Raw genomic sequence first — 114,616 nt, forward strand, 5'->3', positions numbered from 1 at the left:
GTTCCGTTTTTCAATCGGTGCATTCGCTGCTGCGTTTATCCCGTTCGGCAATATTGTTTTGGACAAACGGCTTGAAAATTGGAAGCAAAATCATTCAACAGAAAATAGTTTGGCTTAATCATCCGGCTGCGGAACAAATTCCGCAGCCGGATTTTTTTGCGCCGGAATCTGTCGGTTGGTCTGCAACTAGATTATAATAAAGGCACAAAGAAGACTTTGTTTTCGAATTCTTCTGACCCGTCAGGACGGGCTAGCATGCACATACATAATTGGAGGCGGGTTGATGGCAAAATCAATAAGTTCGTCCATGGCTGGAAATCCGGTTTATCCGGTCATGTTTGCAATTGGCGCCTGCCATTTGCTGAATGATTCATTGCAGGCAGTTATTCCCCGATGTTTCCGATACTCGAGAAGGATTTAGGGCTGACTTTCACGCAACTGGGATTGATCGCATTCGCGTTGAATATTGTCGCGTCCCTTCTGCAGCCGGTAATTGGATTTATAAGTGACAAGAAACCGATGCCGTTTGCGCTGCCGTTCGGCATGACCAGTTCGTTTCTCGGAATGGCGGGGCTCGCCTTTGCGCCGGAATATTGGATGATTCTCTTATCGGTCGTCTTTCTCGGCTTCGGTTCAGCCGTATTTCATCCGGAAGGTTCACGGGTGTCGTATATGGCAGCGGGAACAAAGCGCGGATTGTCCCAATCGATCTTCCAGGTCGGCGGAAATTCTGGACAGGCACTCGCTCCGTTGATCAGTGCCTTTATCCTCGTCCCGCTCGGGCAAAGAGGGGCCGCGCTATTTTTATTTGTAGCTGCCCTTGGGATTTTCATCCTATCGAGGATTTCGGTCTGGTATAAAGAAGAGCTGGCGCAGCAAAAGCTGCAAAAAGGGAAGAAAGTGCTCCTTTCTTCATTGCCGGAACTGACGAAAAGACAAGTAGGTGCAGCGTTGGCGTTGTTGCTGATCATTATTTTTGCGCGTTCCTTCTACGTTACGAATATGACGAGCTTTTACATTTTTCATTTGATGGAAGCTTACGGATTGACCATTCAGACAGGGCAGCTCTACATCTTCCTGTTCTTGGCGGTTGGTGCAGCCGGAACATTTTTCGGCGGGCCGCTCGCAGACCGGATTGGCAGAAAAAACGTTATTGTGCTGTCGCTTTTGGTGCCGATTCCGCTAGCCCTTGCACTTCCGTATGTTCCGCTATTCGCGGTGCTGATTTTGCTCGCATTGATTGGGTTTTTCATCATGCTGAGCTTTTCCGTGACGGTCGTTTATGCGCAGGAGCTCGTCCCGAGCAAAATTGGAACAATGTCCGGGCTAACGGTCGGCTTAGCTTTTGGAATGGGGGCCATTGGGGGCGTGGTCATTGGGATCTTGATGGATTCCATCGGCGTTTACGAAACAATGGTCGTGGTGTCGTTCTTGCCGATCATCGGCTTAGTCGGGCTCGGTTTGCCGCGCGACCGGAAAATTACTGCTAGTTAATCAATCGAAAAGGGTGATGGAGAAATGGCTATAGCAATTCCTGAAATTCCAACGAAAATCGAAACAGAGCGTTTGGTGCTGCGAATGCCGAAACCGGGAGACGGGGCTGTTATCAATTCCGCGATTCGGGCATCCATTAATGAGTTGAAGCCGTGGCTTCCGTTTGCCCAAACAACGCCGACAGCTGAAGAAACCGAAATCAATATTTTAGAAGCGCATCTCTTGTTTATGAAAAAAGAAAATCTTCGTTACGTAATCTTCAGCAAAGAAACCGGTGAATTTATTGGAAGCACCGGATTTCATAGCATAGAATGGGATATTCCGAAAATGGAAATCGGCTATTGGATCAACACGGAAGCGAGTGGCTTCGGCTATATGTCAGAAGCCATTTCGGCATTGACGGAGCTTGCGTTGAACGGTTTTGGGTGCAAGCGCTTGGAAATCAGATGCGATGCGGAAAATTACAAGAGCCGGGCCATTCCTGAAAAGTTAGGATTTGTATTGGAAGGTGTTTTGCATAATGATGAATTATCAGTGGATGGCAAAAACCTGACTGACACGTGCATTTATGCAAAATTTAGCTGAGCGAATAAAACAGAGGTTTGCTCAAAGGAAATGGAGCTTTTATCTATGAAGAAACAACAAGAAACGAACGGTCTCAAACCCTTTATTTCATTGATCCTTTCGTTGAAGATTCCAAAATGGGCGCTTATCTTTGGCCTTGCGACGAGCGTTGTAACGACAATAGTGGGTCTTGCGGTGCCATTATTGACGCGGATCTGGTCGACGGCTTTTCGGTGGAAACCATCAGCCCCTGGCTTGTCGGGGCACTCGTTGCCGCTTTCATTTTGCAGGCCGTCATTAACGGAATATCCATTTATCTATTGAGCATGGTGGGGCAGAAAATCGTAGCTGAACTTCGTGATCGGATGTGGGTGCATTTGATCCGGCTGCGCGTCCCTTATTTTGATCAGCAAGCAAGCGGGGAAACGGTCAGTCGGGTTGTTAATGACACAGGAATTGTCCGAAACCTGATTACTGACCACTTCCCGCAATTTATTACCGGCATCATCTCCATCATCGGAGCAGTCACCATTTTGCTGCTGCTTGATTGGAAAATGACCTTGATTATGCTGATTTCAGTACCGCTTACGATTGCCATCATGATTCCGCTTGGACGACGGATGGCGAAAATCTCCAGAAGTCTGCAGGATGAAACGGCGACTTTCACTGGCCATGTTCAACAGACATTGAGCGAAATCCGTTTGATGAAATCTTCGACCGCTGAAATGATTGAAGAAAAAAGAGGCCAATCAGGCATCCAGACCTTGTTTCAAATCGGGTTAAAAGAAGCGAGAATCTATGCCTTGATTGCGCCGCTAATGTATACCGTGGTGATGGCCGTGATCGTGATGATTATCGGGTACGGCGGAATCCGCGTAGCAGAAGGGACGATGTCGACGGGCTCTCTTGTGGCGTTCCTCTTGTATTTGTTCCAAATCATTATGCCGATGACCGGCTTTGCTTTATTTTTTACAGAACTTCAAAAAGCAAAAGGGGCAACGGAGCGTATTATTGAAATCCTGGATCTGCCGCTTGAAGAAGGGCAGGAAGGTCTGCAAATCGATATCGCGAATAAAACCTTGCGGGTTTCGAACGTCAGCTTTTCCTATGAAAAAGGCGAGCCAGTATTAAAAAATCTTTCTTTTGAAGCGAAGCCGGGTGAAATGATTGCTTTTGCCGGTCCAAGCGGTGGAGGCAAAACGACGGTCTTTGGATTGATTGAACGATTTTATGAACCGGAAGACGGAACCATCACGATAGGTGAGACTCCGATAAACGAATTATCAATGCTAGCTTGGCGCAGCCAAATCGGCTATGTTTCCCAGGAAAGTGCGATGATGGGCGGGACCATCCGGGAGAATTTGGTGTATGGACTCCCGGAAGCCGGAGCTATTTCAGATGAGGTATTATGGAATGTTGCAGAAATGGCCTACGCAAAAGAATTCATTCAAGAATTTCCAGAGGGGCTGGATACGCAAGTCGGAGAGCGCGGCGTGAAATTATCGGGAGGGCAGCGCCAGCGAATTGCCATTGCCCGGGCGTTCTTAAGAGATCCGAAAATATTGATGATGGACGAGGCGACCGCGAGCCTGGATAGCCAATCGGAAGGCATCGTCCAGCAAGCGTTGAGCCGGTTGATGGAAGGGCGCACTACCTTGGTCATTGCCCATCGCTTATCGACCATTGTGGATGCGGACCAAATTGTCTTTATTGAAAAAGGCCAAGTGACGGGCATCGGAACCCACGAAGAACTTAGCCGGATGCACGGCCTTTACAGTGAATTTGCGGAACAGCAATTGACTTGATTAGAGGTTAATAAGGCTGGATGGGCGCTTGCGCTTGTCGCGGCTGACAAGGCGGCTTCGCTTTTCGGTGTCTAGACTCCAGCGCCCAGTCCCTCGGGGTCTTAAGTCAGCCCACTGCGGAAATCGGGATTTCCTTCGTGTTCTGCCTTAAGCCTGTCGGGACTAGATGGGCGCTTGCGCTTTTCGGGCTTGACCTTGACGCTGCGTTAAGGTGTAGAGTGGTTTTGAGGAGGTGAGCGGATGGAATATACGGTCCAGAAATTGGGCAGGCTGGCAGGGGTCAGCACGCGGACGTTGCGTTATTACGATGAAATTGGGCTCCTTGAACCGGCAAGGAAGAATTCATCAGGTTACCGGATTTACGGGCAAGCAGAAGTGGATAAGCTGCAGCAAATCCTCTTTTACCGGGAACTTGGCGTCGATCTGGAAAGCATCAAGAATATCGTCAATGATCCGTCGTTTGACGGCCCGTCAGCTTTAAGAAGACATCGGCAGCAGCTCCTTGAAAAACGCAGGCAATTGGATGTTTTGATCACTAATGTGGAAAACACCATTTCTGCAGTGGAAAGGAAGAGTGAAATGGCAGACACTGAGAAGTTCAAAGGATTTAAACAGCAGCTGATTGAGGACAATGAAAAGCATTACGGCGAGGAAATACGCGCGAAGTACGGCGATGAAACAGTCGACCAATCGAATGTGAAGATGCTGAACATGAGCGAAGAAAAATACGCAGAGTTTAAGCGGCTGGAGCAGGAAGTGCTCGATACTTTGGCGTCGGCTATTGAAACCGGCGATCCGGCTGGTGTTCTTGGACAAAAAACAGCGGACCTTCATAAACAATGGCTGTCTTTTACATGGCCGACCTATAGCAAAGAAGCTCATGCCGGACTTGCGCAAATGTATGTCGACGATGAACGTTTTGCGGCTTATTACGACAAAGCTCGTCCGGGAGCAGCTAAATTTTTGCGCGATGCTATTTTTGTTTACACAGGGATGACTAAATAAGGAACGGTTTCAGTGCTTGTTGAAAAACAGGCACTGGCCGTTTTTTTGTTTAACTTTTAAAGCGATCCAGGAATTTTTCAAAGAGTCGGGAGTATTTATTTGAAAGTCGGGAGTATGCCAATAAAAGTCGGGAGTATTCGACTCCAAGTTAAGAATAAAGAGAAAATTCGCTTTTTGTGAGAACAACTCTTCTTCTATTTTTCTACTATTTCGGCTTAAATGGTTTACAAATTCTTAACAAAAATTCACATTTTATTTACAGCATTTCGATCAAAAATTTGCTAAACTAAACCCATCTTAGTCACTTAGCCAAGGCCATGCGTTACTATTCAGGAGGAGAGTTTTCATGGAAGAAAATAGGACGGTGTCCACTATTCCACTTAAGGTTATGTCATTCAATATCGCTCACGGGATGGGAATGGACAATAAAGTGGATTTGGAGAGAATCGCCTATATCATTGAACAGTCAGGGACAGAAGTGATCGGCTTGCAGGAACTTGACCGTTATTTTGATGAACGCAGTTCGTTTATTGATCAGGTAGAATGGTTGAGCGAAAGGCTCGGCATGTATGCGGCTTTTGGAGCAAATCTAAATTTGGAGCCCATTGAAGCAGAAAGGCCTCGAAGACAATACGGAAACGCTGTGTTCAGCAAGTATCCTATCAAGTATGTAGAAAATCATTTATTGACTGAAGTGGAGTCCCCGTTTACGCCAAGTGAACAACGCGGTATTTTAGAAGCGGTGATTGAAGTGAAAGGCACCTACCTTAGTTTTTATAACACGCATTTATCCTTGAAAGAAGAACAGCTTCAACTAAATGTAGATGAAATTTTGGCTATTATGGACAAAAGCCATTTTCCAAAAGTGTTGACCGGAGACTTTAATGCGAATCCGGAACAACCGCAGATCAAACGGTTAACAAATTGGTTGAATGATGCGTTCGCGGATGTAGAAGAAGGGAAATCCTTTACATATCCAGCACCCCATCAAGATGGAAGTGACGGCGTCATGTTAAAACCGATAACCCGCATTGACTACATTTTGACGGATTCACTGTTGCCGCCAAAACAGGCATCGGTTATTGAAACTTCGGCTTCTGACCATTTGCCGATTGTAGCGGAACTTGTCTTGGCTAGTGCAGCAAAACCGACAAAATCTGCAGCAGGCATGAGAAATCAATAAACCGAAAAAAGCCGGAAGCATCCTTTGCTTCCGGCTTTTTTCATGCTTATGAATAGCTGTGTTCAGCTGCTATGCGTTCGCGCCGGCATATTTTCACCAGCAAATAGACAAGCGGTGTGTCGAGAGCCGCAGCGCACCATTTGAAAGCGTATTGCGTGAAAATCATGGCGATCAATGCAGAAAGCGGCATCGTTCCGTAAAAAGCGATAACGATAAAAATCGTCGTATCGACCAACTGGCTGACCATCGTCGAAGCATTATTGCGCAGCCACAATTTCGACTCGCCGTGGCGGTCTTTTAATTTGTGGAAAATGGTAACGTCCAGGTTTTGGCTGATGAAATAGGAAACGAGGCTCGCTAGCGTGACACGGAAGCCCGCTGAAAAAATGGTTTCAAAAGAAGCCTGATCACCGAAAAACGGAGCCGAAGGCAACTGGATGGCGAAATAGATAAATGCCAGGGCGCATAATTGTGTGATGAAACCGGCAAATACCGTTTTTCGCGCCGCTTCTTTTCCGTACACCTCAGCAATGGTATCGGTAATCGGAAAAGTGAACACATACACGATGACCGCAGCTGGCAGAACGAGCCACTCGCCGATGCTGAAAAGTTTTACCGCCAAAATATTCGAGAGAATCAACAAGCCGACAAAAGCGCCGTTTAAGTAAAGCAACATCTAGACGGCCCCCTTAGCGATTGGTAATCGTTTCAGGATACATGTCGTGATTCATCATCCGGTACGATGCCATTTCTTCGTATTTTGTTCCAGGTTTGCCGTAATTCGTATAAGGGTCGATGGAAAGGCCGCCGCGCGGTGTGAATTTCCCCCATACTTCAATATAGCGGGTTCCATTAATTTAATCAGATCGTTCATGATGATATTGACGACATCTTCGTGGAAATCGCCATGGTTGCGGAAGCTGAATAAATACAATTTCAAGGATTTGCTTTCCACCAATTTTTTATCCGGGATGAAGCTGATGTACATCGTCGCGAAATCCGGCTGTCCCGTTTGCGGACAAAGCGAAGTGAATTCCGGGCAATTGAATTTCACGAAATAATCCCGTGTGTGGAGATTATCAATCGGTTCCAAAATGTCCGGATCGTACTCGAATTTGTATTTGGTGTTCTGATTGCCGAGCAATGATAAGTGATCTAATGTGTCTTCGTTTCTTCCTGCCATGAAAAAAGGCCTCCCTCAAGTAGCCGGCTTGAGAGAGGCCTATAAAAAACGGAAAAAGAAAAGCCGAATCGCATGTGGATTCGGCTGAGTTTCGTCAATCCATAGTTTTTTATAGAGGGTGAAATGCTATGAACCTCTCCCGTTGCCGGGTTATAAAATTAGTCTAACTCATTCATAGTAAAAGACTTTCCCATCGGTGTCAATGGGTGTAGGAAGCTCTGACAATGCTCTGTCCATGTTCACGGAAAAGAATATTGGCAGGTGACTCTTTCATCTTCCGGACGTTGCTGATGATAAAGCGGCTCTTCGGCAAGGTCGGCATGCGCGTCATGTCGTATGCTAAATCCTGCTTTGGCACGCTGTAGCTGATATTCTCCGTGAAGTATTTAAAGAACGCCTGCATGACCATAACCGTCATCCATTCACCGGCACAGCGGTGGCCGGCGTAATGATCGCCGCCGCCTTGTTGGATGAATGAGAACGGGCTGCCTTTCCAATTTTCAAAGCGTTCCGGAATAAATTCATCGGCTCTATCCCAGCTGTCGGGATGGCGGTTCGTGCCGAAAATATCGAGGACGACCATCATGTTTTCTTTGAAATGATAGCCATGCCAGACAAAATCCTTTTTCACTTTTGCTGCCATTGCTGGAGTGAAAGGGTAATAGCGGCGGACTTCCTGTGCAAACATATGGCTGTAATTGTTCTGGTCTTCCTGCAATTTCGTTTTTGTTTCCGGATACTCATGAATGGCAAGTGCACCGAACACAATAAGGAATGAAGTCGCGAGCATTGGGCGATATGAATTATTCAAGTCGACCGCAGCGGTGTGGAGATCTAATAATTTCCCGTCTGTTCCGCGATGGTTGGCAACGATATAGGCAGCGGTATACGGCGGCGGTTAAAGACACCTGAGCGGATATCCTGAATAATGTCTTTCAGCCAGGCTTCCTGGCTTTGCCGGGCAGCTGCTGCGCGTTTAAACCGCGCAATCGATCCATTGAAGGAATCGACCATCGATACCAATTCTTCGGTGCGCTGCTTCACTTCACTTTCCTTTAGAGGAAGGCCAGCCCAATGGCAGATGGCGCGCGTTAGAATTTCTTGGACTTCATCCAGCAGCACAACTTGGTCCATTGTTTCCCACTGGCTCGCTTTCGCATCGAGTTCTTCAATGGCCATCCGTTTAATATCTTCAAGTCGTTCAGGCGTCATCATCGAAAGGAACATGCGCTTCAAATGATGATGCTCTTCACCGTCTCGGCCGTGAATACCGCCTTCGCCAAGCAAAGTTTTCTTCAGAGGTTTCGGCATCGCGCCTTTTCGTTTAAAGTATTGATTATCATAAAAGAGGGAAGCGGCTTCTTCGCCGGAAATGCACACAGCTTTTTGGCCCATGAGACGGGTTTCAAAAATATCGGATCCCAGTTCTTGGCGCCGGCTCGGCATAAAGTTAAATCCTTCATTGATTAAGGATAAGGTGCTATCTAATTCCTTTGCACGGGGGATTGGCGTTTTCACTTTCATTGCTTTCAACTCCTCGAAATTTTTGCTTTATCTGAAGTAAGGCTATAGCTTAAAATATACCCTCTGCTGTTTTGAATAAACGCTGAATGGGTTCGCATGGAAGGGAGACAACCGATAATGGATAACCAATACGAAGTGACACCCGAAATACAGGCCTGGCTTCAAAAGTCGCTCAGCAGCAAAAGTGAACTAAATGAGATGGTCCCACTGAAAGGCGGAACTTCTTCGCATCTGTTTGAGTTCACTGCCGTACGTGAGGGCCAGCTCGAATCATTCGTCTTGCGCTTATTCACGCTAAAGGAATGGCTCATGATGGAGCCGGATCTGGCAAAACACGAGGCGGCTAGTTTAAAGGAAGCCAAAAAGACCCGCTTGGCAGTTCCAGAAATTGTGGCTTTTGATGAAACGGGTGAATTTTGTGGACTGCCGGCCGTGCTGATGACCAAAATTAGTGGAGAAGTCGTGCTGCAGCCGGCCGATGAAAAACAGTGGTTGAAAGAGATGGCGTTCGCATTGTCGGAAATCCACCGCCATAAAGCGGAAGCGTTTGAATGGGAATATTTCGCTTATAACGATGCATTGAAAATGGAGCGGCCTGTCTGGTCGGGATACGCAGACGAATGGGTGCGCGCATTCTATATTGTCGGCGGCATTCGGCCGGCTGCAGAATTTTGTTTCATTCACCGGGACTACCATCCCACGAATATACTATGGAAAGATGGCCGGGTAAGCGGGGTTGTGGATTGGGTTAACGCTTGCCGGGGACCAGCTGGAGTAGATATCGGGCATTGCCGCGTCAATCTCGCTTTGCTGTATGGAATTTCTGCAGCCGACGAATTTTTAGCGGCTTACGAGCAAGCGGCAGGAGAAAGTTTCACTTATAATCCTTATTGGGATTTGGCGGCATTGGTAGACGTTTCGGAAGGCCCGCCAACCGTTTATCCGGGTTGGGCTGTGTTTGGAATGACCGGTTTAACGGATGAATTGATAAGGCACCGTCTCGATGCATATCTCCTAAGTTTGTTAAAGCGTTTTGACGAATAAATAGAGGTGCTCGGCATTCTCAAATTCTTGCAGGTTTGATTTCTCCTAAAAAGGAAATATACAAAACAAGCAAGCTTTTGAGGAGGAACCAAGATGACGGATCAACAATTAAAGGGATTAAAAGAACAATTGATCGAACAAAAGAGTTCTTTAGAAGATCGTGTTGAACATACAGAAGAATTTGATACGACAGAGCTGTCAAATTACGATAACCATCCGGCAGATAATGCCACCGACTTGTTCGACCAGGAACGCGGAATGGCGCTTAACCAATTCAAAGAAGACGAATTGGATGATGTCAACGCGGCGTTAGCGGCAATCGAAGAAGGCACTTATGGAAAATGCACCGTTTGTGGAAAAGACATTCCGTATGAACGGCTCGAAGCATTGCCGACAGCTTTGACATGCATCGACCATGCCGACCAAAACCCGGATTTAACCACGCGTCCACCGGAAGAGGATGTGCTCCAAGGCGCTACTGGCCAGCCGGTCGAGAAAGAAGACGGCCGCCTGCGCGACTACACGGATTCCTTTGAAGACGTAGAAGACTACGGTTCTTCAGATGGACCGCAGGACCAGCCTGGAAAAGATGAAGACATGAAAGGATTTTACGAAGACGAAAAATAAAGATCGGCCTCTGCTTCTTGCAGAGGCTTTTTACGTTGAGAATATATTGACGCTCCTGCATTTATTCCCTAGAGTAAAAAGAAATACAGGAGGGGGAAACGGCATGAAGGAGTTGGAACAGGAGATTTATGAGCTGGAGTGCAGCCATATCCATCCGGACGTCCGCGTTTCTAGAGAGAAACTGGGAGATGTGCTGGATGATGAATTCTACGAAATCGGCAGTTCGGGAAGAATTTGGAGAAGGGCAGATTACGACGGCGATCATGCACTCACTCCTGACGAGATGGAAATTTCCGATTTTCTTCTGCATCCACTCGGCGAAGAAGCGGTATTGACCACTTATCAGATCTGGAATAAAACCAGCGGAAAAAAATCCTTGCGCAGTTCCGTGTGGAAAAAGCGGGCTTCTGGCTGGAAACTCTTCTTTCACCAAGGCACGCTTTCCGAATGAGCCGTGTTTGAGCGAAGCAAAAAGAGGTTATTTAAGTATTAATATGTTTTTGCAAAGGAGGGATTTAGATGGATCATGCCGTAGTGTTATTTGACGGAGATTGTAATTTCTGTGACTCGAGCGTTCAATTTATCATACAGCACGACCCGGCCGGCTATTACCAGTTTGCGTCACTTCAAAGCGACGTCGGAATGGAGCTACGCCAAAAATATGGGGTGCCGGACGATGTAGACAGCTTAGTACTGATCAAAGACGGGGAGGCTTACGTTAAATCGGAAGGCGCTTTAATGATTTCCCACCATTTAACGGGTTTGTGGAAATTAGCATACTATCTAAAGCCGTTTCCTCGCGCTGTGCGTGACGGCGCTTACGATGTGTTTGCTAAAAACCGCTATAAGGTTTTTGGAAAGCTCAACAGCTGTATGCTGCCGCCGCCTCATATCCGCAAACGCTTTTTGGATAAATAAAACAAGCTGGATGCTAAATGCATCCAGCTTTTTATTTTGCGGAAGGGGTGGATCTTTCCGCTTTTCTTTGTCCAGCTGCAAGAGCCAGCTTCTCCGGTCTTAAGTCAGCCCGCTGCGGCGGCAACAGCCTCCTCGCGTTCTGCCTTAAGCCTGTCGAAGCTACCCGGCTCTTTCCGCTTTTCTCACTCGAAATTTGATATTCTCCAATATTGGCTGGCGATGGAGGCGGGACATCCAGGCGAGGCCTTTGCTTTCGGCTTCGTGAATCTGGAACCAGTCGTCCATTTTATCGTTTTTCAAGTAAAACTTCGTGGTTAGGTGCTTGGTCGTGCAGGCCGACGATGTCGTATTGGCCGTTGCGGTAAAACGTTGCCGATACGTCATAGTCGATATTCGGCGACGTCGTTAAAGGGTTGCCGACGCTATGCGTTAAGGAGATGTTGACATTCCGGTCGTCTTCTTTCACTTTCTCCACCTGTACTTCAGTAGAAGAAGCGACGTCTGCTTTCCGGAATTTTTTCCGCCAGTCATAGGCGATGCTGACGCCTACGTCTTTTTTGAATTCAATGCGGGATTCTTCATCTCGCAGCTCGAGCGTGAAATTCACTTGGGTCCGGTAATCTTTAGCTTCCGCATCGAATCCCCGCCCGTCTCCGCCAAAATAGCGGTTGGGCGATAGCAAGTTAGGGTTCTGCAGAAGATCGTCGGGAAGGAAAGTCGTGTAGCGGAAATCCCATTTGCGATTTTGGTCAGAAACATCGGTTTTTGGCGAGTCCCCTAAAAGCTGATCGATTGATGCCAGTTTTTTCGTTACCCAAAATTCTTCCATCGCTGCTTTATCTTGAGAAGATTTGATGTTGATAAACCCGAAGATGTTGGCCAGGAATGATTTCTCTTCGCTGAAATCGGTTTCGGATCGTTCGAGCGGACGCTTTGCACGAATCCAATAGGTGTAGGCCTGGTCTTTCTCGATATCCCGATCCGTATATTGTCTTTTCTTGATCGTGTCTATCAATTCGCCGTCGCGGTAAATTTCGTATGAATCCACGCCTTCGATGCCTCCCCAGGCCAGTGCGATTTTTGAAGGGGTGACAATGGTGGTAAAGGCCCGCTGCTGGAGGAGATTGACAATGTCTTCTGAATGGTTTTCTGTGCTGGTCTGCATTTTAATTCGCTCAGCTTTCTTGCCTGAACTGTCTAAGCGGTCAAACGTATACGTATACATTTCACCCGGTTCCAGGTTTTCATCTGTGAAGCTATGGTCTGTTCCTTCGTAAATTACGTTGGCGTCTCTTTTGACGACACAGGTATCGCCTGTTTCCGTCCATTCAAAGTAAATGCTTGTATCGGTTTGCTTCAATAAATCGATTTCCAGGTGCGTATTTGCCTTATTCATTCGTCTGCCTCCTTCAAGTGGGTTTGGTAAACTATACCCGAATCCCGAATTTCCTGAACATTACTAGGCAGCATGACGGAGCCGGCTCGTACATTTGCAAAGCCCTTGAACAAATAGTATGTTAAAGAAAGAGTGTTGGCAGTGATTTACAACAGAAGAAGCGCAAGGAGGGCGAAGAATGTCTTTAAATGAAACCCAAGCATCTAGAAGTTTTCGGAATTTCGAAGAAGCGGCAGACCATATCTTAGCGTTGTTGAGTATGCAATTGAATATCAATACCTTATTCATTGCCAAAAACGACGGCCGAAGAAATGAAATCGTTCGAGCGGTCAATGCAAAAGAAACATTGGTCGAAGAAGGCCATTCATCTCCTCTGAATCAAACCTTTTGCAGTTTAAGCATCAATCATGGGAAAGATGCGCTGATTATTGAAGACATTTCTGCAGATCCTCTTTCAAATGAGCTCGAAATTGCTTCGCGTTTTGGGCGCGGATCATTTGTGGGGATTCCTGTTTATTATGAAAATGGGGAAGTGTACGGCACCATCTGTGGCCTTGATACCGAGTCTTTTGAATTCACGGAAGAAAATCAGCGGCTCTTCGAAATGATGTCCTCGCTCCTGACTTATGTCCTCGAACTTGAAAAAGCGAATGAACAGATTCAATTTCTTTCATCTCCTCTTGTTCCTGTTACGAAAGGCGTGTCGATTTTACCGATTATCGGTGATATTACAGCTAAACGTGCGCAGTTTATCTTAAATGATGTATTAGTTAAATGCAGCGACCAAAATCTCGATTATTTGGTCATCGACGTTTCAGGGGTTTCGCAAATCAATTCGGTGGTCGGGGAATACTTGCTGAAGCTTGTCAGCATGTTAAAGCTGATTGGCATTGCTCCAGTATTGACGGGAATCCAGCCATATATGGCCTTAAAAGTTCCGCATTTCGCGGAAAGTTTAAAAGGCATCCTGATTGAAGCGAATCTGGAAACGGCTTTGAAGCAGCTCGGATTTGTACTGATAAAAGAATGCAAAGAAAAAACGGACCGTCGCGGGTAGCGGCGGTCCGTTTTTTTATCCTTCTTCTTTATCAAAAAATAGATGTTTGAGTTCCCAGCTATCGCCAATTTCAAGGAGGCCGAATGAGTATTGAGATTCGCGCCGTTTGTCAGTAGGGGAACCGGGATTGAATAAGGTCACGCCTTCGACTTCGCGTCTGATCGGCGTGTGGGAGTGGCCGAAAACAATTATGTCGACATTCTCTCCTTCAAAAGCCTCAAAGGCACGCTGTTCGGTTGTTTTTCGGATGCCGTCTCCGTGCACGACACCGATTCTTAAATCGCCGAATGTGAGAATTTTTTTCTTGCCGAAGCGGTCTAGAATCTCCCAGGGATCGACATTTCCGGTGACGCCATCTGTTTCGGCATAAGCCGCCAATTCATAGTACACGTCTAAGGTTTGCCAATCGCCTGCATGGATGATGAAATCCGCAGTTTGGCATTCATCAACCAACTTCTGAGGCAGTTTTTTTGAGCGGTTCGGAATATGCGTATCGGAAACAATGACAATTTTTTGCATTTGCAACCCTCCGTCATTTCAAGATACTTAAACTGTATCAGAGAAATGGGAAGCCGTCTAAGCTAATCCGGTTTGCCGCCAAACTGAAATGATTAACTTTTCAAGGAAAAGGGAACATAGCTTTATAAGCAAATACGGTTTTTGGAGGAATGGCAATGGCTAACAAAACATTTGTCTACACAGGAATGGCAGTAGCCAGCGGGATTCTATTGCTCACTGCATACAACAAAAACAAGAAAAAGAAAGTCTGGGTCTTCGAAGACAACGATATGCGAAATAGCGTAGAAGTCGACCGTGAAGAAAGCGTGAACGCTCCTTATGACGAAGCGGAAATCGGATTGACGAAATTGGATTCAGCTTATCGTTCGGAATGGCAAGCGAATGGCTTCCCTCAAACGCATAAAGGAATGAAAGAACTCGAAGATTCTTAATAGCCATGAAGCGCTGGGATGAAAATCCCTGGCGCTATTTTTTTATGCTTAGTTAACTTCCAGACAGGCAGCATCGTGATATAGTGAATGAAACGCAGCAAATGATCAAATCTGGAAGAGGTGAAAAAATGGGCGAGCAAAGAAAGGTTGTCTGTTATATAGCGGAAAGCTTGGATGGCTATATAGCGACCGAAGACGATTCGCTGGACTGGCTTTTCAAAGTCGAGATGGATGGAGACGCCGGCTATGCTGAATTCATGGAAACGATTGATACGGTCGTAATGGGTAGGCGCACCTATGAGTGGGTGATGGAAATGGAAAAAGGAAAGTTTCCATATGAAGACAAAGAATGCTATGTGTTTTCGAGCAGATCAACTGAAAACAGTGAACTTGCTATTTTTACTAACGAAGACATCCCGAGTTTTGTAGAACGGCTTCGAAAACGCCAAGGAAAAAACATTTGGGTAATCGGAGGCAGCTTATTAATTGAAGCTTTTCTGCAGGAAGATTTGATGGACGAATTCATCATTTCAATCGCACCCACCTTAATTGGCAAGGGCATCCCGCTGTTTCAAAAACTTGATAAGGAAATCGAATACGAGCTGAAGTCGGTCAAGCAATCCGGACAATTCGCACAGCTGCATTTGGTTCGAAAATAACCATTCAAAAGGGCTTGTGAAAGCCCTTTTTTCTTTTAGGTCGCTATGGAGAATAGAAAGTGCCGGCAGGATTAGATTGCTCGTTTTTGAATCTTTTATCCTTCAAGGACATGAGCATAAATTCATAAAGTTTATCGAAAAAACTTTTCTTTCTTCAATAAAAATCAAATGGACGCGACTTTTGCACTTTTCTTTTCAATAAAGAAAGTAGGTCTGATGGATATGATTCACTCTGCTCGAACTCTATACTGGGATAAGGAACACTCCATGGTTCCGAAATAGAAGGGAGAGAAAGCATGAAAATCATTAAAACATTCACTTTTGTCTTGTTTACTGTATTCTTTCTAAGTTTTTCTCAAACAGAAGCAGAAGCCCATTCTGGAGATCTGCAATTAGGCTCTACGGGGCAGCAAGTAACCGAATTACAGACATTATTGAAGAAGCTCGATTATTTCCATGTAGATCCCACAGGTTATTACGGCCCGATAACTGAAAAAGCGGTGAGCCGTTTCCAGCGTGATTTCAATATTCCTTCAACCGGCTATACAGGTCCTTTGACGCAAAGCAAAATCAATCAAGTTAAAATGATGGCGCGTACGGTGCACGGAGAAGCGCGTGGCGAGAGCTATAAAGGGCAAGTGGCCGTCGCAGCCGTGATTTTAAACCGCATCGATTCAGCCCATTTCCCAAACAGTACATACAATGTCATTTTCCAGCGCAACGCCTTTACGGCTGTAAATGACGGCCAGTATTGGCTGAACCCGAATTCTTCCGCTTACCATGCCGTAAGAGATGCCATGCAAGGAGCCGACCCAACAGGAGGAGCGACGTATTACTACAACCCTGCAGGTGTAACGGATACGTGGATTTTCACTCGCGACGTCGTTACGAAAATTGGCAAACATTATTTCGCCAACTGATTAAATGCAAGTTAGATAGAAAAGGAGTGGCGCAGATGATCTGCGGCCGCTCCTTTTTTAAATTATTCCGGTAGCCTATAATAAAGAAAGAACGAAAAAAAGGACGTTGAAATGATTTATGCTATATACATTGATTTTATTCGCGCATATCATGAGCGCTATTTTATCCATCGGGCCGTTTTTTGTACTGATCCCTTTGCTGAAACGAATGGAAGGGGTGGCGGAAAACGTGTTGGAAGCGCAAATTCAAATATTTAAATCTGCGATCCGGCTTGTTAAACACGCAGGGCACGTATTGGTAGCTTCGGGTGTGCTGATGATTTGGCTCGGCTATTGGCCATGGTCCACTTCATGGATTGTCATGACCTTAGCTATCATGTTCGCTTCGGTATTTTTCCTTGCGCGGCTTTCAAGCCGACTTTAAGAAAGTTCGAATCGCCTGATGCTGACCGTAAAAACTTGATCGAGAAATTGAACCGTTCTGTCTGGATCTACATTTTCCTCTTGCTCGTGATGCTTTGGCTCATGGTCGCAAAACCGCAGCTTTGGTAATGAAAAAGGCCGGTGCCCAAAACGGGTACCGGCCTTTCTTCGATTTGACTAACCTTTTACCGCGCCCGCTGTCATGCCGGCGACGAAATAGCGCTGCAAGAAAACGTAGGCAACGACCATTGGCGCGGATGCAATGACGACACCGGTGAACAGCATCGGATAGTTAGTGGCATATTGCCCTCTGAACTCCAATAAAGCAAGCGGCAAAGTTTTATAAGCGTTGTCCGTGATGAACAGCAACGGATAAAGCAAGTCATTCCAATGCATCACGAAAAGAAAAATAGCGGTTGCCGAGAGAGAAGGCAAGGACAAGGGAATGGCGACTTTCGTGAACATCTTCCAATTGCCGCGCCGTCGATTGTCGAAGCTTCGAACAATTCTTTTGGCAAAGTTTTCATGAATCCGGTCAGGATGAAAACAGCGATCGGCAAGGTAGAAGAGATGTTGACTAAAATCAGTCCAACTAAACTATTGGTAAGCCCGATATTCAGAACGAGCGAGTAAAGCGGCACCATGATCACTTGGGCCGGCACCATCATGCCGAGCGTAAACAGGGCAAAAAGAATATTGCCTAGCCAGTTATTGAGCCGTGTAATGCCGAATGCGATCATAGCAGCAAACAATAAGGTCAAGGAAACCGAGAACAAAGTGACGACGGTACTGTTCATGAAATAACCCGCCATGGTTTGTTCTTGGAAAATGGCGACGTAATTATCGAATTTGATGCCGCCTTCAGGAAAGCCGAGCGGGTTTGCGAAAGTTTCCTGAAGCGTTTTAACGGAAGTCAGCAAAACGATGATTAACGGGACCAAGATTAGCAAAGCATAAACGAATAGGGAAAACCTTTTAAAAAACAAGCTGTCGTCCTCCTTTCTTCAGTAAGAAACCCGATCCGATCGCAATGCTTTAAATTGCAGGAACGTGATAAAGGCGATAATAATCATAAAGATCACGGAAATCGAACTCGCGTAACCGAATTGATAGCTTCTGAAAGCGACTTCGTAAATATAAGTTGCAATGATTTCAGTCGAGTTATTCGGTCCGCCGCCAGTCATGGCAAAGACCAGGTCAAATGCCTTAAATGATTGGATGGTCGTATAAGCGACGACAATCGTAGCAGAAGGAGCAAGCAATGGCCACGTGACGCTTCGGAAAGTCTGCCATTTGCTAGCGCCTTCGATTTTTGCCACTTCGTACATTTCCTGCGGGATCGCTTGCAGGCCAGCGACGAAAACGATGAGCATCTGTCCGCGTGAAACCAAATCTGGGTGATGGCGAGTGAGTAGATGGCGATATTCGCATTGCCGAGCCAGTTTTGCGCAAGGAAATCAAGTCCCGCCAGTTCAAGCAGCTGATTTAAGATCCCAAGGGAAGGGTCATAAATGAATGACCAGATAAATGCTACCGAAACTGATGATAAGATCGTCGGGAAAAAGTACAATGCGCGAAGAAACACTGTAGTCTTCGTGTTTTTCAGAACAATCATGGCAAAAGCGAGGGCTACAATCGTTTGCAAAATAACAACAACCAACATGAATTTCAAGTTGTTGCCGACAGTTTTCCAGAAAATCGAGTCTCCGGTAAGCGCCCTCTCAAAATTGTTGAACCCGACAAATTGAAACGCCTCACTGAAGCCATCCCAATCTGTGAACGAGTAGAAGAGCGCGCTAACAGTCGGATATAAAAAGAAAATGCTATAAAGGATCAATCCTGGGATAAAAAATAAATAAATGGTTTTCGAAGTTTTCATGACATCATTCCCTGTTTTCGTCTACGATTTTCTGGGCAGCTTCTGCCGCTGCCATTGGATCTTCACCGCCGAGTACGTTTTCAATTGAACTCAACACCGCATCTTCGATTTGTGCGTTGGTGATTAAGAAGCGCGGCTGGAACCGTGTTTTCTTTTCGTCAATCCAGTAAGCAGTATTTTTCAATTCCTCTGATTCGTAATTCACGTCTGTAACCGTTAAATGCTGGCCTGTACCGTTCGCATATTTTGAAGCGATTTCAGGCTCGCTGAGAAAATCGATGAATTTCTTCGCTTGTTCCTGTTTTTCAGACTTGCTGTTGACCGCGAGCATGAAAGTAGCGGTATTGATGCCTTCATACACGGCTTCGCTTTCTTCAACTGTAATCGGGGCAAGCAAATCCAATTGCAAATCCGGATTCAAACCCATGATCGAAGCCATATGGTAAGAACCTGTCGCGATCATGGCAGCTTCTTCATTTGCTACCATTGCCATAGCGGAATCAGCATTCGTTCCTAATGCATTTTTTTGGATATAGCCTTTTTGCTCAAGCAATTGGAAGTCTTTCAAAGTCTTGACCCACCATTCGTTTGTCAAAGACTCTTCTCCGCTTTGCAATTTTGCAAAGACGTCTTCATCTAAGGCGTTATTCATCATCATGCTGTTCATGAATTGGTTAGGGCCAATGTCTGCACCTGGGAAAGCGATCGGCGTGATGCCATTTTCAAGAAGTGTATCGGCCATTTCTTGAAACTCAGTCCAACTCTTTGGTACCTCTAATCCTAATTCTTCAAACATGCCTTTGTTATAGACCGGAATATTAAATACGAGCTGGTAAGGAAGCGCCATTTGTTTGCCATCTTTCTGTCCGACGGAAATTAAATTTTCATCAAATTTCGAAACAAATTCTTCATCAGTCAAATCAGTGAAAATGCCTGCTTTTTGCAAGGATTCAAATTGGGCTCCTGGGAAAGAAGTGAATACATCGCCTGTAGAACCTTCTTGCAGCATGCGCTGCGCAGTCGCTTGGTATTGGTCGGAAGGGTAGATATTCATTTCAACAGCAATGTCGGGATTGGCCTCTTCAAACTCGGCAATAATCTCATCGAATACAGCTTTGTCTTCATTGCGCCAATGCATAAAACTGATGGTCGTCTTATCGCCGGAACCTTCTCCGCTGCTGTCACTTCCGCCGCTCTCACCTGCACAGCCGGTTAGAATCAACAGTAAAGTCAACATACCAGCCAATAAAGAAAAAGATTTCTTCTTCATTTGTATAGCCTCCCTTGTTATAGGTTATCGTGCTTAATACTAGTTATACCGTAAATATATTGATTAATACAGAATTATCCGATAGAAAGAACAGTGCATGGTTGACATTGAAGTAGGAATTGAATAAGATAGGAGCAACCTTTTTGTACGGATGATGGCAGAAGGTGCCGGGAGCGGCATCGCCAAAGTACAGTTGAGCTGAGAATAGCAGAGCAAATCGATGAATAAGAAGAGTAGCGCGTGATCTCCACTCAAAGAGAGCCAGTGGCAGGTGGAAACTGGTGTGGAACGGGCGTGAATGGACTTATGAGTGATTCCTTGAAATCGGAGTAGAGGAATCCGTTGCCCGCGTTACAGGGGATCAAGTGAAAGCTGGATCAGCTTTAACATGAGGTGGCACCGCGGTTGAACCGTCCTCTGCAGGGATTTTATTTCCTGTAGGGTTTTTTTTATGGTTTAAACGCGCTGTCTTTAACTTAGAGGAGATGAGCGGAGATGAAAACTAGGAAAATTGATGGCGATTCCTTGACACCGATCATGGTGTTCAACCGGTTGAAAGGGCCAAGGAAATGCCTGCTTGAAAGTTCGTTGAAAACAAGCCTTACGGGCCGCTATTCGTTTATCGGAGCAGACCCTTCCAAAACATTTATCGGGCACGGAGAAAAACTGGAAGAGCAGGATTTTAGAACGGGAAAAGTCATTCACCATACAGGGAAGCCGCTTGAACTATTAAAGTCCCTTCTTCCAGTTCACGATGCGGAATTGGAAGGCATCCCGTTTACAGGAGGAGCTCTCGGCTATATCGGCTACGATGCCATTCAAGCGTATGAGCCAATTGAGGCAGCCAAGGAAAACAGTTTGGCGATGCCGGATATCCATCTGCATTTATACGAAACGATCATCGTTTTTGACCACGTGAAAAATGATGTCACCATTATTTCGTTCGAAGACAAGCTTGGTGAAGTGGAACAGCAATTGCGCGTACCTGAAAAAGGAGAGGAAAGGGAAAGCCAAGACCCTTTGGATTTTGCATCGAAAACGGATGCAGCTGCATTCCGTGCGCAAGTGGTGCAAGCGAAAGAGCATATTCGTAAAGGCGATGTTTTTCAACTGGTCTTATCACAAAGATTGTCTGCTGCTTATCAAGGCAATGCGTTCAATTTATACCGCAAATTGCGCAAGCAAAATCCGTCGCCGTATCAATTCTATATCGACTTTGAGGACTATGCGGTAGTGGGGGCTTCTCCTGAAAGCTTGTTGACCATCCGCGGCGGCCATATGGTGACCAATCCAATCGCTGGCACAAGAAAGCGGGCGGACAGAAGAGGAAGACCAGATGCTTGCTGAAGAGCTGGCAAATGATGAAAAGGAGCGCGCGGAACATCAGATGCTGGTCGATCTCAGCCGCAATGATGTCGGTCGGGTAGCTGCAATCGGTTCAGTGAAGATTCCAAAATACATGGCGATTGAAAAATACCAGCACGTGATGCATCTCGTTTCAGAAGTGACCGGCAACTTGAATACAGCGATGCACCCTCTAGATGCTTTAGTGTCTTGCCTGCCTGCTGGGACGGTTTCCGGAGCTCCGAAAGTGCGCGCCATGCAATTGATCCAGCAGTACGAAGAAGAGCGCCGCGGTGTATACGGAGGGGCGATCGGCTATATCGGCTTTAATGGCAATTTGGATGTGGCGCTTGCCATCCGGACATTTGTCGTCAAGGATCAGTTTGTCCATGTACAAGCAGGTGCCGGTATCGTCTATGATTCGGATCCGCAAGCCGAGTACGAAGAGACGCTGCATAAAGCACGTTCACTGACGGAGGTGTTCGGATGATTTTATTGATCGATCATTATGATTCATTCACTTATAACATTTATCAGGCGGCAGCAGAACTGGGAAAAGAAATTAAAGTGGTCCGCTACGGTGTGATGACGGTAGATGAAATTGTTGCGCTCCAGCCGGAAGCCATCATTTTATCTCCCGGTCCGGGGCATCCGGAAGAGTTGCCGGAATCCCTGCAGTTGATTGAAGCTGTCTATCAATCCATTCCAGTGCTTGGAATTTGCTTAGGGCACCAATTGATCGGAACTGTATTTGGCGGAAAGGTCGTTCAAGCACCGGAGATTCGGCATGGCAAAGTTTCAATGGTCAGCCACAAACAGCAAGGCGCCTTTGCAGGACTCTCCACGCCTTTGCCGGTCATGCGCTATCATTCGCTTGCGATTGAAGAGAGTTCGTTGCCGGATTGTTTTGAAGTCCAGGCAGTGGCAGAAGATGACGGCACCATCATGGCAGTAAAGCATCGGGATTATCCGGTCTTTGGCTTTCAGTTCCATCCGGAGTCGATCGGGACGCCTGAAGGGAATCAATTAATAGAAGGGTTTTTAACGGCTGCCGAAAAGCAGGCGGCTTTAAAATGAAAAAGAAAATCCCCGGTTTTACTGGGGATTTCCTTTTTTGATCAAACGATTGTAAAATTTTATTTTCTTGTAATCGGCATCGTACAGCAGCGGAAAGCGCCGCCGGATTTGATGATTTCAGAAAAATCGATTTCGATGACTTCAAAGCCATGGGCTTTTAGCTGTCGATTAACGTCTTCGTTTTGCGGTTGGCTGAATACGCGTCTGTTGCCGATGGATAATACATTCGTACCAAGCGCAAATTGTTCTTTGGCATTGACCGGAAGGAGCGTATAGCGTTTTGCTAACATTTCTACAGTTTCTGGATCCAATGCTTCCTCAAAAATCAAGGCTTCGGTCGGGGAAAGGATGTTGAATACGCAGTCCAGATGCAGGTATTTATCATTAAAAAAAATCGGAATGACGTTGAAATTCGGAAGCTTCTCTTGCAATTCGCGAACTGCATTTTTTGAAGTCCGGCTGCTGATGCCGATGTAGAGTGTATCGCCGTCGATGATGACGTCGCCGCCTTCTACCCGGTTGCTGCCGAGGGTTTTCGAACGAATCTGTTCAGCGTTAAGCCAATCTTGCAAGACGCATTCTTCTCCTTGGCGGATGGAAGAAGCCATTTCGCCGATAAACACCGTATCACCCACTGTAAAGCCGATATCGCGGGTGAAGACTTGTTCTGGGTATTCCTCGGAAGGATCGAGCAATACGGTTTCCACTCCTTGAGCTTTTAAAGCTTCGACGAATTTTCGATGCTGATCCATCGCAATCGCTACATCAATATTTTCTTCTTGATATCGCTTTTGGACATCATTGATAACTTCTTTTATTTCCATATAGTTAGGCGGGCAAAGCAAGACAAAACGCAACGGGTCGTATTCACTTCTGCACCAAGCCGACGGAATTTCTTTTGCGTAAGATGACATAAAAGTTCCTCCAAAAAACGTAGTTAGTAGTTTACTATTCCCTTTATCAAATGTGGTTAAAACCTGGAAAAGGCGTGCAAGCAGCGAAGCTGGATGCGAAAATAAGGAAGAAAGTGCATAAAAATAAGTTGGGGGAGATACGGGATGAAGATTGTGCAGCAGGAAATAAAAGAAGACCGTGATTTTATACGCAGCAAAGTCATTGAACACAATATGGCCAATGTGCCGGACGAAGTCAAATCGCCGTTAGACGAAGTGAGCTTCATCGCACGCGATGAAAGCGATGAAATCATTGGGGGAATTACTGGAACCGGCTTTTGGCGCCATATGCATATCGATTTTCTATGGGTTGATGAAAATGCGCGAGGACGGGGAATTGCGGAACAATTGATGGGACAGATGGAACAATACGCGCGCCAGGCAGGCTGCCATTTAATGGTTGTAGATACATTTAGTTTTCAGGCACCGGACTTTTACAAAAAACAGGGATTCGTTGAATTTGGCGTGCTTGAAAATCATCCGCCTGGCCATAGCCACCATTATTTTGAAAAGCGGCTTTAGGGAATAACAAAAGAAGCGCGTAACGCATGGAAATTTTTCAGGGTGCATATAAATTCATTTATGAATCCTGTGAAATTTATTTTTAAAAATGTATAATCGTCGCGTAAATACGGAAAAAGAAAAGCCCGCAGAATGAATTCATTCTGCGGGCTTTTTTCGAATCAGTCTTTGTAGAAGACTTTATCAACGTTGTATTTTGCTTGAAGCGCATTGATCAAATACGTTTCGTAAATCTCGCGTTCCATCGGATCTTCCACGATGGAAACAGTGATGCGGTGGACTTCATCGCGGTGATTTTTCAAAGGCGATACATTGTCTTCGAAATGCTTTTTCACACGCTGGCGAAGTTTGCGGGCTTTGCCGACAAACAGCAATTCGCCGCTATGGTTGAAGAACTGAATAATGCCGCCTTTATCGCGCGGATTTCATGCAAATCAATAAAACCGTACAATGGCTTTATGATGGCTTCGTCTCCAGTTGCTTCTTGTTTGCGCTGTGTAATTGTCACATCCGCTTTTGGGGGTTGAATATTAATCATAATTATCACGTCCTCTATTATCGTATGGCTTATCGTACCATAAATAGGAGCGGAAATCTATCCGCCCTTAATTCACGCACTAAGGCAGACGATTACAAGGAATCCAATTCAGAAGCCGTCGAATTGCCGCCTTGCAGCACTTCAAAAGTTTTATGGTACGTGTTTGGACGGTCTAATACGGTCACCAGAACACTCGCTACATCAGCGCGCGGAATGGAACGGCCTTCCATGGAAGTAAAGCCGGAACTCGACACTTCGATACTGCCGGTTTTATCTTCATCCGATAAAGCACCAGGGCGGACGATGGTATAATCCAGATTCGTCGATTTTAGGATTTCATCTGCTGCTCGTTTAGCAACAAGGTATGGCTTCATTTCTTCGCCGCCTGCATCCGGATCGTTCGTACCCATCGAACTCAACTGAACAAAACGTTTCACGCCATTTTCTTCTGCGTATTTAGCTGCTTTTGCGGAGCCCCATAAGTCGATTGTCAAAGTTTTGTCCGGACCGGTCGAACCACCAGATCCTGCAGCGAAAATGACTGCGTCCACTTCGCTGAAAGCATCACTGAAATCTTTTTCCAAATCAGCGAGAACCACTTTTTGTGCACCCAATTCTTTCAGGTGATCCACTTGATCTTCTTTGCGCACCATTGCCACAGCTTCGTGTTCGGATGCTGAAAGTTCTTTTATGATATTTCGTCCAACTTGTCCATTTGCACCAATTACTAATACTTTCATCTACTATTCCACTCCTTTATTTGTTTCGGTTTTATCTGTATTCCCGTTGCCGTTCGATTTAAACAGATGCACGAAAGGCTACCCAAATGCCTGTATAAAGGCTAGAATAAAGGGACGGAGGTGTTATGACATGGAAATTACGAATTACAGCATTTCTCAGCTAAAAGACCCGACAGGCATTATTGCAGGCGAACGCTATGAGTTCTTGCTTGATGTGGAAGTCGATGAAGACGACGAGTTATATACAGAAGGCGGTTTGGAACTTCGCGTCATTCTTGCAGTAGAAGGGGAAGAAACACGCGTTGCCTTTTACAATTTTATAGACAAATTGAGCCGGAATGTGTTGGAATTCGCTCTTGAAGAAGACGAAGAAGCGGAAGTTCTTGCTTACTGCCAAGGAAAACTATAAAAATGAAAATCCCCAGCTAGCAGATAAATGCTAGCTGGGGATTTTTGAATTAAATCTTCACGTCAATTTTAGCTGCTGCTTTCAATTCTTCAATGCGGTCATAGACAGCTTGCTGTGTGTTTTGCTGTTCCAGCGATTGGCGGATGGTCGGCTCCATCTCTTCGTAAGCTGGAGCTTCTTGTTCAGATGACGAAGCAAAGCCATCGTATGCTTCTTTCACTTCTTCGTCAGTCACTTCTTTTGCTTTTACTTCTTCGGCTACATATTGTTCGTAGACGATTTGGTCACGAAGCTGGCCTTCCATATCATCCAAAGTGAATCCGGTTCTTTCCAAAGCTTCGTTCATCGCTTTTTCATCTTCGAATTGGCCTTTCAATGATTCAAGCCGCTCTTCAACAGCGGCATCTTCCGCTTTATAGCCTTTTTCTTCCGCATCCTGCAAAATCAGTTTGTTGCCGACGATTACAGTGATCGCCTGTTCTTTCACCAATTCTGCATTTTCCGGTTCTGACGCTTTTTTGCCGTCTGCTGCTAAAGTGCTTTCCAACTGGCGTGCCACACTATTATAGACATTTCCTAAAATCTCTTCTTCATTCACAACGACTACAACGTCTTCTTCAGCGGGCAAATCCAGTTCTGTTGGCTGTTCTTCCGTTGTCTCTTCCGCTGATTTTGCAGTTTCGTCCTCTTTTGGCTGTGCCTCTTCATTATCTGAGCAAGCTCCTAAAGTTAACAATAAAAGAAAAGGGGCTAATGCAAATTTCATCTTTTTGATCATCTGAAAATCTCCTCTATGTTTGTCTCGTTACAGTAAAGCACATTTGTACGCTGGACACAAATAGTACCCTTGCCTCGTGTCAATAATGCCATTATTCTGTACAATAAACTATTATAGACAATCTTACTATCGGGGGCTGTATGATGGCAAAATATTTGAATCGGGCAACTGGGCTTCTCGTTCTGCTGGTTTTTATCTGGGGAATCAGCTGGTCCATTTATAAGGCAGCTCTCGATTTTACGCCGCCGATCCTTTTTGCGGGGTCCCGTACGCTGATTGGCGGACTGTTGTTGGCGCTGGTCCTGCTGCCGGTTTGGAAGCGCATCAAGTGGCGGGAAAATTGGCCGGCCTACAGTATTTCGGCTTTATTGAATGCTGTTCTTTTCTACGGGCTGCAAACAGCTGGCCTCAATTATTTGCCAGGTGGATTGTTTTCGGTCCTTGTCTATTTTCAACCGGTGTTAATTGGCATCTTTGCCTGGCTCTGGCTGGGCGAGAAAATGACGGTTTTTAAAATAACCGGACTGTTTTTAGGTTTCCTTGGCATTTTGGTTATCAGTGCAGATAGTTTATCCGGAACTTTATCGGTGACTGGAATTGTCTTAGGGCTGCTTGCTGCGCTTAGTTGGGCATTAGGTGTCATTTATGTAAAAAAAATCAGTTTACGCATTGATTCGATGTGGATGGTCGCTTTGCAATTCATCATCGGCGGAATCATTTTAATCACGGCTGGAAGCTTCATAGAAAACTGGACGGAGATTACATGGAATGCCACTTACCTTTTTGGCCTTGGATTCGGTTCCACATTCGGCATCCCGGTCGCCTTCGTTATTTATTTTCATTTGATGAATAATGGAGAAGCAAGCAAAGTGGCGGCGTTCACTTTTTTAGTCCCGTTGATTGCGGTTTTGACCGGGACTGTCTTTATGCATGAACCGGTAACCGCAACTTTAGTCATCGGCTTACTATTGATTGTTTTAAGCATCTATTTGGTGAATCGCCAAAAACCGCCGATTAAACGGCTGATTTCTTCGGATTAAGAAGAATCGAATAGCCAAGCAGCGTTGAATTGTATGTCTTAAATGGTATGATTATAAATACATTGAAATAAAAATACATACTACTGTTGGAGGAATCAATATGACAAACCCCATTACAATTAAAGCACGCAAAACTTTAGAAACGATTCAGCCTTATTCTCCAGGGAAACCGATCTGGGAAGTCCAAAAAGAATTGGGATTGGATCGCGTCATAAAATTAGCTTCAAATGAAAATCCGCTCGGTCCTTCTCCGAAAGCTGTAGAAGCCATCCAAACGGGCTTAGCTGAATTGAACCGCTATCCGGATGCGGACGCGACCGTTTTGAAGCAAGCCATTGCGGACCGCTATGAAGTCACTCCTTCCCAAGTCATCACGACGAATGGCGCGGACGAATTGATCACGTTAATTTCGGAAGCGTTCCTTGAACAAGGGGATGAAATTATTGTGCCATCGCCTTCATTCAGTGAATACGATTTCGGCGCACATATTATGGGAGCAGATGTCGTACCGGTGCCATTTGCTGCCGGTTTCGAATACGATGTGGACGCATTGATCGCCGCGGTAACAGAAAAAACGAAAATCATCTATATTTGTTCGCCAAATAACCCGACAGGCACGTACATGCAAAAAGCGGACATCGAAAAATTGCTGAATGCTGTCAAAGATGTACTGGTCGTCATCGATGCTGCATACAGCCATTTTGCTGAGGCAGCAGATTATACGGACGGCATCGAGTATATCAATGCGGGGTATCCTGTTGTCGCACTTCAGACATTTTCGAAAATCTATGGCATTGCAGGGGTACGGGTCGGATTCGGCATTGCACCGGAATCGATTGTGCAATCCATTCTAAAAGTGAAAGAGCCATTCAACGTCAACACGCTTGCCCAAATAGCAGCTACGGCAGCCATTTCAGACAAGAAACATGTTGAAGCTTCTCAAACGGCCAATAAAGCAGGGCGTGAGCAGCTTTACAAAGCTTTTGATGAATTAGGTTTGGCGTATACATCAAGTATGGCGAACTTTATTTTGGTGAATGTAGGGCCAAACGGAGAAGCGCTTTATAAGGAATTGATGGCTAAAGGTGTTATTGTACGATACGGAAAAACGTGGGGCTTGCCGGAGTATATCCGCGTTTCGGTCGGAACTAAAGAAGAAAATGAATTCTTCATTGAAGTTTTGACAGGTTTATTGGCTAAACAAGTGTGAAAAATTGCCGCTTCCAATCAGGAGGCGGCTTTTACATTGGCTGAAATTCGAAAAACAGGGCTTTTCCTCCGTTTATCCTGCTAGTTAAGCGGGAAACTCTATGATTAAACTGATTTATAAAGGATGGATGGCATGATATACGATTGCGCAATTATTGGAGGCGGGCCAGCTGGATTGAACGCCGCTTTGGTTCTTGGAAGATCCCGCAGAAACACCCTATTGTTCGATGACGACCACGGCCGGAATTTAGTCACTCGCGAATCACACGGGTTTATTACACGCGATGGCATCTGCCCTGAAGAATTTAAGAAACTGGGGCGCCAAGATATTGCCAAATACGATTCGGTAAAATTGAAAAACAGCCGTGTGAAAGAAATAAAGCGTGTGACGGAAACCCATTATGAATTGATGACGGAGCAAGGCGAGACTTTCCATAGCATCAAGATTATCCTGGCTACCGGGTTGAAAGAACAGCTTCCGAATATTCCGGACATAGAGAAATTCTATGGAACGAGCCTTTTCAGCTGTCCGTATTGCGATGGATGGGAATTGAAGGACCAGCCGCTCGCAGTCATTGCAGATAAGAGTGTTTTTGAATTGGCGAAAAAAGTATATACCTGGAGCAAAGATTTGGTCGTCTTTACCAATGGGGAAGGCCGGCTTGATTTGGAAGAAAAGGAAAAGCTGATTGCCAAAGGCATTAAAGTCAGGGAAGAAATTATCGATGGCCTGGAAGGCGAAAATGGACAATTACGCAGCGTCAGACTTGAAGACGGAACCTTGATTGACCGTACAGGAGGGTTTGTCACACCGCTTTGGAGCCATCCGACAAGTTTCGCGAAAGAATTAGGCTGCAACCAAAATGAATACGGCGGTATTTTAACGGACGGCTATGGGCGCACAAATGTCTGGAATGTCTATGCTGCTGGAGATGCGTCGCTTATCGTCCCTTCTCAACTCGTAATTGCAGCAGGCGAAGGAAGTGCTGCAGCCATCGGCGTCAATGGGGATTTGACCAATGAGTATTTTGACAGCGAATGAAGAATAAGTAATTTTTCAAAGCGGACAGCTACTGGCTTGTCTGCTTTTTTAAACGAATCTTTTGCGTATACCTGGCTTTATGGGTTAAACTTTCCATACAGAATGCTAGGAGGCGAGCCGAAATGGATCAATCGAATGTTTTATCAACCATTACGTATATCGACACCGAACGGTCCATTGAAGCCGGTGAAATGAAGATTACGCAATCGGAATACAGCATCCATCTTTTTGAAGACCATCTCATCGCTTCCACGACAAAATTCAGCTTGGACAATGTCTGGGATATTTCCTATAAATCGTTTTCGGAAGAAGCCAATCTCCTTTATCTGCACACGCATAGGGGAGTGGTCACTTATAAAGTCTTTGAAAATCCGATGAAGTTTGTCCGGACTTTCAAGAAAATAAAAAATGAAAATTACTGAGAAGCAGCGGCGAAGCGGCTTCTTTTTTTGTTGCCAAAACCTAAATAAAACAGCATTTGCCGCTGATGGAAAGCGGGCTTTATGCTAAAATTTAGAAAAAAGGGGGTGGGCGAGTGAAAGGCGATTATTTCGTAGGTTGGGGGACATTAGCGTTGATCAATGCCGGGATTGCCCAAGGGAAGAACAGGAGCGGATTGAATTGGTTTCTATTATCGCTGATTGCCGGGCCGGCAGCGACGCTTGCCTTAGTGATTTTTGAAAAATTGCCTGATGAAGGGAGCCATGCCAGATGAAATCAGTGATTGAAATTGCCGATCAATGGACGGATTGTGTAAATGCCAAAGATATTGATGGTGTGCTAAGCCTATCAGCGACAAATGTCGAAATCAGCGGTCCGAGAGGCACAGCTGCAGGGCAAGACATGCTTGCGCAATGGGTGGAAAACTCCGGAATTCAATTGGAGACGCTCGCCCGATACCTGAAAGGCAGCAAAATGATCTATGAACAAAAAGCTTCTTGGGAAAATGAGAACGGAGAAGTCATCCTTTATTCATTTTTCTTAGTAAAAGAGGGCAAAGTCACGCAAATAGCACGTTTTGATTTATTGGAAGATGCGTTTGGTTCGAGTGGGCTGAGCGAAGAAGACTTGGTTTAATGGATAAAGAAAAAAGCTGGCCATGGAAGATGGCCAGCTTTTTTAGTTGGTTTTGCTTTTTACAAGTTGATGGAACTCGGACCAGTCAGTTAAGCGGACTCCTTCGACATGCCGATTGTACGATTGGTCTCGGATAATGACGTTCAAAGAATCGCCGGACAAAGTGTCGATCACTGCAGGTTTGTCATCAAAATAATAGTCCAGTTCGAGATTTTTGATGATTTCAAACTTCTCATGGTCTTTCATGCCGCAATAAAACTGGCTGTCTTTTACAGGGAAGCCCTGGCTCTTCATCCAGTTTTTCGTTTCCTCACCATGTGCGGCGCCGCGAGCTGTAATATAGAAAATTTCATGGCCTTCCTTATCGAGCTGCTGCAGAATTTCCACGGCGCCTGGATAAACGGGGCATTCCGCATAATATAGTTCAGCGAGCGAACTATTCCACATATTGCTTCCTTCTTCGTCCGTCAAATCGAATAATTCATGAATTTCTACTCGGTTGAGCTGGTCGAACAATTCACGGGCAACTTCGCGCCCTAGCTTTTGTTGATAAAGCTGGAACGCATAGCCCCGCAAATCGATTAAGGTATCATCAATATCGAATCCAAATTTCATTTTTTTATCTCCTAACTGGATAAGCTGTAAATTTAAAGTCTTTGCCGACTTTCGTAAATTCGCCTTCTTCGAGGTCGATGGCATCTTTCATCAAATCAAAACCAGTTCCTTCTAAAAACGTCGGTGCATTTTTGCCGCCGATCAATTTCGGAGCGAAGTAGAGCACTGCTTTGTCAATAAACCCATTTTCTAAGAACGAGGCGTTGACTGTTCCGCCGCCTTCGATGAATAAAGAAGAAACCGACTGCTCGCCGAGCGTGCGCAAAACATCCGGAAGGTCGACCCGGGTTTCTCCGCTAGTCTCGAAAATGCGTATGCCGCGTTCTTCCAATACCGCTTTTTTGTTTCCATCCACTTGCTTTGCCGTGAAAATCCAAGTCTCTGCTAAAGAGTCTGTCACGAGCTTCGCATCCAGCGGAATGCGCAGGCTGGAATCCAAGACAATGCGCAAAGGGTTGCGGCCATTAGGGATGCGTGCAGTCAATTCGGGATCATCTTCGATGACAGTTCCGACTCCTACAAGAATCGCTTGGTTTTCGCTTCGCAATTTATGTACATCGTAGCGTGCTTCTTCGGAAGTGATCCATTTGCTGTCGAGGGCATGGGTCGCAATTTTGCCATCTAAAGTAGAAGCGGCTTTCAACGTAACGAAAGGGCGCTGTTTAACAATGAATTTATTGAAGACTTCATTCATTTTGCGGGATTCTTCCTCGCGTATGCCAACGATTACTTCAATGCCGGCATCTTCCAGCATCTTCACGCCATTTCCGGAAACGACAGGGTTTGGGTCTAATGTGGCCACCACAGCTTTTTTCAATCCAGCTTTGATGATCGCTTCAGCGCAAGGACCTGTCCGGCCGTGGTGGGAACAGGGTTCCAAGGTGACATAAATGGTTCCTCCTCTTGCAGCATCGCCCGCCATCCGCAGTGCATGGATCTCTGCGTGCGGTTCCCCGGCTTTAAGATGGGCACCTACGCCGACAATCCGGCTTTCATTGACGATGACCGAACCTACCAAGGGATTCGGAAAGGTCTGTCCTTTCATAGACTGGGCATTATTCAAGGCTAAATCCATATAAAACTCATGGTTTGGCATGAACAGGGCCCTCCTCGTCTTGTAAGTGGCCGGAACGATTGATTTTTGTCTGCAGGTATTTGGAATTGTATTCCGATTTATCGCCCCAAAGTGCTGTGCGTCCAGCGAGCGGCAGCCCAGCATTTTCAAGCGCATGAATTTTTTTCGGGTTATTGGTCAGCAAAGTGACCGGTTTTGTCCGAAGGGTTTTTAAGACGGCAATCGCGTCTTCGTAGTTCCGCGAATCATCGACAAATCCCAAGCTTTCATTGGCTTCGACCGTGTCGTAGCCGTTTTCCTGCAGGACATAAGCCATCGCTTTGCTGAAAAGTCCGATGCCGCGGCCTTCGTGGTTCGCCAAATAGAACAAAGCGCCAGAACCGTGTTCTGTGATTTGCTTCATGGATTGTTTCAATTGGAAGCCGCAGTCGCAGCGTTTGCTGCCGAAGATGTCTCCGGTATGGCAAATCGAATGCATGCGAATCAAAGCGTCTTCGCTGTTTTCAAAATCTCCATATACCAGTACACTTGATTGCTGGTATTCGGCCAGGTTCGACGAAGAAAGTTTCTCGATGATGCTTTCGATATCATCTGTTGTTTCATCGTGTTTCAACCAGCAATACCATTGGAAAATGACGGTTTCATCATATAAGTTAACCGGCAGGCGGATCGGGCCTACAAGATAAATCGCACCTTCATCGGATTCAACCATTTTTATCTTATCTTTTAATACTGAAAAAACTTCAGGTTCTAATTTTGTAGAAGTCATTTTGCTTCCCCCTCTTGAATAGCTTAATCAAACTTGTACCGTTATCATACAACAATCGGTTACTAAAAGTAAGTTAAAAGCTTCGAAATCGAATAGAATATATTAATAATATTTTTAAATAATAATTATTATCGTTTAGAAAGTTTAATATCTTTATTTAAATGATTATTATTCTCAATTATATTATTCTATTCTCATTTATTTTGCAATGATTTAAAGGATGTGTTATATTATCTACATTAGAATGATTCTAAATAAGAAACAGGAGGATGATTACATGTTACCGTCAAAATTAGTATTAGCATTAAATGATCAATTCAATAACGAGTTGCAGGCATCCCATTCCTATACAGCCATGGCCGCTTATTTCTCGAAAAAAGGGTATCATGGATTTGCTAACTTCTATTTAGTGCAGGCCAAAGAAGAGCATTATCACGCGATGAAATTTTACGAGTATTTGGTGACGATGGATGAAAAGCCAATGCTGCAATCCTTGAGCGAACCAAAAAACCATTATGAAAGTGCACTGGATGTTTTGGAAAGTTCATTAGTCCAGGAAAAAGAAGTGACGAGCAATATTTACGCACTCGTTACACTGGCTGATGAATTGCAGGAACATGCGACTCTTTCTTTCCTTGACTGGTTCATTGAAGAGCAGATGGAAGAAGAAAAAACATTTCGGGATATGATTACCCGGATGAAACATATTGAAGAAGGCGGAGAATACTTCCTTAAGATGGATGACGAATTCGCCGAACGCAAATTAGAAGAGTAAAGCGATTTTAAAACAGCACACTGCTGACTGTGTGCTGTTTTATTTTTTGAGAAAAGGAGTGAGACTATGGCGATCGACTATAAACCGGCGATTCATTTTAAGCATGTGGATTATTCCATTGGAGACCTGAACATCTTAAAAGACATCACCGGTTCTTTTCCAGCCGGAAAAATCACCACTTTAGTGGGACCGTCTGGAGCAGGGAAAACGACCTTGCTTAAATTATGCAATGGCTTATTGTCACCAAAATCCGGTGAAATCTATATTAACGGCGTATCGATCCAGCAATATGAACCGGTGGAACTTCGCCGGACTGTCGGCATTGCTTTGCAAAGTGCGCCGATGATTGATGGATCTGTCTATGACAATTTAAATTTGCCGCTGGCATTGAAAAATGAAAAATTGGAGGAAAGCCGGGCTCTTAGCTTATTGGAAGATGTCGGTTTAGAAAAAGAACTTTTAAAGAGGAACGTCAAAGATTTATCAGGAGGGCAGCGGCAGAAAGTGTCGATTGCCAGGACTTTGGTGAATCGCCCTCAAATTTTATTGCTGGACGAAATCACTTCATCTTTAGACCGGACTTCACTGAAAGAAATCGAAGAATTGGTTGTAAAGATCAATCGAAAATACAAAGCAGCAATCATTTGGATTACCCATAATTTGCAGCAAGCTTTGGAAATCGGTGATTTTACCTGGGTCATGATGAACGGGGAAGTTGTCGAAACCGGGGAAAGCGAATTATTGGAAGACCCGCACAATGAAAAAGTCAAAGTCTTTGTGAAGGGGGAAGTTAAATGACTTATTTGACCTTATCGATTACCCTTATTTTCGTTGTCATTCCCTTGATCCTATCGAAGACCTTGAATCTTGGATTAGAAAAAGACACCATTATTGCAACGATCCGTTCGATTGTTCAATTGCTGGCAGTCGGATTTATCCTGAAATTCGTCTTTGATTCGGAGAGCTTGCTTTATATTTTCCTGATGGTGACGTTGATGATTGTAGCGGCCACGCATAATGCACAGAAGAAAGGGGCTGCGATTAAAGGGATTACCTGGAAAATAGCGGTAACGCTCGTATTTGTGGAAATCCTCACCCAAAGCATTCTTTTAGGATTCAATATCACGCCGCCAACTGCCCAATACATCATTTCCATCAGCGGGATGGTGATCGGGAACTCCATGGTGCTTTCCATCCTATTCTTGAATCGCTTCACTTCGGAAGTGGAATCGCATCAAGATCAAACGGAACTGATCCTATCGCTTGGAGGCACCCCGAAACAAGCGATTCACAGACAATTGATCCAATCGATCAAAGCCAGTATGATCCCGACCATCGAGAGCCAGAAAACCGTCGGGCTTGTGCAATTGCCTGGTATGATGAGCGGTCAAATCATTGCCGGTGCGGACCCGATTCAAGCCGTGCAATTCCAATTGCTGATCATGTTCCTATTGCTAACGACTGCAGCCGTCACGAGCGTTTTGCTGGGATTCCTATCTTATCCGACTTTGTTCAACCAACGGATGCAATTACTGAAGAATTGAAAAAGGGGTTGTCCTAAAAGTAATTTGGGACAACCCCTTTTTCTATTAATTAATTAAGGGTAAAAGGTATCGACTTCGAAATTTCCTGAGCCTGGCAGTTCTTCGACAAGGCTTGAGCCGAATAGCATGGATGGCGTGTAGCTGCCTCCCGTAAATCGTTCAGCCAGCACTCGAGTGACACATTCCAATGCGCCGTAAATCGTTAAGTCGTATACATTGGCTGTCTGAAGGCGAGCGACTTTTCTTAAGCCTGCTACATTCCGGGCTTCTCCCCATATAAAAGCAGGAGAGTTGGAGCGAAGTTCTTCGTCCGGTCCGGATATGCGCTGATCCACCCAATTATTCAATGTCTTTTGAACCGCGGCGGATGATAAAACAGGGTGCAGGCCGCCGATAAAGCGAGCGCCGATTGCTGCTGGGAGGGGGACGGGCGTCCAAGCAGAAATGTTTTGAATGCCGGTTGTGTAGTAAGCGGTTGAAACGTCTCCCCAAGGGATGCCCATGGAAGAACGCGGCCCTCTCCCGTAATCGATGACGCGGCGCTGGCTTCCAAGAGGCACAGGCATTAGCTCCCCGTCTTGTCGGATCATGCTGCCGGAACCCAATCCTTCGATCATCGTTTTATAAGTGCCTCTCGAAATTCCGGAGTCCGAATCAAAGCCAAGAGACAACGAAACGGCATCGGGCATTAATTCTTTTAATTTAAAAGCTGTGCAGTCAGTTGGAATAATATCGAAACCGACACCGGAACAAATAATGATGCCTTTTTGTTTCGCTTGTTCTTTTAAGGCATGGGCTTGTTCAAAGACATCGATTTCACCGGTGATATCCAAATAATGCGCCCCTGCAGAAAGGCAGGCCTTCATCATGGGTTGGCTAGTTTTGCTGAAAGGGCCGGCACAATGGAGGACCAGCGAAACATCGGCCAAATGGTCCGCCGCATGTGCATCCAAAGAAAAAGCACGCATGTCGAGGTCTAATTCATCTGCGAGCGGCTGAAGTTTCTGCGCATTTCGGCCAGCCAAAATCGGTGACAGCCCTCGCTTAACTGCTTCGCGTGCAATCAATTCACCTGTAAAGCCATAAGCTCCGTATAAAAGCCATTTCTCCATTTCTGTCCAACTCCTTTATGGTTTGAAACTTACAACCATTCTGACGGCAACCTGTTGGAAAATCCAGTGAACCCTCTCTCGACGCATTTTGTTATTTTCCGGCCTTTGATTTATTCATATCTTCTAGAGCTTGTCTGACAGTTGCATAACTTCGGATGGTCGAAAGGTTGACGCCTTCATGGATCATCGCCTGTGCAATTTGGGGGCGGATGCCCGTAGAAGCAATAGCGATACCGAGCAGCTTCAGCATACTTGAGATTTTGAGCAACTGGTCAGCCACTTGGTTGTCGATCATGAGGATGCCAGAGAAATCGACAATTAATGTATCAATATTCAAAGAAGGAATTTTCGGTACGATATGTTCCATCAGGTACTGAGCACGTTCCCGGTCAATCAAACCGATCAATGGAAGAACGCCAATACCTTCTTGAATGGATACGATCGGAGCAGAAAGTTCATTGATTTGGCGGCGGTTGGCGGTGAGTTTCTCCTCAGTCAACCGTTCGAATGCAAAGATGGCTTCATTCAAACTGATATCCAATAAATAATTAAAACCGTTTGATTAAATTTATCATTTCGAGTGCTGGCAATCGATAAGCCATAGACACAGCTGTTAAATGGTCAATGAAAATAGAGCGGGTTGATGGATAGCGGACAATCACCGTTGAAATTGGCTGGCCAAGAGCTGCCTGAAGCTCGCCATTTTTTTTGCTCCATTTTACTAATTCGGTATGTACATGTTCTTCTGCGTTCAATAATGAAGCGCCAAGGAATTCCAGAAACTCGGTATAGACGATTTTAGCTTGGTCAATTTCCTGTTGGGAAACAGAGTGGGGGAAAGTAGGCACTATGTCATCAACGATTGTGTTAGATAAAGATTGCGCATTTTCAGTCAAATGCTTGGCCACATTTAAAATTGATTCCATACAGTTCACACTCCAATAATAGATTCGATTGTCCTAGTACCATTATATACATTTAAAAGGAAAATTTTAAAAATGAACTAATATTTCCTTTTATAGCCACATATTATTCGTTTGACAATTAAGAACATTCGTTCTATTATACGTACTAAATCTAAGCAGCAAACCATTCGATTAAATCGTTAAAGGAGGACAAGATGACAGTCATTTACAAAAGCATAGATGGTAAATTAAATGACCCGGTTTTATTGGAAGGAATTCTTCGTTTGCATCAATCCATTTTCGGTGAATCAGCCTTTTTGGAGGAGCAGATGAAGGAAAAAAGAAGCTGCGGATAGAAATCGCTCTCCAGGAAAATGAGATACTCGGCTACAAGATGGGGTATGAATTGAAGGAGGGGACTTTCTATAGTTGGCTTGGGGGAGTGGATAGCAGATGGAGAGGAAAAGGCATTGCTTCTGAATTGATGGACCGGCAGCATCACTACGCCCGAACCAATTCCTATAAAACAATCGAGACCCGGACAAAAAACAAATGGAGAAACATGCTTTTGCTGAATATCATAAATGCCTTTGACATTGTAGGGATTTACGCAACTGCCGATAGGGATGCTAAGATCATCTTGGAAAAAAAGTTATTTTAATCAATTCAATTCATTAGGAGGAGAAATTGATGGAAAAAATTCATCTCATACCATACCGAATTGAAGAAATTACTTCAGCGGCACCGCAAATACCTGAAGGGGTTCGGATGATACAGGCACCGGCTATTTGGGAAATGGCAGCACACGGGAAAGGAAATGTCATTGCTATTTTGGATACAGGCTGCCAGGCAGATCACCCGGATTTAATCGAGCGGATCATTGCTGGCAGAAACTTTACAAGCGATTTTGATGGAGATTCTGAAAATTTTGATGACAATAATGGACACGGCACACATGTAGCGGGAACTGCCGCTGCTTCATTGCGGGAAGGCGGAGGCATTGCAGGTGTTGCACCGGGTGCCGATTTGCTGATTATTAAAGTGTTGAATGGAAGCGGCAGTGGAGAGTATGCCGGTATTATTGCCGGCATCCACTATGCAATCGATTGGAGAGGGCCAAACGGCGAACAGACAAGTGTGATTTCGATGTCTCTCGGCGGTCCGGAAGATATTCCTGAATTGTATGAAGCGGTAAAACGGGCAGTTGATGCAGGGATTCCAGTGGTTTGTGCTGCCGGAAATGAAGGGGACGACAGCCCTCAAACAGACGAATTCGCTTATCCAGGCGCTTATGGCGAAGTCATTCAAATAGGGGCGGTAGATTTCAGCCGCAAAATTGCGCCGTTTAGCAACACCAATAACGAAATTGATTTGGTGGCGCCGGGCATGAACATCTATTCGTCTTATCCAGGCGGCAAATATGCAAGCTTGTCAGGAACTTCAATGGCGACGCCTCACGTGTCTGGAGCCTTGGCACTGATCAGGAATATTGCTGAAAAAGAATTCCAGCGGGATTTGACGGAAGCGGAACTCTACGCTCAATTGGTCAGAAGAACAGTGCCTCTTGGCTACCCGAAAACAGCGGAAGGAAACGGTTTGCTTGCCCTCGATATCCTGCAGAAATACGAGCGGTTATTAGAGCTTTTCAATTCCTCCACGGAGAAAACTGATCCAGAATAATTAATTGCAAAGAATAAGAACCTCAGAAGAGTCAGCTGACTGCTTCTGAGGTTTTTTTGCATAAAATTCCATCCGCTATTACCACATTTTGTATGATTTTTATTGACGTGAGACTTTATGGATGTTTTAATTATTTTTAGATTCAGAAAAATTAAAATTTTAAAGGGGTGTTATATTTGTCAAAGCCGATTGCAGAAACCAATGCAGAACTTGCTCGTTCAAAGGGAAGCAGCAAAGTAAAAGATGGCAATACCGTTTCTGATTCAAGAGCAGCAGGACATGTCCCGGACTTTTTAGCAATAGAATCTTCAGCAGGATTCAAAGAGTTAATGAAGAAGAAAAAAGCTTTTCTAGTACCAACAACCATCCTTTTTTTAGGACTTTATCTATTATTTAATTTTATTATTTCGTACTCGAATATTCTCGAAGCTACTTTTATCGGTGATATTTCCTGGGTTTGGGTATTCGCTTTCAGCTTATTCGCTATGACGTGGATTCTTGTAACCGTATACATGAAGCGGGCAGAGAAGTTTGATAAGATGGCTCAAGATACATTAAAAGAGTTTAATTATGACAAGGAGGAAAATCGATGAATGCTACAGTAATTATTATTTTCTTAGTCATCGTTGCGATGACCCTTGTCATTACATATTACGCTGCAAAACGGACCAATTCGACAAGTGATTTTTACACGGCAGGCGGAGGGTTGACCGGTTGGCAAAACGGAATGGCCATTGCAGGGGATTATTTATCAGCAGCATCATTCTTAGGGATAGCGGGCTCCATCGCATTATTCGGATTTGATGGATTCCTATTCTCAATCGGCTATTTGGTAGCTTATCTCGTGGTACTGTTCATTGTCGCAGAACCTCTCCGGAATTTAGGGAAGTATACATTAGCTGATATGATCAATGCCCGCTTTAATGCGAAAAAAGTTCGAGGAGCTGCAGCACTGAGCTCTATAACAATCGTCGTCTTCTATATGATTGCCCAATTGGTAGGGGCCGGAGCATTGATTCAATTGCTTTTCGGCATTGATTATTTATGGGCTGTGCTTTTGGTGGGTGTCATGATGACCATTTACGTTCTTTTTGGCGGTATGACAGCGACAAGCTGGGTTCAAATCATTAAAGCTGTTCTTTTGATGGTTGGTACTGTCATTCTTTCTTTCCTGGTGCTGCAGCGCTTCGATTTCAGCATCCTGGAAATGTTTGCCCAAGTGAAAACTGCTACACCACATGGTGAAGCATTCTTAAATCCAGGTGTGAAATACACGATTCCGTTGGATACGATTTCCCTTATGCTGGCACTTGTTCTTGGAACAGCCGGATTGCCGCACATCTTAATGCGTTTCTTTACAGTTCGTGATGCGAAAACGGCAAGAAGCTCGGTAATGTGGGCAACTTGGATCGTCGGCATCTTCTATGTAATGACAATTTTCCTTGGGTTCGGGGCTGCTGCATTCGTAGGTTCCGAAAAGATTATCAGCACCAATGCTGCCGGAAATATGGCAGCACCGCTCCTTGCTCAGGCGCTTGGTGGAGACATCTTGATGTCCTTCATTTCCGCGGTGGCATTTGCGACAATCTTAGCCGTAGTGGCAGGTCTTGTACTAACGGGTGCTTCTGCTTTTGCCCATGATATTTATGGCCAAATCATCAAAAAAGGGAAGGCTTCCGAAAGAGAACAGATGCTGGCTGCACGCTATGCCTCTGTCGGCGTATCTGTATTCTCCATCCTTTTGGCGATTTTCGCCCAAAACTTGAACGTTGCGTTCTTGGTATCATTGGCGTTCTGTATCGCCGCGAGTGCAAACTTACCGGTTATCATCTACACAATTTTCTGGAAGAAGTTCAACACGACAGGAGCCATTTCTGCTATTTTGACCGGTTTGATCTCAGCGTTAGTTCTAGTTTCAATCAGTCCAAGCGTGATGAATCCGGAAGCTGGTGCAGCGATCATCACAGGAACGCCGATTTTCCCGCTGACTAACCCGGCCATCGTTTCTATCCCGCTCGGCTTTATCGGCGGACTGGTGGGAACATTGCTTTCGAAGGAAAGCGATATCAAGAAATATGCTGAAGTTAAAGTCCGTGCCAATACAGGCGGATTCAGACAGTTATAAGATAAGAAGTCCGTTAGGCGAGCCGCCCTCTCTTTCTATGAGAAGGCGGCTTTTTTGCGGAGAAAAATGATGGAAGGGGAGAAGTTATCCTTCTTTCCCTGCTGGTTGTTATTGCGCATGACTTTCCTCTGGTGGAAAACTGCACCAAATCTTAAAAGATTATGGTAGAATTTCATCGTATGCAATTAATGACAGCTGGTATTCAGAAAGAGCAGGTGCGAAATGATTATCGGAATAGACGCGGGAGGTACGCTGATTAAAATCGTGTACTCCGAGAATGATCAACTGCAATTCAAGAAATCGCCGATAGCAGATATAGAAGAAGTGGCAGCTTGGGTGAACAGCCTAGGCGATTGTGAAATTTGCCTGACTGGCGGAAAATCAGGCGTGCTGCGTTCACTTTTGACGAAAGAAGCAAAGGAAATCGTTGAATTCGAAGCCACTCGTCGCGGTGTCCAATTTCTGTTGGGCAGAATGGGGCGCAGTGAAACGACGTATCTTGTCACAAATGTAGGGACAGGGACTTCCATTCATTGCATTCAAAACGATAGCGAAGAACGCTTAGGGGGAACAGGAGTTGGCGGCGGCACTTTACTCGGCTTGAGCCATTTATTGACAGGGGTCACTGACTACGAAGAAATCGTCAGACTTGCAAGCAACGGTTCCCGTGAGCGGATCGATTTAAAAGTAAAACATATATATGAAGGAAAAGAACCGCCGATTTCCGGTGAATTGACAGCCAGCAACTTCGGAAACAATCTTTTTTCCATCTCGGATGAATTGACGAAAGAAGAATTACTGGCTACAGTGATCGGGCTTGTCGGCGAAACCGTCAGTACGGTCAGCGTACAAGCGGCCCGTCAATGCGACAGTTCGTTGGTCATCTATATTGGATCTTCATTCATCCACAATCCCTTATTAAAAGAAGTGGTAAAAAGCTATACGATTCTTCGCGGCTCTACACCGTTATTTTTGGAAAACGGTGAGTTTTCAGGAGCAGTCGGAGCGATGACCAGTTTGGAATAAAAGAAGAAATTTCGACTTTGGGGAGAGTTGGGAGTATTTCAGGGAAAGTCGGGAGTATTTCAACAAAACTTGGGAGTAAAATAAAAAACTCGTCTCAGACGCCGGATTCCGGCCGAAGAGACGAGTTTTTTATTCGGAAATAATGGTTAGTTTTTCACGGATATCAGTGCGTTCGCGTTTTTCAGGAACATGCTGCGGATAGCCGATCATCATCGTAGCGACGATTTTCTCTCCTGGCTGAACACCAATGGAATGGCGGAAAATCGGATTGTAAATCCAGTCATTTGAGCGCCAAATCATTCCAATGCCGCGCGCCCAGGCTGCTAATTGGAAGTTTTGCAATAAGGAAGAAATAGCGCCGTAATCTTCATCCCAGCGTCTTTGGCGAGGATCTTCCGGCATGATCACTACCAGATGCAACGGAATTTCGCGAAAGTACTTCGCTTTATTCAAAACTTTTTGCGGTGTGACCCCATCTTCTTTTGGCATAGCATCGATGAAAGCTTGGACGAATTTTTCTTTGCCTTCGCCAGCGTAAAGCTGGAAGCGCCACGGTTCGTTCACTGTATGGTTCGGAGCCCATTTGGCAACGTTTAACAACTCGATGATTTCCTCTATATCGATTGGGTCGGATTTGAATTTTTTAATGGTGCGCCGTTCTATGATATTCTGGTCAATAGCATTCATCATCTTCATTCTCCTCTTCATGTGGTAAAGTCCCTTTCTTTATCAAACCAAAACTTTTGATGAAACGCAATCTAAAAAGAAAATCAAAGCGTAGTAAAACTGTCAAACTCTCTTCTGCCGAAAAGGATATTTATTGATAAAATGGAGTCACAAGGAGTGGATGAACCATGAAAACGGCTGCAATCATCGGTGGAGGCATTACCGGGCTCTCCGCTATGCATTATTTGCAAAAGGTAAAACAGCAGCAAAACCTGGATTTGAATCTTGTATTGATTGAAAAAGATGAGTTGCTTGGCGGGAAAATCAAAACGGCCAAGGATGAGGAATTCATCATGGAAACTGGAGCGGATTCAATCGTAGCACGCCATGCAAGCGTCATGCCGCTTATTGAAGACTTGGGCCTGCAAGAACGCGTCGTCTATAATGGAACCGGCATTTCTTATTTGTATGCAAATAATCAATTGCATGCCATTCCAGCAGATTCTGTATTTGGGATTCCGATGAACAAAGAAGCGTTATTCAGTTCTACGCTTGTTTCAGAGGAAGGGAAGCGAGAAGCCCTTAAGGATTTTGAAACAGTCAATGAAACTTTTACGAAAAACAGTTCCATTGGTGAATTTTTGGAAGCTTTTCTTGGAAAAGAACTGGTCGAAAACCAGATCGCACCGGTTTTATCCGGCGTTTACTCCGGGAATCTATACGAATTGACATTGGCGACGACTTTGCCGTATTTAGTCGATTACAAGAATAAGTATGGCAGCATCATCAAAGGATTCGAAGCGAATGCTGCCCATTTCAAAGGAACGGCGAATAAGAAATTCATCTCGTTTGACGAAGGGATGTCTGTATTGACCGACCGTTTAGAAGAAACGCTTGAAGATGCAGCAATCGTGAAAGGTGTTCAGACGGAGAAAGTGGAAAAAACACAAGCCGGCTATGAAATCAAAACCAGCAATGGCGAAACGATAAACGCTGATTATGTTGTGCTTGCAACGCCTCACCGGGCAGCCCAAAAAATGTTGAACCTTCCGGAATTAGACGAGGAGTTTGATCAACTTCTAACTTCTTCACTCGTTAGTATTTATCTTGGATTTGATTTGCCTGATGCGGATCTTCCGGCGGACGGCACCGGATTTATCGTCTCCCAGAAAAGTGATCTTCTGTGCAATGCTTGCACATGGACGAGCCGGAAATGGGCGCATACTTCACGAAAAGACAATTTACTTGTTCGCCTGTTTTATAAAAGTTCGAACCCTTCCTATGCCCAGTTGAAGGACTTAACAGAAACAGAATTGACTGAAGTGGCTTTGTCGGATATTCAGAAAAGTTTAGGGATTGATGCAAAGCCTGTGTCAGTCGAAGTGACTGGCTGGAAGAACTTAATGCCGAATTACACGATGCAGCATAAAACAGCTGTCTCTGCTTTAGAAGATAAAATGGCGAAACTTGTGCCGAATGTAAAGCTTGCTGGTGCTTCTTTTTATGGTGTCGGCATTGGCGCGTGCATTCAGAATGGCAAAGATTTAGCCGAAGAAATTGCAGAAAGTATACTAGGGGAAAAATAAGGAAAGCAGGAGAGCAGCCGATCAGGCAGCTTTCCTGTTTTTTGATTTACGAGCGACTTTCGAACGGATACGAGCGACTCTCCGAGAAATACGAGCAAGTTGCAAAAAGTCCAAAAAAAAGCAGCCACCCTTTAAAAAGGATGGCCGTAAAATAGGTTTTAGTTTGTTTCAGTAAGACCTGGAACTGGAAGTCCAAGACCTTCTGCAACACGTGTTCCAAATTCAGGATCCGCTTTGTACAAGTGGCCGATTTGGCGAAGTTTGATATCTTCTTTGTCGACTGCGCTCAAGCCGCCAACGAAAGTAGCAACAAGGCGTTCTTGCTCTTCCGGAGTTTGCAGGCGGTATAAGTCGCCCGGCTGTGTGTAATGGTCTTCCTGGAAGTAAGGAACAGAATCAGTCATGCCGTTAACTTCAAGCGGAGCTGGTTTCGCAGCTGCTGTTTCAGTTGGTCCGCCGTAGCTGTTTGGCTCGTAATAAACTGAACCGCCGCCGTTGTTGCCAAAGTTCATTTGGCCGTCGCGCTGGTAGTTGTTTACTTGGTTTTTCGCAGCATTGATCGGAAGCATTTGATGGTTAGCGCCTACGCGGTAACGGTGTGCATCGTGGTATGCGAACAAACGGCCTTGCAGCATTTTGTCCGGTGATACGTCAATACCAGGAACCAATGTGCCAGGTGAGAATGTTGCTTGCTCAACTTCAGCAAAATAGTTTTCCGGGTTGCGGTTAAGCACCATGCGTCCAACTTCGATTAACGGGTAGTCTTTATGGGACCAAGTTTTCGTTACATCGAATGGGTCGAAGCGGTACGTGTTCGCATCTTCCAATGGCATGATTTGAACGTACATTTTCCAAGCTGGGAAGTCGCCTTCTTCGATTGCGTTGAACAGATCTTCTGTGTGGAAGTCTGGGTTTTCACCGGCAATTTTATCTGCTACTTCTTGTGTGATGTTTTTGATGCCTTGTTCAGTCAGGAAGTGGTATTTCACCCAGTGGGATACGCCTTCAGCGTTTGTCCATTTGAATGTATGGCTTCCGAAACCGTGCATATGGCGAAGTGTTGCAGGGATCCCGCGGTCACCCATCAAGTAAGTTACTTGGTGCAACGATTCTGGAGATAACGACCAGAAGTCCCACACAGCGTTAGGGTTTTTCAAGTGTGTGCGTGGATCGCGTTTTTGTGTATGGATGAAGTCAGGGAATTTGATCGCATCTTGGATAAAGAAGATCGGCGTGTTGTTTCCGACTAGATCGTAGTTTCCTTCTTCTGTATAGAATTTCAAAGCGAAGCCGCGTGGGTCGCGAACGGTATCAGCAGATCCAAGTTCTCCAGCTACTGTAGAGAAACGTGCGAACATATCTGTACGTTTGCCGACTTCAGAAAGAAAAGCAGCTTTCGTATATTTTGTAACATCTTGAGTTACTTCAAAGTATCCGTGAGCGCCGGCGCCTTTAGCATGAACTACACGCTCAGGTACACGTTCACGGTTAAAATGCGCTAATTTTTCAAGAAGATGAACATCTTGAAGCAATACTGGTCCGCGTTGGCCAGCTGTCTGTGAGTTCTGGTTGTCGCCAACTGGAGCTCCCCAGCTAGTCGTTAGAGTTCTTTTATCTGTACTCATGTTTCGAACACCTCATTCTCATTATTATGTAAAACACTACAAAACCAATAATAACATTTTTTAAATTAAAATCAAACCTTAATAATAATGATTATAAATAAAATAGAATTAACACTATTTCAATTGAACGGAATTGAAAAAATCTCACCAGTTTCTCAATTACAAATACGCATTAGACGAATCCATATACTTATTTGAACAATCGTTTGAAAATTAAACGAAAAGGTAAAAATCCGTTGCATTTCAAAATGAAAGAAGATAAGATTTATTTTAAGGTAAGAATTTTCTGACAATATAACTGGTTTATAGTGTTGAAGCCCCGATTAATTGCATTAAAATGAAAGCCCTTACAAAGAGCCTTTTTTAATAAGGGAAAACCTGTTTGTTCAAAAGAAGAAATGAACCACTAGTGAGTTGCCTAATTAGAGAAAGAAAAAGTGCAGTTAGAGGCAGAGTTTATGGAAGAATCGGGTGGAACAGGAACAAAATCATTTTGTAAAAACAGGAAATTCGAAAGGGGAATAATGAAATGGAGAATGTGTATTTAGTGGATGGAGCGAGAACGGCATTTACAGCATTTGGCGGATCTTTTGCCAATGTGGAAGCAACGGAACTTGGAACAGCAACTGCGATTGAAGCGTTAAAACGTTCGAACGTCAAAGCGGAAGATATCGACCATGTCATTTATGGAAACGTCATTCATTCCAGTTTGAACGCGGCCTATTTAGCAAGGCATATTGGGTTGAAAGCAGGAGTGCCGAAAGAAGTGCCGGCTCTTACATTAAACCGCCTTTGCGGTTCGGGGGCGCAGGCTGTTGTTTCAGCGGCGCAGCATATTTTGCTTGGAGAAGCGGATCTAGTGCTAGCGGGCGGTGCAGAAAATATGTCGATGTCGCCTTACTCGAATTTCAAGCAGCGTTTCAATGGATCTAAGATGGGCAATATGCAATTCGAAGATATGTTGACCGCCACGTTGACCGATCAATACACCGGCAATGGCATGGGAATGACAGCAGAGAAACTGGCTGAGCAGTATTCGATTTCACGCGAAGAGCAAGATGCGTATGCCGTAGAGTCGAACCGGAAAGCCGCCGAAGCCTCCACGAATGGCGTATTTGGCGAAGAGATTATCGGTGTTGAAGTAAAAACAAGAAAAGGCACCGCGCTCATTGATAAAGATGAACATATCAAACCGGACGCCAACGTCGAAAAACTCTCGACACTGCGCCCTTCATTTAAAAAAGATGGTACAGTGACAGCCGGAAATGCATCCGGCATCAATGACGGCGCGGCGTCAGTCGTAGTAGCTGGCCAAGCGGCCGTCGACAAGCACGGTTTGAAACCGATTGCCCGAATCGTTTCTTGGGGAGTTGCAGGAGTCGATCCGACGGTTATGGGAATCGGACCGGTGCCAGCGATTAAACAAGCCTTATCACGTGCAAATTTGTCGTTGGAAGATATTGACCTCATTGAAGTGAACGAAGCATTCGCTGCGCAGTATCTAGCTGTAGAAAAAGAATTAGGGCTCGACCGTGCTAAAGTGAACGTCCACGGCGGTGCTATTGCACTTGGGCACCCGGTAGGAGCTAGCGGCACCCGGGTCTTGCTCTCAGCAGCATATGAACTGAAGCGCCGCGGAGGCAAATATGCGGTCGCGAGCCTATGCATTGGTGGCGGTCAAGGGATTGCGGTGGTGATTGAACGTGCTTAAATTGCCCGTTATCGTCTCTCCGATGTTTCTCGTCTCTACGCCTAAAATGGTCATCGAATCCAGCAATGCAGGTGTCATCGGGTCATTTCCTTTATTGAATGCCCGGCCGATTGAGCAATGCGCCGCTTGGCTGGAAGAAGTAAAGACTGCACTCGGTGATAAGCCGTGGGCTGTCAATTTCATCTGCCATAGGGGTTCGAATAAACGCTATGAGGAAGATTTGGAAATGATCCGGCGCTATGAGCCGCCCATCGTCATTACGTCGCTCGGTTCGCCATCTGATGTGATTGAAATCGTCCACGCTTATGGGGGACTAATCTATTCGGATGTCGCGAATGTCCGGCATGCGAAAAAAGCGGCAGCAAGCGGAGTCGATGGCTTGGTTCTAGTGAGTGCAGGGGCTGGCGGCCACGGGGGAACGTTAAATCCTTTTGCTTTCATTGCTGCAGTAAAAGCCTTTTATAAAGGGACCATTATCTTATCCGGATCTCTTTCGACCGGGGCGGATGTCGCGGCTGCTAAAATGATGGGGGCTGACTATGCGTACATGGGCACCCGCTTTTTAGCAGCCGAAGAAAGCAATGCCCCGGAAGATTACAAGCAGATGGTCATTGACTCTTCGATTGAAGATATCCTGTATACCGATTCGTTTAGCGGGGTGCCTGTGAATGTGCTCATCCCGAGCTTGATCAAACAAGGAATCGATCCGAAAACCTTGAAGCCGAAAGAGGAGATTGATCTGTCGCATTTAGTCAATGCAAAAGCGTGGCGTGATATCTGGTCTGCTGGCCACGGCGTAACTACCATTACGAAACGGGAGACGACTAAAGAGATTGTTGAAACCTTGATTGCCGAGTATGAGGAAGGAGTGGCTAAACTTGTACGAAACGATTAAAACGGAACTGAAGGAAGGCATTTTAACGCTCACGTTAAACCGTCCGGATCAAATGAACGCATATACGGAAAAAATGAATGAAGAGCTTCTGGATTTTTATAAAAATGTAAACAGTGATGACGCAGTCCGTGTCATTGTGGTGACCGGAAGCGGCCGGGCATTTTGTGCAGGCATGGATTTATCCGAAGGAGGCTCGACATTTTCTTCCGAGCAGCCTGCTGAAGATTACCGGGATCTGGGCGGACAGGTGAGCTTGCAGGTCTATGAAGTGAACAAGCCGATCATCGCTGCCATCAACGGACCAGCTGTCGGCATCGGGATGACGATGACTTTGCCGATGGATATCCGGATTGTGAAAAAAGATGCGAAAATCGGCTTTGTGTTCGGACGGCGGGATCGGCCCGGAAGCCAGTTCAGGTTGGTTCTTGCCGCGGCTTGTCGGCATCGGGAAAGCGTTGGAATGGACGTTGACTGGCCGGTACATCCCGACCGGCGAAGCCGTCAGCAGCGGACTGGTTCAATATGAATCAGATGAGCCGCTTGCAAAAGCTTATGAAATTGCACGCGAGATTGTCGAGAACACTGCTGCCACTTCGAATAGTTTTACACGGCAGCTTCTCTGGAAGATGCTGGGGCAAGACCATCCGGAAGCTTCCCATTTAATTGAATCGAAATTTCTGCACTGGGCGGGGCAAAATGCAGATGCCAACGAAGGCATCCAGTCGTTCGTTGAAAAACGTCCAGCTGAGTTTCCAATGAAATCAAGCCAGTTGCCCGAGTTTTTTAAATGAAGAAAAGGAGTGGCCCCGAATTAGCTTGGGATCACTCCTTTTTCTTTTATTACACTTTCGTGTTGATGTATTTATAGATGCTTTGGAAATCAGCGGGGATGTTCGCAGCATTCTTCATAACATCGGCATACCAGGTGTCCAATTGAGCCAGTTCATCGGTGCTTAGGCTTTTCTCGTTCGCCGCCTTATCGACAAAGCTATTGATGCCGTTCACCCGGTTTTGGAAATGCGGGATGTGCTGGCGAAAACGATCGGCGATTGTCGGATTGAACAGCATGCCGAGATGAATAATCCCGTTATTAATGTACTCTTCCGCATACAAAGCCGCTCCTGCTGCTGCTAATTGATCAGCGAGCTCAGGCTTTTCCGTTTTTTCCACGGTATGCGGCACTAATTTTTTTACAGTGGCAAGAATGGCCAGCAATTCTTGCTGCTGTTCTTTGGACAAGCCGTTTTTTGTGTCGAAGTGTTGGAAAACCTCGCTGGCTTTATCCAGCAATGATGGCAGGCTATCGATTTCAAGCGTTTCAGGTACAGTCCCGAGCATGCTTTTCACTTTTCCGTAGACGAATAAACGCTGAAGATACCCATAAAGCAAAACGATGCCGTTGTATTGAATTTCTAAGGGATTCATTTTTATAGCCTCCAATCTGTTTTATCTTTACCCATTATACCGATTCTTAAAAAGTTAAGACAAATCGCTTAAATTTTCTGAAAAGTTATTGCGTTGTTTCCATAAATCTGACATCATTATAGGTAGAAACAAAATGAATAGCTGTTCATAAAAAGGCGAAGGGGTTGGGGAAATGTATGCAACGCTCGGCAGAATTTTTGATCAGACAGTGAGTAAATTACCGGACAAAGAAGCGATTGTGGATTTGCGAAGAGGCTATCGATGGACGTACCTTCAGTGGGATGAAGAAGTAAACCGCTTAGCCCATGCCTTAACAGCAGCGGGTGTCGAAAAAGGGGATCGTGTTTCAACCTATCTTTTTAATAATATTGAACTGCCGACTGCCATGTTTGCTTGCGCCAAAATTGGTGCGATATTCAATCCGATTAATTTCCGTTTGAAGTCTGAAGAACTTGCTTACATTTTAACTGACGCCAGCCCTAAGATTGTTTTATTCGAAGAAGCCTTAAAAGAACCGGTAGCTGCCATCCAAGCGGATTTCCCGAATATCGGCTTCTGGTTCATCGATGCAGAAACGCCTGATTATGCGAAGAATTATAACGAAGTCACTCAGGCTTCTCCGTCGGAAAAACCGGTTGTGGAAGTTGAGGAAACGGACACTTACGCCATTATGTATACGAGCGGTACGACGGGACGGCCAAAAGGCGTGATCCACCGCCACCGCGACATGGCCGAACAGAGTTTGGTATGCATCGCATTATTGAAATATACACCGAAAGACATCGGTTTGGTCGCTGCGCCGATGTTCCATTGTGCGGAATTGCATTGCAACATCATTCCACGTGTCCAGTCAGGTGCATCCAGCATCATCATGCATCAATTCCATCCGGCCGTTGCATTGGACATCATTAAAAAAGAAGGCATCACCGTGATGTTTGCGGTGCCGACCATGTGGAGCATGATGGCGCAATTGGAAGGGGCGGCTTCTAAAGTCGACACATTGAGATGCGGATTATACGGCGCAGCTCCGATGGCGCCGGTCCTTGTCAAACAAGTAAAAGAAGTGCTCCGCATCGATTTGATCCAAGCTTATGGCCAAACTGAAATGGGGCCAGCCATTACGTTTCTTGCAGAAGATGAGCAGCTGACGAAAGCCGGTTCTGCCGGGCGGGCTGCCTACAACCATGAAATCCGGATTGTCCAGCCAAATGAAAACGGCCCATCAGAACCCGATGACATTTTAAAGCCTGGCGAAGTTGGAGAAATCATCGTTAAAGGCCCTTCCATGATGGTCGGGTATTTTAACCGGCCGGATGCAACAGAAAAAGCGCTGTATAAAGGCTGGTATCACTCAAGCGATCTTGGATTCATGGATGAAGACGGCTATTTGTATGTGGCTGACCGTGTCGATGATATGATTATCAGCGGCGGTGAAAATATCTATCCGCGGAAGTTGAAGATGTCCTCCATGGACACGAAGCGGTGATGGATGTAGCGGTTCTTGGCATGCCGGATGAAAAATGGGGAGAATCGGTGCTAGCATTCATCGTTTCAAAAGACCCTTCTTTAACAGCGGAAGCGTTAGAAGAATTTTGTATAAAAAATGAAAACTTGGCACGCTTTAAGCGTCCGAGACATTATCGTTTTGTGGACGAACTGCCGCGGAATGCCAGCGGGAAAATTCAAAAATTCCTTTTGCGCGAACAAAAAATAGAGAGCGGTTCCAATTCCTAGCGACAGCATGCAAGCTTTTGCGTTTCTAGGAAATGAGTTTGATTGAAGAGAAGGGAAGTTGTAGTTGATGAAGATGAAGCCAGTAGAACAGACCATTGCAGGAGTACTTGGCATTGAATTTACCGAAATGGAGGAGAATCGGGTAGTGGCCACAATGCCGGTCCACGCAGCTACGCATCAGCCTTTTGGCCAGCTGCATGGAGGCGCTTCTGTCGTGCTTGCCGAATCAGTAGCGAGTGTCGGCACTTGGAACCTGATCGACCAGGAAACTGAGTATGCGGTCGGTTTGGAGATCAATGCCAATCATATTAGAGGCAAGCAAGATGGTCTTGTAACAGCAATTGGTACACCGCTTCACAAGGGGCGGACGACCATGGTGTGGGACATTAAAATTGTCGATGAGCAAGACCGGCTTATTTGTGTTTCGCGCTGCACCGTTGCGATTGTGAAGAAAAAATAAAACGAAGCCCTATCTTCCTGGCCTACTAGGGGATAGGGCTTTGCTGTTAGAGAATGAGAATCGTGCTCGGGCATCGATTCTTTTATTTTTCATGATTATCCGTTTATCAATTTCTTATCAGGGAATAAGGGGTATAACATAAATTTAGGGAGGGATTGCATGGCTAGAGATAAGAATAAAGATGAGTTGCAAAACAAGCAATTGGAGCAGGAATTCAGAGAGCAGGCTCAAGAATCTCGCGATGACATGGATTTTCCGGAAGAACGCAGAAGCACTGCAGATTCGGATGATAAGGAAAAATGATGGTTGATTGAAACTCTCCCCGCATCCCGGACTTCCCGGTCTGCGGGTTTTTTGTTTAAAGGGCTTCTGTCTGCGTGATAAAATACATACATAAACAGATTGAGAAAGTGAGTGGAAAAGATGTTTAACTCCATAACAGAGTTGATGGAAGCGAAAGCTTATCAAGATAAACGAGCCATTTCCTGGAACCGCATTTGTGAAGAAGAGGCGTTGTCTGAAGAATTTATCCGTGCCAACAGCGGACAAGTCAACTGGTATTTGGTATCGGCTAAGCAAGTGCTTTCGGAAGCTTTTATCCGGGAGTTCAGCCATCGCTTGTACTGGCAGGAAGTTGCGGCAGCACAGGAACTTTCTGAGCAGTTCATCGAAGAGTTCAGCGAAGCAGGCAAGTGGCAAGCGGAGCAAGAAGGCTTATCGAATCGCCAATTGAAGACCTTGGAGAGAGAAGGAGAAGAGTTTAGCGAAAAACATTATTGGGCGCTTATTTCGATGAAGAGGAATGTCAATAATGGCAAAGGCTTGTCTCCGGCTTTTATCGAAAAGCACCAAGACCATTTATCATGGAAAGCGCTCTCGCTGTTTCAGGATTTGCCCATGTCATTGATTGACCGCCATCCGGAGAAGGTCGATTGGAACAGCATTACCCGCAGCCAAAAACTGTCTGAGCGTTTTATCGAGAAGTATCGGCATTTAGTGGAGTGGGAGACGATTTCTTTCCATCAAAATCTTTCCGAGCGATTTATCAACCGCCATCATTCAAAGATGAATTATATCTCTGCTGAAAAAGAGCGTTCGGAAGGGTTCCTCTATAACCATTTAGAAAAAATGGACGCGGCTTCCGTAGTCGCCCATCAAAATTTGCGCAATGTAAAGAAATACGAACCGTTCACCATTTACGTTATCGAAAAGAATGGCTTAAAAAAATACATTATCAAATTCCATGAAGAAGGTTATTCGGAATCCGGTGCGATTCGCATTGCTGAAGACGGGGAACTCTATGAACATTTAGAAGAGAACGGTTTAGATGCCGTGATTGAAGAGGATTTTCCGGAATTGATTTTAAGCGGATTTTTCAAGTTTTAACTGAACTCGCTAATTATGGGCAGCCGTCTCGTTTTTCTAAGAGGCGGCTTTTTCTTTTCTGCAGAGGGCGGGTTATAATAAAAGAAAAATTGAAAGTGGGGAAATGAATGACGAATACGGATTTGTCCATTGCTTCAAATGCCAAGATCTTGCCCATACAGGAAATCGCAGAGAGAGCCGGCATTCCAGCTGATGCGCTTGAGTTATACGGAAAATACAAAGCGAAAATAGACGTCCAAGCGTTGCCGAAAGCTGCAAGACTCGGAAAAGTGGTATTGGTGACGGCAATCAGTCCGACACCTGCAGGAGAAGGCAAGTCTACAGTTACTGTAGGGCTTGCAGATGCATTCAGCCAATTGAAGGAATCGGTCGTTGTGGCTCTTCGTGAACCATCTCTTGGCCCGGTCATGGGCGTAAAAGGCGGTGCCACAGGAGGCGGGTTTGCCCAAGTCTTGCCGATGGAAGATATCAACCTGCATTTCACAGGAGACATTCACGCCATCACTTCTGCTAATAATGCGCTTGCTGCTTTTATTGATAATCACCTGCACCAAGGCAATGAGCTGCAAATCGACCCAAGGAGAATCACATGGAAACGGGCTCTCGATATGAATGACCGGGCGCTCCGTCAAGTGACGATCGGACTTGGCGGACCTGCACAAGGAGTACCGCGCCAAGACGGGTTTGATATTACAGTAGCTTCGGAAATCATGGCAGTCCTGTGTTTGGCCACTTCTATAGAAGACTTGAAAGAGCGCCTTGCCCGAATGGTCATCGGCTACACTTACGGAAAAGAACCGATCACCGTACGGGACCTTGAAGTTGAAGGTGCCCTTGCGCTGCTTTTAAAAGAAGCTTTTAAACCGAACCTCGTACAGACAATCGAAGGGACGCCCGCAGTTATCCATGGCGGCCCATTTGCAAACATCGCTCATGGCTGCAATTCTTTAATGGCGACAAATACAGCAAGGCAGCTTGCCGATATTGTGGTGACGGAAGCCGGCTTTGGTGCGGATCTCGGCGCAGAAAAATTCATGCACATCAAATCGCGCAAAGGCGGATTCCATCCGGATGCCGTAGTGATTGTGGCGACCGTTCGGGCCTTGAAGATGCATGGCGGAATTGCTAAAGGTTTATTGGGTGAAGAAAATCCGGAAGCGGTAAGACGCGGCATGGTCAATTTGGCAAAGCATGTAGATACGATCCGTCAATTCGGTATTGAACCGGTTGTGGCGTTAAACCGCTTTGTTACAGACAGCGACGCTGAAATTGGCGAGATTATGGGATGGACAGCAGCTGCTGGCGTTCAAGTGGCTTTAACGAATGTATGGGAGCAAGGCGGAGCAGGCGGTTTAGAGCTGGCAAAGTTGGTCAAACAGGAATTGGACCGTCCGACAAACTTTACTCCATTATATGATGAAACCGACTCTGTGGAAGAAAAGCTTCAAACCATTGTGCAAAAAGTCTACGGCGGCGCAGCGATTCAATTGACGGACCAAGCTCAAAAACAACTGGCCGAATTAAAAAAATACGGTTGGGACGAGTTGCCGATCTGTATGGCAAAAACACAGTATTCCTTATCAGACCAGCCGAAATTGCTTGGCCGTCCTGAAGGATTCACTGTCACGATCCGGGAGATTATCCCGAAACTTGGTGCAGGCTTCTTGGTTTGTTTGACTGGCGACATTATGACGATGCCTGGATTGCCTAAACAACCGGCAGCATTGAAAATGGATGTCGGGGCTGACGGAAAAGCTGTTGGGTTGTTCTAAAGATGAAACATGAAATTTCACTCATTGATTATGTAGAACAAGGAAATTCGATTTATATTCAATTAACGGTTTTCGATGGGAATCTTCAGCAAAATTTTCAAAATGAAGTGCGTTTTTTAGGCGAGTTATTATATGGTGAACTTGTCCATCCGAAGGCTTCGCCGCTAACGGAAAGCTGCAGGCTTGAAGTGATTGCCTACTTAAAAAAATATTTTAATCGCTAAGATTTAGAATTCCCTTTGCTTCGACTGCCGTTGAAGCAAAGGGAATTTTTTATTGACGGAGGGCAATCTAAGTCTTGCAATCCGAATGAGAAAGTGGTTTAATACTTTATGGATATAATTTATCCATAATGGATAAAGAAAGTAGAAGTAAAGGGGCGTTAAGTATGCAGCTAACAAAAAAAGTGGAACAGGCGATTTGCATCATTGTGTTGCTCGCAACGCAAGAAAGCAGCGCGCCATTAGCTTCGGATGAAATCAGTAAACGACTGGGCGTATCGCCTTCCTATATGAAAAAAATCACGAGAAAGCTCGTTGTACAAGGAATTGCTGTGTCGGTTTCAGGAAATAACGGCGGCGTTTCTCTCGCCAAATCAGTGGATGACATCAGTATGCTGGATATCATTGAAGCAATGGAAGGGCCGATCCAGATGTATCCGGACACAGGTTTGATCAGTCTGGCTTTTCATGATGGAAAATACGCTAAACGCGGCCAAAATATTTTGCGGAATGTATTCGCACAAGGAGACAATCTGCTGATCGAGTATTTTTCGAAAGTGTCAGCAGGAGATTTATTGAAAGAAGGATTTGGAGTGGAAAATTTACCGACTTTGAACTGGAACCAGGAGTCTTTGAGCGATGTATTGCCATGGGAACAAGGTGATGACAAGTGAATACGTTAAAAATGGAATGGAAGAAGCTGCTCTCTAAACCTTTATTGATCGGTACGATGTTTGTATTGATGTTCATTCCGATCATTTACGGAGGATTTTTCCTTGGGGCTTCATGGGATCCTTACGGCAAAACAGATCGTTTGCCGGTAGCTGTCGTCAATCAGGACCAGCCGGCAGAATACGAAGGAACGCAGCTTGCAGTTGGCGATGAACTCGTAGATAACTTAAAAGATAACCAGGATCTTGAATGGCATTTTACGGATAAAAAAGAAGCGGAAAAAGGAATGGACGAAGGGAAATACTTCATGGTTTTGACGATTCCGGAAGATTTTTCATTTAATGCTTCGACGGTGATGGGGGTTCAGCCTAAACCGATGAATCTTCAATACGAAACCAATCCTGGACGCGGCTTTTTCATAGAAGCTGTGAGCAAACAAGCGACAGCCGATATTCGGGAACAAATTTCTGAAAGTGTCACAAAAGAATATGTAAAAGCGGTTTTTGACCAGATTCAGACAATTGGAGATGGTATGGACGAAGCAGCAGATGGGGCAGTGCAACTTACGGACGGCGCTGCAGAAATCCATAAAGGAAATGCAGCGCTCAGTGAAAAACTAGGGGAACTGGCAACGGGTACGTTAACTTTCAAACAAGGTGCTGAAAAACTGGAAGTGGGTGCTGGCCAGTTTGCAGCGGGAGCTGCGCAATTGGATGAAGGTGCCGGCCAGCTTCGAACTGGAGTATTTGCGTATACCGATGGAGTCGGCCAATTGCAAAGCGGCATCGCCGGTTTAGCTGACGGGACTTCCCAGCTTACAGCAGGCGGGGCAGAACTTGTCGAAGGGTCGGCGGCCTTAGCAGACGGCCTTGGAACCTTGCTTCCGGGTGCACAGCAATTGAATAGTGGATTGGCAGATGCTGAAAACGGCAGCGGCCAACTAAACGCAGGGCTTCAAGAACTGCAAACTAAAACGGCTGAACTGGCAGGGCCGGATTCAGGAATCCAGCAATTAGCAAATGGGCAGCGAGCGTTGAATGATGGCCTTGATGAATTGGCAGCGGGGAAGTTCTTCTTTAGAAGAAGGTCTTAAAGCCCTTCAACAAGGATTGCCGAGCCAAGACCAAGTCAATAGCCTTCAACAAGGGCTTGCGAGCATCCGGGAAAATGCAGCGAAATTAGCAGCGGTTGCTTCTGCAGGAGATGCCAATGGGGCAGCTTCGCTGCAAGCCAACTTGTCGGCAGCGAAGCAGGCATTGGATGAATTGCAGATATCCTCATCGAATGCAGCAGAAGCAGTGAAAAACACATCCACCTATAATGCATTGGCGCCGGAGCAGCAAAGTGAATTGATTGCTGCCATCGAACAAAGTGCTGCAACGCAGTCAGCCAATCAGCAAGCGTCTATCGACAAATTAGCTGGAAACTTGGCAGCGATCAATTCAGATTTGAACAATAGTATTTTACCGGCGTTCCAGTCGCTTGGATCATTGCCGGAACAAGCAGCTGGCTTGTCTGGTGCCATCGCTCAAGTGAACCCGGCTGCAAGCGAAGCTTTAGGCGGATATGAAACCATTCAGCAAGCGCTAAATGGCAAATTGATTCCAGGAGCTGGATCGCTCACAACAGGCATCAATGAAGTTGCCGCAGGAAGCGGACAATTGCTTTCAGGAGTCAATGAAGCGGCGAGCAGTTTACCGCAGCTGGCGGGAGCAGTGGATAGTTTGGCCAAAGGCAGCGAATCGTTGAATCAAGGGGTTTCCGCATTATCTGCCGGGTCTAACGGATTGGTGGAAGGTGCAGGAGCATTAAAAGAAGGTTCAGCGCAGCTTCAGCAAGGAACGGCTGCCTATACGGAAGGCGTCGCTAAAGTGGCAGATGGAACAAACGAACTAAAACAAGGGGCCGATGAACTTGCAGGAAATTCGGCTGCTCTTCAATCGGGAGCAGATGATTTAGCCTCTGGAATTTCTTCGCTGAACAACGGAGTGCCGACACTCATTAATGGGGTCAATGAACTGGCCGGCGGAGCAGGGGACATTGGCGACGGAGCGCAAGCATTGGAAAGCGGTGCAGGAGAATTGGGCGACGGAGCTGCCAAGCTGGAAACAGGTTCAACGGAACTTGCTGATCGTTTGGCGGAAGGAGCACAAGAAATCAACGGCACTGATTTGTCGGATGCCAACTACGAAATGATTGCGGCACCGGCATCAGCTACCGAGAGCAAAATAAGTGAAGTGCCTAACTACGGCCACGCAATGGCCCCGTATATTTTGTCATTAGGACTCTATGTAGGTGCTTTGTCTTTCAACTTAGTCTTTCCGATCAACGGACGTCCAAGCCAGCCTACTTCCGGAGCTGCTTGGTGGCTCAGTAAATTTTTGCTTGGTTTTGTCCAAGCAACTTCCGCAGCCTTGATTGTGGATGCCATCATGATTTTCGGCTTCCATTTGCAAGTGGATCACGTAGGCGAATTTATCGCCATTTCGATTATTACTTCATTGGCTTATATGTTCTTAATCATGTTCTTGAGCATTGCTCTTGGAAATCCGGGGCGTTTCGTGGCCATGATCATTCTTGTTCTTCAACTTGGAGCAAGCGGTGGCACGTTCCCAATCGAATTAACCAATTCGTTTTTCCAAAAAGCCCATGATTTTGTTCCAATGAGCTATGCGCTACTCGGTTTCCGGGAATCGATGTCATCCGCTTATGGCAGCGAAACGTTTATTTTAAGCGTATCCATTCTTGGTGGTTTCGTTCTGGCTTTCAATCTTCTGCTTTGGGCGGTTTTAAGTGTAAGAAACCATAAATTGGCGAAATTGGCTGCTTAAAATTAATCAAAATCATCTTCGTATCTGCTGTATAAGCGGATATGGGGATGGTTTTTTTGTTTATGAACTTTTCTTAAAGGAAAGAGTAGGGAAGAAAGGATTCAAAAGGAGGAGAAATAATGGAAGTTTTAAAAGCGGACGGTCAATTCAACGGCAAAAAACTAGCGTTTAACGTGCTGGTTCCGGTAGTTGGAGGATCGATAATCGGAGCTATTGCCAATCGCAATACGCAAGAGAAGTATAAACGTTTGAAAAAACCATCATTTTCACCGCCGCCATGGGTATTTCCGACAGTTTGGACCACATTGTATGCAGCTATGGGGCTAGCGAAGTATCGCGTGGATGAAAAATCAGACAATCAAGAAGAACGCAAAAACACTTTGGCCCCTTATGATCTTCAATTAGGGCTCAATTTCCTCTGGTCGTTCCTGTTTTTTAAATGGGGAATGCGCGGCACGGCTTTAATCGAAATGACAGCTTTACTTGGCGTTCTGACATTGACCACTTACGAATTTTTCGGCGTGGATAAACTGGCCGGATCTCTCATGATTCCATATATTGCTTGGGTAGCCTTTGCTTTGGGACTGAACTATTCAGTCTGGAATTTAAATAAATAATGGAGAGAGGTAGCCAGTCTGCTAAAGATTGGCTATCTGCTTTTTTAACTGACAAAATTTTGGTGTAGCAACGGATCTTATTTGATAGAATAAAGGGGAACGATATTCATCTTGAAAGGGGGAACTGGCGAATGTTCAAAAAAATGGCTTCAGAAGCTCTAGGTTTATCTGATATCGGCAAAATCATTGACCCACAAGACTACGATAAAACGGATGCAGACGATTATGTCATGCACGAAGACCAGGAAAAAATCTATTTCTTGATCAAGACGAAAGCGGACGAATATTGCTTTACTAACTTAGCGCTTATCCACGTGGATGGCGAAAGTGCAATGTCTTCAAAACGTACGTTGAAAAGATTCCCGTATTCACAAAACTCCATTTCGGATGTGGTAATGGAAACAGCCGGAAAAATCGATTTGGATATTGAAATTAAATTTAAATTAGGGCAGATCGCTTACAGCATCGATGTTCAAAAAGATCAAATCGAGCGTTTGAAAGATTTGTATAAATCCCTATTGCGCATTGCTGAAATTACGCATGAAAATGAAATCGTTACGGCGATGGCAAACGAAAGTTTGAACAAAGCGGTAACGGTGCTTCAAAATTCTCGTCCAAATGACGTGGCAATGGATGTCCAATACTCTAAACTGACAGACTTTGGATTCACGTGGATGACTTCTGTGCGAAATCAGTACCATATCAAGGATTTTGGCGACGTTTTCGAAAAATATATCAATAACTGATTCAAACTCCTCGGAAGCTTTCGGCTTCGGGGAGTTTTTTTGAAAAGTAAGCTCATAGAATTTTGAGATTTTTAGCAATCATCTTTAATTCCAGTTAAAATAATGGTGCGGGTTCAGAAAAAAAGGATTACAATATAAATGCTTGTATCTGAGGGGAAAAGCCATTTTTCATTTGGATAAACAGGCTTTTGTTGAATTGTATCAGGAGGGAAGAAAATGTTAAAAGATGTGTTTATCGGATTGTCGCAAAATCAATTTTTGACAGCTGCTGCAAAGAAATACGGCCTTAAATTAGGCGCTCAAACAGTGGTAGCCGGGACAAATATTGAAGAGACAATCGCAAGTATCCGTGAATTGAATGCTCAAGGAATCAGCTGTACAGTTGATAATCTTGGAGAATTCGTTTTTGAAAAAGAAGAAGCATTAAAAGCGAAGAACAGTATTTTGGAAGTCATTGAAAGCATTCATGCGAACGGGGTAGACGCACATATTTCTTTAAAGCCTACTCAGATCGGTTTAGATATCGACTATGATTTCTGCTACGAGAATTTGAAGGAAATCGTGGATGCGGCAAGTAAATACGATATGCATATTAATATCGACATGGAAGATTATGGACATGTCCAGCCTTCCTACGACTTAATCGATGAATTATTAAAAGAATACGATAACGTGGGAACCGTTATCCAATCTTATTTCTATAGAGCAGAAGATGACATAAAAGAACGGAAAGATCTTCGTCTGAGAATTGTTAAAGGCGCTTATAAAGAACCGGAAGAATACGCTTACCAGACGCGCGAAGAAATCGATGCGAATTTCATCGCTTTGATCGAATACCATCTATTGCATGGCAAGTTCACTTCGATCGCGACGCACGATCACCATATTATCAACCACGTCATCCAGTTTGTAGAAGAAAACGGCATTCCGTTGGAGAAATTCGAATTCCAGATGCTTTATGGCTTCCGGAAAGACATGCAATTGGATTTGGCGAATAAAGGCTATAATTTCTGTACGTATGTGCCTTTTGGCGATGACTGGTACGGCTATTTCATGCGCAGACTGGCTGAACGCCCGCAGAACTTGAATCTAGTCGCAAAACAAGTATTCACTAAGCGGACGAATACGGCAATTGGGCTTGCAGCTGGTGCATTCTTGCTCGGACGGCTCACTTCAAAAAAGAAAAAATAAAGTAAAAGGAGTCGCCCCAAATACCTTTTGGGACGACTCCTTTTTTATTCGTCTGCAAGTTTTCGTTTTCCAAAGATAAAGTAATAGTAGATGGATGAGACGATATAAAGTCCAGCGGTGATGGTGAACGCATAAGCGTAGCCCCAGTAGGAGCCGAAAGCGACAACAAGTCCGGCAGCAAGCGGGCCCATGGTGGCCCAGCCGACATTGAAAACCACTTGGTTTAGCGAGTTCGCCAAACCTTTGTATTTATCATGGACGACCTCCATAGCAATCGCGCTTTGAATCGGGTTGCCGGCATTCATCAAGGCTTGCCTCAAAAGAAAACCGATGGCAGCAAGAAACAGCGAAGTCGTATAAGCGGTCAAAATCAGAAACGGGATGGACAGTACTTGGAAGATGATCAAAGCTTTCACTTTGCCGACTTTCCGGACGAGCATAGGGCCGATCAACATCGCTACAGCCGTCATCGCAGAGCCTAACGATAAAATAAGGCCGATATACGTATTCGAAGCATCAAATCGATTGGAAAAGTAGAGGTTCAAGTAGGGGACGACAAGTCCCGAGCCGAGTCCGATCAATAGGCTGGCAAACGAAAAATGAAAAATGACAATCAAATTCTTTTTAAGGTTGATGTCGTTTGCAGGTACAAGCGGATCATGGCTAACTTTTTCTTCAATTTCAGTGGACCGGCTTTTTAAAGAAAGCAAAGGAATCAAGCCGCAGCTGTAAATGAAAGCCCCTGCAAGCAATGACCAGCGGATGGCATATACCGCTTCCATATCCAGGATGGTTTGAAATACATCTGAAATTACGCCGCCAAGCAGACTGCCGACGACATTTGCTACAGTCATCAAAGCAAAATAGATGCTGAACATCTGTACACGCTCCGAAGGTTTGGAATTCTCCGCTAGAAAAGGGACGCCTGAAACTTGTACAAAGGCCATGAAAAGCCCAGTGAGAAAAGCAGCTGTGACAAGGGGAGTTTCTGTAATCGTAAAGCTGCGATAAAAAAGGGTCATAGCCCCAAAAACGGCACCGGCAATGATGATCCATTTCCTTCCGAACCGGTCGCTCAAGAAGCCAGCCGGAATCAGCATAAGAGCTGAGGCTGTTGCAGTCATGGAAATTACTTTGCCATTGACGGTTTCGGGCATGCCGAGTTCTTTAATATAGAGGTTATACATCACCATAAAAACGCCTAACCCGATTTGGATTAAAACATTTGCCAGCATAAAGAATTTAATATTGCGGTTATAGGAGGAGAAATTCAACTTCCAATTGTCGATCCAAGCCTTCATAGCCGTCCACTCATTTCGTCTTTTTAATATTTCGCCTCTCTAAATATAAAGTTTTCAAAGTTCGAAAGCAAACAGTAAATTTTGAATCTACCGCTTTTATAATCAATAAGTCCTTTCTGGTCGAATAGGTACTAAAACTCATAGTCATGATAACGATAGAAGAGGAGACCCAAACACTTAAAATAAGTCCGGAGAAAAGCACGGCTGGTTATAACGGAGAAAAGAAAATAAGAAACTGCAAATTTTAAGGAAATGAAAATTATAGAGCTATTTATTTACAGCAAAGTTACAAAAATGACAAACAGGTTAAAATAGGCAGAATGTACGTGTGATTACTAAGAATTATATTATTTATTTGAGATTCATAAAAAAGTGAAAGTCTGGAATAATTTTCAAGTGGGTGCATCGGTTCATTTTAGAAAATTAGGGGGATTAGAAAGTGGGGGGAATAAGATCGATAATTGCTTTGAATCCTTTATTCTAGATGGAATAAGACTAATTTCTATATTTCCAAATCACTATTTTGGTTCTTTAGGCATGCATTGAGCTATTAGGTATAGTTTATCAATTCAAAAAATTCAATAATATTACATATTTTTTTCTTGTATAGTGTTAACAACAACTTAGACAAGAGAAATGACACCAAGACGCTGGGCACCAAAAATATTGGGGGAAGGGGGACAGGTGTATTTTTTTGTCTTCTTATATCGGCTAAGGGACAAAAGGCAAGTAAGAGGAAAAAGATGTTGTGAATTTGGAGGGAGGAACAATATTGAGTAAGAAAAAAGGTCCTATTAAAGCTTTTAGTTTAGCAGCTTCCTTACTTATGGCGTTTTCACTTGTGGCACCAGGTGCTGCAAGCGCGGAAACGGCAAGCAAATTGCACCAATCGGTAAATGATTCCAATATAATTGCCAAAGAAAAGTTGAGCAGCAGGCTATTGACTAATTTCAAAGGCGAAGAAAAAGTTACGTTTCTGATTAAATTTAAAGAAAAGGCAGAAACAGAAGAAGTAGCTGACTCGATTAAAAAAAGTGCAGAAAAAGCCGCTTTATCTTCTGCCAAATCAAAGCTCGCCCAGCGCTCTGCAGTAGTTTCTGAGTTGAAAGCGACGGCCCTTGAAGAGCAGCAGAATGTCAAAGAGTATCTTGAAAAAGAAGTGGCAAAAGGAAATGCGGAAGACCTCAATTCGTATTATATAGTCAACGGCATGGCAGTAACAGCGACCAAGGAAGTAGCTGAAAAAGTAGCGGCTTTTGCTGAAGTCGAAAAAGTATTGCCGAATGAAACGCGCCAATTGTTTACAACAAAAACACCGAATGCCGAAACGCCTAAATCAACTGTTGCGAATGTTGAGTGGAGTGTCGAGCGTGTGAAAGCTCCAGAAACTTGGGATCTTGGGATCGACGGCGCCGGAACGGTTGTTGCGAGCATTGATACAGGTGTCCAGTGGGACCATCCGGCATTAAAAGAAAAGTATCGTGGATACAATGCGGCAACGGGTGAAGCCAACCATGACTTTAACTGGTTTGATGCAACGGCTGGCCAATCAGCCCCTTATGACGACCAAGGGCACGGCACGCATGTAACTGGAACAATGGTCGGAAGCGAACCCGATGGCTCTAACCAAATCGGTGTCGCCCCGGGTGCTAAATGGATTGCGGTCCGGGCATTTACAGCTTCTGGAGGCACAGATGCTGATTTGTTGGAAGCAGCTGAATGGATTTTAGCTCCGACCGATTCAGAAGGCAATACCCGTGTGGACCTAGCACCGGATGTTGTGAATAACTCATGGGGAGGCGGGCCTGGTTTGGATGAATGGTACCGCGATGTCGTCGTCAACTGGCGCGCAGCTGAAATCTTCCCGGAATTCTCTGCAGGAAATACGACATTGTTTAACCCGGGCGGCCCAGCATCTGTTGCAGCTCCAGCCAATTACCCGGAATCATTTGCGACAGGCGCAACAGATATTAACAATAAAGTAGCTGATTTTTCATTAAGAGGACCATCTCCATATGATGAAATCAAACCAGACGTTTCTGCACCGGGCGTCAATATTCGTTCTTCTGTTCCGGGCAGTGGTTATGAAGGCGGTTGGAATGGCACATCGATGGCTGGGCCGGCAGTGGCAGCGACTGCAGCATTGCTTCGCCAAGTGGACGCAGGTCTCACTGTGGATGAAATGGAGCAGATTCTTCTCGATACTGCGACACCACTGACGGACAGCACCTATCCTGAATCGCCGAATCACGGTTACGGCTACGGACTGGTCGATGCCTATGAAGCAGTCAGTTCCATCTTGGACGGCATCGGCAAATTGGAAGGGCAAGTTTCGAAGCAAGGCGATGATGTGGAAGCTCCGACTTTCGAGCACACAGCACCAGCAGAAACTTATGAAGGAATGGAGTTGCCGTTAACGGTTTCGGTACAAGACAATATCAGCATTTCTTCTGTGAAGTTGAATTACTTGGATGAAAACGGTGACTGGCAACAACTTGATGCCGCCCGCGCATCCGGAGATTTCAAATCCGGTTCATTTAAAGCGGTGGTTCCGGGAACAGCGGTTTCAGGTGAATCGTTCATTTACAAATGGACCATCAATGATTTTGGCAATAATGAAGTTTCTTCTGAAGAATACACGGTCGAAGTAAAACCAGGAATCACGATCGGGTACTTTGAAGATTTTGAAGATGCAGCAGCAGGCTGGACTTCATTTGGTGAAATGAATAGCTGGGAACAGGGAGTTCCGACTTCAGGTCCTGGAAATGCAGCATCAGGCGAGAATGTCTATGCGACTAATTTGGATGGGGCTTATGATTCCAATATGAACGCAACACTTGTACTGCCGCCGGTAGATTTGCCGGAAGGCCAAGCGTATTTGCAGTTCAAGCATTGGCACAGTTTCGAACAATCAGCGTCTGGGACTGCTTGGGATTATGGCCATGTATTCGTTTCTTCCGATCAGCGAGAATGGACGCAATTGCAGACCTTCCAAGGCGAGACTGGAGAATGGGCGGATGCAGAAGTCGATCTGCGCGACTATAGCGGACAGCGCATTTATCTGGCATTCAATACCTATTCAGATGGCAGTGTCGTCAAAGACGGCTGGTATATCGATGACGTGGCATTAGCTGATGTTTCAGAAACTGGAAAAGTTTCGAAAGGGAAAAATGCAAAAGGACATTCAGCGAATAAAGGAAATGGCAAAGCAAATGCAAAAGGTGCAGTGAATAGAGGAATCGGATTGGGTCTTGTGAAAGACAAGGATAAAGAATCCGTGAAGAACCCGATTGATCCAGCGAAGATCCATCCAATCATTCCGGCTAAAGAAGAATTGCCGTCGGTAGAAGTTCCAGCCAATCCGACTTTATTGCCGCTTGGTGCACAAGTGAGAGTATTGGAATCCGGGCGCTCGGTTTACTCGAACCCTGCGGATGGAACATATACCTTAACGCATACACCGGGTGATTATACTGTAAAAGCGGAAGCATACGGTTATCAATCGGAAGAGAAAGCGGTAACGATTGAAGCGGATGCAACAACGCAAGCAAACTTTACGCTGGAAGAAGTTTCGCAAAATACAGTAAGCGGGACGATCACCGATGAAGCGACAGGTGAAGGAATTGAAGGGGCGACGGTTCTTCTGGTGGAAGACGCCAATATCTCCCCTGTCGAAACTGCGGAAGATGGCAGTTATTCATTGAGCGCGTATGAAGGTGAATATACGTTGAAAGTGGTGGCAAGAGGCTATTACAGCAAAGAAGTTCCTGTAACAATCGGTGCTGAGGCAGTGGAAGTCAGCTTGGCACTTGAGCCATTCTATACGTATCCGGGCGGAGAAATCGGCTACGATGACGGCAGCGCAGAAAACGCACGTGCGTATAACGCAGCAGGAAACGCATGGGCTGTGAAAATGTCGCTTCCTGAAGGCAAGGAATCCGGTATTGTCACGGACGGCGTATTCCGCTTCTGGGATACGGAATGGCCGAGCCCGGGCGGTACAGAATTTGCTGTAGAAGTATGGGATGCTTCGGGTGCAGAGGGCACACCAGGCAAAATGCTGGCAGGTCCGATTGATGGAGAAGCTTTGCGCAACGGGGAGTGGACAGTTGTCGACTTGGCGGAATACAATATCGTGGTTGAAGGCGACTTCTATATGGTTTATCGCCAGACAGTTGCGAACCCGAACTCTCCTGGGCTTGCGACAGATGAAACTGGTGAAAATGCGAAGAGAAGTTATCAGCATGTCTCTGGAGCTTGGTCACCGGTTCCGGCAGAAGAAGGGAATTATATGATCCGGGCACGCGTCAGCTATGAAGTGAACGCACCGGTCATCACATCCCCTAAAGATGGGCAGGTTACAAATGAAGCGAACGCAGTAGTGGAAGGAAAAGCTTCTCCTACGACGATTATTGAATTGGAGAATAATGGCGAAGAAGCCGGAACAGTGGAAACAGCCGCTGACGGAACATTCGAATTGCCAATTGAATTGGAAGAAGGCAGCAATGAACTGGTCGCTGTTTCAACGCTCGATGGGCAGGAAACAGGTGAATCTTCTCCTGTAACCGTTGTGTTGGATACGGAAGCGCCGGATCTTACGATTACTAATCCAGTGGATGGTGAAAAAACAAATCGTGAAACGGTGACTGTAGAAGGAACGATTGCTGATGAGCACTTGGAAGCAGTAACAGTCAACGGACAAGCGGCAGCTATTGTAGACGGCAAATTCTCCAAACGCATTTTGCTGGATAACGGCACTAATGTAATTGAAGTAAAAGCGGTCGATGCTGCAGGCAATGAAGTTTCAGAAACTGTGACAGTTACCGCTCAATTTACCGCTCCTGCCATTGAAAACTTGACGCCTTCAGAAGACGTTCACTTGACCACGGGCAGAAGCGTGAAAATCGAATTTGATTCAGCGCCAGGCTTAAAAGCCAGCTTCACGATTCATATGCCATTGACCAATGTGTCAAATGCAACTGAATTGCCGATGATGGAGCAAGGCGATGGGCATTATGTGGGTTATTGGACTGTTCCTTATGGCACCACTGCCAATGGAGCAATGATTGAAGCGAAAGTGGTCGACAGCTTTAAGAACGAAACACGAAAAGCGGCTGCCGGCAAATTGTACATCAACATCGAAGACTAAAATGAGAACCGGAAGGGGTGGTTGGCCCCTTCCGGTTTTTGTATGGCAAAACCTTTCAAGGTGATAAGATGAAAAGAGAATTTATTCGCGGAGGGGGATTAAAGTTAATGTATCAAACCACATTATCGCCACGAGTTTCCGAAACCGATGGCGTCGGCCACATCAATAATACGACTTTGCCTGTCTGGTTCGAAGCAGCCAGGAATCCGTTATTCAGCCTGTTTACACCAGACCACGATTTTGCCAAGTGGAAAATGGTGATCGTCAAAACAACCTTGGAATTCGTTAAACAGGTTTATTTTGGCACAGATGTGGAAGTGCGTGTCTGGGTGAAGAAAATCGGCAATTCCAGTTTAGAGCTGTACGAAGAGCTTTATCAGGACGGCAAAGTTTGCGCAAAAAACAGCGTAACCTATGTAAACTACAATCTTGCTGAGCAGAAATCCGAAAAAATTCCGGAAGAAATCCGCGCTGAACTCGAAAAACATTTATATGTTTAGCCAACTCCGTGAGGCCCCGGAAGCAGCCGTAAGAGTTTCGATCCAGTGAATTATTCGAATTCTCTTTTATTTTCGTATATCTTGAAATGGCGGTTTAGCGTGCTATAATAAGACCATTCTAATAATATTCACTCATATAATAGCGGAAATAAGGTCCGCGAGTTTCTACCAGTTTGCCGTAAACGAACTGACTATGAGAAGCAACGAAATGTTGGGAAAGTGCCTTTTGCAAGAAGGGCATGTTTCTTTTCTATTTCCTTTCGAATTTTTAGCTCGAAGGACATTGCTCCACTCATGGTATGAATGGATGCGCGTTCTGAGGGCTATTTTTTATGCCTTCTGGCGTGACGAAAGGAGTGCTGACAGCATGAAACAGTTACAGGAGAAAATTTTAGCAGAAGGCAAAGTGTTATCGGAGTCCGTACTCAAAGTGGATTCGTTTTTAAATCATCAAATCGATCCGGCATTGATGCAGGCAATTGGAGAAGAGTTTGCTTCCCGGTTTGCAGATGAAGGGGTCACAAAAATCCTAACCATCGAATCTTCCGGGATTGCACCGGCTGTTATGGCAGGGCTAGTGTTAGGGGTTCCGGTCGTATTCGCCCGTAAACGCAAGTCGCTGACATTGGTGGATGACCTCTATACGGCAAGTGTCCATTCGTTTACTAAAAATGAAACAAACGATATCTCGGTTTCTAAAGCTTTTATCAGCAGTGAAGATGTGGTGCTGGTCATGGACGATTTCTTGGCGAACGGCCAGGCAGCGCTCGGCTTAGTGGATATCGTTGAACAGGCGAATGCCGCTCTATCGGGTATTGGCATTGTTATCGAAAAAGGGTTCCAAACAGGCGGAAATCTACTGCGCGGACGTGGAATTCGCGTAGAATCGTTAGCAATTGTCTCGTCGCTGGAAAGCGGCAAAGTGGCGTTTCTTGAGGAGGAGCTTGTTAAATGAAAAAGTCTTTAGGTGCAGCAGCGTTAGGATTCCAGCATTTGCTCGCGATGTATGCAGGCGCAATTTTAGTGCCTTTGATCGTAGGAGACGCCCTTGGACTTTCTTCAGAACAACTCACGTATCTCGTCGCAATCGACATTCTGCTTTGCGGAGTCGCGACTATCCTGCAAATCGTCAATAATCGCTTTTTCGGAATCGGGTTGCCCGTCGTTCTTGGCTGTACGTTTACAGCAGTCGGTCCTATGATTGCCATTGGAGGCGAATACGGCATATCTGCCATTTATGGATCGATCTTGGTTTCAGGGCTTATCGTTGTATTGATCAGCGGATTTTTCGGAAGCCTGGTTCGGTTCTTCCCGCCAGTAGTAACAGGGTCGGTTGTAACCATCATCGGAATCACGTTAATCCCCGTGGCCATCAACAATATGGGCGGCGGCCAAGGAGCGAGCGATTTCGGCTCTCTTCAAAATATCGCTTTGTCATTCGGAACTTTATTGCTCATCGTGCTGATTTATAAATTTGCTACCGGCTTCTTAAAAGCCATTTCTATTTTGCTCGGGATTGCGGCAGGAACAATTGCAGCAATCTTCATGGGAATCGTTGATTTTGCAGCTATTTCAGAAGCGTCGTATTTCCACATGGTGGAGCCGTTCTATTTCGGCGCTCCGACTTTTGAGTGGTCCGCCATTCTGACAATGACTTTAGTGGCCATGGTATCATTAGTGGAATCTACTGGCACTTACTTTGCTTTGAGCGACATCACTGAAAAGAAATTAACTGAAAAAGATTTAGCTAAAGGATACCGTGCAGAAGGGTTGGCGATCATCCTTGGCGGGATTTTCAACTCATTCCCTTACACGACATTTTCGCAAAACGTCGGCCTGATTCAAATGTCTGGCGTGAAATCACGGAAAATCATCTTGATTACTGGATTGATGTTGATTACACTTGGCTTCTTGCCGAAAGTGGCGGCTGCTACGACGATTATTCCAACAGCAGTTCTAGGCGGAGCGATGATTGCCATGTTTGGCATGGTGATCTCGCAAGGAATCAAAATGCTTAGCAAAGTCATTTCGGCTACTCCTGAAAACTCGATGATCATTGCTTGCTCGGTCGGCCTTGGCCTCGGCGTAACGGTAGTTCCCGAGATTTTTGCGCAATTGCCTTCAAGCATGCAGATTCTGACAAGCAATGGAATTGTAGCCGGAAGTGTCACAGCCATCGTCCTGAATATCCTCTTCAATATGCTGCCTTCGAAATCGAAGGCAAGAGAAGCGAAAAAAGAAAATGTTTCGGTAGCTGTCGCGAAAAATGCAGCCCATAATAATTAACTGAACACACAAAAACGGGCCTGCTTTATGCAGAGCCCGTTTTTTAATGGCTATTGACGAATAAAAAATTCAAGGTTCTTTTCAAAGCCTCTTGAGCTTCTTCGGTATCTAGGGCATATTGATATTCGTGCTTCAATTGCTTATTGCTGCCTTCAAAAAAGAGGCTTTCCACTGGGACATTTTGATGAAGCAGCTGTTCTTTCAGTTCTTCGGATTGACTGACGAAAGGATCGGCATCACCGACCGTCATAAACACGGGCGGATAAGCTTCTGTGATGTGGTTAACCGTCGATAGCTCATCGATGCGTTCAAACGACTCGAAAACTTCAGTTCCGGTATAGGCAGCCAAAAAGTTTTCGAGATTCGGGAACTGGGTGGCACGCACCGTATCCATATCATATAAGCCACAAAACAGGACAGCACCTTTCAATTGCTCGGCATTTGCAGCAGGAAGAATATTCATTGCTGCTGCCAACTCGGCATTTGAAATGACCGCAGCAACTTGGCTGGAAATTTGCGCTCCAGCTGAATCCCCGCCGATAAAAAGCCGCTCCATGTCGCCGCCGTATTGCGCCGCATTCGCCATCAAAAATTCAATCGCTTCGTTTGCCTGGAAAATCGGTCCAGGGTATTTCTGTTCGGGTGCTAAAGCATAGTTGATATTGGCTACGACATAGCCCCCGTCAGCTAAAGTCATCGCATAGTCTTGCCGGCTGTCTTTGGAACCGCCGATATAGCCTCCACCGTGGATCCATAGCACAACGGGCATGTTTTCGGATTGATTTTTAGGATAATAAATATCTAAAATAGCATCTTTCGTGTCACTGTATCTCAAGTTTTTTACGACTTCTACATTTTCCTGAATCTCAAAGAAATTGGGCGGCGGAGCATAAGCTGAGAAGCTTGCGACCTTTTTAGAAGCAGATGCATCGGAAGAGGTGGCAATTTGATCGCCTATGAAAATAGACAGCATAAGCCCAATTAAAAAGAATGGAATCAACCATCTCCGTTTTCCGTAAAACAGCTCTTTTTTCTCCACTTTACATCCATCTCCCCGCAAGTTTCTTTCTCTTACCGCTAATTTCTATCTTAAGGTCCTGCCCTTAGAAAAAGACAGTGAATATTGTACCAATGTGACAAATATAACAAAAAAGTTTCATTTTGAAAAAGGATTGGCTCGATTCTCATAAGGGTATCTTAGTAGTTGAGCGATTTTGACGGGATGTGATGAACGTGTTTGGATTGGCTGATTTGTTATCATTAATTATTTCTGCATTTATTATTCTGCCCGTTGTGATTTTCATTAGAGAAACCGGTTATTTGCTGGTCAGTGCCATTTTTGGCGTGAAAAATCCGAGGCTGACAATCGGTTCCGGCCCACGCATCGTTAAGATTTGGATGTTCGATATCCGGAAGTACTACCATTTATACAGTTGGTATTCTTATGACGATTTGCGCTCAAAAGGGAAGATTGCCTACACCTTTATCTATGCCGGGCCTATTTTAATCAATATGGCCGTTGCATTTGCGATAAACGCGATGCTTGCTAACGGCCTGCTCGAAGAATACAGAACTTTTTGGGATCGTTTTGTTTTCTATGCTTTTTATTATGTTCTTTTTGATATTGTGCCGATGAAAACGGCGAATGGCAAACCCAATAATGGATTGATCATTTATGAAATGCTGCGCTACGGCAGAAGAACGGATTATAACGAAGAGCCTTTCATTCCATCTACTACCGAGGTTGAAGAGCAGTACCAGGAAGAGATGGAGCATATTGAAGAGCTAAAAGAGCAGCAGAAGGAACAAATAGAAAAGGAAACGGAAGAGGAAAAGCAAAAATTAGAAGAGCAGAAAGAGCTTGAAAAAGAAAAGTTGGCCAAGCAAAAAGAGAATAGCGAGTAAAGCCAAAATGGTACGATAGAATGGAGAAAAGAGTTGAAGGAGAATGATAGCATGGTGAAACGAACGGCAGGAATCCATCACATTACAGCGATTGTCGGAAACCCACAGGAAAATGTGGACTTTTATGCAAGTGTTTTAGGACTAAGGCTAGTAAAGAAAACAATCAACTTTGACGATCCGGGAACTTACCACCTTTATTTTGGCAATGAAGGCGGAGATCCGGGAACCATCATAACGTTTTTCCCTTGGGACAACGCTTATAAAGGAAGAATCGGTGACGGCCAAGTTGGTATAACTTCCTACGCGGTGCCTGCGGGAGCGCTTGGCTTCTGGGAAGAACGGTTAGCCCATTATCAGGTTGATTATGAAAAAGCGAGCCGGTTTGGAGAAAGTTCACTGCGCTTTGATGATCCGCACGGCCTCCATTTGGAGATTGTCGAGAGAAGCATGGGTGAGTTGAATAGCTGGAGTTTTAATGGAGTGAAACGGGAAGCTGCGATAAAAGGATTTGCAGGTGCGACGCTTTTCACTTCACGAGCGGAAAAGACAGCTGAATTGCTTGAACAGGTGCTTGGATTTGAAAAAGTCGGAGAAGAAGGCGAATTTATTCGTTTTCGCTCAACCGCGGAAATCGGCAATATGATTGACGTGAAAACCACTTCTTCAGGAACCGGCCAAATGGGCGTCGGTACGGTTCACCACATTGCTTGGCGTGCGATGGACGATGCGGACCAATTGGATTGGAAAAATGAAATTGAAGCTTACGGGCTTGGCGTGACGCCTGTACAAGACCGCAGCTATTTCAATGCGATTTACTTCCGGGAGTATGGCGATTTGTTATTTGAAATTGCGACGGATCCTCCTGGTTTCGCTATTGACGAATCTCCGGAAAGCCTTGGCGAATCGCTGATGCTCCCAAAACGGTATGAACAATACCGAAGCGGATTGATGAATGACTTGATCCTGATTAAGGTTCGTGAAAGGGAATAAATGACAATGAAAAAAGCGCTTTGGAAAAATCCAAAGCGCTTTTTTTATTTGGAGATCAAGCTCTTTAAAGCCAAATTGATGTTTTGCGGACGTTCAGCTAACCGGCGCATATAATAGCCGTACCAGTCTTGGCCGAAAGGAACGTATGTCGTGAAAGCATAGCCTTCTTGCGCCAATTCTTTCTGCAGTTCGGACCGGAATCCGTAAAGCATTTGGAATTCAAAACGGTCGCGTGGGATTTTGTTTTCTTTTACGAATTTCTTCACTTCATGGATGATGACATGGTCGTGCGTCGCGATAGACGTAAACACATCTTGCTGGAGCCGGATCTTGATCAATTTCAAATAATTATTGTCGATATCTTGTTTGCTTTGATAAGACACTTCAGAAATCTCTTTATAAGCTCCTTTGACTAGACGCAAGCGGACATGTTGGAGGGATTCCAAATCTTTTTCAGACCGGAATAAGTAAGATTGGATCACGGTCCCAACGTTATCGTAGTCTTTCAACAATTCATGAAGAATATCAAGCGTTGGCTGAAGATGGCTATAGTCTTCCATATCGATATTGATGAAGATAGCATAGTCAGCGGCGGCAGCTACAATTTCTTTCATATTTTCCAAACAGAACTTGTGGTCGACATCCAAGCCGACTTGGGTCAGTTTGACAGACATATGGGCAGCGACGCCATGTTTTTGGATCGCTTCTATCGTTTCAAGGATTTGCATTTTTGCATCAAGCGCTTCTTCGCGGTTAAAAACAAATTCACCTAAATTATCAATGGTAGCGCCGATGCCTTCAGCATTTAACTCTTTAACGGATTTCATCATGCTATCGATATCAGTTCCAGCTACAACTTTGCCGGCTCCTAATTTAAGACCCCATTTTTTAGCTCCGCTATTCAACACTTGGTTTTTGGACAAGGCAATAAAAAAATCTCTTGTTAAACTCACTGTTTTTCCTCCTATGCATATGGAAACGTTTTCAAGAGCGGCGGATAAAAAATCCTCCAAACTTGTATGAAAGACCGTAGGCTCATGGGTTATTTCTTAAGTGGATGGGTGATGTACTTCAATCCCTTTTTCATTATAATCGATAGCTTGGATTCTACCTAACTTAATCTAGCTCATGAAAAAAGAAAATGGAATCAATGTAAAGCAATGTGTCCAATTAAGGAAAAGCAGTCAGAGCGGTGAAATTGTAAGCTTTTGAAATTTACCGTATACTCAAAATGACAGAATAATCAAACGGAAAGAGGGGTTAAGTTGAGCAGAGAAGCATCGGAAACTGTAATGGTCAATCAATACATCAACGGAGTACTAGATCCCAACCTGGAAATGCTGGGCCCTGTAAAAAGCGGAGGACATATCATTGCCCACACAGCACCTGGCTGCTGGGGTCCGATGATCACACCTTGCATCCGAGGCGGGCATGAAGTGACAAAACCGGTTTTTGTGGAAGGCGCAGAACCGGGGGATGCCATTGTCATCAAGATAAAATCCATTGAAGTGACCTCGCTTGCCACGTCTTCTGGAAATGACAGTCCTGTTGAAGGGCGTTTTCTGGGAGATCCGTTTATTGCCGTGAAATGTCCAGGATGTGGAACTTTGTATCCGGATACAGTGATTAAAGGCACCGGAAGCGAAGCGATCCGCTGTGCTAATTGTGATGCAGACGTCACCCCTTTTGTGTTTACGAATGGCTACACGATGTTCTTTAGCGAAAAAGGCGATGTCGGCATAACGCTGAACCAGGAAGCTGCAGAAATGATTGCCCAGGATGGGCAGGCGTATATGAAAACGCCTGATGCTTCTGTCCAAAATCCGATTGTCACTTTTGCGCCGCACGATTTGGTCGGGACCATTGCACGGATGCGTCCATTTTTAGGGCAGCTTGGGACGACACCGTCACGGCCAATCCCAGACTCCCACAATGCCGGCGATTTTGGGTCGTTTTTAATCGATGCACCTCACGAATATGTCAGCACCCAAGAAGAGCTGGATACGCATCGGACAGATGGCCATATGGATATTAGCCGCGTCAGAGCGGGCTCGGTATTGATTTGCCCAGTGAAAGTGCCGGGCGGCGGGTTTATCTTGGAGACATGCATGCGATGCAAGGCGACGGCGAGATCGCAGGGCATACGTCTGATGTAGCGGGAATTGTCCATTTGGAAGTCCATTTGCTGAAGGGATTGAATAATGTCGGTCCGATTCTTTTGCCGAATGTGGAAGATTTGCCGTATACGGCTAAACCTTTTACCGCAGAAGAGCGATTATCTGCTCAACGGATTGCCGAGAAGTGGAATGTCCCGCAGCTGGAAGAATCATTGCCACTTTCATTCATTGGGACTGGGCCGACTTTGAATGCAGCTACAGACAATGCATTGGAACGGGCAGCTGCGATGTTCCATGTGGAGGTGCCGGAAATAATGAACCGGGCGACCATAACCGGTTCGATTGAAATCGGCCGCCATCCTGGAGTCGTAACCGTCACCTTCCTCGCACCGGAATCTTATTTAAAAGAAGCCAATCTGTATGATTTAGTAAAAGCTCAGTATCGTTAACATAAAAAAGGGATGGCGCCAGATTGATGGCCGCCATTCCTTTTGCTTTATCTTTTATATTCCCGCGGATTTTCAGCCAGGCTGCGGAGCATGAATCTCCCAAGACAGCTTCAGCGCATCAGCCAAATAGTCTGCTGCTTCTTCGGCATCAAAATGGTCCACTTGAAATTTCGAATGGTTCAGCGAATAAATGGCCTGCCTTTCGACAAAAAGTTTCTGGATGTCTTCTATGGATCGATCTTGAAGGAGTGGCCGGTTGTCTGAGAGGATGTGGATGCGTTCTTTCCAAGAATCCCAGCTGATGTCTAAAAACAACACGATGCAATCCGCTAAACAGATTTCACGGATTTCTTGCTGCAAAAATGCTCCGCCGCCAACTGAAATAACATAAAGAGGCTGTTGGCTGTAAAAATGAATCAGCTCTTTTTCTTTTTTCCGGAAGGTTTTTTCACCGAACTTCTCGAAAATAAGGGGGATGGGCATGCTGAATTCTTTTTCGATTTCTGCATCAATGTCCACAAAGCCCCGATACAATTTTTTTGCGAGCAATTTTCCGACAGTCGTTTTTCCAACACCCATAAAACCGATGCAGACAATGCTTTTTTCGCGGATGGATAATCCGAACTTTCTCATTGGCGACCACTCTTTTCTAAAATAATTGTACGAGCAATTTGTTCTCAAAGCTTACTTTACACCACACACTTGAAAAACTCACGGAAATTCTATAAAAGCAGGGAGGAAGAAAATGAACCATACATATTTAGTGACCGGATCTTATTCAAACGCTGAGGAGCAAGGCATCAAGCTTTGGGAATTTAATCATCAATCTGGCAGCTTAACTGAAATTGCGGGCACTTTCGGTATTGATCGCCCTTCTTTTTTAGCTATCCATCCAAACGGGAAAAGCTTTGCTGCAACAAGTGAAGTGGGAGACGGCGATTTAGTCGCATACGAATTTGCTGGCAAGCCGCCCATGTTAAAAGAAATCAATCGGCAGCCAGCCAATGGCGATCATCCGGCCCATGTGTGCATCGATCATTCAGGCAAATGGCTGCTCGCGGCCAATTATTCTGGCGGCAACGTAAATGTGTATCCCTTACTTGAAGATGGCTCAATTGGCAATCGGACCGATTCTGTCAAACACAAAGGCAAAGGGACAAACTTAAAAAGGCAGGATGCTCCCCATCCGCATTCTGTTTTTCAACTGCCGCAAAGTGATCAATTTATCGTCTCGGATTTGGGGACAGATACGCTTTACATTTACAGGCTGGACCAAAAAACAGGAAAGCTGGAACTTAGGCATTCGATACAAGCGCCTGCCGGTTCCGGCCCCCGCCATTTAACTTTCCATCCGTCGCTGCGATGCGTTTATTCATTAGAAGAACTTGCTTCCTCATTAACTGTCTATGAACTGGACAGTGAAGAAAATTTAAAACCAGTGCAGCATATATCCTTGCTGCCGGACGAATTCGATGGCGAGAACACAAGTGCAGAAGTCAGGGTTTCTGAAGATGGCCATCATTTATATGCTTCGAATAGAGGCCATGACAGTTTAGCTGTATTCGCTATCGGACAAGAGGGTAGAATAGAGTTGAGAGGATTTTCGCCAAGCGGCGGAGAAGGTCCAAGGCATTTCGAGCTGATCTCCGGCGGACAATGGATGATAGCAGCCAACGAGCGATCGCATAATTTAGCTGTGCTGAAAATCGGGAAGAACGGGATGCCCGAGCTTACTGGGGAAATAGTGGAAACTAAAGCACCCGTATGTGTTAAACGCATCGGAGGAATATAAAAAGCAGCGACAGGGCATTTTTACTCTGTCGCTGCTTTTTTATTAGTTGCCTGTCGAACCTGAGCGGCTGTTTCCGCTTTTCAGTGTCCAGCTCCGCCGCCTAGCCGCTCGAGGTCGCTTCAGTCTTATCTGCAATGGCAAAAGGCGCCATTTCCGATAAGACTTCCAGCGCTTGTCGCGGCTTGCAAGGCGGCTCCGCTTTTCAGAGTCCAGACTTCAACAGCCAGGTTCTCGGGTCATAAGCCAAGCTAGCTGTGCGGCAAAGAACGCCGCTTCGCCAGCTCGTCTTATGCCTGTCGAACCTAAGCGGCTGTTTCCGCTTTTCTAATCACCAATCCATCGAGTCTTTTTCTTTGATGCCAAGCTCTTTAAGCAAGCTGATGAAAGGGCTGTCGTTATTTCCTTTGAAGGATTCTTCTGTGCATGTGGAGTGGGGCGGATATTGAAGTTCTTCCGCCTTTTCCAATGTCGAATCTTCAAGGAAGTTCGTAGCATCCGCCTCGTCGAAGCATGACGGCGCAATGTACGTGTGGTGCGTATGTTCAAGGATGACGCGTGTGCTTGGCGATGGCGAATTCTCACGCGGCAAAAAGAAAAACACGAGTAAGGTGGCCGCAGCTATCAAGCCGATCAGCATACTGATTCTTTTTTTATTCATCTTTTATTCCTCCGCAAGCAAAATTTCTGCATCCGCTATTATTTCTTCAACGGGCGGATTGACGCCATTATAGTCTTTCATGATGACACCGTTTTTGTCGACAAGGAAAAAGGATGTGCCATGCAACACTTGGTCATCGTTTGCCGGTTTGCGGGCAATCGTCTTGAAATTCTCCATGGCGAAAGCATCAATCTTCTCCGGTGAATAGCCGGTTAACAGATTCCACGAAGCAAAATCCGCTCCGTAGTTTTCCGCATAGGATTTCAAAATTTCTGGACTGTCGACAGTTGGGTCGACGCTGAAAGAAACAATCTGGACATCGAGTCCTTGTTCTTTAAACTGATTTTGCAAGTCCACCATATTCGCTGTCATTGGCAGGCAGACAGTCGTGCAATTCGTGAAAATGAAATCGGCCAGCCAAACTTCGCCTTTTAAATCGGCAAGTCCCATTTCCTCATTGTCTTGATTGGTGAAATTAAAATCTTCTATTTTCCATTCCAATGGATCTTCAATGCCTTTGCCGCAGCCGGCAAGCAATAAAATGAAAAGCAATATGAGTAAGGTCAGTAATCTATTTCGCAACATTTCTCGCCCTTCCTATCGTAAGCTATCTTCCCTAAGCGTAGTAGAATTTCTGCCCGTAAACAAGTCCTTATGCGTTTAAATATGTGTAGATACTGAGAACTCCTCAGTGTTTGCGCTAATCTGCTTTCTTATTTTCACTGTTTTTCAATTATTCCGATTTTTTACAAGGGTTTTACATGGACTGTGTAGAATAAAGTTAATTGGGGCAAGGGAAAGAATGACGATTTGGAGGTGCTTCTCGTGGACTATGATAAGACTTCTCTGAATGAGAAGGAAGCAGCAAAATTCCATAATGGGCAAATGTACGATGCTTATCGATATTTCGGCCCGCATCTGAATGGCGAGGAGACCCGGTTTACTGTTTGGGCACCGGACGTAGCCAAAGTGGCTGTCATCGGCACAGCTGCTGGAGCGCAAGAATCGGAACGTTTTGAGATGAAGCCATTGCCATTTGATCCAAGTATTTGGGAAGTCCTGATTCCTCGGAATCTTGCTGGATTTATATACAAATATGATATTGAAACGATTGAGGGTGAACGGATCGGAAAATCCGATCCTTATGCGCGGTCCAGTGAAATGAGGCCGGACACATGTTCAATTGTTCCAACTGATTCTGTATTTAAATGGAGCGAAGAAGTTTTACAGCAAAAACAGCAACTCTTCCAAAATCATTTTGAAAAGCCTCTAGCGATTTATGAATTACATATGGGAACGTGGAAGAGAGCGCCAGACGGATCTTTTCTGACGTACCGGGAAATCGCTGAAGAATTGATTCCTTATGTTAAAAAACACGGTTTTACTCATATTGAAATATTGCCGATCACGGAACATCCTTTGGATGAATCGTGGGGCTACCAAACGACGGGTTACTTTGCGCCAACAAGCAGGTACGGCACGGCGGAAGACCTGAAATATTTCATCAACGAATGTGCCAGGAACGGTTTGGGTATATTTTTAGACTGGGTACCCGGCCATTTTTGCCAAGATCTGCATGGGTTGGTTTTATTCAACGGGAGGCCGCTTTACGAAGACCGCCGGAAGGAAAGGCGGAAGAATCCCGAATGGGGGACCATGAACTTTGATGTTCAAAGAGGCGAAGTCGTCAGCTTTCTTTTATCGAGTGCGCATTATTGGCTAGACGAATTCAAATTCGACGGGTTCCGGATGGATGCCTTGATGAAATTATTGTTTGTACCGAACGACCCAAGACGCATACACAATGAAGAAGGCGCGGACTTTTTGAGGCAATTGACTTCCAGCATCAAGCTGCATCATCCTTCAGCCATCTTAATCGCAGAAGATGCCTGGCATTATCCAAATGTGACTGGCAAAGCCGAAGACGGGGGAATCGGCTTCGATTATAAATGGAATTTTGGCTGGATGCATGACACTTTAAGCTATATGGAGACGCCTCCTGAAGAACGATCTGAAAAACATCAAAAATTGAATTTTTCACTTATGTATTATTACGATGAACGCTATGTGTCGATATTTTCTCATGATGAAGTGGTCCATGGGCAAAAGTCGCTGCTGAATAAATTGCCGGGAAGCAAAGAAGAAAAGTTCCATCAATTGCGGTTGCTTTTGGCTTTCTGGATTACGCATCCAGGGAAAAAACTTCTGTTCATGGGCCAAGAATTCGGGCATGACGACGAATGGAAATTCCAGCCGGAGTTGGACTGGTTCTTATTAGACCAGCCATCCCATCGCCAAATGGACTTTTTCACAAAAGAACTATTGGCTTTTTATAAAAGCGAGAAGGCCTTATTTGAACTCGATAATGACCGGATGGGCTTTGAATGGCTGGATCCCGATAATCATGAACAAAGTGTTCTAGCCTATATCAGGAGAGGAAGAGCGCCGGAAGCTGAATGCATCGTAGTCGGAAATTTTTCAAACCAGGATTACAGTGGATTCGAGGTAGGCGTTCCGCAGCTGGCTTCCTATGAATGCGTTTTTTCAACAGCGTCGCCTTTATACGGTGGATGGGGTACTGAAAAAGGGGAAGTGGCTGCTAGAAGCGTTCCGATTGATGGCCAAAGCCAATCAATTGCCATTGAATTGCCGGCTTTTGCAATGCAGATATGGAAGAAAAAATCGGATGGGAGTGAAAAATCATGAAAAATAAAGTGGTGGCTATGTTACTCGCTGGGGGGCAAGGGAGCCGGTTGAAATCCTTAACCTACAATATTGCCAAACCTGCAATTCCGTTCGGAGGAAAATACCGGATCATTGATTTTCCGCTATCGAACTGCATGAATTCTGAAATTCATACAGTCGGCGTCTTAACGCAATACCAGCCGCATGTACTCCATAATTACATCGGACAGGGAATTCCATGGGATTTGGATAGAAGAAGCGGCGGCGTCACCATGCTTACTCCCTATACAGAGATGGGCGGGCTTAAATGGTACGACGGTACAGCAAATGCGATCTACCAAAATATGCATTATCTGGCTGAACAAGACCCCGAATACGTGCTGATTTTATCAGGGGACCATATTTATAAGATGAATTATCAAACCATGCTTGAATTCCACAAAGAACAAAAAGCGGATGTCACGATTTCAGTTATCGAAGTTCCATGGAAAGAAACTCACCGCTTTGGCATCATGAACACCGATGATCAGATGAACGTAAAAGAATTCGTTGAAAAACCGGAAAATGCAGAAAGCAATTTGGCTTCGATGGGGGTTTACATCTTTAATTGGCAAAAACTCAAAAAGTATTTACAGTTGGATAATGAAAATGAAAATTCTTCGCATGATTTTGGAAAGAATATCATCCCGCTTATGCTCGAGAACAATGAAAAGATGGTCGCTTACCCGTATAAAGGCTATTGGAAAGACGTAGGAACCGTAGACAGCCTTTGGGAAGCCAATATGGATTTGCTGGATGAAACTTCAGGCTTGAACTTGCATGATCCGGGATGGCGGATTTTCTCCTCCAATCCGCAGCTGCCGCCGCAGTTTATCGGTGAACACGGCGTCGTCCAGGATTCCTTGGTCAATGAAGGCTGTGTCATCGAAGGAGCAATCGAAAAATCGGTCATTTTCCAGGACGTCCAGGTTGACGAAGGCGCGTCGCTCAAAGAATGCGTCGTGATGAGTGGCGTGAAAATCGGCAAAGGTGCCCAGCTTCAGCGTGTCATCATTCCGCCGGGGTTGTCGATTCCTGAAAACTATCAGATTCCCGATCAAAAAGAAGAAATTGTTTTATTGACAGAAGAGGTCTTAGAGAACTGGGGAAGAGGTGAAGGTCTATGAGATTAATGGCAGTTATTGATGCATCTGTAAGGATGTCTGGCCTGGAAGATTTAACGATGTACCGTTCAACGGCATCAATCCCTTTTTCCGGACGGTACCGGCTCATCGATTTTGCCTTGTCGAATGTGGTAAATTCGAATATTAATCTTGTCGGCGTTTTTCCCGCTTATCCATTTGTTTCTTTGCTCGATCATATCGGAGTGGGCAAAAGCTGGGATTTGAATCGCCGGAAAGACGGCTTGTTTTTCCTTCCGGGTTCCCAGAAAGCGGGCAATTACGTCAGCGTCGGCGCCTTCTCCATGCTAGGTGAACATCGCCAGTTTTTCGCCAAAAGCAAGCAGGAACACGTCGTCATCACCAATTGCTTTACAGTGGCCCAACTGGATTTCGATGACATGCTGGATGCCCATTTGGCTTCGGGCATGGATATCACAGAAGCTATCTGTGACGATGGCACCCATTTGAAAAGTTACATCCTTTCCAAAAAATTGCTTGTTGAATTGATGGAAAGCTATGAAGAAAAAGAAAATCATCAGCATTGAAGATGTAGTAAACCGTAAAAAAGCGCCTTATACATTCAATACGTATACACATGATGGATTTGTTGCGGTTATCGATTCGACAGAAAATTATTTCAGGTCCGCGATGTCCTTATTAGAAGCTGGGCAAAGGGAAAAGCTATTTCTAAAAGACCGTCCCATTTATACAAAAGTGAAAGACGAGCCTCCGACAAAGTATTTAAAGGGATCCCAAGTGAGCCAAGCATTGATCGGAAACGGCTGCACGATTGCTGGAAGTGTAAAGAAAAGCATTATTAGCCGTGCCGTTTTAATCGAAGAAGGCGCCCAGTTGGAGAATTGCATCATCATGCAAAAAAGCAGAGTTGGGAAAAACTGCGAACTCACTTGTGTAATTGCCGATAAAGAAGTGCAGATAGACGACGGGGTCGTATTAAAAGGGACATGGCAACAACCCATTGTTCTCCGCAAAGGTGAGCGGGTGACAAAGGAGGATGTTCAATGAGAATTGCGATGGCTGCAGCAGAATGCGCTCCTTTCGTAAAAACTGGCGGACTCGCTGATGTTATGGGAGCCTTGCCAAAAGCGCTTGCGGAACTTGGCCATGAAGTAATGGTGATCTTGCCGAAATACACGTTGATTTCAGCAGAACAAGAGAAGGAGTTTCAATTCAAAGGAGATCTTGAAGTGCCTTTTAAAGGGCAAAGAGAGATCTACCCTATTTTTGAATATTGGATGAACGGCGTCCAATTCGTTTTTGTGGAAAATGATGCTTTTTATGGACGCGACCAAATATATAGCCAACCAGATGATGCCGAGCGTTTTGCATTTTTCAGCCGTGCGGTATTGGCTGTGATGGAAGCGGAAACCGAAGCTTTCGATATTTTGCATGTCCACGATTGGCACACGGCCATGCTGCCGCTTCTGTTAAAAGAAGATGAACGTTATGCCACGCTCCATTCGAAGACAAAAACGGTTTTGACCATCCACAACCTTCAATTCCAAGGCTATTATCCCAAAGAAACGGCCACTCAAGAATTTGAGCTGGCGGAGCGTTATTTTGATGATGGCCTAATTGAATGGCGCGGCAGCTTCAATATGTTGAAAACGGGGATCTTATACGCAGATCAAGTGACGACCGTCAGCCCTTCTTACCGGGATGAAATTCTTACTGAATCTTACGGAGAGAACCTGCAAACGCTCCTTCAAGAGAGGGCGGAGGATTTAATCGGCATATTGAATGGAGTCGATACCGTTTCCTATAATCCGGCAGCTGATTTGATGATTGAAATGCCTTATGACCAGACGACCATGGAAAGGAAAGCAGTCAATAAGCGGGCTGTCCAACTCCGGTTTAATTTGCCGGAACGCGGAGGTATTCCATTGATGACGATGGTTTCCAGGCTAGCTGGACAAAAAGGGATTGATGTTTTAGAAGAAACTTTGCCGAGCCTATTGAAAACACAGGACGTGCAATTTGTGTTGCTTGGCTCAGGCGAAGAGAAATACGAGCAGTTTTTCCGTCAGTTGGCTGAAGAATTCCCGGAGAAAATAGCAGTCCATATCGGGTTTGATGAAGAACTTGCCCATTTGCTATATGCAGGCGCTGATATGTTCTTGATGCCTTCCCATTTTGAGCCTTGTGGATTAAGCCAACTGGTCTCCATGATTTATGGTACGGTCCCAGTAGCAAATAAAACCGGAGGCTTAAAAGACACGGTTGTGGAGTATGATGAAGTGCTGCGCTCCGGGAATGGTTTTTTAAGTGATTTCGCTGAACAGGATCGTTTTGAAGACGCGTTAAAACGTGCTTTAAAGATGTATCATCATGCTGAGCATTGGGAAATCATTAAACGGAATGGCATGGATGGCGATTATAGTTGGAGCCGTTCTGCCGGAGAATACAGTCGATTATATGAAAAACTAGTCAATAAGCAAGGATAGGGAAATACTGGGCTAAGGTGAAGCGAGGAGGAGGAGACGGATGGCAGATCTAGATTTCAATAACACGGATTTAGAAGGTTATAAAGCGAGCGGTGCGCTTGAAGGGAAGGTGGCTATTATTACAGGCGCAAACAGTGGGATTGGCCGAGCAGTAGCCATTGCCTATGTTAAAGAAGGGGCTAAAGTAGTGATCGGTTATTTAGACGACGAAGATGCGACAGCTGAAACTTTGGAAGTCATCAAAAGCTACGGGGGAGAAGCGAAAGCCTTGAGCGGAGATCTGGGGAAATCGGAAAACTGCGATAAATTGGTTCAATTCGCACTCGAGTCGTTCGGCCAAATTGATATTCTGGTAAATAATGCAGGCTATCAATATCCGCAGACCTCTCCGACCGACATTACAGATGAACAGTTGCTGAAGACTTTCGAAATCAAAGCTTTTGCGATGTTCTATTTAGTCAGAGCCGCCCGTCCCCATCTAAAAGATGGGGCGCGCATCATTAATACTGCCTCAATCAATGCGTACCGGGGCCACTCAGATCTCATCGACTATTCCGGAGCGAACGGTGCCATGGTTTCCATGACGCGTGCGCTTGCCCGCCGTTTCGTCCGCGAAGGAATTGCGGTAAATGGCATTGCTCCGGGGCCAGTGTGGACGCCGCTGATCACGAAGACTTTTGGTGATCTCAACCCTGACGTTGGAGAAGACTTCGGCAAGGATGTTCCAGCCGGGCGCCCGGCCCAGCCTTATGAATTGGTAAAGGCTTTCGTCTTTTTAGCAGATCCGCAAAATTCATACATGACAGGCCAATTCCTTCATATGAACGGCGGAGACTTCATGTCAACTTGATTTAAGGGAAGTTATAAAAGGCTGCAAGAGAACTTCTTTTGCGGCCTTTTGCTATGCACATATTTAGTATTCCTGCCTTTAACGCGAATAGAGAACGGCCATCAGTGGGTATGGTAAAATGCCACTATGGAAAGAGGAGAGGGATCTTGAAAAAGAACATTTCGATTTTATTAATTGCGGTTATCCTGATTGGAGTTTTAGCATATCAATTGTTTCAACAGAAGGAAGAAGGGGAGATCCGGAATTCGGCAGCTCTAGAGGATGAGCTTGCCGTACATTATATAGATGTCGGCCAAGCAGATTCCACTTTATTGGAAGTGGATGGTTATGCCATTCTGATTGATGCAGGCGATTGGAACAGCACAGCTGCGATCGATTATTTAAAAGAGTTGCAGCTGGAGAAAATCGACATTGCAATCGGTACTCATCCCGATTCGGATCACATTGGCCAGCTAGCTTCCATTGTTGAACAGTTTGATGTAGGGGAAGTGTGGATGTCAGGCAACGAAAGCACCTCCAATACATTCATCAGCACATTAGAAGCGGTTGATGAAACGGGTACGGATTATTACGAACCGCGCAGCGGAGAAGTTTTCGATGTCGGCCCGATTCAACTGGAAGTTCTTTATCCCGAAGAAATCACCGGAAAAGCCAACGAAGAATCGATTTCATTGAAAGTGACGTTTGGAGATATCCGCTTGGTCTTCACCGGTGATGCGGGTATTAAAGAAGAACAGAATATGATTGACAGCGGCGCTGATTTGGACGCAGAAATTCTTCATCTTGGCCACCATGGGTCGAATACATCGACGAGCCGCGCGTTTTTAAAAGCTGTATCTCCGGAAGTCGCCATTTACAGTGCGGGCATCGACAATTCCTATGGCCATCCGCATGCCGAAGTCATTGCCTCAGTGGAGAACGAAGGCGCTGAAGTTTACGGCACTGATGTGAACGGAACGATTGTGCTGCGGACAGACGGAAACAGCTACGAAATCGAAACAGAGAAAGAAGGAATCGCTGTTGAAGGAAAAAATCGCTGCATTGATCTGAATCGTGCTTCTTCAGCTGAACTTCAGGAAATCGAAGGCATCGGTCCGGCTTTCGCTGAAGACATCGTAAAAAGCCGTCCGTTTGTTTCGCTTGAAGAGCTTAAAGAGATCAAAGGCATTGGGCAAGGGAAGCTGGAGGATATTAAAGACCAAGGCCTCGCTTGTGTAGGGGAGTGATTGAATGAAAGGGATGCTGAACCGGATTGAAGATGGATGGGCGGTCATTCTCATAGAAGAAGAGCAAAAGGAACTCCTGCTTCCTGTCAGTCATTTGCCGGAAGGAAGCGAAGTGAATTCATGGTTTGAGATTGAGTTGGACGGAGATAAGCTTTGTTCCATTTCTTTGGACGAAGAAAGCAGAGCAGTAAAAGAAAAAGAAGCTCGGGATCTAAGAAGAAGGTTGAGAAGAAGGAGCGGCAGCAGCCGGTTCAAAAGAAGATAGGAAATCAAAAAGGAAGCCCCAGCAATATGCCGAGGCTTCTTTTTTGATTTCTATGCTTTTTCCGTCAATTCCAGGTGATAGTCAGCTACTTCGTTCGGATTGTAAAGGTTCGTAGTATCTGTTGAATAGTTCGAGATGGCAGCTTGGAAGTCCAAGTTTTTTTCTGGAACTTGAACCCGGAATTCCATGCCGTATAATAGCACAGCGATATCGTGGTAATCTTCGCTCGTCACGTTGAAATCGATGATAATCTTTTGCAAAGGCTTGCCGGAAACGTTATCAGTCACGTGTTCTTCCGTATAGTGGAAAGCTTGGATAACTGTCTCGTTAAGGTGTACTTGAGTCGTCAATTTGCTTCACTCCTTATTTATTGGCTGAATTCTCGTGTTGTTCTTTTTGGATGGACTGGATGGCTTGGCTTGCAAGTTGCGCTTTGACCATGTCCTCCATTGGCGGATTATACAGGCCTGCCCGGATATTCACATAATGGCGATGCATCGGGTTGGCCTCTGATAAGGCCCTAGAACCGACAATTTTCATCGCTTTATCGACGATGCCGATAGCTGCCTGAGTGACGGCGATTTTCGTTACATTCAATGCTTCATCCATCGCAGCTTTATCGCTTGCTTGAAGATAGCGTTCAACTGTTCCGTATAGCAAATGGCGGGCAGTTGTCAGCTCCAGCTCCATTTCGCCGATGAGGTGCCGGATATTCGGAGTTTCCGAAATCGGCTTCCCGAGAGAAGCGGGTTCGTAGGAAGAGGCGAATTCAATCGCTTGCGTCCGGGCGGCAGCAGCAATCCCGATATAACAAGCAGGAATATGGAGCAGCCAGCCTTTACCGGCAGTTCGGGCATTGCCCGGCTTTAAGATGAATGAAGAAGGAATCCTTACATCTTCCATCACTAACGTATGGCTTGCTGTTCCTCTCATGGCTAGCATATCCCAAGTTTCATCGATTGAAACCCCTTCTGCTTTGCGCGGAATGATAAAGGTTTCGACTTGTTCCTCATTCACTGTGGCGGTCACGAAGATGAAATCGAGGACAGGCGCCATAGAGGTATAGGTTTTTTCGCCGTTGAGCACCCACTCATCGCCTTCTTTTACAGCAACGGTCCGGGGAAGCGCACCGCGTGCTGGGCTTCCAGCATTATTTTCAGTGGCCGCCGTATTGATTAAGGCACCTTTTCGGATTTCTTCTGTAAGCCAGGATGCACTGTTTTCGTGCCAATGCCGGTTTTCGGCGTATTCCAAAACGATTCCAGTATGCCAGCCGATAGAAAGGCCGGTAGCTCCGGAAGCTTGCGAAATCGCTTCTTGTGCAAGTATGTACTCATAGAGGCCGAAGCCTTGCCCGCCCATATCTTTTGGCAAAGTGAGTGTATGGTAGCCTATTTGCTTTAACTCTTTAATATTTTTATAAGGGAAAGATCCCATTGCGTCCAACTCCGGTTCGCGCTTTTGAAAAGCAGGAGTTAATGCACGAATTTGGTTAATCAATTCTCGCTGTTGGGAAGTTTTAATAAAAGTGTCCATAAAAAAGTTCTCCTTCCGGAATGCTCTATTAAAACCATAACATGAAAAGCCGCCAAAGCAGTTGATGTATGCTTTGGCGGCTTATAGAAGTTATTTATTCATTATTGTCTGGGTGTTTGGCTTTTTAAAATCGGCATAAACCAATGCAGCTACCAGGAAGAATCCGAGATAACCGACCACGGGATAAAATTCATTGACGAGTTTTGTAAAGCCGACAAAACTTAAGGCAAAGGAAACGATGCCGACAATTACGACAAACCCTTTGAATTTAGGCGTACCGGATGAAACAAAGCGAGCTGAGAATGCATAGATCATACTGACCGCAGTATTGTAAATCATGCCAAACAAAATGATCGACATGAACACACCTAAGGTAGGAGAGATGTCATTGGCAATTTGAAGCATCGGCATTTCCGCATCGCCTACACTGTCTATTTTTGAAAAAATAGCTAGATGGCTGAGAATAATTAAAACTCCAAGGCCAAGGCCTCCGAACAATCCTCCACGAGCAGCGATTTTTTCATCTTTTTCTGTGCTTCCCATGACGATGGCCATGGAAGCTCCAACTGCAATATTAAAGGATGCATAATTTAATCCTGACAAGAACCAATTGGAAACAGCCGAAAGTTTTTCTTTCGCGATTGGATCTAATACGGTAAAAGATGAATCGCCGGTAGCTAGACTGTAAACGGCTAAAAGGACGACCATCAAAATAAGAAAAGGCGTGATGCTGCCGATGATCGCGATGACTTTTTCTACATTGAGCATAATCGTCAAAATGACAAGCACTGTCATGAGAGTACTTCCAAGTACTGCTGGCAAGTCGAATTGCTGCGAAAAAATAGAACCGGCTCCGGCAATCATGACTACTCCGACGCCGAATAAAGTTAAGATAATTATGTAATCAACAATTCTTCCTAAGATCTTTCCACTGATTCCGTAAATGACTTCCTTATGTGAAGGCTGCTGCATCCGGCTTCCAAGCCGTGTCAAATTCATTCCTAAATACGCAAATAGGGCTGTCGACATAAGAGCGGCAAAAATCCCCATGATTCCGAAACTCGTAAAATATTGCAGGATTTCTTGTCCAGAAGCGAATCCCGCACCGACAATGATGCCGATAAAGGCGCTCCCCATTTTCAAACTCTTGATCATAAATTTCCCCCTTGAGGCTTTTCTAACAAAAGTTTACTTTAACTATTCGTAGTTAGAAAATTAACCTTTTTCAAATATAGCAAATAGTTATAAATGACACAATGGACAAGATGATACAGAACTCCGAATATGCCTATTTTACTAACACTTCAAAGTATATTTATAAGAGAAAGAAAGAGAACTGAGAATAAAAGTTATTTCAAGATAAAAAAAGAAGGGGGCAGGCAATAAAAGACATAAAAAACCCTCTTGCCATTCAGCAAGAGGGAAGGAATTAATTGTTTTTATTCGCGATAATCACGAGTTTGCCTTTATCTAATTCTTCTTCGTAATCAGCAGCTTCTTGTTCTGTTGCTCCAGCGGCTGCCATTTTAGCGCGAAGCTCATCACCGCGTGAAACGGTCATGTTTTTCATGCTATCTAGGAATCCTTGTTCTTTCATGCCGACGCTTTCCGTATCCAATGCTTTGGAAATGTCTTTTTCGCGGTTTTTATCATGTGCGAAGATGTAAATGTCGTCGTGCGTGAATCCTTGTGTCTGTAATTTTTCGATTTCTGATTTTGCTTGCACTGCATTTTCTACTGTTAGTTTTACTGTCAAAGTAATCCCTCCAAGTTTTATCTTCTCCCTTTCTATATACCCCGAGCGAATTCCTTTAAACAAACTGTAGGTAAACGGCTGGGTTATAATAGGGAAATAAAATAAAACGAGAGGGGTACATTTATGAAAATTACAACAATTGGAATTTGGGGCGGCTATCCGAATAAAAACGAAGCGACTTCTTCCTTTCTAATAGAAGAGGAAGGATTTCGCTGCCTAGTGGATTGTGGAAGCGGTGTATTGGCCGCTGTACAAAATTATACCGAATTAAAAGATCTCGATGCGGCAATCATCAGCCATTATCATCCAGACCATATTGCCGATATTGGGGTTTTGCAGCATGCAGCGATGGTCGGCATGCAGTTAAAAGAGTGGGAAACTCCATTTCCGATTTATGCCCATAACCGCGACCAGGAAATGTTTGCGGGCCTTTCCTATAAAGGCGTGACTGAAGGAAAAATGATTGAAGCAGGCCAACCTCTTCTGCTTGGGCCGTTCGAAGTCTCTTTTTGCGAAACCATTCATCCGGTTTATTGCTTGGCAATGAAATTTACAGCAAAAGGAAAGTCAGTGGTTTTTACAGCGGATACCGAATGGAAAGATGAGCTGATCGATTTCTCGCGCCATGCAGATTTGCTTGTATGTGAATCAAATTTGTATGAAAAATATAGAGGCATCATTAAAGGGCATTTGAGCGGGAAGCAAGCAGGTGAACTGGCTGAGCGTGCTGATGCCAAGAAATTGAGGCTCACTCATTTGCCGCAATACGGCGAACTGGAAGAAATTCTTGAAGCTGCACGTTCCAGCTATAGCGGCAATGTAGAATTCGCAAAAATAGGGGCTGTCTACGAGATTTAAGGCAGTTTCAAAAAAAGAGGGTTCCGAAAAAATCGGTGCTCTCTTTTTCATGGGTTTCTACTGCTCCAGTGCAGGGAAATAAAATAGAAATGCTTGCTAAATTTACACACGAATAATTTGGTTGAGAAGAATGGGGGATTTCATATGAAAGAGTTTTTGGGCTTGCTAAAAGGGGGGAACAAGTCTGCTTTTTGGGCAGCAATTGTTAATACGGCGGTAGCTGTCATTAAAACAATCGCTTATCTCATTACGGGAAATGTGGCGATGTTCGCCGAAATGATGCACAGCTTTGGAGATGCAGCCAACCAATTGTTCGTCTTTATCGGTTCGGCATTGAGCAAAAAAGCGCCAACCGAAAAATTTCCAGGCGGTTTTGGGCGCCTAGTCAACTTAGTGCTATTAGGAGCGGTGCTTATTGTCGGAGTGCTGGCCTATGAAACCATTATCGAAGGAATCCATCACATTTCGGATACGGTCCACACAGAAGATTGGTTCTGGTTGAACATCGGAGTGTTAGGTGCGTCTGCTCTTTTGGAAGCTTTTGTGCTCAATAAAGCCATGAAAGAAATAACGGAGCACCTGCCGAAAGAACAAACAAGCGGTTTAAAGTACATCCCGCTTAGCTATAAAAACGTAAAAGGGGCTAAGCCTGCGACCAAACTCGTTTTCCTGGAAGATAATGTGGCAGTAGGAGGAGCCGTGTTGGCTTTGGGCGCTATTATCATTTCCACTTATACGCCTTTCCATAGTGCAACCGGGTACGCTTCAATCATTATCGGTGTCATGCTCATTCTCGTAGTAGGACGGGTTTTCCTGGACAATGCGGCTGGTGCGCTTGGAGTGGCTGATGTTAAAATGCAGGCCCGAATCGGCGCGAAAGTTCTGCAGCACCCACAAGTTGCCGATATTCAAGACCTTGATGTCATCAAAGAAGGAGACCATTTCCATGTGGAATTGAAATTGGAAGTGGACCCAGGCATGACGATTGCCGAAGCGGATGATTTGCGGGACTACATTGAAAAGCGGATTATGGATGGCGTCCAAGGAGTGACGGATGTCATCATTGAATTTGATGAAGACGATCAAATTCCTACGTGGATGGATACGACTAAATGATTTGAAGCTATAAGCAGATAGCTTGTCTTCGAGATATTTTGGTTTTATGGTTAATGGACATCTTCTCCTGAAAGGAAGTCATTAAATGAATCAAAACATAAAACCGGTGCCCGTATCCGTTTTGGACTTGGTCGCTATTTCGGAAGGCCAGACAGCAAAAGATGCATTAACGGATATGGTCAGCTTGGCACAGCATGTTGAAAAATTAAACTACAAGCGGTTTTGGTTGTCTGAACACCACAACTCGCCGACTTTAGCCAGTTCCGCTACGTCTATCCTGATTTCAAAGGTGCTCGATAATACAGCATCGATTGAAGTGGGATCTGGCGGTGTCATGTTGCCGAACCATACTCCGCTTGTCGTAGCTGAGCAATTCGGAACACTTGAGACGATGTATCCTGGACGAGTGAATTTGGGGCTTGGGCGTGCACCGGGAACGGATATGCAGACCGCACATGCGCTGCGCCGAACTGCGCAAGAAACGGCGTATGCTTTCCCGCAGGATGTAGTTGAACTGCAGAATTATTTAAAGCCGCTTGAACATCAAGGCATGGTGTATGCCTATCCGGGTGTTGGCACCGAAGTACCGATTTTTATCCTAGGATCGAGTACATCCAGTGCGCAGTTAGCTGCAAGACTGGGCTTGCCTTATGTATTTGCTGCCCATTTCGCTCCGCAGCAATTAGAACAGGCGCTGCAGATTTATCGAACTCAGTTCCAGCCATCTGAATACCTAGCCGAACCATACGTCATGGTTTGTGTAAACGTAGTGGCCGCAGAAACGACTGAAGAAGCTCAAAAACTTTCGACTTCGAGCCAGATGTTTTACTTGAATGTAGTAAGAGGAACAAAAAATCTGCTTCAGCCACCGGTCGATTCGATGGATGGCAAATGGAGCTTGTATGAGGAAACGGTGGCTAAAAATATGTCCCGTTATACGTTCCTTGGCGACCGCGAAGCGATTACAGCGCAGTTGAAAGACTTTATGGGCGATATGCAGATTGATGAACTGATGGCTGTGTCTTATATTTATGATCAAGAAAAAAGAAAGCGTTCGTTTGAGATTCTGAAAGATGCGATGGATCAAATCTAAAAGGATGAGGTGGTTCGGGTGAAAATCGGAATTATTGGAGCAAGCGGAAAAGCGGGCAAGGTCATTATGAAAGAAGCGATTTCTAGAGGCCATGAAATCACGGCTATCGTAAGGGATGCTTCGAAAATTGAAGACGAAAAAGCACGGGTTTTGGAAAAAGATGTTTTCAGTTTAACTTCAGAAGATCTAAAACCGTTTGATGTGGTCGTAAATGCTTTTGGTGTGCCCCCGGAAAAAGCGGAGCAGCATGTAGAAGCAGGAAGAAATCTTATCCAAGCGTTAAAAGAAGCGCCTGACACGAGACTGATTGTAGTTGGAGGGGCAGGCAGCTTATTTGTCGATGAAGCACGAACCACACGGTTGATTGAAACTCCGGAATTCCCGGATGCTTTCAAAGCGATTGCATCTAACCAGGCACAGAACCTGGCTGACCTTGAAGCATCAGAAGGCATCGAGTGGACATTCCTAAGTCCTGCAGCTTTCTTTGATGCGGAAGGCAGACGGACCGGCAGTTATGAGATAGGCGAAGACAGCATCACGGTGAATAAGAGAGGGAAAAGCTATGTCAGCTATCCCGATTATGCCATTGCATTAGTGGATGAAATTGAAAATCCGCGCCATTTCAATAAACGGTTTACAGTGGTATCGGAGAAATAGTCTCTAAAGTTGGCGGTAGAAAAGGTGTGTTTCCTGGTTCTGCCGCTCCCTTTTTACATGCCGCTTTACGGCATTTGTTGCGAAGATTGTTAAGAGTTCGCCACTAAATGTTCACCATCGGTAATTTATTGAAAAAAGCTATCCTGTATAATGAAGGGAAACTCAACTATCAAAGGCGGGAAACAAACAAATGGAATTCTTATATTTTCCTGAAGATAAATCGGAATACATTCCCGGGATTATCTCAGTTGTCGTCATTTTTATTTTATCGCTGTTGATCATGTGGCTTTTGATCCGAGCTTCTCGGAAACAAGTAAAGCAACTGCAAGATAAAGGCTATCCAGTTGTCTATAAAGGGCCATTGGATGAAGAACATCGAACAGATGAGCAACAAAAAAAGGCAGACCTGCAAAAACAAGCCGACCTTAAAGAAACTACTAGAAAAGACAGAGAGTCCTGAAAATATCAGGGCTCTTTGTCTTTTTCTTTGAACTTCATCAAAAGTAAAAGGGTATACTGAAAAGATAAAAAGCAGGAAAAGACGGAGGCGGGAAATAGTGAAAACTTTATTTGGCGGCATTCAATGGGCAGTTTTTCTATTGGCTTCTTCGATTGCTGCCCCAATTGCCATCGCCAATGTATTTGGGATGGACAACGGTGATACAGCCTTATTTGTCCAAAGGACGATTTTCGTGCTCGGCATTGCATGTTTAGTGCAAGTGCTCGTGGGGCACAGAATGCCGATTAATGAAGGGCCAGCCGGGCTCTGGTGGGGAATCTTCATCGTCTATGCGGGAATGGTCGGCGTTATGTACGCAACGATGGAAGAATCGCTGCAAGCTCTTCAAAGCGGGCTGCTCTATAGTGGGGTTTTGTTCATTGTTTTTGCTTATACCGGATTGGTAGGAAAGATGAGAAAACTATTTACACCGACCATCACTTTCATCTATCTATTATTGCTCGTCCTGCAATTGAGTGAATCGATTATCGGCGGCTTGCTGGGGATCGCCGGTGAAGGAGATGCTGTTGATCCGGTCGTCGCGATCGGTGGAGCTGCGGTGGTAATTGTGACTTTCATATTAATGGGGCACAAAACACCATGGATCAACCGCTATTCGGTATTGCTCGCCATCGCGATCGGTTGGGCGTTGTTTATATTGCTTGGCAAAGCGGATGCGATCGACAATGCTTCCGGATCTTTGCTCGCATTGCCGGAACTTCTCGTATTCGGACCGCTCGTCTGGGATAGCGGCATGTTCGTTACGGCGCTGTTTTTGACTTTTCTACTAGTGGCGAACATGATGGCTTCCATGCGGGTCATGGAGATGCTTTTAAAAAACACCTTTTCGATTGAGGCGCCGGATCGGGTAAAGCAAGCATCAGTCGCCTCCGGAATCAACCACATGTTTGCAGGGCTTTTTTCAGCCATCGGACCAGTGCCGATTTCCGGTGCAGCCGGTTTTGTCAGTGCCACACGAAATCCTTCTTTGAAACCATTCATCATGGGTGGAATGGTGGTAGTAGCTATTAGCTTCTTTCCGAGCCTGATGGCGTTATTAGCGGCATTGCCGGCACCAGTCGCTTATGCAGTAATTTTCGCGATCTTCACAAAAATGGTGGAAATGGCTTTTGTAGAATTGGCTGAAGAAGCGGATCATCAGCAAGCCTATAAAGTGTCCGCTTTCGGATTGATGATCGGAGTCGGCATCATGTTTCTTCCGCCGGAGAGCATGGCCAAGCTGCCTGCGGTCATGGCGGCTACCTTTTCCAACGGACTTATTACCGGAACATTAGCAGCGATTCTGATCGAACGTTATTTCATCTGGAAAAAAGCGCGCAAAAAAACGGAAGCAGCTTAACAGCCGCTTCCGTTTTCAATGTGCTGAAAAAATAGAAATAGAAAAAGTTTCGTTTAGAAACCCGATATTCCCCAAAACCGCTGCGCTAACTCGGACTGGGCGGAGCAATAAGACGAGTAGTTTTCTCGGCTTATTGTGGGAGCTCTGTCCAAAGCGCCGAAGTGCGTATTGTAGAAGCAGAAGCTCTCATCCAACTAGTTATTTATTGTTTGACTTCAATTTCTTTTGTCAGTGCGACAAGTTCGTCGATCAATTCACCGATATAGGCGATGGTATTGCGCAGCGGTTCTTCCGTTGTGATGTCGACGCCAGCCATCTGAGCCAGTTCTACCGGAGTTTTCGTGCCTCCGGCTTTCAACACTTCCAGCCATTCATCGACGGCTGTTTGCCCTTCACTTAAGATCCGTTTAGACACTTGCGTAGAAATGGTCAGGCCGGCGCTATAAGTATACGGGTATAAGCCCATGTAATAATGCGGCTGGCGCATCCATGTCAGTTCAGCTCCTGGCGTGATTTCTACGGCATCTCCCCAGAACTCTTCCAGCACACCGCGCTTCAGCTCATTTAAAATCCCGGCATTGACGCTTTGTCCAGCGTCGATGCGTTCGTATACTTTGCGCTGGTATGCAGCTTCAAGCAAATGCGTGACAAAGTTATGGTAATACGTTCTCGCAACGATGGATGAAATGACCCAACGCTTGAATTTCGGATCTTCCGAGTTTTTCAAGAGATGGTTGGCTACTAGCATCTCGTTCATTGTTGAAGGTGCTTCGATAAAATAAAGGGACGGTCGGGCATTCAAGACGTTTTGTTCCCGGTTCGCATTGTAGAAATGTCCGGCATGGCCGAGTTCATGCGCCAAGACGAAGACTTCGTTCATGCGGCCAGTCCAGGAAATCAAAATGTACGGATGGTTTCCGTAAGGGCTCGAACAGAAAGCCCCTGTTGACTTGCCTTTGTTCTGTGCAAAATCGATCCAGCGTTCGGAATAAGAGCGTTCCACCATATCCAAATAGTCTTCGCCCATGATGCCGAGCGCTTCGTTGATGTATTTTTTGGATTCTTCTACGGTAATTTCAGGTTCATATGTAGGATCCAAGGAAATTTTCAAATCAGCGAAAGTCATTTTATCCAAGCCATGGACTTCTTGCAGCAACTTCGCGTATTTGCGCATATGCGGCGCCAATTCTTTTGTGATTAAATCGATTTGGCGGTTATAGAGTGTACGGTCCACTTCTTGGTTGAACAATAAATAATCGAAAACGGAATCGTAGCCGCGCAAATCAGAAGTGGTTTTTTCCATTTGCAATTGCATATCATAGGTTTTGGCTGTTGTATGCTGGTAGTCTTTCAGTTTTTTTGAAAAAGCATCAAATGCAGCACGGCGGATTTCGGCATCGGGCTCTGCTTCCCAATCGCCTTCAAAAGAGACATAGCTTAATGGATAGCTCTGGCCATTTACTTCAAAATCTTCAAAGGATAGATCCACCATTTTGGTTGTATTATAAAGGCCGTATGGTGCGTTGAAAGTAGCTGAATAAGCAGCCAAGGTTTTCTCGGCTTCCGGATGCAATTGGTATTCTTTTTTGCGGAGCAGCTTTTCCAAATAAATTTTAAACTCGTTGGATTCTTCCATTGCCGATTTCAATGTTTCTTCCGGCAACGCTAAAAGTTCACTGCTGACAAAAGAAAGCTTGCTTCCGATTTTTGCAGAAACAGAACCGAATTTACTGGATAGCATCTGGGCTTCTGAATCCGTCTGATCGGTACTTAACGTAAGGCTTGCGTACGTACTGACAGGAACCAACTTTTCAACGAGAGCCATATAAGCTGTCAACGATTCAAGGACAGACGCGGAATCGCTGATTTTTCCGTGAAACTGGCTATGGAAGTCGGAAGCATCTTTTTCCAATGAAACCAAGGCTTCATTAAATTCTTCATGCGAAGCAAATAAACTCTGTAAATCCCATGTTTCTTGTACGGGCACTTCTGAACGAAGCGGTAAACTCTTAACCATTTAATCTCTCCTCTTTATTACGGTTATCGAACTAAATACTAGTATAAAGGGGAGTAAACGAAATGTAAAAATAATTTATTGAATTTATTAAAATTTTCTTATAAATAGGTTTAGATCTGAGAGGAGGTGGAATACAATTACTACAAGGCGGAATAACGTAGGGAAAAGCGTATAAACGAAGTAAGTTTATGAACGCATCCAGACGATGACTTGCACAGCCTTGGCGGAAAATTTTGCAATACTGACGATAGTTACTCTTGTCAGGGACCGATAGTACAATGGTTTCTCTCCAGAAAGTAAATCAAGATCAGTAAGATGTAAGTTTTTTGTGGAAGTGCATCTAAACGTCTAACTGCAGAAACACAATTTCGCTGAGAGGTATATGCGAAGCAAAAGCCTAAATGGCAAATGACAGTTAGCGCAACAAACTGCATTGGCGAGAGTTTTCAAGTTCGTCAGAGCATCAACAAGTAGTAAAGTTGTAGAAAGAATTGAATAAAAAATTTTCCGCGTGCGAACCCTCGTTTTTTAGAGGGAAGGTAATAAGGGAAAGCATGATCTGATGAAAAGGATCATGCTTTTTCTTTTTGTTTTTTATAAAAGTTCATTAAATGAACGTCTAAATGTCAGAACACTCAATTTACTTTATGTTAAGATAGTGAAAATAAACGAAATTACATATTTGGAAAAGAGGGATTGGAATGACAGAGAAGATGAAGCAGGCCATTCAAGATGAATATCCAGAGGACTTCGCGTGGTGCTACGGATGCGGCCGCCTAAATAAAGAAGGGCATCAATTTCGGACAGGGTGGCAGGGCGAAGAAACGGTGACGGTTTACACCCCTAAACCTGAGCACACAGCGATTCCTGGGTTTGTTTACGGCGGATTGATCGCTTCACTAGTGGATTGCCATGGAACGGGGTCCGCATCGCTTGCGCTGCACCGGAAAAACGGCTTTGAACCGGGAAGCGAGGAAGCGCCGCCGCGTTTTGTCACCGCTTCTTTACATGTTGATTATAAGAAACCGACGCCGCAAGGAAAAACCTTAAAAGCGGTTGGCCGAATTGAAGAAATCCATCCGAAAAAATTTAAAATCCTAGTCGATGTATTTGCCGAAGAAGAATTAGTTGCCACCGGAGAAGTCCAAGCGGTGGTCATGCCGGCTTCCTTTGCCAAATAATTGATGAAGGGGTGTTTGTTATGCGGGATATGGAACCGCCGCGCAATGATCTGATTGGAGAAATATTAAAAGAATACGAAAATACGGATAGAAAACTTAAAAAAGCAAGAAGTTACTGGGAATAGATTACTCTATTCCTTTATTGCTTTAGTGAGATAAAATTTATAACCTAGTATACTAGTAAGAATACGCGGTTTTGTTGTATACTAAAAGCGTTATTTGATTATTTGAATCTTTTGCATTTGACTATAAACGTAAAGGGAAGTGAATGAGCGATGAAATATGGTTTCTGGATGCCGATATTCGGCGGTTGGCTGCGCAATGTGGAAGATGAAAACATGCCGGCGACTTTTGATTATGCGAAGCAAGTGGCGCAATCAGCTGAACAATGGGGTTACGATACGACATTGATTGCTGAGTTGAATTTGAATGACATCAAAGGAATGGAAGCCGATTCATTAGAAGCTTGGTCAACAGCGGCAGCTCTTGCAGCAGTGACTGACAAGCTGGAGATCATGACGGCAATTCGCCCTGCTTTCCATAACCCTGCTGTAACAGCTAAGATGGCGGCAAATATAGACCGGATTTCAAATGGCCGTTTCACTTTAAATGTAGTATCTGCCTGGTGGGCAGAAGAAGCACGCCAATACGGCGGAGAATTTACAGAACACGACGAACGCTATGACCGAACAGACGAATTTTTGAAGATTGTCAAAGGCATGTGGACGGAAGACACATTCTCTTTCAAAGGGAAGTATTACGATATCCAAAATGCGCATCTTGCTCCAAAACCTGTGCAGCGACCAAATCCGGTGCTTTATGCAGGCGGCGAAAGCCGCGCGGCAAACAGTCAATCGTGGAATCATGTGATGCTTACGTGATGCACGGCGGGACAGTGGAAGAAATTGAGACGAAAATTGCCGGCATGAAAAAATTGCGGAAGAAGCAGGCAAAGAACCGCTGCAATCCTTCGGCATGGCTGCTTATGTGATTTGCCGCGATACAGAGGAAGAAGTAGCCGCTGAATATGCGCGCATCACGGATGTAAAAGATGCGAAAGGCTATGTGGGCTACGATGATTTTGTCAGCAAATCGAAGTTAGAGCAAGAAGTGAAGCTTCAGGATTATTCCGTTTCGAACCGCGGCTTGCGTCCGAATTTAATCGGCACGCCCGAGCAAATTGCCGATCGCATCATCGCGTACGAACAAGTTGGTTTGGATCTATTATTGCTTCAATTCTCTCCTCAATTAGAAGAGATGGAGCGCTTCTCGAAAAAAGTAATGCCGATTGTTGAAGAAAAACGCAAGGCATTGACAGCAACGATTTATTAGGAGGAAATTACATGACTGAAAAAATATACGTAATACACGAAAACGAGGAATGGACAACGCATTTATTCAAAAGGTTAGATGAACTGGGCCTTCCTTACGAAGATTGGTTTATCAACGAAAGCCTAGTCGACTTGAACGATGCACCGCCTGAAGGCGTCTTTTACAGCCGCATGAGCGCCTCTTCACACACACGCGGACACCGGTTTGCACCGGAAATGGCAGACTCCTTGCTTGTTTGGCTTGAGCATCATGGACGTAAAGTGTTTAATGGCAGCCAGGCACTAAGCCTGGAAGTCAGCAAAGTGAAACAATATATGGCATTGAATGCATCCGGTATCCGTACGCCTAAAACCATTGCAGCTAACGGCAAAGAGCAAATTTTGGCCGCTGCAGAAAAAATGGGCGCTGCTTCTTTCATTACGAAACACAACCGTGCAGGAAAAGGCTTAGGCGTGAGATTGTTCCATTCGATGGAAGCATTGAACGAATACGTCAACGGAGCAGAGTTTGAACCGTCGATTGATGGAATTACGCTGATTCAGGAGTACATCCAAGCGCCTGAACCGTTTATCACGCGCTGCGAATTTGTCGGTGGAAAATTTGTCTACGCGGTACAAGTGGATACTTCGGAAGGCTTTGAATTATGCCCGCAGATGCTTGCCGGATCGATGATTTGTTCTGCCCAGTGGGAGAAGAAGTCGAAGAAAAGCCGAAATTCCAAGTGGTGGAAGGGTTTAACGATCCAATTATCGCTAAATACGAAGCTTTTCTTGCCCAGAACAACATTAACGTAGCTGGCATCGAATTTATCCGCAATGCAGAAGGCGAGATTTTCACTTACGATGTCAACACCAATACGAATTATAATTCGGATGCGGAAGCGGCTGCCGGCAAATATGGCATGCTTGAACTTGCGAAGTTTTTAGAACGTGAATTAAAAGGCGTTAAACAGACAGTTTAATAAACTGGAGAAGCGGACGTCTTTTAGATGTCCGTTTTCTTTGCGTTTAACTAGGTCTTGCTCAGGGAAAATGGATAAGGAAAGCTTAAGGGACGAAAGGAAGATAAATCATGGAAGAAAAACGTGAAGAAGAATTGTTGGCCGAAGAAGGCGCAGAGGAAGAAGTGGAAGAACCGGTCAAAGAAAAAGATTTCAATGGGATTTATAGCAATATCGCCTCGAACCGCTATGAAAACCTGCGGACCAGCCATATCGAAAACAAAGCGAAACAACTTCGGAAACAAAGAAAATAAAAGATCAAGTGCCTAAGCGCTCGATCTTTTATTTTTTGGGCATCCGTTCCATTTCTTCGACCACAACAAATGCGAGGTCGTCGTTGCCGAACAGTTGCAAGACTTCTAGCATCGTTTCATTGCTGATTTCAATTTCCGCGGTTTCGGCATTGGCTTCTTCGATGGCTGTTAGGAGCGCAGCGTTCTTTTCTTGATAAGGATAGGCTTTTTGATAAAGGGCCATTGGGTCAAGTTGGTGGTTCGTGCACCATTGCACGAATAATTGGATCATCATATTTTCATCTTGCTGGTATTTCTTGATGATCAACTCATCACGGTTTTCATATTCCATGTGTGCACTTCCTTTTTTGCTTGTTGTTCCCGTTATACCACAGGAAGCTGGACAAATCGAGTGAATGCATAGACTTCTGCTATAGTTTCCTCTAGAATGAACCCCATAGCATGATAGTATCGGAGGGCGAAAAATGAAATTATTACAAGTACGAAAAGGGCAATTGGTTTATTACAACAACGAGCTTCACAAGGTGTATTCGGTTAAACCGCTAGCGAAAAAGTCGGTGCTGATGTTCCGGCTTAAAGATATGGAACAAGTAGCGTGCAAAGCCGAAGAGGCCACTTTCTACAAGCCGAAACATCTGGATGCGTTCCTGTTTTTGGGGACAAAGTATACACTTCGGGAAGACGTTGTCGCCGAAGAAGGCGGGTATATCTTCATTGTGAAGCCGGATCCGGATTATATGGATCATTATTCGTTGAATGAATTTGAAAAAGTTGAATCTGTAGAAGGCAAGAACGTCATCACGACGCGCCAAAATACAGTGAAGGCACGTGAATTCTTTGTGATGGTTCCAGGCGATGAGCCAGGAAGTACAGACATTAGCTATTTCGACCAATCAAAAGTGACACAAAGCCAGAAAGAAGAAGACGCTCAATTGGAAGAGAAATTGCGTGAACAAAACGCGATCAAACCTTCTATTGGCGATGTCTATCTGAATCTGGATAACGGTGCAATTGCGATGGTAGTGGCCATCGAACAAGAAGTGGTGACATTGGGAACAGGAGAAAAAATCACATTCCATGCGCTTTTCAAGGCGGACAACTGGAATTACCTTTACTCACTCAATTCATCGGCAAGCGAACTGTAAAATCGATTAAAAAAGGCGGCAAGGAAAAATTCCTTGCCGCCTTTTTACAATGGTTTCTAGTGGTGCATTTTTGGTTACTCTAAAATCTGGAATTCTTGGAGCATGGCGTAAAAGCGGGCGCCGTGTCCTTCAGCTGCTTCCAGGAAATAACGTTCAGTAATGACAAAACTGCCTTCTTTTCCGTTGCTGATGACATAGGCATGGACCACTTCATCGTCCCATTTCTGTCCGCCGTTTTGAATGCCGTGCAATTGGTAGCCTTCTACAGGTTCTGTCACTTGTTCGACTGGGCGAAGCTCTGGGAATTCAAGTGTTAATTCTTCTTCGTACTGGCTGACCAGTGTGTCAGGAGCGGTATCTGGAATTTGTTCGATGGTCATGGATACTTCAGGGAAGTTCTCGGGCAATTCTTCTTTCGTCGTAATCACATCGGGCCGGTCGCCTTCGCCTTTAATCATTTTATAGCGTTCTTCATCGATGTAGATGACGTATTCCGCATCTTTGCCTTCATTTAATTGGACATTGGTTTCTTCATCCATTCCTTCAATGCTTTGGACTACTTCTTTTTCAGGTACAAACATTTCCTTGATCCGGTCAATCAAAGCCATGCCGGTTTCGGTTTGAAAACTGAAAGCGATCAATATCCCGGCGGCAGCTGCAATTATAAGAGGAAGCACTTTCTTTTTCATGCTTTTCACCTTCCTTGCCGCGGTTTGCGGTTCTGTAAACAGCTCGTTTTCTAAACGGCTCCAAATTTCCTGCTCCAGTTGGCCGGCTTCAGAAGTCTTGTCCATTAATGCCTTTTTTGCTCGATCATCTATATTTTTCATCCAATTCAGCCTCCTGTTCCGCTATTTCCAGCAGCTGGCGCAAGTTCTGGCGTCCTTTGAAAAGGCGGGATTTGACGGTATTTTGATTTAGCTCCAAAATGTCCGCAATCTCTTTCTCGCTGAAGCCTTTGATGTATTTCAAAATTAACGGAATGCGATAAAGATCCTCCATACTCTGAATGGTTTCGACCAAATCTGCTGCATGGCCGCCGGAAGGTGAGGAAATCCGCTCGTCATTCTCTAAATCGGGATGGTGGTAAGCTGGCATTTTCGATTCTTTCTTTAATAGCCGATTGCATTCGTTCACTAATATGCGGTAAAGCCAAGGTTCAAACGGCAAACTGGCATCATACGAAGAAAGATGGCGGTAAACCCGTATAAAGGTTTCCTGGACGGCGTCTTTCGCGATTTCCGGGTTGCGGGTAATTGCAATGGCAGTGCGGATGGCAAAATTTGCATGTTTTTGATAGAGTTCTTGAAAACTTGCTTTATCCAACGCTCCTTTATTATCCAACGCTCCTTTATTATCCATCGCTTGAAATCACTCCTTTCCGTCCGTTATAAACGTTCTTATATGTATTACCTTTGAAAAGGCAGAAAAGTTTTCTGTTGATGCAAATTTCATAAAAAAGGCAGACGCGAAGTCTGCCTTTTCTACAGCACTGTATTTTCTACTCGGATAGGGGACAATGCCGTCGTATTTTCAATATAAATAAACGCGTCGTAGCGTGTTGATAATTTGCTTGGGACATAATTTCCGCGTGCTTCAAATTCAGGATGGTAAACGACGCCAATCGCACGATGCCCAGCCCATTGATCAAAAGCTTTCCGATTCTGATCATTAAAAATGACGAATTGGTCGCCTGCGCCGGTACGGTGAAACAGCTCTTCCCATGAATGGACCCGGGCTGGCGGAACTTCCATGATTTGATGTGGTGTTCCCCAAGCTTCTGAGGCGATAACCGTGCCGGTATAAGTTCCAAATCCTAATGCGAAAACGTCCTCCGGGCGGTTCTGTTCACGGAGAACCTGTCCGACATTGATCATGCCGTCATTTTTCATATCCGTCGCCCGGGCGTCTCCAATATGGGTATTATGTTCCCAAATAATGATTTTGGCATCGCGGCCGTGGTAATCACGGATTTCATTGATGGCTTCCACCATATGTTCGTCACGGATATTCCAGGACACTTCTCCGCTTTGGACCATGGCCCGGTAATAGTCTTCCGCATTTTTTGTGACGAGCGCATTGATCTTCAAATTTAAATCATTTTCCCAATCATCTTTATAAAGCTCTTCGTTCGAGCGGATGGAGAAAAGGAGATTGGACACTTCCTCGATGCAGACAGTAGAAAAGCTTGCATAGGAAATCGCATAATTTTCGGGTTCCCGGTTAAATGGCTCAAAACAGGAAAAGGCTTTTTTGGCCAATTCCAAGTCGCCGCCGGAAGGATTGGTATGCGTTAAATAATGGATGACTTCTTCCATCGACTCCCAAAGACTGTAGATATCGATGCCATAAAATCCTGTTTTCTGCTCGTTCCGGCTATTGCGTGCTTTCAGCCAGCAAATAAAGTCGGCCATCTCTTCATTTGCCCACATCCAAGTTGGCCAGCGGGTAAACGATTGGACGATTTCCCGGGCCTCTTTTTTCTCTTCTTTAAAGCCTTTAATATAGCGGTTGACTTGTTGGGCAGATGGCCAATCGCCTTCAACGGCAATTAATGTAAATCCTTTTTCTTCGATCAGTTTTTTTGATAGTTCGGCTCGCACTTTATAGAATTCAGAAGTACCATGGCTTGCTTCACCAAGCATCACGATTTTGGCATCGCCAATTGCTTCTATGATTGGCGACAAGTTAGCTGTGGAATCAAAAGGCTGCGCAAATTTCGCTATTGTTTGTTCAAGAGAAGTGTCCATGATGCCATCTCCTTTTTCGCACTTTTCTTTTACTGTTCCCGGGTTTCCTAAGACAAAACAAAAACACCCGCTTTCACGGATGTTTCGGATTACTTTACAACAACGTCTTGGAAATCAGCTGTTTTTTCGATGACTCCTTGTGCAAATGGACATTGAGGATCGATTTTCTTTCCTTCTTGCCGCGCATATTGGACAACTTGTTCAACAAGCTGTTTGCCGACCCCTTGGTCTTCAAGCTTTGGTGAAACTTCCGTATGGTCGACTGTGAGCACGTCGCCATCTGGAATATACGAAATGTATCCCAATTCTTCTGAGTCTTTCATGACCGTGAAGCGGTTATTTTCGTGTTTAAAATCCATTAATAAATTCCTCCTTAAGTTTTGTTCTTTTTGTATTCCCGTTATTTTTAAAACTAAGCTTATTTGGGTATATCGAATAAAAGGGGTGAGGGCATGGAAAAACCGCAATTGGCCGAAGTGGCCGTTAATCGGATTGAGCGCGTATTCGGCGAACATCCGCTTTACCGCCGTGCGCATGCGCGCGGAGTCATTTACAAAGCGAAGTTTACAGCCAACGGAAATGCAGAAGGGTTGACCACTGCGCCGCATCTTCAAAAAGGCGGGGTAGAAGCATTTGTCCGCTTTTCCCACAGCTCACCGAATCCCGAATGGACGGATATCATGTCGCCGGTCAAAGGGATGGCTGTCCAATTTAAATTGCCGAACGGTGAAGCGACCAATATTGTCGGCGTCAATGCACCCATATTTTTAGCACGGACGCCGTCTGTCTTCACGGAAATGCTCGGAGTGGTCAAATCATTTAAAGACGGGAAGCCTCCTTTACGGGAATTGGCAGAACTGCTGATTAAATATCCGGAGAGCCGGGCCGCTATCAAGATTCTCAAAAAGATGCATGCACCTGTCAGCTTTGCGACCGGAATCTACTACTCCATTCACGCATTTTATTTTTTGAACCGAGAAGGCAAGCAGACACCGATCAAGTATGAATGGATACCGGATGTCGGTGTAGAAACTTTAGACGCTAAAGATCTTGCGGAAATCCCTGCAGGTTATTACGAGCAGGAAATCGAAGCGCGTGTAAAGGCAGGGACCGCTGGTTTCCAGTTGGCTGTGGTTATTGGGGAGAGGGAAGATCCAACAGACGACCCGACAATCGAATGGCCGAAGGAGCGCCAGCGAATAATAGTCGGACATTTAAGCATTGAAGGAATAGCGGAGCAGCTGGATGACATGAAATTCGATCCGACCGTGATGGCCGAAGGGATTCGCTGTTCTGAAGATGCGATTTTAAACTTTCGAAAAGACGCTTATTCCATTTCCCATAACCGCCGAATCGAGGAAAAAAGGAAAACCGCTGAAGCCGATTGAAGGCTGCAGCGGTTTTCTCATTTTTAGTAAAGTTTTCCTTGGCGATAAAGCACGGTTGAAAGTTTCTTTACCGAATGGATGTAGCAATTCTGCCGAAGGGGGAACGGATCGCCGAAAAATTGCGGATAAATGGCATCCATCGTTTCTTTCATCTTTTCGAGCAAGAGGCGGTAAACTTCCGCTTCTGTATAAAATTGCGTCTCCCGGCCTTGCAGCCATTCAAAGTAAGAAACAATCACACCGCCGGCATTGGCTAAAATATCCGGAATGATGATAACGCCTTGATTGCTCAAGTATTCATCCGCTTCTTGTGTGGTTGGTGCGTTCGCGCCTTCGATAATGATTTTTGCCTGGATGTCTTTCATATTCTCTTTATGGATTTGGTTTTCAAGAGCAGCAAGCAGTAAGACATCAACTGGCAAGGTAAGCAGCTCATCACGGCCTCTTATTTCTGCTTTGATAGTCGCCTGATCCAATTGTGCTGGGGTAGACGGCAAGTCGCCGCGATTACCCGCTGTAAATTCGATCAAAGCTGGAATATCCAAGCCTTCTTCGTTATAGAGTGTCACATTTCGGTCGCTTACTGCCACAATGCGGTTTTGGATTTCGGTGCTTTTGTAAGCTTCAAGCGCTGCCACGGATCCTACGTTCCCAAATCCTTGGACCGCCATTGTGAGGGGCCGGTTCGCATGTGCCAGTGCAGTCGCCGCAAACACATTATCCGAGCTGGCAAGCATTTGTTCATTGGCTTTTAAATAATCATTCATCAAATAGCGGAAAGTGAAATAGACGCCTTTCCCTGTTGCTTCTCTGCGCCCCAGCGACCCGCCGTTAGCAACACTTTTTCCTGTGAAGCTGCCAAGATAGGCTTGGCCATAATGGACTTTTTTGAACTCGGCCATCATCCAGTCCATTTCGCGTTCTCCAGAACCGACATCAGGGGCTGGGATGTCTTTATCCGGTCCGATCTCATCTGAAAAATAGCGGACGTATTTCCGGCAGATCAGGTTTAATTCCTTTTCGGAATACTCGCGGGGGTTAATGACGATTCCGCCTTTGCCGCCTCCGAACGGCACATTGTGCAAGGCGTTTTTCAAAGTCATCAGAAAAGCCAAGTTGATGACTTCATCTTCATTGACGCTTTCATGAAAACGGATCCCGCCTTTATACGGTCCGAGCGCGTCGTTGTGATGGACGCGAAAAGCAGGGATTCGGACTACGCTTCCATCGTCTAATGGGATGCGCAAGAACGATTTGTGGATTTTATTCGGCGTAGAAAGGATAGCGCTCAATGAAGTGAAAGCCTGTTTCCTCATTTGTCCTTGAAGTCCGGGTAGAAATTTATCGCTTTCGAGCAATGCATTCAATGAGCCTTGGATAATCGTGCGCGTTTGTTCTTCCATGGCTGAAACACCTCCGTTAAATTGATCTTGCAATTAATGGCCATACTAAAAGGCGATGGCGCTTCTCCATTCGTGCTATACCCGTATCCATCAACTACTATGCAAAAAACGCCTTCCTATTAAGGAAGGCGCTTCACATTATTTTTTGGGTTTAGGAAGTTTCAATTCCGCATTCAATGCCTTGAATAAGGCGATGACCATGAGAATCATGACGACAGAGAAAGGCAATGCGGCGACAATAATCGTATTTTGGACAGCTGTCAATCCGCCAACTGATAGTAGGATTGCGGCAACCAGCGATTGTGCAATGCCCCAAAGAACTTTGATCTGGTTGCTTGGAAGCAGCGAGCCGTTCGTCGATTGCATGCCGAGTACGAATGTTGCTGAGTCAGCAGAAGTGATGAAGAAAGTACTGACGAGCAAAATTGCAAATAGGGACATAACAAAGCCAAGCGGCATTTCACTGAACATCGCAAATAAGGTCTGTTCCGTCGGGAAGCCGGTCAAATCAATTCCACTTTTCTGGATATCGATGGCCGTCGTACCGAATGCTGCAAACCAGAAAGAACCGAAGATGGTTGGCACTAACACCACGCCAATCAGGAACTCCCGGATAGTCCGGCCTTTTGAAACTCGGGCGATGAACATACTGACGAAAGGCGCCCAAGAAATCCACCAAGCCCAGTAGAAAATGGTCCAGTCATTTAGCCATGAGCGGTTTTCCGCATCGAGCGGTGCTGATTGGAAGCTCAAGCTGATCAAATTCTGGATGTAATGGCCGAATGTCTCGGTGAACAAATTTAAAATGAGCAAAGTCGGACCCAGCACAAGAACTAGGATCAACAGAATAACAGCCAGCACCATATTGGTATTGGACAGGTATTTAATCCCTTTATTAAGCCCGGACCAAGCCGAAATGACAAACAAAACAGTCACGACGGCGATAATCAGAAGTTGGAACCACGGTTCATCCGGCGCTCCGAAAAGATAGGTCAATCCGCCGTTAATTTGAGCAGCGCCAAAGCCGAGGGAAGTCGCTACGCCGAAAACGGTAGCGAAAACAGCAAGAACGTCAACTAAGGTTCCAAGTGGACCTTCCATTTTCTTGCCGAAAATCGGCTTCAGTGTTGATGAAATTAACGCAGGTTCTCCTTTTCGGAACTGGAAAAAGGCGAGTGATAATGCAATGAGCCCGTACATCGCCCATACATGGATTCCCCAATGGTAATAAGTGCGTTCCAATCCTTCTTTAAAAGCGGCATCTGTTCCGACTTCAGCAGTTGCGGGTTGAATTGCAAAATGGCTGAGCGGTTCTGAAGCGCCGTAAAATACAAGGCCGATCCCCATTCCGGCAGAAAACAGCATGGAAATCCATGAAAGAGTAGAGAATTCGGGACGGTCGGTATCTTTCCCCAACCGTATTTTTCCGTAGGGGCTGATAACAATGACAAATACAAAGATCAGAAGCAACGCCATCAGCGTCAAATAATACCAGCCGAAATTGGTGCCGATAAATGTCCGTATGTTGCCTGTGACTTTTTCAAAAATTTCAGGTGCAAATACACCGGATAATACAGTTAAAATGACTAATGCGAATGTGATATAGAATACTCTTGAAGCTTTCTTCATAATTCCTCCTTTGATCTTTTGTATAGCATAGTTATTAAGGGTATCGAAGTTCGTCACCTTCGTCAACCTAGCGGCTGCATGTTGAAGTATTCAAACTTATTCCCATTCATTCACTTGTTCTTCTTCTGCAACAACTCTTAAGTCGTCCGCTGTAATGGTGAAAACTTGATAATCATTTTTTTCAGCATAGCTCTCGGCTTCTTTTTTAGTGAACTTCGGAGAGCCGTCCATTTCTTCGTCGTAGACAATCAGCATGCCATCCGAGTTGCGGAGGAAGAATTTATTTTTCTCAATGAATTGCCACGGCGCCTCGTAAGGGCGGTTCGTTAAACTGCGATGGAAGTCAGCCATTTCAAGAATCATCTGGTATTTCTCTTGTTTCGCTTCGTTCCATCTTTTTTCCTGATCGAGAAAAGGCGTAAGCACCGCATATTTCAAATCAGGGAATTCTTCCTTTAAGTTCAACACCACTTCGGCCGCCCAAGTCTCCACGCCAAGCTGCCCGCTGATGATGACCCATTCCAATCCTTCGTCGATAAGTACGCGCAATTGGTTTTCCAGCGCTTTTTTAATAAAACGGATTCCTGGGTTTTTGTCATCGAATATCCCGAGCTCATGCTGTTTATAGCCGGTGATGGCTAAACGTTTTAACATAGGACACCTCTTTTCTTTTTGGATTATATTCTTTCATTTTACCGTATTTGAAGTCTTGCCGGCGAGTCATATCGTTTCTGTGGTTTAGACCGAAATAGACCAGGAAAAGAAATAATAATTCACATCCAGAAAGGAGCAGTAATTATGGCAGAAGAAAAACAGCCGCATGAAAAGTTGGCGGACAAGGAACTGGACGTAAAAGCAGCTCAGGAAGTGCGTTACCAAGAGGAGTTCAAGAAAGCGGACAAAGTTGCTGAAGATCAGAAGCAAGATCAAGATAAAACATCAGACAAATGAGAAGGAAGAGCCGGTAGCGAGCAGAAATCTGCATGCATCGGCTTTTCCTCTTTTAGTTAACCTTTTCTGCATCTTGCTTTATTAAAATGAAAACGTTACCATAAATTTAAGTATTCTGAACATACTAACTAGTTAGTATAAAGTAAGGGGGAAATGGAATGAATGTAATGGATCTTTTTAAATTAGACGGGAAAACGGCAATCGTAACTGGGGGAGGAAGAGGATTAGGCGCACAAATCGCCGAAGGCTTTGCGGAAGCAGGCGCCAATGTAGTGGTCTGTTCACGGAAAGTCGAAGCTTGTAAAGAAATCAGCGAAAAGTTAAAAGAAAAAGGCGTGAAATCATTGGCCTTGGCATGCGATGTGACAAATCCGGAAGATGTTAAAAATGTGGTTCAAAAAACTTTGGAAGAATTCGGCTCAATTGATATTTTAGTCAATAATTCAGGTGCTACTTGGGGAGCGCCTGTACTTGAAATGCCGCTGGATGCTTGGGAGAAAGTCATGAACGTTAACGTTACCGGAACATTTTTGATGAGCCGGGAAGTGGGCGAAACGATGATCAAACAAGGCAGCGGGAAAATTATCAACATCGCATCCGTTGCCGGGCTAGGCGGGATCGACCCGAGATTGATGGATACAATCGGCTACAACACAAGCAAAGGGGCAGTCATCACTTTTACGAAAGATTTAGCAGCGAAATGGGGCCAGTTCAATATTAACGTCAACGCATTAGCGCCAGGATTTTTCCCGACGAAAATGTCGAAGGTTTTAATTGAACAGGGAGGCGATCGTTTGCTTGATCAGACACCGCTAAACCGTTTTGGCACAGAAGAGGACTTGAAAGGCGCAGCGTTATTCTTAGCCTCTAAAGCTTCGGATTACATTACGGGCGATGTGGTTGTTGTTGATGGAGGCATGCATGTGCTGTAAGGAAAGCCGATCAGAGATTGTGAGGAAATAGCATGAAAGAAAAAATCATTGAAGAAAGCATTCTGCTATTTGAAAGGAAAGGATTCAGTGAAACCTCCATTCAAGATATTGTGGAAGCCATCGGAGTAACGAAAGGAACTTTCTACTATTATTTCTCCAGCAAAGAGCAATTGCTAATGGACATCCATTTAGGATATATCGACGATTTGCTTGAGCGCCAAGCGGCCATACATAAAACTGCTGCGAGCAATCAGCAAAAGCTCAAACAAATGGTGCAGCTCCTCATCGCCGATATTAAAGATCACGGCCCGAGCGGCAGAGTGTTTTTTAGGGAAATGCGCCATTTGGCAGAGGACAACGCAGGAGCTGTAAAAGCGAAGCGCGAAGAGTTTCGGATCAATATTGAAAACCTGCTCACCGAAGGGATTGAAGAAGGCGAATTCCGAAAGGACATAAAGCCTGATATGACGGCTTTTGCAGTGCTTGGTATTACGAATTGGAGCTACCAATGGTTCAATCCCGCTGGAGAAGTGTCTGCTGAAAGCCTGGCTGAAATATACAGTGATTTGATTTTAAATGGGATTGCGCAATAACCAAAAGGGGATGAACAAATGGAAAATCTTCATATCAATAAAATATGCGTAGTCGGTGCTGGCCAAATGGGCCATCAAATTGCCATGTTATGTGCTTTGGGCGGATATCAAACGGCCCTTCAGGATTTGAAAGAAGAAGCGTTAGCGAAAGCGAAAAGCGGCTTGGACATGTTAATGGGGCAGTGGGTACGGAAAGGGAAAATTACTGAGCAGCAAAAAGCAGAAGCTTTTGGCCGGCTATCGTTTACTGCAGATTTAAAAAAAGCAGCGAGTGATGCGGATTATGTCATTGAAGCAGCAGTTGAAAAATTGGAAGTGAAGCGCGAAATCTTCAAGCAATTAGATGAAATTGCGCCGAAACATACGATTCTTGCTTCGAATAGTTCAACAATCGTCAATTCGCTAATCGCAGAAGCAACAGATCGTCCAGAAAAAGTATGCAATATGCATTTCTTTTTTCCGCCGCTTGTTATGGATTGCGTTGAAGTGGTTATGAGTGAAAAAACTTCAGAAGAAACGGCCCAAACAGCCATGGAGGTTTGTAAAAAAATCGGACGGACGGGCGTCTTGCTGCGGAAAGAGATTTCCGGGTTTGTAGCAAACCGGATTTTGGGGGCATTGCAAAAAGAAGCGATGCATTTATATGAAGAAGGTATTGCCGACTTTAAAGAAATCGATTTAGTCATCAAAAAAGCGCTGCGGCATCCAATCGGCCCATTCGAATTGATGGATTTGTCGGGGCTTGACGTTGCTTATTATGTCATGCAGCAGCAATATGCGGAAAGCGGCAATCCAGAAGATAAGCCTCCTGCATTTATTGAAGAGAAAGTAAAGGCTGGAGAGCTCGGCAGAAAAACTGGAAAAGGATTTTACGATTACGGGGAAAAGGGAGTCGAAGCGCCATGACAGCAGTTTTACAAGTAGAGAAAACAGAGGGCTATGCCATTATCACAATTGATAATCCGCCGATGAATGTCATCAGCAACCAAGTATTTAAAGAACTTGACGAAGTATTCGATGGACTTGGGGCGGATGAGGAGGTCAATGCAGTTATTTTAACCGGACAAGGCGAAAAAGTGTTTGCGGCCGGGGCGGATATTAAAGAGTTTCCGCAGCTGATCGGACAAACGGGAATTCAAGAGACTTTCCTGGAAACGCATGCGATCTTGCACCGAATCGACCAATTTGAAAAGCCGGTGATTGCGATGTTGAACGGGCTTACGTTAGGCGGCGGCTGTGAATTGGTGCTTTGCTGCGATATTCGAATTGCAGAAGAACATGTTCAGATCGGCTTGCCGGAAATCACACTTGGCCTTTTTCCAGGCGGCGGGGGGACTCAGCGTTTGCCGCGCTTGATTGGTGAAGCGAGAGCGAAAGAAATGATGTTTACTGGCGAGCCGGTGACAGCCGAAAAAGCTGAGAGAATCGGCTTGGTCAATCGCGTTGTTCCAAGTGGGGAAGGCATGGAGATAGCCAAAAAAATGGCGAAGCGGTTTGGCCGATCTTCTATGCCAGCTTTAAGGTTCATCAAGCAAGCGGTTGATAAAGGACTGGAACTTCCACTCGAAGAA

General features: G+C 45.1%; 112 protein-coding genes, 13 pseudogenes, 1 riboswitch and 1 other annotated feature (2 of these 127 only partly in view). Of the genes and pseudogenes, 84 read left to right on the forward strand and 41 right to left on the reverse strand.

Annotated features, from left to right (window positions below):
• The 6 genes and pseudogenes from L0M13_RS01050 to L0M13_RS01075 all read left to right on the forward strand — a co-directional run.
• Window positions 1–118 carry the final stretch of a DUF3817 domain-containing protein gene (locus L0M13_RS01050; protein WP_235197922.1) on the forward strand. 170 nt of this gene lie to the left of the window's left edge, so 118 of the gene's 288 nt are visible here — the last part of the coding sequence; the start codon falls outside the window, past its left edge; the stop codon is at window positions 116–118.
• 165 nt (window positions 119–283) lie between these two features.
• Window positions 284–1,494 (forward strand): annotated as a pseudogene (locus L0M13_RS01055) (MFS transporter).
• Between the two features lie 24 nt (window positions 1,495–1,518).
• On the forward strand, window positions 1,519–2,079 hold the full coding sequence (locus L0M13_RS01060) for a GNAT family N-acetyltransferase (protein ID WP_235197923.1): 561 nt from the start codon (window positions 1,519–1,521) through the stop codon (window positions 2,077–2,079).
• Window positions 2,080–2,124: 45 nt separating this feature from the next.
• Window positions 2,125–3,863: pseudogene (locus L0M13_RS01065) on the forward strand (ABC transporter ATP-binding protein).
• A 240-nt stretch (window positions 3,864–4,103) separates the two neighbouring features.
• Window positions 4,104–4,868: a MerR family transcriptional regulator gene (locus L0M13_RS01070; RefSeq protein WP_235197924.1), complete on the forward strand. Its 765-nt coding sequence runs from the start codon at window positions 4,104–4,106 to the stop codon at window positions 4,866–4,868.
• A 346-nt stretch (window positions 4,869–5,214) separates the two neighbouring features.
• The gene (locus L0M13_RS01075) at window positions 5,215–6,051 is read left to right on the forward strand and encodes an endonuclease/exonuclease/phosphatase family protein (protein WP_235197925.1); all 837 of its coding nucleotides are present in this window, start codon (window positions 5,215–5,217) and stop codon (window positions 6,049–6,051) included.
• Window positions 6,052–6,097: 46 nt separating this feature from the next.
• On the opposite strand, the gene L0M13_RS01080 is transcribed toward L0M13_RS01075, so the two are convergent.
• From L0M13_RS01080 to L0M13_RS01095, 4 genes and pseudogenes are all read right to left on the reverse strand, one after another.
• Complete coding sequence (locus L0M13_RS01080) at window positions 6,098–6,727, reverse strand: queuosine precursor transporter (RefSeq protein ID WP_235197926.1); 630 nt, start codon at window positions 6,725–6,727, stop codon at window positions 6,098–6,100.
• Window positions 6,728–6,740: 13 nt separating this feature from the next.
• Window positions 6,741–7,234, reverse strand: a pseudogene (queF, locus tag L0M13_RS01085) (preQ(1) synthase).
• Window positions 7,235–7,433: 199 nt separating this feature from the next.
• Window positions 7,434–8,045, reverse strand: a complete 612-nt coding sequence (locus L0M13_RS01090) for a cytochrome P450 (RefSeq protein ID WP_235197927.1) — start codon at window positions 8,043–8,045, stop codon at window positions 7,434–7,436.
• A 23-nt stretch (window positions 8,046–8,068) separates the two neighbouring features.
• Window positions 8,069–8,758, reverse strand: coding sequence for a cytochrome P450 family protein (locus L0M13_RS01095; protein WP_235197928.1), 690 nt, complete (start codon window positions 8,756–8,758; stop codon window positions 8,069–8,071).
• 117 nt (window positions 8,759–8,875) lie between these two features.
• Here L0M13_RS01095 and L0M13_RS01100 point away from each other — a divergent pair, with 117 nt between their 5' ends.
• The 4 genes from L0M13_RS01100 (at window position 8,876) to L0M13_RS01115 (ending at window position 11,347) form a co-directional block, all read left to right on the forward strand.
• A complete protein-coding gene (locus L0M13_RS01100) occupies window positions 8,876–9,802 on the forward strand; it encodes a phosphotransferase family protein (RefSeq protein ID WP_235197929.1) in 927 nt (308 codons plus the stop codon).
• A gap of 93 nt (window positions 9,803–9,895) precedes the next feature.
• Entirely contained in the window at window positions 9,896–10,429 is a 534-nt protein-coding gene (locus tag L0M13_RS01105) for a TraR/DksA C4-type zinc finger protein (RefSeq protein WP_235197930.1), read from the forward strand.
• Between the two features lie 103 nt (window positions 10,430–10,532).
• Window positions 10,533–10,880 (forward strand): nuclear transport factor 2 family protein, encoded by a 348-nt coding sequence (locus L0M13_RS01110; protein ID WP_235197931.1) that lies wholly within the window; start codon window positions 10,533–10,535, stop codon window positions 10,878–10,880.
• Window positions 10,881–10,948: 68 nt separating this feature from the next.
• Entirely contained in the window at window positions 10,949–11,347 is a 399-nt protein-coding gene (locus tag L0M13_RS01115; RefSeq protein ID WP_235197932.1) for a thiol-disulfide oxidoreductase DCC family protein, read from the forward strand.
• A gap of 286 nt (window positions 11,348–11,633) precedes the next feature.
• On the opposite strand, the gene L0M13_RS01120 is transcribed toward L0M13_RS01115, so the two are convergent.
• On the reverse strand, window positions 11,634–12,743 hold the full coding sequence (locus L0M13_RS01120) for a fibronectin type III domain-containing protein (RefSeq protein WP_235197933.1): 1,110 nt from the start codon (window positions 12,741–12,743) through the stop codon (window positions 11,634–11,636).
• A gap of 178 nt (window positions 12,744–12,921) precedes the next feature.
• Between L0M13_RS01120 and L0M13_RS01125 the strand changes: the two genes are divergently transcribed.
• Window positions 12,922–13,800: an STAS domain-containing protein gene (locus L0M13_RS01125; RefSeq protein WP_235197934.1), complete on the forward strand. Its 879-nt coding sequence runs from the start codon at window positions 12,922–12,924 to the stop codon at window positions 13,798–13,800.
• A 15-nt stretch (window positions 13,801–13,815) separates the two neighbouring features.
• Here L0M13_RS01125 and L0M13_RS01130 read toward each other — a convergent pair whose 3' ends face one another.
• Entirely contained in the window at window positions 13,816–14,319 is a 504-nt protein-coding gene (locus L0M13_RS01130) for a metallophosphoesterase family protein (protein WP_235197935.1), read from the reverse strand.
• Between the two features lie 155 nt (window positions 14,320–14,474).
• Between L0M13_RS01130 and L0M13_RS01135 the strand changes: the two genes are divergently transcribed.
• The 4 genes and pseudogenes from L0M13_RS01135 to L0M13_RS01150 all read left to right on the forward strand — a co-directional run bounded on the left by L0M13_RS01135 (window position 14,475) and on the right by L0M13_RS01150 (window position 16,881).
• Entirely contained in the window at window positions 14,475–14,750 is a 276-nt protein-coding gene (locus tag L0M13_RS01135; RefSeq protein ID WP_235197936.1) for a hypothetical protein, read from the forward strand.
• A 128-nt stretch (window positions 14,751–14,878) separates the two neighbouring features.
• Window positions 14,879–15,409, forward strand: coding sequence for a dihydrofolate reductase family protein (locus L0M13_RS01140; protein WP_235197937.1), 531 nt, complete (start codon window positions 14,879–14,881; stop codon window positions 15,407–15,409).
• Window positions 15,410–15,705: 296 nt separating this feature from the next.
• Entirely contained in the window at window positions 15,706–16,329 is a 624-nt protein-coding gene (locus tag L0M13_RS01145) for a cell wall hydrolase (RefSeq protein WP_235197938.1), read from the forward strand.
• A 118-nt stretch (window positions 16,330–16,447) separates the two neighbouring features.
• A pseudogene (locus L0M13_RS01150) lies at window positions 16,448–16,881 on the forward strand (DUF2269 family protein).
• A 48-nt stretch (window positions 16,882–16,929) separates the two neighbouring features.
• On the opposite strand, the pseudogene L0M13_RS01155 reads toward L0M13_RS01150, so the two are convergent.
• The 3 genes and pseudogenes from L0M13_RS01155 to L0M13_RS01165 all read right to left on the reverse strand — a co-directional run bounded on the left by L0M13_RS01155 (window position 16,930) and on the right by L0M13_RS01165 (window position 19,901).
• A pseudogene (locus tag L0M13_RS01155) lies at window positions 16,930–17,738 on the reverse strand (carbohydrate ABC transporter permease).
• An 18-nt stretch (window positions 17,739–17,756) separates the two neighbouring features.
• Window positions 17,757–18,631: pseudogene (locus L0M13_RS01160) on the reverse strand (carbohydrate ABC transporter permease).
• 4 nt (window positions 18,632–18,635) lie between these two features.
• Window positions 18,636–19,901 (reverse strand): ABC transporter substrate-binding protein, encoded by a 1,266-nt coding sequence (locus L0M13_RS01165; RefSeq protein ID WP_235197939.1) that lies wholly within the window; start codon window positions 19,899–19,901, stop codon window positions 18,636–18,638.
• A 211-nt stretch (window positions 19,902–20,112) separates the two neighbouring features.
• Window positions 20,113–20,322, forward strand: a binding site (T-box leader).
• Window positions 20,323–20,396: 74 nt separating this feature from the next.
• Between L0M13_RS01165 and trpE the strand changes: the two are divergent.
• Window positions 20,397–21,735, forward strand: a pseudogene (trpE, locus tag L0M13_RS01170) (anthranilate synthase component I).
• Window positions 21,732–22,322, forward strand: a complete 591-nt coding sequence (locus L0M13_RS01175) for an anthranilate synthase component II (protein ID WP_235197940.1) — start codon at window positions 21,732–21,734, stop codon at window positions 22,320–22,322. Before trpE ends, L0M13_RS01175 begins: the two are co-directional and overlap by 4 nt.
• A gap of 59 nt (window positions 22,323–22,381) precedes the next feature.
• Here L0M13_RS01175 and L0M13_RS01180 read toward each other — a convergent pair whose 3' ends face one another.
• Window positions 22,382–23,236 carry a dimethylarginine dimethylaminohydrolase family protein gene (locus L0M13_RS01180; RefSeq protein ID WP_235197941.1) on the reverse strand — a complete coding sequence of 285 codons (855 nt, stop codon included), beginning with the start codon at window positions 23,234–23,236 and terminating at the stop codon, window positions 22,382–22,384.
• A gap of 144 nt (window positions 23,237–23,380) precedes the next feature.
• Here L0M13_RS01180 and L0M13_RS01185 point away from each other — a divergent pair, with 144 nt between their 5' ends.
• Complete coding sequence (locus tag L0M13_RS01185) at window positions 23,381–23,797, forward strand: GNAT family N-acetyltransferase (RefSeq protein ID WP_235197942.1); 417 nt, start codon at window positions 23,381–23,383, stop codon at window positions 23,795–23,797.
• 161 nt (window positions 23,798–23,958) lie between these two features.
• On the opposite strand, the pseudogene L0M13_RS01190 reads toward L0M13_RS01185, so the two are convergent.
• Both L0M13_RS01190 and L0M13_RS01195 read right to left on the reverse strand, forming a co-directional pair.
• A pseudogene (locus L0M13_RS01190) lies at window positions 23,959–24,335 on the reverse strand (nucleotide excision repair endonuclease).
• A gap of 92 nt (window positions 24,336–24,427) precedes the next feature.
• The gene (locus tag L0M13_RS01195; RefSeq protein WP_235197943.1) at window positions 24,428–25,075 is read right to left on the reverse strand and encodes an SDR family oxidoreductase; all 648 of its coding nucleotides are present in this window, start codon (window positions 25,073–25,075) and stop codon (window positions 24,428–24,430) included.
• A 130-nt stretch (window positions 25,076–25,205) separates the two neighbouring features.
• Here L0M13_RS01195 and L0M13_RS01200 point away from each other — a divergent pair, with 130 nt between their 5' ends.
• Window positions 25,206–25,484, forward strand: a complete 279-nt coding sequence (locus L0M13_RS01200) for a DUF6509 family protein (protein WP_235197944.1) — start codon at window positions 25,206–25,208, stop codon at window positions 25,482–25,484.
• Between the two features lie 49 nt (window positions 25,485–25,533).
• Here L0M13_RS01200 and L0M13_RS01205 read toward each other — a convergent pair whose 3' ends face one another.
• Window positions 25,534–26,262 carry a SurA N-terminal domain-containing protein gene (locus tag L0M13_RS01205; protein ID WP_235197945.1) on the reverse strand — a complete coding sequence of 243 codons (729 nt, stop codon included), beginning with the start codon at window positions 26,260–26,262 and terminating at the stop codon, window positions 25,534–25,536.
• A 143-nt stretch (window positions 26,263–26,405) separates the two neighbouring features.
• Here L0M13_RS01205 and L0M13_RS01210 point away from each other — a divergent pair, with 143 nt between their 5' ends.
• The 6 genes from L0M13_RS01210 (at window position 26,406) to L0M13_RS01235 (ending at window position 30,630) form a co-directional block, all read left to right on the forward strand.
• A complete protein-coding gene (locus L0M13_RS01210; protein ID WP_235197946.1) occupies window positions 26,406–27,302 on the forward strand; it encodes a DMT family transporter in 897 nt (298 codons plus the stop codon).
• A 100-nt stretch (window positions 27,303–27,402) separates the two neighbouring features.
• A complete protein-coding gene (hisC, locus tag L0M13_RS01215) occupies window positions 27,403–28,512 on the forward strand; it encodes a histidinol-phosphate transaminase (RefSeq protein ID WP_235197947.1) in 1,110 nt (369 codons plus the stop codon).
• A 132-nt stretch (window positions 28,513–28,644) separates the two neighbouring features.
• Complete coding sequence (locus L0M13_RS01220) at window positions 28,645–29,553, forward strand: NAD(P)/FAD-dependent oxidoreductase (RefSeq protein WP_235197948.1); 909 nt, start codon at window positions 28,645–28,647, stop codon at window positions 29,551–29,553.
• Window positions 29,554–29,675: 122 nt separating this feature from the next.
• Window positions 29,676–29,975, forward strand: coding sequence for a hypothetical protein (locus L0M13_RS01225; protein WP_235197949.1), 300 nt, complete (start codon window positions 29,676–29,678; stop codon window positions 29,973–29,975).
• Window positions 29,976–30,088: 113 nt separating this feature from the next.
• Window positions 30,089–30,268, forward strand: coding sequence for a hypothetical protein (locus L0M13_RS01230; protein ID WP_235197950.1), 180 nt, complete (start codon window positions 30,089–30,091; stop codon window positions 30,266–30,268).
• Window positions 30,265–30,630, forward strand: a complete 366-nt coding sequence (locus L0M13_RS01235; protein ID WP_235197951.1) for a nuclear transport factor 2 family protein — start codon at window positions 30,265–30,267, stop codon at window positions 30,628–30,630. The genes L0M13_RS01230 and L0M13_RS01235 overlap by 4 nt, the downstream gene beginning before the upstream one ends.
• Window positions 30,631–30,672: 42 nt before the next feature.
• Here L0M13_RS01235 and L0M13_RS01240 read toward each other — a convergent pair whose 3' ends face one another.
• Genes L0M13_RS01240 through L0M13_RS01250 form a run of 3 tightly spaced genes read right to left on the reverse strand, consistent with a single transcriptional unit; the run spans window position 30,673 to window position 33,089 of the window.
• Window positions 30,673–31,245: a 5' nucleotidase, NT5C type gene (locus tag L0M13_RS01240; protein WP_235197952.1), complete on the reverse strand. Its 573-nt coding sequence runs from the start codon at window positions 31,243–31,245 to the stop codon at window positions 30,673–30,675.
• Between the two features lie 4 nt (window positions 31,246–31,249).
• Window positions 31,250–32,341, reverse strand: a complete 1,092-nt coding sequence (ribD, locus tag L0M13_RS01245; protein WP_235197953.1) for a bifunctional diaminohydroxyphosphoribosylaminopyrimidine deaminase/5-amino-6-(5-phosphoribosylamino)uracil reductase RibD — start codon at window positions 32,339–32,341, stop codon at window positions 31,250–31,252.
• Window positions 32,328–33,089: a GTP cyclohydrolase II gene (locus L0M13_RS01250; RefSeq protein ID WP_235197954.1), complete on the reverse strand. Its 762-nt coding sequence runs from the start codon at window positions 33,087–33,089 to the stop codon at window positions 32,328–32,330. The genes ribD and L0M13_RS01250 overlap by 14 nt, the downstream gene beginning before the upstream one ends.
• 277 nt (window positions 33,090–33,366) lie before the next feature.
• On the opposite strand from L0M13_RS01250, the gene L0M13_RS01255 reads away from it, so the two are divergent.
• From L0M13_RS01255 to L0M13_RS01265, 3 genes are all read left to right on the forward strand, one after another.
• A complete protein-coding gene (locus tag L0M13_RS01255; RefSeq protein WP_235197955.1) occupies window positions 33,367–33,864 on the forward strand; it encodes a ferritin in 498 nt (165 codons plus the stop codon).
• A 66-nt stretch (window positions 33,865–33,930) separates the two neighbouring features.
• Window positions 33,931–34,662 carry an ABC transporter ATP-binding protein gene (locus L0M13_RS01260; RefSeq protein WP_235197956.1) on the forward strand — a complete coding sequence of 244 codons (732 nt, stop codon included), beginning with the start codon at window positions 33,931–33,933 and terminating at the stop codon, window positions 34,660–34,662.
• Window positions 34,659–35,408 carry an ABC transporter permease gene (locus L0M13_RS01265; RefSeq protein WP_235197957.1) on the forward strand — a complete coding sequence of 250 codons (750 nt, stop codon included), beginning with the start codon at window positions 34,659–34,661 and terminating at the stop codon, window positions 35,406–35,408. The genes L0M13_RS01260 and L0M13_RS01265 overlap by 4 nt, the downstream gene beginning before the upstream one ends.
• Window positions 35,409–35,461: 53 nt before the next feature.
• Here the strand turns inward: L0M13_RS01265 and L0M13_RS01270 are convergent, their stop codons facing one another.
• From L0M13_RS01270 to L0M13_RS01280, 3 genes are all read right to left on the reverse strand, one after another.
• Window positions 35,462–36,520: a saccharopine dehydrogenase family protein gene (locus L0M13_RS01270; protein WP_235197958.1), complete on the reverse strand. Its 1,059-nt coding sequence runs from the start codon at window positions 36,518–36,520 to the stop codon at window positions 35,462–35,464.
• Window positions 36,521–36,611: 91 nt separating this feature from the next.
• Window positions 36,612–37,049, reverse strand: coding sequence for an STAS domain-containing protein (locus L0M13_RS01275; protein ID WP_235197959.1), 438 nt, complete (start codon window positions 37,047–37,049; stop codon window positions 36,612–36,614).
• Between the two features lie 19 nt (window positions 37,050–37,068).
• The gene (locus L0M13_RS01280) at window positions 37,069–37,446 is read right to left on the reverse strand and encodes a hypothetical protein (RefSeq protein WP_235197960.1); all 378 of its coding nucleotides are present in this window, start codon (window positions 37,444–37,446) and stop codon (window positions 37,069–37,071) included.
• Between the two features lie 194 nt (window positions 37,447–37,640).
• Here L0M13_RS01280 and L0M13_RS01285 point away from each other — a divergent pair, with 194 nt between their 5' ends.
• The 6 genes from L0M13_RS01285 to coaW all read left to right on the forward strand — a co-directional run bounded on the left by L0M13_RS01285 (window position 37,641) and on the right by coaW (window position 42,256).
• Window positions 37,641–37,781: a hypothetical protein gene (locus L0M13_RS01285; protein ID WP_235197961.1), complete on the forward strand. Its 141-nt coding sequence runs from the start codon at window positions 37,641–37,643 to the stop codon at window positions 37,779–37,781.
• Window positions 37,782–37,831: 50 nt separating this feature from the next.
• Window positions 37,832–38,086 carry an N-acetyltransferase gene (locus tag L0M13_RS01290; protein ID WP_235197962.1) on the forward strand — a complete coding sequence of 85 codons (255 nt, stop codon included), beginning with the start codon at window positions 37,832–37,834 and terminating at the stop codon, window positions 38,084–38,086.
• Window positions 38,087–38,115: 29 nt separating this feature from the next.
• Window positions 38,116–39,105: a S8 family peptidase gene (locus L0M13_RS01295; protein WP_235197963.1), complete on the forward strand. Its 990-nt coding sequence runs from the start codon at window positions 38,116–38,118 to the stop codon at window positions 39,103–39,105.
• Between the two features lie 176 nt (window positions 39,106–39,281).
• Window positions 39,282–39,698 (forward strand): DUF485 domain-containing protein, encoded by a 417-nt coding sequence (locus tag L0M13_RS01300; RefSeq protein ID WP_235197964.1) that lies wholly within the window; start codon window positions 39,282–39,284, stop codon window positions 39,696–39,698.
• Window positions 39,695–41,230: a solute symporter family protein gene (locus tag L0M13_RS01305; protein WP_235197965.1), complete on the forward strand. Its 1,536-nt coding sequence runs from the start codon at window positions 39,695–39,697 to the stop codon at window positions 41,228–41,230. The genes L0M13_RS01300 and L0M13_RS01305 overlap by 4 nt, the downstream gene beginning before the upstream one ends.
• A 222-nt stretch (window positions 41,231–41,452) precedes the next feature.
• Complete coding sequence (gene coaW / locus L0M13_RS01310) at window positions 41,453–42,256, forward strand: type II pantothenate kinase (RefSeq protein WP_235197966.1); 804 nt, start codon at window positions 41,453–41,455, stop codon at window positions 42,254–42,256.
• A 129-nt stretch (window positions 42,257–42,385) separates the two neighbouring features.
• Here the strand turns inward: coaW and L0M13_RS01315 are convergent, their stop codons facing one another.
• On the reverse strand, window positions 42,386–42,943 hold the full coding sequence (locus L0M13_RS01315; RefSeq protein ID WP_235199240.1) for a nitroreductase family protein: 558 nt from the start codon (window positions 42,941–42,943) through the stop codon (window positions 42,386–42,388).
• Window positions 42,944–43,110: 167 nt separating this feature from the next.
• On the opposite strand from L0M13_RS01315, the gene L0M13_RS01320 reads away from it, so the two are divergent.
• Window positions 43,111–44,508, forward strand: coding sequence for a protoporphyrinogen oxidase (locus tag L0M13_RS01320; RefSeq protein WP_235197967.1), 1,398 nt, complete (start codon window positions 43,111–43,113; stop codon window positions 44,506–44,508).
• A gap of 158 nt (window positions 44,509–44,666) precedes the next feature.
• Here the strand turns inward: L0M13_RS01320 and katA are convergent, their stop codons facing one another.
• On the reverse strand, window positions 44,667–46,133 hold the full coding sequence (gene katA, locus L0M13_RS01325) for a catalase KatA (RefSeq protein WP_235197968.1): 1,467 nt from the start codon (window positions 46,131–46,133) through the stop codon (window positions 44,667–44,669).
• A gap of 529 nt (window positions 46,134–46,662) precedes the next feature.
• Between katA and L0M13_RS01330 the strand changes: the two genes are divergently transcribed.
• From L0M13_RS01330 to L0M13_RS18285, 4 genes are read left to right on the forward strand one after another with little or no spacing between them, the layout of a single operon-like run.
• On the forward strand, window positions 46,663–47,844 hold the full coding sequence (locus L0M13_RS01330) for an acetyl-CoA C-acetyltransferase (RefSeq protein WP_235197969.1): 1,182 nt from the start codon (window positions 46,663–46,665) through the stop codon (window positions 47,842–47,844).
• Entirely contained in the window at window positions 47,837–48,739 is a 903-nt protein-coding gene (locus L0M13_RS01335; RefSeq protein WP_235197970.1) for an NAD(P)H-dependent flavin oxidoreductase, read from the forward strand. The genes L0M13_RS01330 and L0M13_RS01335 overlap by 8 nt, the downstream gene beginning before the upstream one ends.
• Window positions 48,723–49,265, forward strand: coding sequence for an enoyl-CoA hydratase-related protein (locus L0M13_RS18280; RefSeq protein WP_260107716.1), 543 nt, complete (start codon window positions 48,723–48,725; stop codon window positions 49,263–49,265). Before L0M13_RS01335 ends, L0M13_RS18280 begins: the two co-directional genes overlap by 17 nt.
• The gene (locus L0M13_RS18285; protein WP_260107717.1) at window positions 49,165–49,530 is read left to right on the forward strand and encodes an enoyl-CoA hydratase-related protein; all 366 of its coding nucleotides are present in this window, start codon (window positions 49,165–49,167) and stop codon (window positions 49,528–49,530) included. Before L0M13_RS18280 ends, L0M13_RS18285 begins: the two co-directional genes overlap by 101 nt.
• 49 nt (window positions 49,531–49,579) lie before the next feature.
• Here L0M13_RS18285 and L0M13_RS01345 read toward each other — a convergent pair whose 3' ends face one another.
• Window positions 49,580–50,164: a hypothetical protein gene (locus L0M13_RS01345; protein ID WP_235197971.1), complete on the reverse strand. Its 585-nt coding sequence runs from the start codon at window positions 50,162–50,164 to the stop codon at window positions 49,580–49,582.
• A 172-nt stretch (window positions 50,165–50,336) separates the two neighbouring features.
• Here L0M13_RS01345 and L0M13_RS01350 point away from each other — a divergent pair.
• The 12 genes and pseudogenes from L0M13_RS01350 (at window position 50,337) to L0M13_RS01405 (ending at window position 61,794) form a co-directional block, all read left to right on the forward strand.
• Window positions 50,337–51,898 (forward strand): annotated as a pseudogene (locus L0M13_RS01350) (fatty acid--CoA ligase).
• Window positions 51,899–51,965: 67 nt separating this feature from the next.
• Entirely contained in the window at window positions 51,966–52,358 is a 393-nt protein-coding gene (locus L0M13_RS01355; RefSeq protein ID WP_235197972.1) for a hotdog fold thioesterase, read from the forward strand.
• A gap of 159 nt (window positions 52,359–52,517) precedes the next feature.
• A complete protein-coding gene (locus tag L0M13_RS01360) occupies window positions 52,518–52,661 on the forward strand; it encodes a hypothetical protein (RefSeq protein WP_235197973.1) in 144 nt (47 codons plus the stop codon).
• A gap of 120 nt (window positions 52,662–52,781) precedes the next feature.
• A complete protein-coding gene (locus L0M13_RS01365; protein WP_235197974.1) occupies window positions 52,782–53,744 on the forward strand; it encodes a hypothetical protein in 963 nt (320 codons plus the stop codon).
• 107 nt (window positions 53,745–53,851) lie between these two features.
• Window positions 53,852–55,516 carry a formate--tetrahydrofolate ligase gene (locus tag L0M13_RS01370; protein WP_235197975.1) on the forward strand — a complete coding sequence of 555 codons (1,665 nt, stop codon included), beginning with the start codon at window positions 53,852–53,854 and terminating at the stop codon, window positions 55,514–55,516.
• A gap of 2 nt (window positions 55,517–55,518) precedes the next feature.
• On the forward strand, window positions 55,519–55,740 hold the full coding sequence (locus L0M13_RS01375) for a hypothetical protein (protein ID WP_235197976.1): 222 nt from the start codon (window positions 55,519–55,521) through the stop codon (window positions 55,738–55,740).
• Window positions 55,741–55,904: 164 nt separating this feature from the next.
• Entirely contained in the window at window positions 55,905–56,411 is a 507-nt protein-coding gene (locus L0M13_RS01380) for an RrF2 family transcriptional regulator (protein WP_235197977.1), read from the forward strand.
• A complete protein-coding gene (locus L0M13_RS01385) occupies window positions 56,408–57,502 on the forward strand; it encodes a YhgE/Pip domain-containing protein (RefSeq protein WP_235197978.1) in 1,095 nt (364 codons plus the stop codon). The genes L0M13_RS01380 and L0M13_RS01385 overlap by 4 nt, the downstream gene beginning before the upstream one ends.
• Entirely contained in the window at window positions 57,459–59,240 is a 1,782-nt protein-coding gene (locus tag L0M13_RS01390; protein ID WP_235197979.1) for a YhgE/Pip family protein, read from the forward strand. The genes L0M13_RS01385 and L0M13_RS01390 overlap by 44 nt, the downstream gene beginning before the upstream one ends.
• 119 nt (window positions 59,241–59,359) lie before the next feature.
• Window positions 59,360–59,857: a TspO/MBR family protein gene (locus tag L0M13_RS01395; protein ID WP_235197980.1), complete on the forward strand. Its 498-nt coding sequence runs from the start codon at window positions 59,360–59,362 to the stop codon at window positions 59,855–59,857.
• A 131-nt stretch (window positions 59,858–59,988) separates the two neighbouring features.
• Window positions 59,989–60,603 carry a PH domain-containing protein gene (locus L0M13_RS01400; RefSeq protein WP_235197981.1) on the forward strand — a complete coding sequence of 205 codons (615 nt, stop codon included), beginning with the start codon at window positions 59,989–59,991 and terminating at the stop codon, window positions 60,601–60,603.
• 216 nt (window positions 60,604–60,819) lie between these two features.
• Window positions 60,820–61,794 (forward strand): proline dehydrogenase family protein, encoded by a 975-nt coding sequence (locus tag L0M13_RS01405; RefSeq protein ID WP_235197982.1) that lies wholly within the window; start codon window positions 60,820–60,822, stop codon window positions 61,792–61,794.
• Between the two features lie 44 nt (window positions 61,795–61,838).
• On the opposite strand, the gene L0M13_RS01410 is transcribed toward L0M13_RS01405, so the two are convergent.
• Window positions 61,839–63,095 carry an MFS transporter gene (locus tag L0M13_RS01410; protein ID WP_235197983.1) on the reverse strand — a complete coding sequence of 419 codons (1,257 nt, stop codon included), beginning with the start codon at window positions 63,093–63,095 and terminating at the stop codon, window positions 61,839–61,841.
• Between the two features lie 769 nt (window positions 63,096–63,864).
• On the opposite strand from L0M13_RS01410, the gene L0M13_RS01415 reads away from it, so the two are divergent.
• The 4 genes from L0M13_RS01415 to L0M13_RS01430 all read left to right on the forward strand — a co-directional run bounded on the left by L0M13_RS01415 (window position 63,865) and on the right by L0M13_RS01430 (window position 71,030).
• Window positions 63,865–68,244, forward strand: a complete 4,380-nt coding sequence (locus L0M13_RS01415) for a S8 family serine peptidase (protein ID WP_397443532.1) — start codon at window positions 63,865–63,867, stop codon at window positions 68,242–68,244.
• 107 nt (window positions 68,245–68,351) lie between these two features.
• Window positions 68,352–68,744, forward strand: a complete 393-nt coding sequence (locus tag L0M13_RS01420) for an acyl-CoA thioesterase (RefSeq protein WP_235197984.1) — start codon at window positions 68,352–68,354, stop codon at window positions 68,742–68,744.
• A 112-nt stretch (window positions 68,745–68,856) separates the two neighbouring features.
• A riboswitch (purine riboswitch) is annotated at window positions 68,857–68,958 on the forward strand.
• 153 nt (window positions 68,959–69,111) lie between these two features.
• Complete coding sequence (locus L0M13_RS01425) at window positions 69,112–69,699, forward strand: xanthine phosphoribosyltransferase (RefSeq protein WP_235197985.1); 588 nt, start codon at window positions 69,112–69,114, stop codon at window positions 69,697–69,699.
• On the forward strand, window positions 69,696–71,030 hold the full coding sequence (locus L0M13_RS01430) for a nucleobase:cation symporter-2 family protein (RefSeq protein WP_235197986.1): 1,335 nt from the start codon (window positions 69,696–69,698) through the stop codon (window positions 71,028–71,030). Before L0M13_RS01425 ends, L0M13_RS01430 begins: the two co-directional genes overlap by 4 nt.
• A gap of 43 nt (window positions 71,031–71,073) precedes the next feature.
• Here the strand turns inward: L0M13_RS01430 and L0M13_RS01435 are convergent, their stop codons facing one another.
• Complete coding sequence (locus L0M13_RS01435) at window positions 71,074–72,069, reverse strand: alpha/beta hydrolase (protein WP_235197987.1); 996 nt, start codon at window positions 72,067–72,069, stop codon at window positions 71,074–71,076.
• 194 nt (window positions 72,070–72,263) lie between these two features.
• Here L0M13_RS01435 and L0M13_RS01440 point away from each other — a divergent pair, with 194 nt between their 5' ends.
• Together L0M13_RS01440 and L0M13_RS01445 are read left to right on the forward strand one after the other, a co-directional pair.
• A complete protein-coding gene (locus L0M13_RS01440; protein ID WP_235197988.1) occupies window positions 72,264–72,935 on the forward strand; it encodes a hypothetical protein in 672 nt (223 codons plus the stop codon).
• 51 nt (window positions 72,936–72,986) lie between these two features.
• Window positions 72,987–73,925: a ring-cleaving dioxygenase gene (locus L0M13_RS01445; RefSeq protein WP_235197989.1), complete on the forward strand. Its 939-nt coding sequence runs from the start codon at window positions 72,987–72,989 to the stop codon at window positions 73,923–73,925.
• A gap of 44 nt (window positions 73,926–73,969) precedes the next feature.
• On the opposite strand, the gene L0M13_RS01450 is transcribed toward L0M13_RS01445, so the two are convergent.
• Entirely contained in the window at window positions 73,970–74,878 is a 909-nt protein-coding gene (locus tag L0M13_RS01450; RefSeq protein ID WP_235197990.1) for a proline dehydrogenase family protein, read from the reverse strand.
• A gap of 450 nt (window positions 74,879–75,328) precedes the next feature.
• Here L0M13_RS01450 and L0M13_RS01455 point away from each other — a divergent pair.
• Window positions 75,329–76,491: pseudogene (locus L0M13_RS01455) on the forward strand (acetamidase/formamidase family protein).
• Window positions 76,492–76,563: 72 nt separating this feature from the next.
• Here the strand turns inward: L0M13_RS01455 and L0M13_RS01460 are convergent.
• Entirely contained in the window at window positions 76,564–77,124 is a 561-nt protein-coding gene (locus L0M13_RS01460; RefSeq protein ID WP_235197991.1) for a shikimate kinase, read from the reverse strand.
• Between the two features lie 112 nt (window positions 77,125–77,236).
• Here L0M13_RS01460 and L0M13_RS01465 point away from each other — a divergent pair, with 112 nt between their 5' ends.
• Window positions 77,237–78,283: a lactonase family protein gene (locus tag L0M13_RS01465; RefSeq protein ID WP_235197992.1), complete on the forward strand. Its 1,047-nt coding sequence runs from the start codon at window positions 77,237–77,239 to the stop codon at window positions 78,281–78,283.
• Window positions 78,284–78,611: 328 nt separating this feature from the next.
• On the opposite strand, the gene L0M13_RS01470 is transcribed toward L0M13_RS01465, so the two are convergent.
• Both L0M13_RS01470 and L0M13_RS01475 read right to left on the reverse strand, forming a co-directional pair.
• Window positions 78,612–78,941 (reverse strand): hypothetical protein, encoded by a 330-nt coding sequence (locus tag L0M13_RS01470; RefSeq protein WP_235197993.1) that lies wholly within the window; start codon window positions 78,939–78,941, stop codon window positions 78,612–78,614.
• Between the two features lie 3 nt (window positions 78,942–78,944).
• Complete coding sequence (locus L0M13_RS01475; protein ID WP_235197994.1) at window positions 78,945–79,526, reverse strand: SCO family protein; 582 nt, start codon at window positions 79,524–79,526, stop codon at window positions 78,945–78,947.
• A 240-nt stretch (window positions 79,527–79,766) separates the two neighbouring features.
• On the opposite strand from L0M13_RS01475, the gene glgB reads away from it, so the two are divergent.
• The 8 genes from glgB (at window position 79,767) to L0M13_RS01515 (ending at window position 87,595) form a co-directional block, all read left to right on the forward strand.
• The gene (gene glgB / locus L0M13_RS01480; RefSeq protein ID WP_235197995.1) at window positions 79,767–81,647 is read left to right on the forward strand and encodes a 1,4-alpha-glucan branching protein GlgB; all 1,881 of its coding nucleotides are present in this window, start codon (window positions 79,767–79,769) and stop codon (window positions 81,645–81,647) included.
• Window positions 81,644–82,792, forward strand: coding sequence for a glucose-1-phosphate adenylyltransferase (locus tag L0M13_RS01485; protein WP_235197996.1), 1,149 nt, complete (start codon window positions 81,644–81,646; stop codon window positions 82,790–82,792). Before glgB ends, L0M13_RS01485 begins: the two co-directional genes overlap by 4 nt.
• Window positions 82,789–83,334 carry a sugar phosphate nucleotidyltransferase gene (locus L0M13_RS01490; protein WP_235197997.1) on the forward strand — a complete coding sequence of 182 codons (546 nt, stop codon included), beginning with the start codon at window positions 82,789–82,791 and terminating at the stop codon, window positions 83,332–83,334. The genes L0M13_RS01485 and L0M13_RS01490 overlap by 4 nt, the downstream gene beginning before the upstream one ends.
• Entirely contained in the window at window positions 83,306–83,815 is a 510-nt protein-coding gene (locus L0M13_RS01495; RefSeq protein ID WP_235197998.1) for a GlgC family sugar phosphate nucleotidyltransferase, read from the forward strand. Before L0M13_RS01490 ends, L0M13_RS01495 begins: the two co-directional genes overlap by 29 nt.
• Entirely contained in the window at window positions 83,812–85,254 is a 1,443-nt protein-coding gene (gene glgA / locus L0M13_RS01500) for a glycogen synthase GlgA (protein WP_235197999.1), read from the forward strand. Before L0M13_RS01495 ends, glgA begins: the two co-directional genes overlap by 4 nt.
• 40 nt (window positions 85,255–85,294) lie before the next feature.
• Window positions 85,295–86,104: an SDR family oxidoreductase gene (locus L0M13_RS01505; protein ID WP_235198000.1), complete on the forward strand. Its 810-nt coding sequence runs from the start codon at window positions 85,295–85,297 to the stop codon at window positions 86,102–86,104.
• A 146-nt stretch (window positions 86,105–86,250) separates the two neighbouring features.
• Window positions 86,251–87,330 carry an MBL fold metallo-hydrolase gene (locus tag L0M13_RS01510; protein WP_235198001.1) on the forward strand — a complete coding sequence of 360 codons (1,080 nt, stop codon included), beginning with the start codon at window positions 86,251–86,253 and terminating at the stop codon, window positions 87,328–87,330.
• Between the two features lie 4 nt (window positions 87,331–87,334).
• Window positions 87,335–87,595: a DUF3006 family protein gene (locus L0M13_RS01515; RefSeq protein ID WP_235198002.1), complete on the forward strand. Its 261-nt coding sequence runs from the start codon at window positions 87,335–87,337 to the stop codon at window positions 87,593–87,595.
• A 50-nt stretch (window positions 87,596–87,645) separates the two neighbouring features.
• Here L0M13_RS01515 and L0M13_RS01520 read toward each other — a convergent pair whose 3' ends face one another.
• From L0M13_RS01520 to L0M13_RS01535, 4 genes are all read right to left on the reverse strand, one after another.
• Complete coding sequence (locus L0M13_RS01520; RefSeq protein ID WP_235198003.1) at window positions 87,646–87,945, reverse strand: DUF3219 family protein; 300 nt, start codon at window positions 87,943–87,945, stop codon at window positions 87,646–87,648.
• 13 nt (window positions 87,946–87,958) lie between these two features.
• Window positions 87,959–89,131: an acyl-CoA dehydrogenase family protein gene (locus L0M13_RS01525; protein WP_235198004.1), complete on the reverse strand. Its 1,173-nt coding sequence runs from the start codon at window positions 89,129–89,131 to the stop codon at window positions 87,959–87,961.
• A gap of 90 nt (window positions 89,132–89,221) precedes the next feature.
• A complete protein-coding gene (locus tag L0M13_RS01530) occupies window positions 89,222–90,286 on the reverse strand; it encodes a YkvI family membrane protein (protein ID WP_235198005.1) in 1,065 nt (354 codons plus the stop codon).
• Between the two features lie 274 nt (window positions 90,287–90,560).
• A complete protein-coding gene (locus L0M13_RS01535) occupies window positions 90,561–90,887 on the reverse strand; it encodes a YflT domain-containing protein (RefSeq protein WP_235198006.1) in 327 nt (108 codons plus the stop codon).
• Between the two features lie 123 nt (window positions 90,888–91,010).
• On the opposite strand from L0M13_RS01535, the gene L0M13_RS01540 reads away from it, so the two are divergent.
• The 6 genes from L0M13_RS01540 to L0M13_RS01565 all read left to right on the forward strand — a co-directional run bounded on the left by L0M13_RS01540 (window position 91,011) and on the right by L0M13_RS01565 (window position 96,470).
• Window positions 91,011–91,745 carry an MBL fold metallo-hydrolase gene (locus L0M13_RS01540; RefSeq protein ID WP_235198007.1) on the forward strand — a complete coding sequence of 245 codons (735 nt, stop codon included), beginning with the start codon at window positions 91,011–91,013 and terminating at the stop codon, window positions 91,743–91,745.
• 144 nt (window positions 91,746–91,889) lie between these two features.
• Window positions 91,890–92,861: a cation diffusion facilitator family transporter gene (locus tag L0M13_RS01545; RefSeq protein WP_235198008.1), complete on the forward strand. Its 972-nt coding sequence runs from the start codon at window positions 91,890–91,892 to the stop codon at window positions 92,859–92,861.
• Window positions 92,862–92,946: 85 nt separating this feature from the next.
• Window positions 92,947–93,954 (forward strand): LLM class flavin-dependent oxidoreductase, encoded by a 1,008-nt coding sequence (locus L0M13_RS01550; protein WP_235198009.1) that lies wholly within the window; start codon window positions 92,947–92,949, stop codon window positions 93,952–93,954.
• 18 nt (window positions 93,955–93,972) lie between these two features.
• Window positions 93,973–94,611, forward strand: a complete 639-nt coding sequence (locus L0M13_RS01555; protein ID WP_235198010.1) for an NAD(P)-dependent oxidoreductase — start codon at window positions 93,973–93,975, stop codon at window positions 94,609–94,611.
• A gap of 190 nt (window positions 94,612–94,801) precedes the next feature.
• A complete protein-coding gene (locus L0M13_RS01560; RefSeq protein ID WP_235198011.1) occupies window positions 94,802–95,071 on the forward strand; it encodes a hypothetical protein in 270 nt (89 codons plus the stop codon).
• 97 nt (window positions 95,072–95,168) lie between these two features.
• On the forward strand, window positions 95,169–96,470 hold the full coding sequence (locus L0M13_RS01565) for a purine/pyrimidine permease (RefSeq protein ID WP_235198012.1): 1,302 nt from the start codon (window positions 95,169–95,171) through the stop codon (window positions 96,468–96,470).
• A gap of 202 nt (window positions 96,471–96,672) precedes the next feature.
• On the opposite strand, the gene pepF is transcribed toward L0M13_RS01565, so the two are convergent.
• The gene (gene pepF, locus L0M13_RS01570; RefSeq protein WP_235198013.1) at window positions 96,673–98,487 is read right to left on the reverse strand and encodes an oligoendopeptidase F; all 1,815 of its coding nucleotides are present in this window, start codon (window positions 98,485–98,487) and stop codon (window positions 96,673–96,675) included.
• A gap of 701 nt (window positions 98,488–99,188) precedes the next feature.
• On the opposite strand from pepF, the gene L0M13_RS01575 reads away from it, so the two are divergent.
• From L0M13_RS01575 to L0M13_RS01590, 4 genes and pseudogenes are all read left to right on the forward strand, one after another.
• A complete protein-coding gene (locus L0M13_RS01575) occupies window positions 99,189–99,668 on the forward strand; it encodes a PaaI family thioesterase (RefSeq protein WP_235198014.1) in 480 nt (159 codons plus the stop codon).
• Between the two features lie 275 nt (window positions 99,669–99,943).
• Window positions 99,944–101,000 (forward strand): annotated as a pseudogene (locus L0M13_RS01580) (LLM class flavin-dependent oxidoreductase).
• 11 nt (window positions 101,001–101,011) lie between these two features.
• Window positions 101,012–101,961, forward strand: a pseudogene (locus L0M13_RS01585) (RimK family alpha-L-glutamate ligase).
• A 110-nt stretch (window positions 101,962–102,071) separates the two neighbouring features.
• Window positions 102,072–102,254, forward strand: a complete 183-nt coding sequence (locus tag L0M13_RS01590; RefSeq protein WP_235198015.1) for a hypothetical protein — start codon at window positions 102,072–102,074, stop codon at window positions 102,252–102,254.
• 28 nt (window positions 102,255–102,282) lie between these two features.
• On the opposite strand, the gene L0M13_RS01595 is transcribed toward L0M13_RS01590, so the two are convergent.
• A complete protein-coding gene (locus L0M13_RS01595; protein ID WP_235198016.1) occupies window positions 102,283–102,585 on the reverse strand; it encodes a hypothetical protein in 303 nt (100 codons plus the stop codon).
• 133 nt (window positions 102,586–102,718) lie between these two features.
• Here L0M13_RS01595 and L0M13_RS01600 point away from each other — a divergent pair, with 133 nt between their 5' ends.
• Window positions 102,719–103,399, forward strand: coding sequence for a hypothetical protein (locus tag L0M13_RS01600; RefSeq protein ID WP_235198017.1), 681 nt, complete (start codon window positions 102,719–102,721; stop codon window positions 103,397–103,399).
• A gap of 74 nt (window positions 103,400–103,473) precedes the next feature.
• Here L0M13_RS01600 and L0M13_RS01605 read toward each other — a convergent pair whose 3' ends face one another.
• The 4 genes from L0M13_RS01605 to L0M13_RS18680 all read right to left on the reverse strand — a co-directional run bounded on the left by L0M13_RS01605 (window position 103,474) and on the right by L0M13_RS18680 (window position 106,508).
• Complete coding sequence (locus tag L0M13_RS01605) at window positions 103,474–104,229, reverse strand: hypothetical protein (RefSeq protein WP_235198018.1); 756 nt, start codon at window positions 104,227–104,229, stop codon at window positions 103,474–103,476.
• Entirely contained in the window at window positions 104,213–104,761 is a 549-nt protein-coding gene (locus L0M13_RS01610; protein WP_235198019.1) for an RNA polymerase sigma factor, read from the reverse strand. Before L0M13_RS01610 ends, L0M13_RS01605 begins: the two co-directional genes overlap by 17 nt.
• Window positions 104,762–104,883: 122 nt before the next feature.
• On the reverse strand, window positions 104,884–106,149 hold the full coding sequence (locus L0M13_RS01615; RefSeq protein ID WP_235198020.1) for an erythromycin esterase family protein: 1,266 nt from the start codon (window positions 106,147–106,149) through the stop codon (window positions 104,884–104,886).
• Window positions 106,150–106,238: 89 nt separating this feature from the next.
• A complete protein-coding gene (locus L0M13_RS18680; RefSeq protein ID WP_235198021.1) occupies window positions 106,239–106,508 on the reverse strand; it encodes a GNAT family N-acetyltransferase in 270 nt (89 codons plus the stop codon).
• A gap of 93 nt (window positions 106,509–106,601) precedes the next feature.
• On the opposite strand from L0M13_RS18680, the gene L0M13_RS01625 reads away from it, so the two are divergent.
• Window positions 106,602–107,537: a catalase family peroxidase gene (locus L0M13_RS01625; RefSeq protein WP_235198022.1), complete on the forward strand. Its 936-nt coding sequence runs from the start codon at window positions 106,602–106,604 to the stop codon at window positions 107,535–107,537.
• 23 nt (window positions 107,538–107,560) lie between these two features.
• Here the strand turns inward: L0M13_RS01625 and L0M13_RS01630 are convergent, their stop codons facing one another.
• The 3 genes from L0M13_RS01630 to L0M13_RS01640 form a co-directional block, all read right to left on the reverse strand.
• Window positions 107,561–108,940 carry a Glu/Leu/Phe/Val family dehydrogenase gene (locus tag L0M13_RS01630; RefSeq protein ID WP_235198023.1) on the reverse strand — a complete coding sequence of 460 codons (1,380 nt, stop codon included), beginning with the start codon at window positions 108,938–108,940 and terminating at the stop codon, window positions 107,561–107,563.
• Window positions 108,941–109,078: 138 nt separating this feature from the next.
• Window positions 109,079–110,569 (reverse strand): glycine betaine uptake BCCT transporter, encoded by a 1,491-nt coding sequence (locus L0M13_RS01635; RefSeq protein ID WP_235198024.1) that lies wholly within the window; start codon window positions 110,567–110,569, stop codon window positions 109,079–109,081.
• 96 nt (window positions 110,570–110,665) lie between these two features.
• The gene (locus tag L0M13_RS01640) at window positions 110,666–111,223 is read right to left on the reverse strand and encodes an SLOG family protein (protein ID WP_235198025.1); all 558 of its coding nucleotides are present in this window, start codon (window positions 111,221–111,223) and stop codon (window positions 110,666–110,668) included.
• 144 nt (window positions 111,224–111,367) lie between these two features.
• On the opposite strand from L0M13_RS01640, the gene L0M13_RS01645 reads away from it, so the two are divergent.
• From L0M13_RS01645 to L0M13_RS01665, 5 genes and pseudogenes are all read left to right on the forward strand, one after another.
• The gene (locus L0M13_RS01645) at window positions 111,368–111,520 is read left to right on the forward strand and encodes a YfhE family protein (protein WP_235198026.1); all 153 of its coding nucleotides are present in this window, start codon (window positions 111,368–111,370) and stop codon (window positions 111,518–111,520) included.
• Window positions 111,521–111,678: 158 nt separating this feature from the next.
• Window positions 111,679–112,452 (forward strand): SDR family oxidoreductase, encoded by a 774-nt coding sequence (locus L0M13_RS01650; protein WP_235198027.1) that lies wholly within the window; start codon window positions 111,679–111,681, stop codon window positions 112,450–112,452.
• Window positions 112,453–112,484: 32 nt separating this feature from the next.
• A complete protein-coding gene (locus L0M13_RS01655; protein WP_235198028.1) occupies window positions 112,485–113,045 on the forward strand; it encodes a TetR/AcrR family transcriptional regulator in 561 nt (186 codons plus the stop codon).
• An 18-nt stretch (window positions 113,046–113,063) separates the two neighbouring features.
• Window positions 113,064–113,951 carry a 3-hydroxyacyl-CoA dehydrogenase family protein gene (locus tag L0M13_RS01660; protein ID WP_235198029.1) on the forward strand — a complete coding sequence of 296 codons (888 nt, stop codon included), beginning with the start codon at window positions 113,064–113,066 and terminating at the stop codon, window positions 113,949–113,951.
• Window positions 113,948–114,616: pseudogene (locus tag L0M13_RS01665) on the forward strand (enoyl-CoA hydratase/isomerase family protein); its annotated part runs 87 nt beyond the window's last position; the annotation flags it as partial. The gene L0M13_RS01660 and the pseudogene L0M13_RS01665, both read left to right, overlap by 4 nt.

The organism is Planococcus sp. 107-1, assembly GCF_021513255.1.
In the GTDB taxonomy this organism is placed as follows: Bacteria; Bacillota; Bacilli; order Bacillales_A; family Planococcaceae; genus Planococcus.

Coding starts and splice junctions, on each gene's coding strand:
- L0M13_RS01405 (WP_235197982.1), top strand. CDS start 60,820: ATGTTAAAAGATGTGTTTATCGGATTGTCGCAAAATCAATTTTTGACA.
- L0M13_RS01610 (WP_235198019.1), bottom strand. CDS start 104,761: ATGGATAATAAAGGAGCGTTGGATAATAAAGGAGCGTTGGATAAAGCA.
- L0M13_RS01360 (WP_235197973.1), top strand. CDS start 52,518: ATGGCTAGAGATAAGAATAAAGATGAGTTGCAAAACAAGCAATTGGAG.
- L0M13_RS01430 (WP_235197986.1), top strand. CDS start 69,696: ATGAAAAAGTCTTTAGGTGCAGCAGCGTTAGGATTCCAGCATTTGCTC.
- L0M13_RS01470 (WP_235197993.1), bottom strand. CDS start 78,941: ATGAATAAAAAAAGAATCAGTATGCTGATCGGCTTGATAGCTGCGGCC.
- L0M13_RS01600 (WP_235198017.1), top strand. CDS start 102,719: ATGAAATTATTACAAGTACGAAAAGGGCAATTGGTTTATTACAACAAC.
- L0M13_RS01575 (WP_235198014.1), top strand. CDS start 99,189: ATGACAGAGAAGATGAAGCAGGCCATTCAAGATGAATATCCAGAGGAC.
- L0M13_RS01250 (WP_235197954.1), bottom strand. CDS start 33,089: ATGACTTCTACAAAATTAGAACCTGAAGTTTTTTCAGTATTAAAAGAT.
- L0M13_RS01330 (WP_235197969.1), top strand. CDS start 46,663: ATGGAGAATGTGTATTTAGTGGATGGAGCGAGAACGGCATTTACAGCA.
- L0M13_RS01550 (WP_235198009.1), top strand. CDS start 92,947: ATGAATCAAAACATAAAACCGGTGCCCGTATCCGTTTTGGACTTGGTC.
- L0M13_RS01105 (WP_235197930.1), top strand. CDS start 9,896: ATGACGGATCAACAATTAAAGGGATTAAAAGAACAATTGATCGAACAA.
- L0M13_RS01505 (WP_235198000.1), top strand. CDS start 85,295: ATGGCAGATCTAGATTTCAATAACACGGATTTAGAAGGTTATAAAGCG.
- L0M13_RS01280 (WP_235197960.1), bottom strand. CDS start 37,446: ATGGAATCAATTTTAAATGTGGCCAAGCATTTGACTGAAAATGCGCAA.
- L0M13_RS01530 (WP_235198005.1), bottom strand. CDS start 90,286: ATGATCAAGAGTTTGAAAATGGGGAGCGCCTTTATCGGCATCATTGTC.
- L0M13_RS01485 (WP_235197996.1), top strand. CDS start 81,644: ATGAAAAATAAAGTGGTGGCTATGTTACTCGCTGGGGGGCAAGGGAGC.
- L0M13_RS01195 (WP_235197943.1), bottom strand. CDS start 25,075: ATGAAAGTATTAGTAATTGGTGCAAATGGACAAGTTGGACGAAATATC.
- L0M13_RS01110 (WP_235197931.1), top strand. CDS start 10,533: ATGAAGGAGTTGGAACAGGAGATTTATGAGCTGGAGTGCAGCCATATC.
- L0M13_RS01265 (WP_235197957.1), top strand. CDS start 34,659: ATGACTTATTTGACCTTATCGATTACCCTTATTTTCGTTGTCATTCCC.
- L0M13_RS01220 (WP_235197948.1), top strand. CDS start 28,645: ATGATATACGATTGCGCAATTATTGGAGGCGGGCCAGCTGGATTGAAC.
- L0M13_RS01180 (WP_235197941.1), bottom strand. CDS start 23,236: ATGTCATCTTACGCAAAAGAAATTCCGTCGGCTTGGTGCAGAAGTGAA.
- L0M13_RS01400 (WP_235197981.1), top strand. CDS start 59,989: ATGTTCAAAAAAATGGCTTCAGAAGCTCTAGGTTTATCTGATATCGGC.
- L0M13_RS01540 (WP_235198007.1), top strand. CDS start 91,011: ATGAAAATTACAACAATTGGAATTTGGGGCGGCTATCCGAATAAAAAC.
- L0M13_RS01140 (WP_235197937.1), top strand. CDS start 14,879: ATGGGCGAGCAAAGAAAGGTTGTCTGTTATATAGCGGAAAGCTTGGAT.
- L0M13_RS01060 (WP_235197923.1), top strand. CDS start 1,519: ATGGCTATAGCAATTCCTGAAATTCCAACGAAAATCGAAACAGAGCGT.
- L0M13_RS01225 (WP_235197949.1), top strand. CDS start 29,676: ATGGATCAATCGAATGTTTTATCAACCATTACGTATATCGACACCGAA.
- L0M13_RS01380 (WP_235197977.1), top strand. CDS start 55,905: ATGCAGCTAACAAAAAAAGTGGAACAGGCGATTTGCATCATTGTGTTG.
- L0M13_RS01370 (WP_235197975.1), top strand. CDS start 53,852: ATGACGAATACGGATTTGTCCATTGCTTCAAATGCCAAGATCTTGCCC.
- L0M13_RS01240 (WP_235197952.1), bottom strand. CDS start 31,245: ATGAAATTTGGATTCGATATTGATGATACCTTAATCGATTTGCGGGGC.
- L0M13_RS01210 (WP_235197946.1), top strand. CDS start 26,406: ATGGCAAAATATTTGAATCGGGCAACTGGGCTTCTCGTTCTGCTGGTT.
- L0M13_RS01660 (WP_235198029.1), top strand. CDS start 113,064: ATGGAAAATCTTCATATCAATAAAATATGCGTAGTCGGTGCTGGCCAA.
- L0M13_RS01200 (WP_235197944.1), top strand. CDS start 25,206: ATGGAAATTACGAATTACAGCATTTCTCAGCTAAAAGACCCGACAGGC.
- L0M13_RS01645 (WP_235198026.1), top strand. CDS start 111,368: ATGGCAGAAGAAAAACAGCCGCATGAAAAGTTGGCGGACAAGGAACTG.
- L0M13_RS01260 (WP_235197956.1), top strand. CDS start 33,931: ATGGCGATCGACTATAAACCGGCGATTCATTTTAAGCATGTGGATTAT.
- L0M13_RS01425 (WP_235197985.1), top strand. CDS start 69,112: ATGAAACAGTTACAGGAGAAAATTTTAGCAGAAGGCAAAGTGTTATCG.
- L0M13_RS01270 (WP_235197958.1), bottom strand. CDS start 36,520: ATGGAGAAATGGCTTTTATACGGAGCTTATGGCTTTACAGGTGAATTG.
- hisC (WP_235197947.1), top strand. CDS start 27,403: ATGACAAACCCCATTACAATTAAAGCACGCAAAACTTTAGAAACGATT.
- L0M13_RS01095 (WP_235197928.1), bottom strand. CDS start 8,758: ATGAAAGTGAAAACGCCAATCCCCCGTGCAAAGGAATTAGATAGCACC.
- L0M13_RS01135 (WP_235197936.1), top strand. CDS start 14,475: ATGGCTAACAAAACATTTGTCTACACAGGAATGGCAGTAGCCAGCGGG.
- L0M13_RS01655 (WP_235198028.1), top strand. CDS start 112,485: ATGAAAGAAAAAATCATTGAAGAAAGCATTCTGCTATTTGAAAGGAAA.
- L0M13_RS01235 (WP_235197951.1), top strand. CDS start 30,265: ATGAAATCAGTGATTGAAATTGCCGATCAATGGACGGATTGTGTAAAT.
- katA (WP_235197968.1), bottom strand. CDS start 46,133: ATGAGTACAGATAAAAGAACTCTAACGACTAGCTGGGGAGCTCCAGTT.
- L0M13_RS01185 (WP_235197942.1), top strand. CDS start 23,381: ATGAAGATTGTGCAGCAGGAAATAAAAGAAGACCGTGATTTTATACGC.
- L0M13_RS01365 (WP_235197974.1), top strand. CDS start 52,782: ATGTTTAACTCCATAACAGAGTTGATGGAAGCGAAAGCTTATCAAGAT.
- L0M13_RS01410 (WP_235197983.1), bottom strand. CDS start 63,095: ATGAAGGCTTGGATCGACAATTGGAAGTTGAATTTCTCCTCCTATAAC.
- L0M13_RS01630 (WP_235198023.1), bottom strand. CDS start 108,940: ATGGAAGAACAAACGCGCACGATTATCCAAGGCTCATTGAATGCATTG.
- L0M13_RS01255 (WP_235197955.1), top strand. CDS start 33,367: ATGTTACCGTCAAAATTAGTATTAGCATTAAATGATCAATTCAATAAC.
- L0M13_RS01490 (WP_235197997.1), top strand. CDS start 82,789: ATGAGATTAATGGCAGTTATTGATGCATCTGTAAGGATGTCTGGCCTG.
- L0M13_RS01130 (WP_235197935.1), bottom strand. CDS start 14,319: ATGCAAAAAATTGTCATTGTTTCCGATACGCATATTCCGAACCGCTCA.
- L0M13_RS01305 (WP_235197965.1), top strand. CDS start 39,695: ATGAATGCTACAGTAATTATTATTTTCTTAGTCATCGTTGCGATGACC.
- L0M13_RS01205 (WP_235197945.1), bottom strand. CDS start 26,262: ATGATCAAAAAGATGAAATTTGCATTAGCCCCTTTTCTTTTATTGTTA.
- L0M13_RS01595 (WP_235198016.1), bottom strand. CDS start 102,585: ATGGAATATGAAAACCGTGATGAGTTGATCATCAAGAAATACCAGCAA.
- L0M13_RS01075 (WP_235197925.1), top strand. CDS start 5,215: ATGGAAGAAAATAGGACGGTGTCCACTATTCCACTTAAGGTTATGTCA.
- L0M13_RS01315 (WP_235199240.1), bottom strand. CDS start 42,943: ATGAATGCTATTGACCAGAATATCATAGAACGGCGCACCATTAAAAAA.
- L0M13_RS01625 (WP_235198022.1), top strand. CDS start 106,602: ATGGAAAAACCGCAATTGGCCGAAGTGGCCGTTAATCGGATTGAGCGC.
- glgA (WP_235197999.1), top strand. CDS start 83,812: ATGAGAATTGCGATGGCTGCAGCAGAATGCGCTCCTTTCGTAAAAACT.
- L0M13_RS01545 (WP_235198008.1), top strand. CDS start 91,890: ATGAAAGAGTTTTTGGGCTTGCTAAAAGGGGGGAACAAGTCTGCTTTT.
- L0M13_RS01615 (WP_235198020.1), bottom strand. CDS start 106,149: ATGGACACTTCTCTTGAACAAACAATAGCGAAATTTGCGCAGCCTTTT.
- L0M13_RS01525 (WP_235198004.1), bottom strand. CDS start 89,131: ATGGACACTTTTATTAAAACTTCCCAACAGCGAGAATTGATTAACCAA.
- L0M13_RS01635 (WP_235198024.1), bottom strand. CDS start 110,569: ATGAAGAAAGCTTCAAGAGTATTCTATATCACATTCGCATTAGTCATT.
- L0M13_RS01125 (WP_235197934.1), top strand. CDS start 12,922: ATGTCTTTAAATGAAACCCAAGCATCTAGAAGTTTTCGGAATTTCGAA.
- L0M13_RS01285 (WP_235197961.1), top strand. CDS start 37,641: ATGACAGTCATTTACAAAAGCATAGATGGTAAATTAAATGACCCGGTT.
- L0M13_RS01295 (WP_235197963.1), top strand. CDS start 38,116: ATGGAAAAAATTCATCTCATACCATACCGAATTGAAGAAATTACTTCA.
- coaW (WP_235197966.1), top strand. CDS start 41,453: ATGATTATCGGAATAGACGCGGGAGGTACGCTGATTAAAATCGTGTAC.
- L0M13_RS01100 (WP_235197929.1), top strand. CDS start 8,876: ATGGATAACCAATACGAAGTGACACCCGAAATACAGGCCTGGCTTCAA.
- L0M13_RS01640 (WP_235198025.1), bottom strand. CDS start 111,223: ATGTTAAAACGTTTAGCCATCACCGGCTATAAACAGCATGAGCTCGGG.
- L0M13_RS01320 (WP_235197967.1), top strand. CDS start 43,111: ATGAAAACGGCTGCAATCATCGGTGGAGGCATTACCGGGCTCTCCGCT.
- L0M13_RS01345 (WP_235197971.1), bottom strand. CDS start 50,164: ATGAATCCCTTAGAAATTCAATACAACGGCATCGTTTTGCTTTATGGG.
- ribD (WP_235197953.1), bottom strand. CDS start 32,341: ATGCCAAACCATGAGTTTTATATGGATTTAGCCTTGAATAATGCCCAG.
- L0M13_RS01515 (WP_235198002.1), top strand. CDS start 87,335: ATGAAAGGGATGCTGAACCGGATTGAAGATGGATGGGCGGTCATTCTC.
- L0M13_RS01605 (WP_235198018.1), bottom strand. CDS start 104,229: ATGAAAAATATAGATGATCGAGCAAAAAAGGCATTAATGGACAAGACT.
- L0M13_RS01395 (WP_235197980.1), top strand. CDS start 59,360: ATGGAAGTTTTAAAAGCGGACGGTCAATTCAACGGCAAAAAACTAGCG.
- L0M13_RS01080 (WP_235197926.1), bottom strand. CDS start 6,727: ATGTTGCTTTACTTAAACGGCGCTTTTGTCGGCTTGTTGATTCTCTCG.
- L0M13_RS01465 (WP_235197992.1), top strand. CDS start 77,237: ATGAACCATACATATTTAGTGACCGGATCTTATTCAAACGCTGAGGAG.
- L0M13_RS01145 (WP_235197938.1), top strand. CDS start 15,706: ATGAAAATCATTAAAACATTCACTTTTGTCTTGTTTACTGTATTCTTT.
- L0M13_RS01590 (WP_235198015.1), top strand. CDS start 102,072: ATGGAAGAAAAACGTGAAGAAGAATTGTTGGCCGAAGAAGGCGCAGAG.
- L0M13_RS01165 (WP_235197939.1), bottom strand. CDS start 19,901: ATGAAGAAGAAATCTTTTTCTTTATTGGCTGGTATGTTGACTTTACTG.
- L0M13_RS01120 (WP_235197933.1), bottom strand. CDS start 12,743: ATGAATAAGGCAAATACGCACCTGGAAATCGATTTATTGAAGCAAACC.
- L0M13_RS01420 (WP_235197984.1), top strand. CDS start 68,352: ATGTATCAAACCACATTATCGCCACGAGTTTCCGAAACCGATGGCGTC.
- L0M13_RS01460 (WP_235197991.1), bottom strand. CDS start 77,124: ATGAGAAAGTTCGGATTATCCATCCGCGAAAAAAGCATTGTCTGCATC.
- L0M13_RS01445 (WP_235197989.1), top strand. CDS start 72,987: ATGGTGAAACGAACGGCAGGAATCCATCACATTACAGCGATTGTCGGA.
- L0M13_RS01390 (WP_235197979.1), top strand. CDS start 57,459: ATGAATTGGCAGCGGGGAAGTTCTTCTTTAGAAGAAGGTCTTAAAGCC.
- L0M13_RS01560 (WP_235198011.1), top strand. CDS start 94,802: ATGGAATTCTTATATTTTCCTGAAGATAAATCGGAATACATTCCCGGG.
- L0M13_RS01495 (WP_235197998.1), top strand. CDS start 83,306: ATGAAGAAAAAGAAAATCATCAGCATTGAAGATGTAGTAAACCGTAAA.
- L0M13_RS18680 (WP_235198021.1), bottom strand. CDS start 106,508: ATGGATTTTAAACACGAAAATAACCGCTTCACGGTCATGAAAGACTCA.
- L0M13_RS01650 (WP_235198027.1), top strand. CDS start 111,679: ATGAATGTAATGGATCTTTTTAAATTAGACGGGAAAACGGCAATCGTA.
- L0M13_RS01475 (WP_235197994.1), bottom strand. CDS start 79,526: ATGTTGCGAAATAGATTACTGACCTTACTCATATTGCTTTTCATTTTA.
- L0M13_RS01355 (WP_235197972.1), top strand. CDS start 51,966: ATGAAGATGAAGCCAGTAGAACAGACCATTGCAGGAGTACTTGGCATT.
- L0M13_RS01175 (WP_235197940.1), top strand. CDS start 21,732: ATGATTTTATTGATCGATCATTATGATTCATTCACTTATAACATTTAT.
- L0M13_RS01375 (WP_235197976.1), top strand. CDS start 55,519: ATGAAACATGAAATTTCACTCATTGATTATGTAGAACAAGGAAATTCG.
- L0M13_RS01115 (WP_235197932.1), top strand. CDS start 10,949: ATGGATCATGCCGTAGTGTTATTTGACGGAGATTGTAATTTCTGTGAC.
- pepF (WP_235198013.1), bottom strand. CDS start 98,487: ATGGTTAAGAGTTTACCGCTTCGTTCAGAAGTGCCCGTACAAGAAACA.
- L0M13_RS01070 (WP_235197924.1), top strand. CDS start 4,104: ATGGAATATACGGTCCAGAAATTGGGCAGGCTGGCAGGGGTCAGCACG.